Source organism: Faecalicoccus acidiformans (assembly GCF_014202635.1).
GTDB lineage: Bacteria > Bacillota_I > Bacilli_A > Erysipelotrichales > Erysipelotrichaceae > Faecalicoccus > Faecalicoccus acidiformans.
Genome location: NZ_JACHHD010000004.1, coordinates 1 through 115,343 on the forward strand (window position 1 = coordinate 1; position 115,343 = coordinate 115,343).

A 115,343-nucleotide genomic window follows, 5' to 3' on the forward strand; every position below is an offset into this window, starting at 1 on the left:
TTTATTCAAGGATCGTATCGATCAGTACATACGGCTTTAAGATAAAAGCTCTATAAAAAGTAGCCAGGCAACTCTGAAAGAGCTACCTGGCTTTTGGTGCATATGCGAGATTGGTTTGTCCAAAATAAGATACTTCAGATAGTGTCAACAGGTAATTAAAAAATTACTTACACACTTTTCTTGACAAACCCCAATTAATATTATAATGTTTGTTAAGTGAAGAAATCAAATTTGATATGTTATTTATAACACTTTTTTTAAAACAAAATGTTTTATAATTAATATAATCTTTTTCTGCACAAGTGCATTCTAAATTAGAATTTATTACTGATTATTACGGAGTGAGAAGTCCACTCAATACGGCAAAATAAGTCCATGTATTACGGTGACGAAGTCCATTTGATTCGTTATACAAGTCCATCAGAAATTAAATTTTTTATCATGATCATTTATAAGTGGCGTAGCCTGGTTTTATTCTATCCTCTTGTTCTATAAGATATGTATGCGATGCTTATCGCATTTTAATATCTTGTGGAATCGGAGGTGTTTTTTTATGCGAGATGTTAAAAGAGTTTTGGAAATGAGATCTCAAAACCATAGTCAGCGAGATATTGCGCGCGCCACAAAAGTATCAAGAGATACAGTTAGAAAAATATTCAATGCCGCTGACTCTAAAAAAATCTGTTGGTCATCTATTCAAGAAATTAGTGAATACGATGTCCAAAAACTATTGTTCGAAGAAGAGGTGAAAATCAATCTGTCAATCAAGCAGCCGGATTTCGACTATGTTCATAAGGAACTGTTAAAACCCGGCACGACGATCAAACTGTTGTGGGAAGAATATGCAGATGCTTGTCGGTCCATCAATGTCCCTTTCTATCAGTACAGTTACTTTTGTGAAAGATATCGTGATCACGTGAAAAAGCACAACCTGACCATGCATATCAATCACAAGCCAGGTGATAAGATGATGGTGGATTGGAATGGAACATGGAACATGTATGTACATTTATGATCGGTACACCGGTGAAAGAATCACTGCTTATCTATTTGAAGCCACCCTTCCATTCAGTATGTGCAGCTTTGTCCGTGCCTGTCCGAGCATGAAGATCGGCGACTGGATCGATTGCCATATCCACGCTTTCCGGTATTTTGAAGGTGTTACCCGATTACTTGTCCCCGACAATCTGAAAACCGGGGTTATCTCCAACAGAAAATATGAAGATCCTGTTCTCAACAAGTCCTATCAGGAAATGGCAGATCACTATGATACGACAATACTTCCTACCAGAGTACGTAGGCCGAAAGATAAAGCAGCGGTTGAGAGTGCGGTCGGAGATTGTACGATAGCTATCGTTGGAAAACTTAGAAATCGAAAGTTTTTTTCATTCGAAGAACTGAATGAAGCGATACTCAAAGAATTGGATACGTTTAATTCAAAACCTTTTCAAAAGAAGGAAGGCTCTAGAAAATCGGTCTACATGGATGAAGAATTTCCATTTATGAAACCTTTACCGAAATACCCTTTTGAATTGAGTGAATGAAAGCGTGCCAAAGTCCAGCTTAATTATCATATATCGGTTGAAAAAATAAACTATTCCGTTCCCTATGAATATGTCGGTCATTATGTGGATGTGAAACTCACAAAACGTTCGGTGACCGTCTACTATAAGATGAACCAGGTATGTTCCCATGATCGTCTTTATGGACGGATCAATCAATATTCAACCAATGAGAGCCATATGCCGGAAAAACATCAAAGATTCCTCTGGAACAAGGACCGTTTTATACGATGGGCCGCTTCAATCGGTGAAAGTACAACGACAGTCGTCCAGAAATTATTCAACCGATATAAAGTGGAGGAACAGGCCTATAAGGGGTGTATGTCCCTTCTGAAATTATCGGATAAATATGGAAAGACTAGACTGGAAGATGCGTGTCAATTGGCGTTGGAGCACATCAGCCAGCCTAGCTATAGAAATATTAGAATGATACTGCAGTCAAATCAAGACAGGAAGAAGAAAACCCAAACTTCTCAAAAGGAGACCGTCGAGTATGCCTTTGTGAGAGGGAAAGACTATTATGGAGGAAAACGGAATGGATAGAAAAGAATTGATCATGAAACTCAAACAAATGAAGTTACCGGTCATAGCGGAACGATATGAAATGCAGTCATCCGATCCTGATTACAGCCAGCTATCGTTCGATGAAAGATTTGGCGAAATGATAGACATGGAATATGACAGTCGAATCAATCATACGATAGAGAAAAATATCAGAAACGCTAAATTCTATGATTCTACAGCGAACTTAGAATCTATTGACTATAATCCTGAAAGACAATTGAACTGTTCCCAGATGGAAGAACTGGCAACCAATAGATATATCGACAACGGATTAAATATAATATTCGTAGGTGCATCTGGATGCACCGATAATAATGATATTTAATCCATTTTAATATTCTTTTTAATCTAAAACTGGATTTGGAATTTTCAACTCTACCATAATATGCCTCTCTTCTCTACAAGAATTATAACAAATGGAATTAGTTGCTATAAGATTCAAACTAACAAAGATATACTAAACGAAATATCATTCCTAGTTTGAACAAATATTAGGATTATGCTAAAACTAACTTGTAGGAAGTGTTTTAGGCCCCTTATTTGGCCTTAGGCACTTCCTACTTTTTGTATGCATAATTTGATGATTCTCACTTGTTATACATTTGATATTTCTGCCATCTTACGTTATACATACAAACAATCATATCAGTCTAATTTTTGTAAAGCTTTATAATAGCTTTCATTACATCTATAAAAAGTAATTTTGGTCTGCAAAGTCAAACGCTGATCTTTTTTTAAATTAGAGACGAAAATTCAGAATATTGGAAACGGGATTAATTCTCTGATGGTGATAAAACGTAAATTTGAAGTGATAAAATAAAAGTGCCAGGATGTTACCCAAAGCTCAGGAGTCTTAAATAATACATTCAAAAATCGGAGATGATCCGAGAAGCAAAATACAATATATTACAATAAAAATAACTAAGATGAAAATCTATATCATCTTGGTTATGTATCATCGGTTATAATCATCTTCAATACGTACTACATCATCAAGATGAGGCGTGCTCACTTCGATAATTGTAGTATCTTCTAAAGCTGTATTTCTGTGACGATAAGTTGGTGGATTGTGAATGATCTCTCCTGGGCCATAAATATGAGTTTCCAATTCTCTATTCTCATTATCTTCTAATACTTCCAGCTTACCGCTTAGGATATAGATATGTTCCTCTTTTTTATGATGGTATTGGAAAGAACACCTTTGTCCTTTTTTAAAGAATATTTCTTTTAGGGCATAGTTATCTGTAACAGCGATCCATTTTTCATAACCCCATGGTTTTTCTACATATTTATTTAATTCTACTTTCATATCCTACTCCATATTGGCATGACGACCAAACATTGTATCCGAGTCCATTCCTTTTCTTTCCATTAACATCATGATGGAAATATCCATAAAGATTCCCTCTGATTGTTCAAATAAAGAACCCATAGGTTGAATGGATACGACTTCTCCTTGTTTAGCACTTTTAGGACTTGGAGCACTTATTTCAACAACTACATCAGCTATCTTAGCAATTGTTGATTCGGGATTAATGGTAATTAAAGCCACCTTAGCCCCAACTTCTTTGGCTTTCATCGCATGGTTGACTAAACTCTTAGTTTCTCCAGAGCCACTGCAAACAACTAAAAGTCCATCTTCCTTGATATTTGGTGTGCATGTTTCTCCAACGACATAGCTGGCTTTTCCCATATGCATCAGACGCATTGCGAATCCTTTGATTTGAAATCCGCTTCTCCCTGCTCCTGCGCAAAACACTTCATCTGCTGCATCAACCAATTCTACAAATTCTTCTGCAGAGTTTGTATCAATTTTTGTCAGTGTATGTGTTAGTTCATTCAATACCCTTTTTGCATATTCTTGATTATTCATACTTTCCTCCTACTTTAAATGAGATTTCATTTCTTTTGAAGTGGCAGCACGATCTTTAGCGTTACAGATAGCTCCACCAACTACGATTATTTCAGCACCTTCATTTACGATGTCATCGATCGTTGCAAGTTTTACACCTCCAGCAACTGCACTTTTGGCGTTCTTGATGACTTTATTAACGATCTTTAATTCTTCTAAAGGATCTTTTCCGCTTGCCTGTACATCAAATGCAGTATGAACGCAAATATAATCAACACCCATTTCATCAATCTCGATTGTTCGTTTTTCTAAATCTTTTACCGCAATCATATCTACCATGATTTTTTTGCCATATTTCTTAGCAGAACGTACACAGCCCTCAATAGTTTCGTCATTGCTGACACCTAAAACAGTGACAATGTCAGCTCCAGCTTCAAAACACTTATCTGCTTCAAATTCACCAGCATCCATGATCTTTGCATCAGCTAAAACTTCGATATTATCAAATTTTTCTTTAATAGCGCGAACTGGAACCATACCCTCTTCAATAATAAAGGGTGTTCCCACTTCGGCAATATCGATATACCCCTTTGTTTCTTCTAATAATTCTAGACACTCATCTAAACTCAATGTATCCAGCGCAGCTTGTAACTTCATAATGTTCCTCCTATCTGACATCCATAGAATAGTCAATTTTGTACTTAAAAACAATAAAAATATTGGTATTTCCCAAATAAAAACAATATAATATTGGAAATACAACTATTTTGCCAATATTAAAAATATATTGCCAATTTATTACCAAGGAGGTATCTATGTCAAAATCATCATTATCAAGACAAAACGAGATTTATCAGAGCATTTTGTCAAAAGGCAGAATCTACGTCAGCGAATTAAGTGAATCATTCCATGTGAGCACAGAAACGATTCGAAAAGATCTTGATATTTTAGAACAGCAAGGATTGATTTTAAAGAAACATGGATATGCGGAAATCATGAATGATTATTTCCAATTACCATTAAACGTAAAAATTTCAGAACACGCCTTAGCAAAACAAGCTATTGCGAAAAGAGCTCTTGAATATATCAAAGATAACTCCATGATTTTTCTTGACCCCGGAAGTACTACACTTGCTCTAGCTAAATATCTTCCCTTAAAGAAAGGATTGACCATTGTTACTAATTCATTAGCTATTGCACAACTTGTTTCTGATATGAAACACGATTTGATTTTTACTGGAGGAAAGCTGCAAAGAAAAGGAAAAGCTTTTGTTGGCGCTTTTACCGCCAACAATATCGATGCGATTCAAATTGACACTGCTTTTATGGGTTGTGATGGATTTCTGAATACTGATGGGCCAACAACATTTTCATTTGAAGAAGTTTTGATCAAACAACATGTCATTAAAAAAGCATCTCAAAAGATTTTACTTTGTGATGCTTCTAAATTTAAAAAAACTGGAACATACACCTTTGCCAGCTTTAAAGATTACGATATTATAATTACAAATCCGGTTTCAAACAAGGAAAAAGAACTGATTAAAGATGCAAAAGACGTTATATATATTCAAGCTGAATAACGTCTTTCAATGTTAATATGAAATGGTTCTACTTTCCCTATAATCATACCCCTCAATAAAAGACTAAAAAAGATCCACCTAAAATGATGGATCTGGATTATAGAAGCATACCAATCAGCATCGAAACAATGATTAATATACAAAATAAAACAATAAAAAATCTTTTGATAATCGACATATTAATCTTCTTTTGAATTACAAATCTTTTTTAAACTTATACTAGGTTTAAACTTTGGCAATTTTGTCGCATGAATCATCATTTTTTCTTTTGTAACAGGATTAATTCCCATGCGCTCTTTACGATCAAAAATCACGAACTTGCCAAATCCAGCAATATCTACTTCACCTTCTTGTGCTAGAGCATCTGTGATCTCTTTAAAAATGAGCTCGACGGCATGCCCGGCTTCTTTGCGTGAAATCTTTAAATCATTATGAATGGTTTCTGTTAAAGATTCCTTATTTACAAATTTCGCCATATTAGAATTCCCTTTTTAATTCGCGTAACATTAAATCTGAAGCACATGTTTTAGGTTCTTTTCCCTCAAACAAAATTTGATAGACTTCTTCACAAATCGGCATATCAATACCATGCTGACTGGCCACACGATGAACAATTTTAGCTGTACGTACGCCTTCTACTGTCTTCTTATTGTTTTTTAAAAAATTTTCAACCGTATTTTCCTTTCCAATCTGATATCCAGCTTGGAAATTACGAGAATGAACGCTGGAGCACGTAACAATCAAATCTCCAATTCCAGTGAGGCCCATAAAAGTTTGTTCTTTGCCACCAAAAGCTGTACCATATCGAATCATTTCTTGAAGGCCTCTAGTAATAAGAGCAGCTCTCGTATTGTCCTGGTAACCAAGGCCAGACAAGATTCCAGAAGCAATCGCCATAACGTTTTTAATAGCTACTCCTAATTCGCTGCCGACCTCATCATCCCCTGTATATATTCTTAGATATTGATTCGAGAAAAGTTCTTGTATCGTTTGAGAATCCTCTTCCTTTAGACTAACGGCATCGATCGTAGTTAATAAACGAATGACTACTTCTTCTGCATGGCTAGGACCGATCAAAGAGACAACACTACTTAAATGATCAGGTGAAATCGAGCGACGAATAACTTCGGACATTCTTTCGTTCGTTTCTGGATGAAAACCTTTTGAAACATTTACAATAATGACTTTTTTCGATAATAACGGATCAATTTGTTGACAAATCGATTCAATCGCAATCGTTGGAACCGCTAATAAAACAATATCTGCATCCTGAACAACTGTTAAATCTAAGGTTGCTTTTAATTCCGGATTTAGCAAAACATCATTAAAATATTTTGAATTCTTATGATTGTTATTGATATCTTCAATTTCAGAAGATTCAATACCATATAAGATGACATCCTGGTGATTATCTTGAAGTACTTGCGCTAATGCAGTTCCCCAGCTTCCACTTCCAACAATAACAGTTTTCATACAAATCAACTCTTCTTTCTAGCTAAAATTCGAATCGGAGTACCTTCAAACCCGAAAGCTTCACGAATCTTGTTTTCAATATAACGTTTGTAACTAAAATGTAACAATTCAGGATCATTGACAAACAAAACAAAGGTAGGCGGTTCAACACCGACTTGACTGGAGTAATATATTTTTAGTTGTTTTCCATTATGCGGCTTGGCTGGGTTCATCATTTGAGCATCCAAAATGACATCATTTAATACATTCGTTTGAATACGTAGTGTACAATTGTCATGAACTTGTTGGATTGCCGGCAATATTTGATTGATCTTTTGACCAGTCAAGGCAGAGACAAACACAATAGGAGCATAGTCTAAATAGAGAAAATGTGCTCGAATCTCCTTAGTTATCTTCTGCATGGTCTTATCGTCTTTTTCTACAGTATCCCATTTATTATAGACGATGATGACACCCTTCCCGGCTTCATGCGCCAATCCAGCCACATGTTTATCTTGCTCACGAATACCTAATGATCCATCAATTAAGAACAATACAACATTGCTGCGATCAATTGCGTTCAAAGCACGAAGTATCGAATATTTTTCAATATCTTCATAGATTTTTCCTTTTTTTCGGATTCCGGCTGTATCGATAATAATATACTCTTCCCCTTCGTATTTAAAGGGCGTGTCAATTGCATCACGTGTTGTACCTTCTATATTCGATACGATGACTCGATCTTCTTTTAAGATAGCATTGACCAAAGAGCTTTTTCCCACATTAGGTCTTCCAATGACACAAAATGAGGTCATTCCATCATAGCTGGAGATATTTTTGGGCGGCATGATCTCGGTTACTTTATCTAAGACATCACCGATACCAATTCCGTGGACACTGCTGATGCAGAAAAGATCTCCAAGGCCCAGAGAGTAAAACTCAAAAGCATCCATCTGTAATTTTTCATTGTCAACTTTATTTACAACAAGAAGGACTGGTTTGTTTGAACGTACTAGTTTTTTAGCAATTGCCATATCATCAGACATGACACCTTCTTTAGACGAAACCAAGAAAAGTATTACATCCGCTTCTTCAATCGCAATATCAACTTGCATATTGATTTCTTCGGCAAAAGGTTGTTCATCGATTTGTATACCGCCAGTATCAATAACACGATAAGTTTGTGTCAACCATTCCACTTCGCCGTAAATTCGATCCCGTGTAACTCCAGGAGTATCATCTACGATGCTTTTTCGCTGACCGATCAAGCGATTAAAGAATGTAGATTTACCGACATTGGGTCGACCAACTATTGCAATCGTTCCCTTGATCATAGAATCACTCCTTTCTTATCTATTACACTATATCTTCAATAATATCCTCTATTTTATTAAGGACCTCTTCAATTGTGAGGTCTGAAGTATCCACCACAACAGCATCTTCGGCAATTCTTAGTGGTGAATTCTTCCTATGCATATCTTGATAATCTCTCGCTACGATATCCTGGAAAATCGTTTCATAATCTGCATCTATACCCTTTTGCACATATTCATCGTAACGGCGCTGTGCTCTTGCCTTGCTTGAGGCATCCATATAGATTTTAACTTCGGCATCAGGTAAAACAACCGTACAAATATCTCTTCCATCCAAAATAAATCCTTTATTTTTCGCAATCTCTTGCTGTAAAAAGACTAACTTTTTTCGCACGGCTTCCAGTTTTGATATTTTCGAAGCTGCCATGGAAATTTCATTTAAACGAATTGAGTTTGTTACATCTTCCTGATTTAAATAAACTCGATCCTGATCAAATGCAATCTGAATAGAATCCAAAGCATTCTGTACCGATTCTGAATCATTTAAATCAATTTGATTGTTCTTGAAATAGTAAGCGACACAACGATACATAGCCCCAGTATCTAAGTGTGTCATATGATAATGCTGAGCTAAAAGATTTGCGATCGTACTTTTTCCAACCCCGCTAGGGCCATCGATTGCAATGTTAAATTTGCCCATAACACTTAAGCTCCTATCTGTGTCAAAAAATACAAAGTAGCAGCAATGCTTGCTAATAATAAGATAACTAAAACAACAAGAATTACGTTAACGATCATTCCAGAGCGACTTTTAGGCTCTTTTTCCATATCCTCAATATCACGTGTACTCATGCGAATTTTGGCAGATGGCATATCTGGTGAAACAGTCTTTCTTTTTTCAGATTTCTTGGATTTTGATGACTTTTTCACTCTTTTCGATTGAACAGGCTCTTGATCCGCCTCTTTTACTTCTGCCTGAGTAGAAGGCTTGGTATCAAATAAGGATAAATGATCTGTATCAATCGTATCATCAACCAAAAAATCATTATTTCCTAAGAATACGCTTTTATTTTCATCATGAGAAAGAGTGATTGAGTCTTCCTCTGCCCGCTCTTGTTCAACCTCTGGAACAGAAACAGTCTCTGGCTTTGTCATTACTGGATTGATGCGCGTCAATTTTTGATTCGGCATATATGTCGCAACACCATCTACATCCATAGCTGGTTTTGACATTCGCATCGTAGTTCCTGATTCTTCTTCATCAACTGGTAAAATATGTGTATTTCGTCTAGTGATACCAGAGCGAGAGTCTAACTGATGCAAAATGTTGATTTGTGTATCGTCGGTATAACGGTTTCCTTTTTCAATGTTATACTGTTTCACTTCTCCTAAAAGATCTTCCATTACGGGACTCTGTTTAGGGGCATCTTCATAAGTAAATGTTGAAGTGGCAGCATGATGGTCACTGGCATGTGATAATGCTTTATGTTGTGTACGCGAAAGGCGTGCAAAGCCTGTTTGTTGATTGATCTTATCTTCTTGAGCAGCTGTTGTTTCTTCATCCAGCCGGTTTCTCAATTCTTGATATCTTTTCGTTCTTGATAATTTTTCTGCCATAAAATCCTCCTAAAGCATTCTTTACTATTATACAAAATCTATGATAGAAATTCTATAATTCCTTTATAGTTCTGATTTAGGCTAAGGAATTGATACTCATAATCTGTTTGACGAAATCTAGACTTTTTAAATGAATCTGTGCATAATACTCAAACCATTCACACCAATAAATAACGTCTCGCAACAAAAACTGAAATCGTTCTTTACAAAGATCAATGTCCTTTTCCCGAGCGTGAAAAATCGAATAGATCTTGATTAACTCTTCTTTCGTGTCGGTTTTCTTTTTCCTATTACAGTCAGAGCACAAAAAACCACCCTGCGCCTTGCTTAAAACTTGTAAATGATCTGTTCTTTGACAAAGTATACAACCATCTGTATATGGCTGAATTCCTTCGTTGATCAAGATTTCCTTTAATAACCAAACCACACAAAAATAAAAGTCCTGGTCTGGTTTCACAACCGAACGAAAAACGGATAATAAATCATTTAAATAGGTAGGATGCGTGTCTATTTTTAAAATAATATCGCGCAAAACAAAAGCTAAACTTTGCCGTAGAAGATTGTTATGGAAAGGAAAAAAATCAATGCATGTTCCATGAAGAAGCAATGTAAAGCCTTGGGATCTTGAATGAATCTGCCATCGAACATAAGAAAAACACTGTGCACAGCTCTTTAGTTTGGAAGAGGATTTTTGAAAACCGCGAATCCTTACGGTTATTATTTTTGTATCTGTTAAGAGCCAAGCAAGAGCATCATTTTCTTTATAATCTTGAATTTTTAATACGATCCCCTCTGCTTCAGTCATCATTGAATTCATCCAATCCAAATTCTTTGATTTTTAAATCTTTATTTCTCCAGTTTTTTTCGACGCGAACATAAAGATCGAGAGTAACAGGACATTTAAATTTATCTTTTAACTCTTTCTGAGCAGAAAGTCTGATTTTTTTTATCATGCTTCCTTGTTTTCCAATCAAAATTCCTTTTTGCGAGTTTCGATCAACAACGATGACAGCTTCTAAATAAAGATGATTATCTCTATTATCTTTGTTCTCCAATAAAACCGCCACACTGTGAGGAATTTCCTCTTTCGTATTAAATAGTATTTTCTCGCGGATAATCTCTGTAATTTGGAAATCTTCTCCGTGATCACTCTTCATCTCTTCCGGATATAAAGGAGTGCCTTCAGGTAAAATGTCTTTGATGACATTTAATAATTCTTGCAAATTATCCTGTTCCTTTGCACTGATAGGTATAATTGCATGAAAAGAAGCTTTCTGATTCCACGAAATCAAAACATTCATTAGTTCCTCTTTAGACAATAAATCAATTTTATTAAGAATCAAAATAATCTTTTTTTGCATAGAATCGAGCCTATCTAAAATAAATGCATCTCCTTTTCCAAAAGATTGATTCGCGTCAACGATCCAAGTGATACAATCACAATCTTCCATAGCCATGTATGCATTTTTATTTAAAACTCTACCCAATTGTTGTTGTGGTTTATGAATACCTGGAGTATCAACAAAAACAAACTGTGCATCATCCTGGGTCAAGATGCCAGCAATATTATTTCTTGTTGTATTCGGTTTATCGGACATGATTGCGATTTTTTCCTTTAACAGTGCATTCATCAAAGTACTTTTACCAACATTAGGTCGTCCTATAATGGCAATAAATCCTGATTTATATGACATAAATATCTCTCCTAGAATAACTTTGGCAAGAAAATCATCAAACCAATAGCAGCGCTCATGACACTGATCAACAAAACAGCCGCTGCTGCCATATCCTTAATTTTCTTCCCTTGGGGTGTATGTTTTAAAGAAATATAATCTACTAGATTTTCTATGCAAGAATTAACAATTTCCGCAAAAATTACAGCGCAAATGCAAATTAAAATTAAAATCCATTCTAGAACTGTCAACCGGAAAAGAAACCCTGCAATTATTACGATTAAGCCAAAAACAAATTGTAATAGGATGCTGCGATCCATTAACGCATATCGAAATCCACTAAAAGCATATTTAAATCTACCTTTTAACCAGTTCATCCAAAATCACATCCTGTAAATGGAACATCTCTTGTTCTTCATCCGGTTTCATATGATCGTATCCTAATAAATGTAGTAGACCATGGCAAAAGAGAAAACAAGCCTCTCTTCTTTTAGTATGTCCATATTCATTTGCCTGATCTGTAATGGCTTGGACATTGATAAAAATATCCCCTAATTCATTTTCTTCTTCTTCAAGCAAAACATTCGACATATCATCGTGCAAAGCAAAACTTATAACATCCGTACTTCTATCGATGCTGCGATAGGTACGATTGATCTCGTGAATTTCTTCAGGTGTTACAAAAATCACACTCAAAATATAATCGTTTTCTAATTGGAGAACATCACACGTTCTTTTCAAAATTGCTAAAAAATCTTTTTTATAACGATAGACATTTGCATCTTTTGCTTGATTGATCAAAACTACTTCCATACACGATATTATACACTACAATAGTGAAAACCTCTACTTTCTAGTTATCTTGTTCAGTACTGAAAAATAGCGATAAAACTTTTACAAGCTTTTAAGAGCCCTTTGCATATTGAAAGATTAACGATTTTTAAATTTGTATCATAAAAGAAAACCTAGCAGAGATAGTTTCCAACTAGGTATATTATAATTCTATTTTTTTAGATATAGTGTTTAAACACCTTTTTTAAACTCCAATTTATAAAAATATTCCAACTTTTTTCTCATTAATCACAGTATAGAAGTTATCCTACTAAAAAAGGAAGATCATTGCGTTAAAGATCTTCCCAAAAAAACTAATTTGTTGTTCCTTTTGGAATAAAGGAGTAGCCAAGTTCGATCTGTTTACTATCTTTATTTTTGATAGAATCATCATCAACTAACATTTTCGTTAACAGACGCATAGATACTGCTCCCATATCATATTCCGGAATATTAAAGGTTGAGATATTAGGACGAGTCATTGATAAATACTTGTTGTTTAAAATGCATACCATCTGACAATCATCTGGAATCTTATATCCAGCTTCTTGGCAGGCGTTCAATAGAGCGATTGCCTGAGAATCACGGAATGTAAATACAAATTGACTCGGCTTATGGCTTTTAAAATAATCAGTTAAAAAGTTATAGGAACTCTTATAAGTGTCATCATAAGAAATATATTTTTTGAATTCCAGACCTTTTTTTGTAAACGCCTTTTCAATGCCAGAGCGCAATTGAGCCATCATGCTCAAGTTCAATTTATCCTCAACCAAGGAAATATCAGTGATTCCCTTATCAAACAGCTGATTGACCATATCATAGGCCATTTGTTCAAAGTTTACATAGACATTCCCTACATTATCGATTCCGGTTTCAGCTAATTGACTGCCTACGACCACCATAGGAATTTGATATTCCTGTAAAACTTCCATTTCATCTTCCGAGAAGTTATCATTGAAAAGAATAACTCCATCAACATGGGATTTTATAATGGATTCAATAACATCTTGCATCTTTGAAATACCTTTTGATGTCGTATGAAACATTATATTGTAATTGTATATTTTCGCAACATCCATCAAACCGTTTAGGATTTTACCATTGTAAGCAAATAATTTTTCGCTCATTACGATTGATACAGTCGTAGTTTTGGAAAGTGCCAAACCTTGAGCGATTGCATTCGGTTTATATCCTAATTTTTCAATAGCTTCTTGAACACGCTGTTTTGTATCTTCACGCACAACATTGCTGTCATTGATAACACGGCTGACAGTTGCCAAAGAGACATCAGCTTCTTTGGCAACATCATAAATGGTGATTCGTTTCATAATTATTCGGAATCCTCCTGTTTATTAGGTGTCTCAGTGTGATCTCTCTTATCAAAGAATTTTCGAATACCAGAGAAGACTGCATCATTCACCTTTTGAGTTACGTCTTCGGCAACATCCACAGCATTTTTCAAGTTTTCGCTCTCGCGTAAAACATCTAATTTTTGATCTGCCGTATCAACTATATTCTTTATGTTTTCGTTGCGCATTAAGACATCGGCACCAGCCTTTAATCCATCACCAATTAAAGATCCGGCTCCTACTAAGAAATCTTTTCCTGCAGACATGGTATTTTTAAACTGTTCAGAATTACTTATTTCAATAGCTTTGTCTTTTGTTGTTTTTAAAATACGAATGGATTCATCCTTAGCTTTATTCAAACCTTCCTTTACCTTTTCTGGTTCAGTATTATTTTTGATCCAGATTTGAAGATCATCAAAAATAGCTTTGATTTTTTCTTTCGCATCAGAAATAATTCTTTCATTCTCTGTATTATTTTCTTCCTCTAATGTTGAAAGCTCAGTTAATGCCTCTTCTTTTAACTCTTCTACCACATCTACTGTTTTGTTTTCTTCACTCATATGCTTTCCTCCTCTTTTTTATTTTCTGATGCTGAAACTATCGTTTCATTCACATCATTAGGAACATTGGAATTTTTTTGTTGAATCCAACTTTTTAGTTGATCCAAATTGGACATAACGAATGATGCCGTTGACTTTACAGCTTTTTTTGTTGTTTCGTGAACTTCATCCACTGTACGAGAGAGATTTTCAGCTGTCTGCAAAGGAACATCCAATTTACGAATTTGTTCTTCAGTCGTCGTTAGCGTTTTTGTCGCACTTTTTAACGTAACAAGCAATTCTTTTAGAATAAGAATCAAATATATTAATACGACAACACCTAAAACCGGTAAAATCCATCCGGCAACTTTAGCGATTGTAGAAAAAAACGTGTCTACTGTCAAATTACCACCTCTTTTTGTATTATAACATTTCCAAAATTCGATTTCTATTTATTTTTGAAAATATTTTCATATTGATGAAAACGCTTAAATCATTGAAAATAGTGATGAGAAAGTACTGTTATATAAATCTGAAAGAAAAAAGGACCTTATATTTCGATAAGATCCCATTGATAAAAAAACTATAATGAATCTGAAGATTCAATTTCTTTACACAACATATCCTTTAATAGATAAATATCTTTACTGGACATGAAAACATAAACTGCAGGGCCCATTTCTTTTAAAATTTTTGCTGAAGTTTCGTCAATATCTAATAATAGAGATCCAGGACATAAATCTAAAAGATCTTGAATGGTTACCGTGATCGAAGAATCTTCACGTACTGCATTTTTTGGAAAATCACAAAGAACAACTTGATCTGCTGTGTTTAGACTCTGAGCAAAGTCATCCAAAAAATATTGAAGACGAGAATAGCGATCGGGTTTATATAGAGCTACAATTTTATGATTCGGATATTTTTTTCGTGCAGAATCGATCATATACCGAACGGCTGTTGGATGATGAGCGTAATCATCGATCAAAACACTATCTTTTACTTCTTCAATCACAAAACGTCGAGCAATGCCTTTATAATCTTTTAAGCCTTGAACAATGTTTTCAACCGGCATTCCTAATACGTGACATAAAGCAAAACAACCTAAGGCATCTTGCAAGAAAGGATCTCCAACTTCTGATAGTTCTATGTGTGCAATCCGTTTTCCGTGGTATTCACAATCAAAACGCATCCCGAAAGGACCTTGTTCGATATGGGTAGCTCGATAATCGTTGTCGGGCCCTAATCCATAGGTTGAAACAGGTGTTGAGTATTTCAAATGGCGCAAATGAGGGTCGTCCCCAAATACAACACAATGCTTCTTTGTCTGCGATACAAAAGACTGAAATGCATTCAAATAGTCATCCATGTCTTTATAATAATCAACATGATCCAGTTCGATATTTGTAATAATAGAATAATCAGGATGATAAGCTAAAAAATGCCTTTGAAATTCACATGACTCTAAAACAAAATACTTTGCTTGCTTTGGCATATGGCCATGGCCATCTCCAATAAGATATCCAGTTGGTGCATAGTTAGGCAAAACAGTACCCAGAATTCCTGTTGTCGTTGATTTACCATGCGTACCCGCTACACAGATTGAATCATATGATTCAAGTAATTTACCTAAATATTCATTATAATAATATGTTTTTACGGTTGGATTTGCATACGCCGCTTTCACTTCAGGATTCGTTTGATCAAATGACAATCCGATGATTGCAGTATCGTGATCTTTGATGTTATTCGCATCAAATTTTGTGATCTCAATACCTCTTTTTTCCAGTTCATCTTGTGTAAATATATATTTCTCAATATCACTGCCATTTACTTCTTTGTTTTCGTCAAATAAAATCGTTGCCAAAGAAGCCATGCCGGTGCCTTTGATCCCGATAAAATGATAAGCCATAGAATATCACCTCGATTTAGTCTTCTTGAGAAAACAATGTTGTTTGCTGGTTCTTTTCTTTTGGCGCCGTCTCAAGCATATCATCTAGTGATAAAGAACTTTTTGAGGTTTTCCGTTCTGATTTGGCTGACTGGGTGTTCATTTTTGGAATGCGTCGAGCAGGCTGCACCACATCCAGTTTATCTCCGTACATTGGAGAAAGAACGGTCATATAATCTTCTGGTTGATCCGGCTTGTGTAGATCGATTGCATTATGAACTTTAGAATTATCCTTTTTATCTTCTTCCATATTTCCGAATATTGGAGAAATAATAGGTTTATATTCTAAATCTTCCTGTGAACGACGAATTTTCATTGTTTTAGAACGATCAAAATGATACGGTTTTTTTCTTGGCTTTGGTTCTTCACTGGCAATGCTGTCAACATCTAAGCCAGTAAATAAACTAGAATGTGTTTCTTCTCTTTTTTCGGTTGCTTGACCAAATTGTGCTATTTCAGGTTCTTGAATCGTCGTAGTATCTAAAGAAATCGCAGGTTCAACGAACGTTGGTTTCTCTTGTTTTACGACTTGGGGTTCCTGCTGTACAGAACGTTCTTCTTCAACTTCTGTTTCCGTCTCTTCTGGTTCAACTTCCTCGGTAAAAATTGCCTGCATTAAATCTTTAAACATTTTTATTCCCCCAAACTATTATTTTGATTTAGATAATCTTCAATTTCTTGTCTTGTTTTTCGCAAAGTAGAAACGAATCTAGAAATTTCTTTTCCATTTCTAAAGCTTACAAAGCTGGGAATGCCCATGATTTCCAGCTCTTGAGCCAGATCAATCATTTCATCACGATCGATCTCATAGAAGGTAAAATTTTCAAATTCCTTTTCAACTTCAGGCATAAAAGGTTTAATAAACATACAGTCACCACACCATTTTGTAGTAAATAACATAACACTGATGGTGGAAGCCTGAATTGCCCGATCAAACTCTTCTCTTGTATGAATTGTTATCATTTCGCATAATCTCCTTTTTTAAACACACAGCGGTAAATCGGTTGCCCTAAACGAATAAATTTTTCTTCATATTCCGTGATAGAATCTTCCGGATGCGGATCTCGTCGGTAATCAACAGAGAGTTCAGACAATACAAAGCCTGTATTTAAGAATTCAACTACTGAAAACTCGAAGAGTGGGCCGTTATCGGTTTTCATTTGTATTTCACCATATGAACTCAAAAGAGAGCGATATACATTTAAAAAACCAGAACTGCTGAGTCTTCGCTTGGCATAACGTTTCTTCGGCCACGGATCGCTAAAATTCAAATGTAAGACATCGATTTCCCCTGAATCAAACCATTGACCTAGATCAGCTGCATCTCCATGGATCAAAACCAAATTATCACATTCGGATTCATCAAATTTTTTTGCAGCGATTCCAGCAGCACTTTCATTCTTTTCCACCGCAATGAATAAATCATCCGGATAAAGCTTAGCCATTTCTAAGGAATAATTTCCTTTTCCACACCCAAGTTCTACATGGAGTTTCTTTTTATCTGAATGCCAGGAACCGCGTCTGTTTTCCGGATGAGCTGCCTTTTTTTTACTTTGTCCTAAATATTCAACAGCCCATTTTACTTTTCTCATTCTCATACTAACTACACAGTGAGACAATAGCCTCAGCATAGATTGCGATTGATAAAATCAAACTTTCCAGCTTGATTCCTTCATCGCGTTGATGACAACTGCCTACAAACTGATCGGTCGTTTTCTCATCATTTGGAAATTCCGGTCCAAAAGAAACAAAATTCTCAAATTTACGAGCGTATGTTCCCCCGCCCAAAGTATAGGCACAAGAGAAAGTATCGTTTGTATATTTTTGATATACTCTCATCAATTCTTTTACAAGATTCGATTGAGGATCTACAAATAAAGGAACCGAGTCACTTTCCATTTGCGGAACAACATGACTGTTTAATGTCTTGCAATGTAGGTCAAACTGTTCCATTATTTCCTGTGCATTCATGTCATTAGGATAACGTATATCAATTAAAATCTTCGTTTCATTATCCTCTATATCAATGATACCGGTATTCATGGTCAAGAAACCCATGTATAATCCTTGTTTATAGATTCCTAACGGCTTCCCTTGCCAATCTTTTAAAATTTTATAGAGATCTTGTGCCAATGTGTCATCATAGGAAGATCCAACAAAGTTTAACAAGTGCAGAGCGGCATTTTCACCAAGCCAAGGAGTCGCTGCATGTGCAAAAACACCATCGATATGGAAAGTTGTGTCCTCGATAGATCCAGTTAAACCATGTGATTTACAATAATAGGCAAACTCTTGTTTTTGTTTCTCAGTAATTGTATCCATTGTACAATCTGCTTTTCCAATTACGATATTGGGACGACTTCCAGCATGCATGGAACGAATTGCGGTTTTATCTGTCGATCGCAAAACAACATGAAGTCCGCCCTTTTCCCCGTATATTACCGGAAAGTCTGCATCAGGTACGAAACCGATATTTGGAATTTCAGCATGTTTCTTATAGTAATCCATGCACTCCATTCCGCTTTCTTCATCACATCCCGTAATCAGCATCACTCTGCGCTTTAAAGGAATGTTTTGTTCTTTTATAATCTTCAAAGCATAATAAGCAGCCAAAGCCGGACCCTTATCATCAACAACTCCACGTCCAAATACATACCCATCATCAACTGTAACTGTTAGTGGATCCTTGGTCCAGTCTTCGCCAACGGGAACAATATCCAAATGGCCTAAGATCCCTAATGTCTGTGTCTGTTGGCCATATTCGATGACTCCCGCATATCCGTCTATATCTTTTGTTTGAAAACCATCTCTTTGTCCTAAAGCCAGCATTGTATCCAAGGCTTTACGACAGTTTTCTCCAAAAGGCGCATTATCTGTCTTAGTTGAAAGATCTCGAGTAGATTCAATAGAAACAAGCGATTCAAGATCTTTTAAGTATTCATTTGTCTTTTCTTTTGCAAGTTTAATAAAGTCCATTTCGTCAACCCCTTCCACGGTATTTTACCATATTTGCCATTGACAAGAAATATAAGACTTCAAAAAAAAAGGAGATCAATCGATCTCCTTGAAGATTTATTCTTCTTCTTTTTTTGGCTTCGGCAATAACGCTTTTGCACTGACATTGATTCGACCTTTATTATCAATTTCTGTCACTTTAACATCGATCGTATCACCAAGTTTTAACACGTCTTCAACTTTTTCTACTCGATGATGCGAAATTTTTGAAATGTGCAATAAACCATCTGTATTTCCAAATAAATTGACGAATGCACCAAATTTTTCAATACGTACAACTTTTGCGGTATAAACATCCCCGACTTTAGCCTCACGAACGATTTCCGATATCATTTGTTTTGCCTTGTCGATGATATCGTAATCATGATGGTAAATGACAACTTTTCCATCATCGTCAATGTCGATCTTAACATTATCACATTCCGCAATAATTTCGTTGATCATCTTGCCGCCAGGTCCGATCACATCTTTGATCTTGTCTGGATCAATTTCCATCATAGCGATTTTTGGAGCATATGGGCTCAGTTCTTTTCGAGGCTCTGGGATACAAGCCAACATGTTATCTAAGATCTCAAAACGCGCCTTATGAGCCTGTGCCAAAGCTTCTTCGAAAATTTCTTTTGTAATTCCAGTTACTTTGATATCCATCTGTAAAGCAGTAATACCATTTTTTGTTCCGGCTACTTTAAAATCCATATCGCCAAAATGATCTTCCATACCTTGAATATCTGTTAATACTGTGTATTTGCCTGAATCATCATCCATGATCAATCCCATCGCAATACCAGCTACAGGAGCCTTTATTGGAACACCTGCTGCCATTAAAGACATAGTGCCGGCACAGATACTTGCCTGTGAACTGGAACCATTACTTTCCATAACATCCGCAACGGTACGAATCGTGTATGGGAATTCTTCCAATGAAGGAAGAACCTGCAATAAAGCTCTCTCCCCTAAAGCTCCATGTCCGATTTCGCGACGACCTGGACTTCCCATTCGTCCAGTTTCCCCTACACAGTATGGAGGGAAATTATAATGATGCATAAAACGTTTTGTTTCCACTTCAGTCAAATCATCAATGATCTGATTTTCGTTAATAGCTCCTAATGTAGTCGTTGAGAGAACTTGCGTTTCCCCGCGAGTAAACAAGGCAGATCCATGAACACGCGGCAATAAATCTACTTGTGAATTCAATGGACGAATCTCATCGATTGCACGACCATCCGGACGTACCTTATCTTCAATGATCAAACGGCGAACCTCATCCGCTTCAATAGAACGGCAAATTTCTTTGGTTTCTTTGACAGCTTTATTTTTGTCCGCTTCGCTGGCATACTCTTTAGCTTCGACCATTTGTACAGCTTCTTCTGTTAGTTCATCGATTTTTCCATATCTTTCCAATTTTTCTTTAATAGAAACTGCATCACGAATCTTTGTTTCAAACGAATTTCTAACTTCCCGGTCCAAATCTTCATTTACTGTATATAAAGGAACTTCTCGTTTTGTCTTGCCACAGGCTGCAACAATTTCTTCCTGGAAAGCACATAATTTTTTGATCTGTTCATGACCGAACATCAATGCCGCCAACATGTCTTCTTCGCTGACTTCTTTTGCGCCTGCTTCTACCATGTTTAAAGCTTGTTTTGTTCCAGCGACTGTCAGATCAATGTCGCTCAATGCAGTTTGCTCAACGCTTGGATTGCAAATGAGTTCCCCATTTACACGTCCTACTTTAACGCCCGCAATAGGTCCATTGAATGGAATATCGCTGATACACAGTGCCAAACTTGCTCCAAACATTGCAGACATTTCAGCAGAACAATCCTGATCAACGCTTAATACTGTGTTAACAACCTGAACTTCATTACGGAATCCTTCTGCAAACAAAGGACGGATCGGACGATCGATCATTCGAGCCGTTAATGTTGCGTGTTCGCTAGGACGACCTTCACGACGCAAGAAACCGCCAGGGATTTTACCGACGGAATATAATTTTTCTTCAAAACTTACAGTTAATGGAAAGAAGTCGATTCCTTCCTTAGGTTGGTTTGCTGCACAAGCAGTAGATAATGTCACCGTATCTCCATAACGGACTATCACGGCTCCATCCGCTTGTTTTGCAATCTCACCAGTTTCTACTGTGATCCCCCGACCACAGAACTCTAAATGAAACTCTTGTTTCGCCATACTTTACCTCTCTTTTTTTACCTTTGTAAGTGTACCATAAGAAATAAACAAAAAAAAGTAATCTTTCGATTACTTTCTCAGACCTAATTTAGAAATCAAAGTCTTATAACGTTCCAAATCTTTCTTCTTAAGGTAAGCTAACATGTTTTTACGGCGACCAACCATTTTCATCAAACCTCTTTGAGAATGATAATCATGTTTGTGTTCCTTAAAATGTTCAGTTAAACGATTGATTTGGGCAGTCAATACCGCAATCTGTACTTCAGGAGAACCAGTATCTCCTTCATGGATTGCATACTCTTTCATGATTGCTTGTTTTTCAGCTTTCAATAACATATTTCTTCCTCCTCTAATGTGTACTGATGATCCAGGAGAAAGGTCGGAAGATTCCAAACTCTTAGATCAAAAGCTTATAAATGATATCAATTTTCACTTAAAAAATCAACTAAAATTGTATTTAAGATCTCCATTCCCTGTTCAGTTGGAAACAGATGATTCTTTTCGAAACAAAGATAAGTGCCCAAATATTTCTTTAACACATTTTTATACTGCATAAAAAAATCAAGTCCATACCGTTTTTGCCAAGCCGTTACATCCAGTCCGAATTGCGTACGCAACGCCATCATAATGGAATCAAAAGCTCTTTCCTGAATCGTTTCAGATATAAAAGAGGGCATGGGTCCTCTATCACAATAAGATACAAGATCTTTTGTGTTCTCATAAAGAATTCCATTTTCTCTTCCGACAGCACCACATCCAATCCCGTAATAATCTTGATCCGTCCAATAGGATAGATTATGTTTGGAGTATTGTTGATTTCTGGCAAAGGAACTAATTTCATAATGTTCAAAACCATGATTTTTGCACATTTTTACGATTTGTTCAAACATATCCGCTTCTAATTCATCATCACATGAACGGATGCCTTTTTTTCCAAATATCGAATTCTCTTCAATCTGCAAAGAATAGATTGATAAATGATCAATGCCCAGTGAAAAAAATGTTTCTAAATCCCGTATAACATTATCTAGAGATTGCCCTGGCAATCCGTACATCAAATCAACCGAAAGATTATGAAAACCGAATTCTCTGGAAAGATTTATACTGTTCATTGCTTGTTTCGAACTGTGATGTCGACCTATCTTTTGTAATAAGGAATCCTGAAAGGTCTGTACACCGATACTTAATCGATTTACCCCCAATTGTTGAAATTCTTGCAGCTGATTTTCGGTGATAAATTCCGGATTGCATTCGACCGTCCACTCATAATCACTGTCCAAAAATTCCATCAAGGGAAGTGAAAGTGCCCGAAACATTTCTTTAGAAAGAATATTTGGTGTTCCGCCTCCGAAATATAGAGTATCCAAGCTGCTGATCGGTTTATTTTGTATTTCTTTATGGATTTGATCGATCCACTTCTCTTTTACTGCATTTGAGCTCACACTTTTACAAAAACCGCAATAATAACAAATGCTTCCGCAAAACGGGATGTGCACGTAACATGATTTCGCCATTATTCATCATCCATTGAAAGAACAGCCATAAAAGCTTCCTGAGGAATTTCAACAGAACCGACTTTTTTCATTCGTTTCTTTCCTTCCTTTTGTTTTTCTAGCAGCTTCTTCTTTCGTGAAATATCTCCGCCATAACACTTAGCCAAAACATTTTTTCGAAGTGCTTTAATGTTTGTTCGGGCAATAATCTTTCCGCCAATGGCTGCCTGAACAGGGATTTCAAATTGTTGTTTTGGAATAATCTTCTTAAGTTTGATAGTCATCGCATTGCCGCGATTATAAGCAAAATCTTTAAAAACGATCGTACTTAGGGCATCGATGACTTGGCCATTGAGCAAGATATCCATCTTTACCAAAGCGCTCGGTTTATAACGGCTAAAATGATAGTCCAGACTAGCATATCCTTTAGTATAAGATTTCATTTTATCGAAAAAATCATAAATGATCTCGCTCAAAGGAAGTTCGTATACCATATTCATTCTCAGATCATCGATTACTTGCATATCGATATATTCTCCGCGTTTCGCCTGGCACAATTCCATCATAGCACCTACATAATCTTTAGGGACCATGATTTCAGCACGAACATATGGTTCTTCGATATGGTCGATGTTTTGAGCCGGCGGCAAAGCACTTGGATTATCGATTGCGATCATGGTTTTGTCTGTCTTGAAGACATGATATATAACGGAAGGAGAAGTAGCGATCAAATCTAAGTTATATTCTCTTTCTAATCTTTCTTCTACAACATCCATATGCAATAAACCTAGAAAGCCGCATCGAAAACCAAACCCTAATGCTTGGGATGTCTCGGGTTCAAAAGTCAGTGAAGCATCGTTTAATTTTAATTTTGAGAGTGCTTCTTTTAAATCTTCATAACGCGCATTATCTACCGGATAGAGTCCGCAGTACACCATAGGGTTCATTTCCCGATATCCATGCAAAGGAGCCTCACAAGGAGCATTGGCACTTGTTATCGTGTCTCCTACCCGTACATCTTCGATATTTTTGATGGCCGCGCTGATCCAACCAACCTCTCCTGTCTGTAAAGAGTTTTTAACAATCTCTTTAGGTGTACGAACTCCAACGTCGATCACTTCATATTCGGCTCCCGTTGCCATGAAGCGAATCTTATCCTTCGGCTTGATCGAACCATTTTTTACGCTGACAAAAGCGATGACGCCACGATAAGAATCATACAGGCTATCAAAAACCAGAGCTTGTAATGGGGCTTGAGGATCTCCAGAAGGAGAAGGAAGTTTTTCAACTATCTGTTCTAAAACTTGGTCAACATTTAATCCTGATTTTGCACTGATTTCAATCGCATCACTGCAATCGAGGCCAATCAAATTTTCGATTTCCTCTTTCACGACTTCTGGTTGTGCGCTCGGCAGGTCGACCTTGTTTAAAACCGGAAGAATCTCTAAATCATTTTCTAAAGCCAAGTATACATTTGCAAGAGTTTGTGCTTGCACGCCTTGGGCGGCATCAACGACCAGAACCGCTCCATCACAAGCAGCTAAAGAACGAGAAACTTCATAACTGAAATCGACATGGCCTGGTGTATCGATTAAATGAAAAATATAGTCTTCCCCATTTTTTGCATGATAAATCAACTGTACGGCATTCAATTTGATCGTAATGCCGCGTTCACGCTCTAAATCCATAGAATCTAGAATTTGGTCACGCATTTCGCGCTTTTCGACAGTATCCGTTAGTTCCAAAATTCGATCGGCTAAAGTAGATTTACCATGATCAATATGTGCAATTATTGAAAAATTACGAATGTGTTTTTGATCCATTTCATCACCTCTATTCACAAGTCATATCAATCAAAGACCGGCCTTGTCCGTTCGCAAAATCACTGCCTGATACAACAGGTTTTCCTTCCATTTGGCAGCGAACGATTTCAAGAACACCATTGTGCAAGGCAAGACCATATCCATTCTTATACTTTCCAAGAAAAGATAATGGTTTCGAAATCGAGTGGTCATGATAATGAGCTTCTAATATTTTAAATTTTCGTTTCTTTATAAACACATACCCCCCTGGTTCCAGGGAAAGAGCACGTATTTGAGCAAAAATCTCCTGATCTGATCTGGATAAATCTATTCTCTCATCATCTTTTGAAATCTTCTTTGCATAAGTAACCAAGGTTTTATCTTGTTCAGTATAAGAAGCATCTTCTCTACAAATCTTGTCGAAATCGCGAATCAGAAGACGGCTGGCAGCATCTGCCATTTTATCAAATAAAGAGCTTGTGGTTTCTTCTTCATCAAGTAAAATTCTCTCCTCAGAAAAAACCGGACCCGCATCCATCTCAGACACCATCTTCATCAAACTCATACCGGATTCTTTATCTTGGTTCCAGACTGCTCTTTGGATAGGGGCCGCTCCTCGATATTTGGGCAAAAGCGAACCGTGAAGATTCACACATCCAAACCGCGGAGCATTCAAAACTTCTTCTGGGACTATTTGTCCATAAGCACAAGTGATGATCAAATCGGGTTGTATCTTTAATATAGGATCAAAATCTTCTTTGATTTTTTGTGGTTGAAAAACAGGTATCGCGTTATCCAGTGCACATTCTTTAACTGGTGAATAAACTACTTGTTGTTTTCTTCCCACTTTACGATCTGGCTGTGTTACAACTAGATCGATTGAAATTCCTGCTTGTAATATATTTTCTAAAAGAGTTTTGGCAATCTTAGGGGTTCCCATAAAAACTGTTCGAACTTGTTTCATAGCATTTCCTCCAGTCCTGAGCTATTATACCCTATTTTTTAGAACTTGTGTTGCATTGGAAAAGATATTTTGTTATAATTCAAAAGCAATTTAAGTCAGGAGGTGCAAGCCATGCCACAAATTAAATCGCAAAAGAAACGTGTTAAAACCAATAACAAAGCGCACAAATTAGTTGTATCCAAGAAAAGTGCACTGAAAACTTCCATTAAGAAAGTTTTAGCTGCCGTTGATGCCAACGATAAAGAAGCTGCTATCGCAGCTTATAACGAATGCTCTTCAAAATTGGATAAAGCTGTCGCTAAAGGAGTTCATCATAAGAACTATGCAAGCCGACAGAAATCACGTCTTGCTGCAGCTATTAATAATATGAAGTAAAAAAAGTTTCCGGTTGGAAACTTTTTTTATATTTGGTTTAGAATAAAATTTTCGAATCCTTGATCTTTATCAATTTTTCCCATTTTTATATCTTGATCCAGATTTGCCAGTAAATTCAACGTATCTAACAATTCTTCGCTATGGAATGATTGCGCTTTTTCCATATTTAATTTTATGCGATACGGATGTGCTTTTAATTGGTTGGCGATTTGATTTTGATCCATTCCTTCGTCCATACAAACACGAACCTGAAATAAAAAACGAACTTGTGATGCAAGAAGACCAAGTATAGCTAGAGGCTCCATATTTTGGTTGCGAAAATTTCGATAAAACGCCAGGAAACGAATTGCATTCCGTTGAAACAAAGCATCGACCATCTTAAATACATCATTGACAGGCTCTGGCTGAATCAGTGCTTTTACATCCTCCAATCTGACATAATCAGCATATGTTTTCAATTTTCTGATTTCCGATTCAATTCGCAACGTATCCATCCCTATATGAGAGCTGAACCAAGAAAATGCTTGAGGTTCCATGACTAGATTTTCTTTTTTGAGATATTCATGGATCAGAGTTCTCTGACTCTGATCATCCAAGGAAATGCAAGCATAGACTGTACTTTTTTGGATCAATTCTTTCACCAGTTTTTTTCGTTGGTCCAATTTAGCTCCATGATAGATAAGAATAAGAATCGTCGATTGATCTTCTGCCCTTTCCAAGAAGGGAGAAATTTCATATTTGGTTGTATTTTTTGAAGATAAGAAAGTACATTGTTCTACAACGATCATCTTCTTTTCATCAAATATGGAGAAAGAATCCATCTCCATCAACACATCCTCTTGAGAATCACGAGAAGCATCATAATGTACCACAGTATCAATATTGTATTTCTTTTTTAACGAACAGATTTTTTGTTGAATACGGCTAACATCTTCACCATATATAAGACAAATCATCATACCCTCTTTTCTACTTTTGTATTATACCAAAGATATTCGTTCCTGTCTGAAAAACACATAGTCCACGAAAGGATTGGATCTGTATCATTCCTACATCGCTTGTTCTTAAATTTGAAATACCTAATGTCTGCATATTCTTTAATACCTCTATGTCCGGATGACCATATCGATTTTGATAACCAACCGATATTAAAGCGAGTTTGGGTTCTACTCGATTCAAAAAAGAATAAGAACTACTGGTACGCGACCCATGATGACCTGCTTTTAGAACATTACAGTTTAGTTGAGGATAAGCATGGATCAATTGTTCTTCAACATCCACAGAAGCATCACCCATCCATAAATAATCAAAACCATCATAAGAAAAATAGCTGATGATGCTTTTATCATTTTCATCTTTTGTTTGTCTGTTGACTAACAAAGAATAAAACGGATATTCTACTGGAATTGTCTCATCGGACGATTGAATTATTTTATTGATTTTAATATTTTTTTTTAAAGAATCCACACCTCCGCTATGATCAAAATCATCATGCGTTAAAATAAGACAATCCAATTGCTTAATATGCTTTAACTCTAAATATGGCAAAACGATTTCCTCCATATTGTCGCGATATAAATTTTGACCACAGTCAATCATAACTGCACTTTTATGGAATGGTTCGGTAATCAGGGTGCAGTCTCCTTGTCCGATATCAAAAACCGTAACACAAAAACGACAATCTAAAAAAGGCAAGATAAAAGGGATAAATGCTAATATAGATGCATATATAATTTTCCTTAATATTGATTCTGCTCTATATATTCCAAATAAAAGTAAAATAAACGCAGCTACATAGACAAAACCTGCATCATAAAGCCATATCAATTGCGGAACAAAATCTAAGAAATTACTCCAGATTACAAACAAATCTACATTCAAACCCAATAATATCAACGAAAAAATGAAAAAGATCCCTGATGACTTTCTTAAAAGGCCAAAGAAAATCAAAACGATAAAATCAACCTCATGAAAATATAAATATTGAAGCCCACATAAAACACTTTTTTCAATTAAATAACGAGTTCCAGTATCAGAACAAAGATGATAGATCAGGTTCATTGCAGTAGGAAGCACAAACGCAAACGAAGAAGCTTTCTCGGGCATTAGGACAAAAAAAACAAAAGTACTTACAATAAATTGCACTTGCCAATCTTTCAAAAAGATCTTTGAAAAACGATGGCAAGCCATTCGTAAAATAGAGGTGGTAAACACAAACAGAGATCCCCATAAGATCAAAAGAAGAAAACTAAATCCGTATACAAAATATAAATGTGCACGCCATCTTCGTAAATGTTTTTCTACGATCGAAACCAGTCCGACAACCGGTAAAGAAAGTCGACTCATCAATTCTGGCAGCGAATCATTATAAATACCATAAAGGGTCATTTTCCAATAAGGATCTTTTTTGGAAAAATAATCATAAATATCCCCTTTTAAAGACTGTTGTCTTCTTACAAGTGAGGTTTGATCAGCATTCGACTGAAAAAATATATTGTCTTCTTTTAAGTAATCCTCAAAAGAGAATAACGAAAGGTTTTTTAATGAGTGTACTTTTTCAAACTCTGAAAGATAAATCACATCATAAAACATAGGATCATCGATCCCATAAACAATGACTTTAATATTTTGATTTTGTGCCAATACATAATTCTCTCTGATTTGATAAATGGTATATTCTCCCTCTTTTGGCGTTACAGGCGATTCATGATCTAAAACCAAAAAAAACAGGCTGAAAATCCCCCAAATGAAAAGCCATACGACTCTTTTAGAACATCCCGCCAAAACTGGCACATAAAGAAATATCCAGATCAAATCTAAAAAAGGGTCACCGATGATCAATGAAGCCCAACAACCTAGTACAATTAAAAAAAACATTTTTTTCATAAAGAAATCTGTTCTTTCAATTTTTCAAAAGTTTTATCTCCAATACCTTTCACGTCTTTCAAATCTTCTAGTGAACGAAATGGTTGTTCTTTTCGATAATCAATGATCCTTTGAGCTATAGAAGGGCCTACTCCAGGAAGCGTGTCTAATTCATCTAGAGAAGCACTATTGATAGACACTAGATCTTTGGCATCCTGAATAGAGGGGATGATCAAGACCGTATCTGGTGACAACTGTTCTATCAATGAAATAGATTGGATATCCGCATTATTCGTCAATCCACCTGCTTGCTCAATCGCATCTTCGGCTGTTCCTTCCCACTTCAAAGTTACAATACCTGGATTTTTTACTTCTCCTTTTACCTCCACTTCTTTAGTAGAAGGCTTAACAAGATCGAGAGAAACTGGTTGATAACGGCCATAATACGCAAAGCAAATCAAAGAGAGTCCCATAATAAAAAGAAGAGTACGCTTAAACATAAACATCACCCTTCTTAAATACGATAAACTTGTTTATTTGATCATTAAAATTTTAACTTTGTATGGTTCTTCTACACGCGTTACAGTTACGATTTCGTCTACCTTATGATCCATGATCGCTTCGGCCAACGGAGTGTTGTTCGACAATTTTCCATTTAACGGATCTGCTTCAATAGATCCGACAATAGAAAATGTATTCTCTGTATGATCTGACAAATCCTCTAAAGTAACGATGGAGCCTAATTTTACGACAGCGTTTTTGCTTGTTTTGCGTTTGCCATCGGATTCTTCGATGATCTCAGCATTTTTAATCATGGCTTCTAACTCGCGAATACGGGCTTCGACCTGTGCCTGATGTTCTCGAGCAGCATCATAATCCGCATTTTCAGAAAGGTCTCCCTGTGCGCGGGCCTCCTGCAATTCAGCAATGACTTGCTGGCGGACATTCTGCACTAAATCCTCATGTTCTTTGACTAGATCGTTATATCCCTCTTGTGTGACATAAAATTTATCGTTTTCCATATACTCACCTTCTTATTTAATTGCATTGTGATTATAGCATACACATTGATTTTTTCAATGTTTAATTCAGGATCAAGCCGAGTTCCTCACATATCGCAAGATGTTCCTCATAGGTTTTCGAATAATGAACCGTACCATCGCCATTGATATCTGCCGCAAAGAAATAATAATCTGAGGTCTCAGGTTCTAAAACTGCCACTAGAGCATCTTCGCCCGGATTTAATATAGGGCCAATAGGCAGGCCTGAATTTAAATATGTATTGTAGGGCGATTCAATATCTGTTCTTGTCTCACAATCTTTCGGATCATCAAATTCATCATATAGGGCATAGCAAACTGTTACACTAGATTCAAGATTCATCTGATCCCTTAATCGATTATAAAAAACTCCCGCAATGGTCGGCATATCTCTGACGGAACCAGCTTCAAACTGGACGATGCTTGCAAGGGTGACAAGTTCATGAACAGAATACTCACTGGATTCAAATTCACTTTGATGTTCTTCATAGATTTTACCAAATTGATCCAGTAATGTTCTTGTAATGGTATCCAAATCACTATTCATGTCTAAAAAATACGTTTCAGGAAATAAATAGCCTTCTAATGCAACGTTATATTCTGAATTACTTAAGTCTTCCAAATTTAAAAAAGAATAGTCAGCTGCCAATTCGCTTAAATAGTCTAAATCGTTCCATTGCGCTAAAATATCGCTTTGTGTATATTGAGGAAATAATTCAGAAATCGATGCGGCGATTTCTTTTGCCCAAGTACCCTCCGGAATCGTTAAAGTAACCGATTCGCGTAAAACTTTGGTCTCATCAGCTATCGTTTCTAAAAGTTCGGAAACACTCATTCCATCATTAAGCTCAAAAGTACCGGCAAAATATTGATCATGAGAAGTCAGTTTTGCATAAAGATCAACGATTTGAACAGAAGAGATCAAACCTTCCTCTTTTAAATTCGATAAGACAGAATCAAATGTTTCGCCCTCTTCTATCTCAAAATCAATTGTTGTAGAGCCATTCCCGGTTGCCCCCAAACTTTGCCAGACAAACACTCCGGTACCGGCAATTGCCAAAATCAGAATTGAAAGAACCAAGATAAGAATGCGCTTCCCTCTTGAGGTCTTCTTTATTTTTTTAGGCATTTTCCTCATCCTCTACAAAAGTATTGATCACTTCTTCGACCATACTCCATTCTTCATCCGACTCAATAGGAAAGAGATTCCCTTTGTCATCATAACAAGAAGCGTAAACTTCTTCTGAATCGTGATCAGCATCCTGAAACACCACATACTGTTTCTGATAGTCATCACTGTCAAAAGTAAAAAGAATTGTCATCTTTTTTTCATTTCCATTTTCATCTTGTACATAAAGGCAATTTGAATCTAACATAATTTTGGTTCCTTTCTTGGCAAAAAAAATAGGGTTGATCAAAAACCCCCATTTTCTCGATCTAAAAATCCTTGTAAAATCTCAACCGCTGCGAGCTGATCAATTACTTTTTTGCGCTTTTTTCTCGAAACATCCCCTTCTAACAAGATTCGAGTCGCGCTGACGGTTGTTAACCGTTCATCCCAGAGTGTAACTTCATAACCCTCTTTTTCTAATTCATCCGCGAACTGAATCGAGATCTGAGCACGTTCTCCAATATCTCCATTCATGTGCTTAGGAAGACCAAGAACAACTTTCTTTATTTCATACTCTTCCAATAAAGATAGAACCTGGTCAAAACAAAGGTCATAATCATCCTGGGGGAAACGAATTGTTTTTAAAGTTCGAGCAACCGTACCGGTAGCGTCGCTAATTGCAACCCCGCATGTTACACTTCCAAGGTCTAAGCCAATGACACGAGCCATTATTTTTCCAGATAGGCACGGACAAGTTCTTCAATAATCTCGTACCGTTCAATACGCTGAATCAAATTTCTCGCATTCTTGTGTGAAGAAATATACGCTGGATCATTACTGATCAGATAACCAGCAATCTGATTGACTGAATTGTATCCTCTTTCGTCCAATGCTTCACTTACTTCTCGCAAAATAGACTTGATGTTTTCACGGCGTATTTCTTCCGTGGTAAATGTCATAGTTTCCGTAATGTCTTTCATACTATCACACTCCTTGGCTATACGTATTATACATGAAACAATTAAAAAAAGAAACACTTTGCATAAAGATAAAAAAAGCGGGGATTTTACTAACAATCCCCACTTTTCGATTAATTCAGACTATTTTTTATCGCTTCTATCGCCTCATCTAGCTTAGAAACATCCTTTCCTCCGGCTTGGGCCAGGTCTGGTTTTCCACCGCCGTTTCCGTGACAGATCTGAGATGCCATTTTGACAAGATTTCCGGAATGAATTCCTTTCGCTATTGCATTTTTTCCTGCACCACAAACGAAGACAAGTTTATCATCGTTCACGCTGGCAAAGAAACAAATTAGATCCGGATCTTGACTCTTAAGATTGGATACGATCTCTTTTAAAGACTTTCCATCCATATTCGAAACTTTTCGAATCAGCACTTTATAATCATTGACCTCTTTGGCGTCTTGCAGCCATTCTTTAGATTTCAAAGCCAAAATTTGATTTTTTAAATTTTCATTTTCCTTTTGAAGTAATTTATTTTGTTCAAAGAAAGATTCCATCTTTTGGTCAAGTTTTTTGATGCTTTTTTGTTTTGCGATAGCTGCAATATTTTCAAGCATCTTATGTTCCAACACAAAATCCTTATACGCTTCCATACGTGTCTTTGCGGTTATACGACGGATGTCCGAACCAATGCTTTCTTCGCTGACAATCTTACACAAACCAATCTGCTCCGTATTGTCCACATGACAGCCTCCACAGAACTCTTTAGAAACCGATCCCATTGTCACTACGCGAACACGGTCTCCATACTTCTCATTAAATAAAGCAGTAGCACCAGATTGACGTGCTTCCTCAATATCCATAACTTCTTTTGTAACCGGATAACCAGCTTGAATATATTGATTGACCAGTTTCTCAACTTGTTCCAGCTGATCGGGAGTTACCTTTTCATAATGATTGAAATCAAAACGCAAGTATTCATCACAAACGTAGGAACCTGCTTGAGAGATGTGATCACCAACCACTTGCTTCAGAGCACTTTGGAGCAAATGTGTACATGAATGATTTGCAGTGATGGCCTCACGACGTTGACTGTCAACATGTTGTGACAATCGCATTCCTTCATTTAAAGATCCATCCTCAATAACAACATGAATCAAAGGCTGTGCATTAGGAGCTTTTTGAACATCTGTCACTCGCCCTTTAAAACCATCTGATTCTACGATTCCAGTATCAGCGACTTGTCCGCCGCTTTCCGCATAGAAACAAGTTTGATCTAAAATGATGTCGCCTTCATCCATGATAGAATCAACGCGATTGCCATCTTTAAATAGTCCTATGACTTTACCCTCTGTTGACAGATGATCATAGCCTATATATGTACTTGAATCGGTAAAATTCATAAGGTCCTGATGTTGAGACGAGAAGGATTCTTTTGTATTTCGTGCATTCCGTGCTCTTTCTTTTTGTTTTTTCATTTGTTCGTCGAAAGCTTCACGCGAGACAGACAAGCCACTTTCCTGCGCAATTTCCTGTGTCAGTTCAAATGGAAAACCATATGTATCATAAAGGCGGAATACAACTTCCCCGGACAAGGTTCCATCTGTTGCCTTATTTATTTCATCATCCAGTAATGCTTGTCCGTTTTTTAGTGTTTTCTTGAATGTATCTTCTTCAATTCGAATCAGTTTTTGATTCAACTGCACATGTTCCTGTAAGTAAGGATAAAAATCCTGCATCGTATCAGCTACGACTGGAACCAAGCGATACAAGAAAGATTCCTCTAAACCAAGTTTTAATCCATAACGAACAGCGCGGCGTAACACTCGACGTAATACATAACCACGTCCGCTATTAGAGAAATTTGCTCCATCGCTCAAAGCAAAAGTAACCGTACGGATATGGTCCGCAATAACTCGATATGCCATTTTATATTCCCCATCATAAGGGTGTTTGGCAAGCTTTTCCGTCGCATGAATGATTGGCAAGAAAAGATCTGTATCAAAATTTGTCTCGCCATCCTGAATCAAAGCTACTAAACGTTCCAGCCCCATACCAGTATCGATGTTCTTTTGTGGAAGTTCTGGATAATCTTTACGATCAATCGAAGGATCACAGTCATATTGTGAGAAAACAATATTCCAAACTTCAACATAACGATCATTTTCTAATTCTTCAAAAAACAGTCGTTCTCCTAAACCATCTGGATCATATTTTGGACCTCTATCAAAAAAGACTTCAGAATCTGGTCCGCCAGGGCCTTTCCCGATCTCCCAAAAATTATCCATGGTTCTTAAAATATGGCTTGGATCCACCCCGCATTTTTCAGTCCAGATTCGATAAGCATCATCATCATCAGTATATACGGAAACATAGAGGCGATTCTTATCGATTCCCATCCATTCATCACTAGTCAAAAACTCCCAAGCAAACGGAATGGCTTCTTCTTTGAAGTAATCTCCGATACTAAAATTTCCCAACATTTCAAAAAAAGTATGATGTCTGGCTGTTTTTCCCACATTTTCAATATCGTTTGTTCGAATACTTTTTTGCGCATTGGCAATTCGATTGCTTCTTGGCTTCTCACTTCCATCAAAATACTTTTTTAAAGCAGCAACACCGGCATTGATCCATAATAAAGTAGGGTCGTTATTGGGGATCAAACTTGCTCCTGGTTCGATCATATGCCCTTTGCTTTTAAAGAAATCCAAAAACATCTGACGAACTTGATTTCCTGTTAATTCACGCATGATCATTCCTCCTTGTAGAAATTAAAAAAACGTTCCTATCTCTAGGAACGTAAAATTACGCGGTACCATCCTAGTTCGTTTTCATTGAAAACGCACTTAATTGATCGTTAACGCTGATTGCGGCCGACTCCAAAGTAGCTTCAAAGATTCTCGCTGCAAGGCTTGCACCTACCGCCTCGTCTCTCAATGTCCTGATCCTCTTCTACTTATCTTTTTCAACATCAGACGAATGAATGTTATCATCTTTTTAATATTTTGACAAGTAGCCCAAGCCCCTCTATTAAATCATTTTGTTTTAGAGACGCAAAAGACAATGATAGTGTTTGATTTTCGATAGGATCTAAAGCTATTTCCTGCCAGCAGCATGTCTTCATCAAAGCGTTTGGATCAATATGTGGTATTTGGATACAATAACAAAAATAAACCTCTTTAAAAATCAAATTCGAAAAGTTTTTTTCTAAAATACGTCGAGTAATTTGTTCCTTGAATGCATATTCTTTTTTTAATTTTCGCAAATGCTTCTCCATGTGACCATCTTCCAAATAACGAGCTAAAGCCTGCTGTTCAAATTTAGAAGAAGTCGGTCCGAATTTTTCCTTGTTTGCCAGATATCGTTGAAGATACGCTCCGTTTAAAACCATGTAACTTAACCGCAAAGAAGGCAATAGCAATCGGGAAAAAGAACCAAAATAGATCACATTATCATAGGGAGAAGCTCCTTGTAACGAATGGCGGGGTTTCGATCGATAATTTAACTCTCCATTGTAATCATCCTCTAAGATCAAAAATTTCCTTCGATATGAGATATCGATCAGAGCGTCTCTTGTTTCTCGATCCAGATATCTGAAATCCGGACCAAAACAAGAACTGTTAATATAAAGTAAATCGACTTCTATGGTCTCTAAATCTTCAATCAGAGAATAAGAATTAAATAATACACACTTAAATCCAAAGGATCGAAAAACATAAAGAACCTGACTGTCTACATGTTCTTCCATTCCAATCGTTAGAGATTTTGGACATAAAGAACAAAATTGATATAAAAGGGTTTGAAAACTTGAGCCGACTAATATATTCTCCTCTGAGGATAAAACACCGCGTTGATGGTAAGCGTAATCACTTAAAGCAAACCGCAATCTTTTTTCCCCTTGAGCATCTCCGTAAGTGGACATTGCTTTGGTATCTTGAAACACCTCTTTCATATATCGTTTCCAGATCTTCAGATCAAACGCCTCTAAACTTACAGAGTTTAAACGAAAATCATATTTTATCCGCATATCTTGATTTTCATTCGAAGCCGGTTGCATTTGATAATGGGCCAATCGATGTGGATTAATATCGACAACGTACCCCTTTTGCGGCAAACTTTTGATATAGCCATCTAGAATTAGACGATCATATGCATGTTCGATCGTTGTTTTTGATACTCCGAATAATTCTGTTGATTGGCGGATACTAGGCAAAACCTCTCCTCTTTTTAAATAGCCTGCAAGAATATCTTGTTTTAGCTTTTCATAAACGAATTCATACTTTTTCATAAACTGTCCTCTAAAAAAATATCATAATTGTGTATTTTATAAAAGACACTTTTCGATTATTCTAATGACAAGAAATGAGGAATGAACATGATTGAACATCAAAATCTAAAACAAATAATTTTTGCGAGTCTAGGAATTGCGATTGTCTTTGTCGCTACAATATTTATTCGGATCCCTAATACCATACATGGTTATCTCAATCTCGGAGATGGTTTTATTTTACTGTTCGCAAGTATTTTAAATCCCGTCTTTGCATTTTTAGTTGGAGGGTTAGGCAGTGGTTTAGCTGATATAGCCGGTGGCTATGGTTTTTACTTTTTCTTCACTCTTACTATCAAAGGGTTAGAAGGATTGATCGTTTCTTATCTGATCAAAAATAATCAATCTTCTAAAATACGTATTCTTGCTTATCTTCTTGGGTCATTTATTATGGTAGCAGGTTATTTAGTGGCCGACTCAATCGTCAATCAAAGTTTTTGGCTTGGATTAGTGGGTGTAGCTGGTAATGTGATCCAAGCAGCAGCTGGTTTTTTGATTGCTCTGTTTGGCTTCCCGATCCTTAAAAAGATTCCTTATATATTCAAGTAGTTATTCGAGCGGTTATTCAAAAGAAAGTTGAATTGCTTTAAAAAAAGTATTGATTTCTAATTTTGAATTCGCTATAATAACAAAGCATCCCCGGGTGGTGAAATTGGTAGACGCAGTGGACTCAAAATCCACCGGTAGCGATACCGTGCCAGTTCGAGTCTGGCCTCGGGGACCATTGAATATTTCCACAGCTATGCTGTGGTTTTTTTATATCGATACAAAAAGAAAGGAACTAGGAATTCATTTTGGATTCGTCTATAATTAAATTATGAAAAAAGTGCTTGTAGGTCTTAGTGGTGGTGTCGATTCGGCAGTAGCTGCTTATTTATTAAAAGAACAAGGTTTTGATGTTACATGTTGTTTTATGAGAAATTGGGACTCCTATGCGAATAACGATATCGAAGGAAATCCCACGATCCAAGATGATATCTGTCCTCAAGAACAGGATTATTTAGATGCCAAAGCAGTGGCTGATCACCTGGGCCTCGAATTACAGAGAATTGATTTTATTCAAGAATATTGGAACGATGTTTTCATGACTTTTTTAAGTGAATATGAAAAAGGCAGAACACCAAATCCCGATATTTTATGTAATAAATACATTAAATTTGATGCTTTTTTTGAATATGCCATGAAAAATGGTTTTGACTATGTCGCTACCGGCCATTATTGTTCCAACCAAGAATTAAACGATTATATGTATTTAACGAAAGCGGCTGATCAAAACAAGGATCAAACTTATTTCCTTTGTCAAATCAATGAAAAGGCACTTAAAAAGACTCTTTTCCCTCTTGGTACCCTCACAAAGCCAGAAGTACGAGCAATCGCTCAAAAACTTCATTTAGACAGTGTTTCTTCAAAAAAGGACAGCACTGGAATTTGTTTTATCGGAGAACGAAATTTTCGCCAGTTTTTATCCAATTATCTACCAAGCCAGGAAGGAGACATCATTGATATAGACTCCGGAAAAAAACTTGCCAGACATATCGGTGTCCTTTACTACACAATCGGACAAAGAAAAGGCTTGCATATTGATCAAGAAAAAGGTCCGTGGTTCGTATGCGGTAAAGATGTAAAAAAGAATATATTGTTTGTTTGCCGTACAGATCATAAACAATGGCTTTATTCTGATTCTTGTTTAGTAAAAGGAATCAACTGGCTCGTACCTGATCCTTATCAAATTCCGACCTCTGTAGGTTGTAAATTTCGATATCGCCAGCCCGATCAGCCTGTCCAGATTCAATTGATTTCGCATGACAGTGTCCTGGTCACTTACCCTCAAAAGATCGCATCGGTTACGGTGGGACAGGAAGCTGTATTTTACGATCATCATATTTGCTTGGGAGGCGGTGTCATTGAAGAAGTCTACATTGACAACGAAGATTTAAATACCAAGATCTTAAACAGCTATCAGGAGAAACGATTTGGAAACAATTAAGATCAAAGCATTGCTGGAACATATTATTTACCAAAACGAACAAACCCACTATGTGGTGGGTTCTTTTTCTGAGACTGAAACATACCATTATTTTGTGGCCGCCGGTTCTTTGAGCGATCCTATTGAAGATCAGGAATATGAACTCGTTGGACAATATACAAATCATCCAAAATACGGCCTCCAATTTCAAATTCAATATGCCAATAAATTGCTGCCAAGATTCAAAGATTCAATCATTCGGTTTTTAAGCAGCTCTGATTTCCCCACCATCGGCTTAAAAACAGCTCAAGCAATCTATGATACATTAGGAGAAGATTGTTTAGACATCATAAAAACCAGTCCTGAAAAGCTGGACGATGTACCAGGATTAAATCAAAAAAAGAAACAAATCTTAATGGAGGGAATCCACACTTTTGATCAGCATAGTGATTTTTATTATCAATGCATGGAATATGGACTTGATCAGAATAAAATCCTATTATTGGAACAGAACTATGAAGATCCACAAACAATCCTTCAAGAAGATTGTTTCAGACCTTACTATGAAATTTATGGTTTTGGTTACCGGTCTGCTATAAAACTGGCAAATGGGCTCCAATTGCAGTCTGCAGATCCTCGGCGATTTGATGCGTTTATATATGAAACATTGCGTCAATTGACTATGGCCAGCGGAAATACATTCATACATTTTATAACCTTGGCCAATCAATGTTCTTCCTACTCGACACAAGCTCTAGAAGAAAGTTTGAACCGTTTACAGAACATATCTGACTTTGATCGTGTAGAGGATCGAATCTACGTATTTGGTCTTTACCATGAAGAAAAAGAAATATCCCGTCTTTTAAAAGCACATCAGTTTCCGGTTGAGACCATCCTTGAAGAAGATTTGTCGCGCGAACTCGAACAAATTGAATTTCGATTCGGAATCACCTATGATACACAGCAAATTAAAGCAATCAAAACTTTCTTTCGATCTAGTATCAGTTTGCTTAATGGCGGGCCTGGGACCGGAAAGACTACGACAGTTAAAGCTATACTGGAATTGATTCGTACCTTTTATGCGAATGCTAATATTCAGCTTTGTGCTCCCACTGGCCGTGCCAGCAAACGACTGAGTGATTTATCTTACGGAGACAGCAAGACAATCCATTCTTTGTTGAAATGGAATAAAGAGGATAACACATTCGCTAAAAATGAAGAAGACTTGCTTGATATTGATTTTTTGATTGTTGATGAGTTCAGCATGGTCGATACACATCTTTTTTGTAGTTTATTGAAAGCTTTGCCTTTTAAAACCAGAATTTTGCTGATTGGTGACGAAGATCAGTTAGAAAGTGTCGGCCCTGGAAAAGTATTTCAAGATTTAATTGAAAGCGCTGTTTTCCCTATTGTACATTTAGAAAAAATCTTTCGACAAAAGAATGGCTCTGGAATCGTTACTTTGGCAAGGGATATTCGTAAAGAAGAATTATGCCATTATCAGGAAGGCGTTACTTTTTTAGAAAAAGATACTGCTGATATTCTTCCAACAATACAGAAGATTACAGAAGATTTGGATCATGATCACTTTCAAGTTCTTTCCTGTATGTATAAAGGGGCTGTTGGGATCGATGCTATCAATGAAGTTTTACAAGCTCAGTTCAATCCTTATGATTCCTCGAAAAATGAGATCAAAGTTGCTACAAGCATATTTCGTGAAAATGATAAAGTCATGTTACTTAAAAATCTTCCCGAAGAGGATGTATATAATGGAGATATCGGATATATCATTCAGGTCAAATCAACAAAAAACGAAAAATGCATCTCCGTTGATTTTGGAAATAGAATCGTTGATTTCAAAACGGATTTTTTATACTATTTGAAACATGCGTATTGTATTAGCGTTCATAAATCCCAAGGGAGCGAATACGATACTGTACTCGTCATAGTCGATCGCACAAATATTCATATGTTAAACAAACGTTTGATATATACGGCAATTTCCCGAGCAAAAAAACAACTCTATATTATCGGACAAAAGTCAGTATTTGAAAGACAAATACGACTTAAAGAGAGACGGATCCGACAAACAACATTACAGGCACAGATCTTAGACATTCTAAAATCAAAGAGCTCTTGATCTAAGAGCTCTTTTTTCGAGTTAAAATATTCATTATTCCACGCTTTAAGACAGTAAAGAATCCTAAAGAACGAAGCATTTTTTCAGAAGGAACGTATTTCTGCATCGCTCGCAAAAGTTCTTTATTTCGCTTTCCTGCGGAAAAAGAAAAATGACCGGATTCATATGTAAATATAGCGAACCGATTAATAAAATGACCAAAATAGACCGATGCCGCTATATAATCGATTTGGTTCCATGGGATTTGAATGAAATCTTCAACTCTTCGATCATTATAATATTCAAAAGCTTGATCACCGATCATGATTTTTCCAGTGCTGGTCAAGCCTAAATAGGAAGTACCTTTCACCGTTAAGTCCACTTTTCTATTCATTGATTGAACCATACGAATCCTCCTTTAAAAAAGGAACCTGTATTTGAACAGGTTCCTGCAACAACCTTACATTATCTTTAATAATACACCAATGATACCAACGATAAATAAACCGATAATGATAACAATTGGAGAAACATTCTTTTTCAACAACCAACAAATAAATAATGTCAGGCATACAGCAAGAAGACCTGGAATCAAAGAATCTAGGTTTGCCTGTAATGAAGTGCTTGTTGTATCATAAAGAAACATTCCGCTGTCATATTGTTGTAAGATAGTTTTCAACGATTCACCTGTTCCATCGAACTTGCTGAAATCTATGATATTAACAGCATCATTTTTTACAGTAGAAACAATCGGTGTCAAACTGATGCTTACCCAACGCTGAACCAACGCCCCGATAATAAACATACCCAGGATGCTGGCACCTTGCGTAATCTTTCCTAACAATCCGCCAGAAAGGTCCTTTGTGATTGAGGTACCAACTTTATATCCAAATTCCTGTGTGTACCACATAAACGCATAACGTATTACGTTCCATAAAACAAAGAATAAAATAGGTCCTAAAATGTTCCCGCTCATCGCAAAAGAAGCACCTAAAGCGCCTAAAATTGGACGCATGGTAAACCAGAACGCCGGATCACCAACGCCGGCTAAAGGCCCCATCATACCTACCTTTACACCTTGAATCGCAACATCGTCAATTTGTGCCCCATTCGCACGCTCTTCTTCCATCGCAAGAGTCACACCCATAACAGGCGAAGAAACATAAGGGTGCGTATTATAAAACTCCATATGACGCTTCAAGGCCGAGATTTGATCCTCTTTTTTTGGATATAGTTTTTTGATTGCAGGAATGATAGAGTAACACCAGCCGCCATTCTGCATACGCTCATAGTTCCAAGACCCTTGAAGGAACTGATGACGCCAACAAACTTTCATACGGTCTCTTTTATTTAAAGTAATTTTTTCAGCCATATTCTTTCCTCCTTTAGATCCTAGTAATCATTCAAGATATCCCCTAGTGGGTCTCCTGTATTGGAAGAACCGCCAGAAGAAGATCCTCCGCTTTCTTTCAATGTCAAATAGATCAAAGCTAAAGCTACACCGATGACACCAAGTCCGATCAAGGTTAACTCTCCAATACAAGCTAAAACAAAACCTAAAGCAAAGAATGGCCAAGTTTCTTTTGTCGCCATCATGTTAATGACCATAGCATAACCTACAGCAGCAACCATACCTCCGCCGACAGTCATTCCATTCGACAGCCATGTAGGCATTGCCTGCAATGCAGTCGTAACCACATTGGAAGGCACAAAGCATAGAATTGCTGCAGGAATCGCGATACGAAGGCCTTGCATAGCAATCGCAATGTATTGCCAAATCTCTATTGTTTTGAAGCTGCCCTTTTCAGCGCCGCCATCCATAATATGAACAATAGGAATTGCCAAAGTACGACAAATCATTGTCAAGAACAATCCAGCTACTGACAATGGAACAGCAACAGCGATCGAAGTAGAAATTACACTATCCACGGCTGTAGAACCATCAAGACCCAATACCATGATAATGGCTGAAGCTACCGACGCTAAAGCAGCATCCGGAGCAACGGCGGCACCGACGTTGGCCCAACCCAAAGCCATCAACTGAAGACTTCCAGCCAGCATGACACCCTCTGTTAAATGACCGCTGACTAAACCAATTAATGTACACGCAACCAATGGCTGATGGAACTGGAACTCATCTAAGATCCCTTCCATGCCAGCTAAAAAGGCTACGATCACGATCAATAAAACTGTAATAAAACTCATAGTGATCCTCCCAATAAACTACACAAGCTCTGCTTCGGCTCTCTTAATGATAGAATCCATATCTTCTGGACTATCCGCCGGGACTTTACGAACATCAAATTCGACTCCCAGATTTTTTAAATCTTTGATTGTTTGAACATCATCTTTATCAAAGGCCAAGGCTTTTGTAACTGCAACTTTACCTTGCGAATGAGCCATTGAACCAATATTCAATTTTTTGATCTCGACTCCCCCTTTGATGGCACGTAGAGCATCCTGCGGTGTTTCAAATAAGAGTAAAGCTTTGGTCGCACCAAAACGTGGATCTTTGTCAACCGCAATCATTTTATCAATCGGAACCACGTGGGCTTTTACGCCTGGAGGAGCAGCCTGAATGATCATGTTCTTTCTCAAATCATCATGAGCAACACTATCAGAAACTACAATGATACGATCAGGCGAAGTCGATTTTGTCCAAGTCGTAGCCACTTGTCCATGCAACAAGCGAGTATCTACACGAGCCAAAACATATTTGATATGACCATCTCCTAATACGGTTCCTTCAGGAATAGCCTGCAAACTTGGAGCGCTGTCTTCAGGTGCAGTGTTCGATTCTTCATGCGGTTCCAGGTTTTCCGGAAGCGGTCGAACTCCCTCTCGGGCCGTGGTCACAATATGGGCTGCAATTTCATGAGCAGTTTCCATGCTCATACGCGATGCATAAGTTTCAATCAGCATAGGTAAATTTAAACCTGTTACGATTGCCCACTTATCATGGCCTTCTTTTAAAGCGCTGGCTTGATTAAAAGGGGTGCCGCCCCAGAGATCAACGAGAAACAATACTTGTTCCTGATCTGAGAAAGAAGCTATGGCTTCTTCCATTTTTTTGCGAATGTCTTCTGGTCCTTCGCTAGGCTTCAAAATACACGGCTTCACATTGGCTTGGTCACCAAAGATCATAGAACCGGAATTATAGATGCCTTCTGCAAATTCACCATGACTCGCAAGAATAATTCCTACCATATATACCTCCTAAACTAAATGTGTGGGCTTATGAAATAGAACAACTTCATAAGTATAATTATACATGGCTACACATATCTATATTTAACCATAATTTGCCATAAATCTCAAATTAAATCACAAACAATTCACATAATCTTACATAATGTGAATGGGACAAAATAAAAAGCGGAATGTTTTCCGCTATCTACTTTGATTAATGGATTTCATGATTTGGCGAATCTGCGCTTCGCTAGGTTTACGTCCCATCTGCAAAAACATGGCACGAATCATTTTCTCATTGATTGGTGGATTCTCCTTTAACTCTTTTTCGAATCTTTTCTTAGTGAAGTAGAACCCTAATGCCCCGCCAATAGCGACGCCAATCAAAGTGTAAATTATTGAAGTTAACCATTCCATAAAAAATCATCCTCACTGTTATAACTATAAGATATATTACTATTTTTTTATTCTTTTGACAACCGTTTGAAAGTTCGATTTCTTTGAAAGAGATCCGATCCTTCAACCAGCAAAACTGAAGAAAAGATCAATAAACCTCCAACGAGCATCACGATCGACTTTTGCTCATGCAATAGTAAGAAGCCAAAAACATTCGCAAATAGAGATTCCGTACACAAAAGCACACTGGCACTGGCTGCATCGGTGTATTTTTGAGCAAATGTCTGTAGCTGAAAAGCTAACCAAGTTGCCACTAAAATCATATAAAGGCAACTTAAGATTGCGTCCACAGAAATATGTGTTGGCCAAGTTTCCAATAAGAAACAACCTGGTATAGAGAGTAAAGCAGCCATGCTCATCTGGACTGCGTTAATCACCGTGACGTCTTGATCTTTTGAGGAATACTCCAAAGACAAAATATGGCACGCGAAAAAGAATGCACAAATCAAAGATAATAGATCTCCAAAAGATAATAAAATCGATCCTTGTGATAGAGACAAACAACCAATGCCGCACAAACAGACAACGCTGGCAAGGATCTGTATGCGCAATGGACGTCTATGAAACAGGATCCAAGCAATATATGGAACCAGAACAACATTAACAGCCGTCAAAAAAGCATTCTGGCCTGTATTTGTCAAATCCAGACCAAATGTTTGAAACGCAAAAGCTGCATACAAAAAGATACCAGATAGAGCACCTTTTTTTAAGGCCTCTCGATTGATATGACATCCTTTTACTTTTACAACACACCAGCTAACGATGCTGGCTCCAAGAAAACGGATCCATAAAACAGTGAAAGGATCAAAGGTAGAGAGTGCCGCATCGGTGGCGATAAAGCCCCCACCCCAAATAGCTGCAACCAGCAGACATACAAAATTAGCTTTATTTTTCGTCATGATCAACCTCAAATAAAGTCATTTGTTGTGTCTCTTTCTCATGAATCCATTCTCCATCCTCGATCGTTTCTAGAGTGGATGAAACCACAAAGTTTTCAATCAGACCGTAAGGAGTTGAGAATGTAGATTCTGGATTCATAAGAGGTACAGAAGCTGGAAAAACCGTGACTCTTTCTTTGGCATCCAGCACAACAGGAGCTTGAAGATCTTTTACTGGCTGTAAATAATAAACCTGACTTGGATTCGATTTTACAAACTTACAAATTCGATTTCCTTTGGCCGGACGTCGAAATTCTGGAATCTGAGCCTTCTTCAATCGTTTCATCTGCCCCTTTTGTGTCATAAACAAAACTTGTCCATCGTCTTTCGTTAAAATACACACACAAGAAATAGAATCCTTTGATTCCAAATTCATGGCTTTGACACCTTTGGAACGCAAAGAGACAACAGGAACTTGATCAACGCCATACGAAAGGGCAAAACCATTCGTCGTCGCCAATAGAATCTTGTCATCTTGATGGAAAGACGGAATCGCCGCAATCATCTCATCGGCTACACCAATCTTCATACATAAGATTGTTTTATTTGCACGAGACACTTTTAATTCATGAAATGCAGTTCTCTTGATCATTCCATAACGGGAAGCATAAATGATATCAACATTCTTTTCAAACTGATCAAGAATCAACGCCTGAATAATCTTTTCATTTGATTCGATCTTTAAATAATTATTCAAATGTTTGCCAAGGTCCTTCCATTTCGCTTCTTCGATGGAATATACCGGCAAATAACCATAGGTTCCTCGATTAGTAAAGAAAAGAAGTGTAGAACGAGTACTGCATTGTCCAGAAAATAAAATGGGATCTCCGTCTTTATGTCCACTCATGGCATCACCTGATGCATTATAAGAACGCAGACTTACTCTTTTTACATAACCATCTCGAGTCATGGTTACCATCACTTGCTCATCAGCAATCATCGCCATAGGATCAATCACAAGCTCTTCGATTTGATTTTGAATCAACGATCGGCGCGGAGATGAAAAAATTGTATTCATTTCTTTTAATTCTTTGATTAAAAGACTGTGTAGTTTTGTTCGACTTGAGATGATTCCTTCCAAAAAGCGTATCTCTTTTTGTAAAGAATCATATTCATCTCGTAATTCTTGAATATCCGTATGCGTCAAACGATACAACCGCATCGTAACGATTGCTTCAGCTTGTTCATTTGTAAAAGAGAATCGTTCCATCAAACGATATTTCGCATCCTGCTTATCTTTGGAGGAACGAATCAAGACAATAATTTCATCCATAACTGACACTGCCTTGATCAGACCTTCTAATATATGAGCGCGAGTTCTTTTGGCATTTAAGTCAAATCGGCTGCGACGCAAAACAACCTCTTCCCGATGACTGATAAAGGAATCCAATGCTGTCGCTAGAGACATCTGTACAGGTGCCTTGTTGACGATTGCGATCATGTTGTAAGTATAAGAAATCTGTAAATCCGTATTTTTATATAAATAATTTAAAATAGATTCATCGCTGGCATCCTTTTTCAGATCGACAACGATACGCAAGCCATTTCGATCGCTTTCATCCCGAACATCTAGAATCCCGTCCACTCCTTTGTTCAAACGGATATCGTCAATCTTTTTGACCAACTGACTCTTGATTACTTCGTAAGGAATTTCTGTTACAATCAACTGTTTGATTGTCCTCGTTTCTTCCATATGAACTTTAGAGCGAATCAAAATCTTCCCTTTTCCTGTCGAAAGAGCCTCTTTGATGCCATCGATTCCCATAACAATTCCACCAGTTGGAAAATCTGGCCCTTTTACAAACTGCATCAGTTCCTCTAATGAACATTCTGGATTTTGAATACGATAAATAGCCGCCTGGATGACTTCATTCAGGTTGTGTGGTGGAATGTTAGTCGCATAACCGGCTGCAATTCCAGAAATACCATGCGTTAACAAGTTTGGAAAACGAGTCGGTAAAACAGTTGGCTCCATTTTTTCATCTGAGAAGTTAGGAGCCCATTGAACCGTATCTTTTTGAATATCTTGCAAAAGAAAATCACTGATTTTAGATAGTCGAGCCTCAGTATATCGCATAGCAGCCGCAGGGTCATCATCAATGGATCCGTTGTTCCCTTGCATATCCACCAGCGGATGAGTTATCTTCCAAGGCTGAGATAAACGCACCATCGCATCATAAACCGAACTGTCTCCATGAGGATGATAGTTACCAATGACATTACCAACGGTCTTGGCACTTTTACGGTATGGCTTCTGATAAGTGTTTCCATCCTCAAACATCGCATATAATATTCTACGCTGCACAGGTTTTAATCCATCGCGCGCATCAGGTAGAGCACGCTCTTGAATGATGTATTTTGAATACCGGGAAAAGCGGTCCGCCATGATATCTTCTAATGAATTTTTTAAGATATGCTCTTGATGTATGCCATTATTCTTTTTCATGACGCACCTCCTTTGCATAATCGTCTTCCAGTGTAAAAACGACATTATCTTCAATCCAGTTTCGGCGAAGCTCTGCTTTATCACCCATAAGCTCATGCACGCGGCGTTCAGCCATAACTGCATTTTCAATCGTCACACACAGTAAAGTTCTGGTTTCCGGATTCATCGTTGTATCCCATAACTGTGACGCATTCATTTCCCCAAGTCCTTTGTATCGAGTAATCGTATACCCTTTTTTTAGTTCTTGTTTCTTATCTTCTAGTTCATCATCGGTATAAAGGTAGTATTCTTCTTTCCCTTTTGCGATTCGATATAAAGGCGGTAAAGCGATATACAACATTTCATGATCGATCAAATCTCGCATGTATCGGTAAAAGAAAGTAAGTAAAAGATTCTGAATATGAGCTCCATCATCGTCCGCATCGGTCATGATAATAACTTTATAATAATTGGAGTCTTCAGCATTGAAATCTTTTCCAACCCCAGCCCCCAAGGCATGGATGATCGTATTCAATTCCTCGTTCTTTTCAATATTTTCCAAACTAGCTTTTTCGGTATTTAATACTTTTCCACGCAGAGGAAGGATGGCCTGATACTTTGAGTCGCGCCCTTGTTTGGCACTTCCGCCAGCAGAATCACCTTCGACAAGATATAATTCTTTACGACGTGCGTCTTTGCTTTGGGCATTGGCCAATTTACCTGAGAGTACTCGTTCAGATTTTTTATTTCCTTTTCCTTTTCTGGCCTCCTCACGGGCTTTTCTTGCGGCTATACGCGCGCTGGCCGCTTTTAAGATCTTACGTACAAGAGCATTTGCAGTTTCTTTATTCTCTTCTAAAAAATAACGAAGATTTTCACTGACTATCGATTCAGTCGCCGGCTTAGCCTCCGGTGTTCCCAATTTTTCTTTTGTCTGTCCTTCAAACTGGAGAAGATTTTCCGGAATGGTTAAATTAATGACAAGAGTCAGACCTTCACGAATATCATTTCCTTCAAAGCCTTTATCTTTGTCTTTCAAAAAACCATTCTTTCTGGCGTACTCATTAAAAACTTTCGTAAATGCTAATTTGGCACCCACTTCATGACTGCCGCCATCTCGCGTTCGAACCATGTTGGTAAAACTAAAGACGTTTTCTTGATAATCATCAGTATACTGAAAGCACCCGCGAATACGGATCCCATTTGATTGTCCTTCAAAACTGACTGGCTCATGCATTGGTACATGATCTTGATCAATTTCCTGAATAAAGGCTTGAAGACCATTTTCATATTTATAGGAAGTTTCTCTTTTTCTGTTTCGAAGATCAGTGACAACCATTTCTAAGCCCTCTAATAGAAACGCATCTTCTTGAGCTCTTTCACATATTTTGGAATAGGAAAATATATTTTGTTTAAAGATTTTAGGGTTCGGTAAGAACTGAACTGTACTTCCAGTACGATTTGTCTTGCCTATTTTTTTCAATTTTCCAATTTTTTTACCACCATCTTCAAATAAAAGGCTCCATACATCTTTTCCATCATAGACCGTTACCTTACACCAGCTGCTCAAAGCATTGACAACACTTGCGCCAACTCCGTGTAAACCTCCGGCACTTTGATAGCCTCCTGAGCTAGAAAATTTACCGCCAGCATGAAGTACAGTAAAAATGACTTCTAAAGTGCTGACACCAGATTTGTGTTTCCCTACCGGCATTCCTCTGCCGTGATCCTCAACGGTAACGCTATTATCTTTATTCAAAGTAATCTGAATCTTATTTCCATAACCATTTAATGCTTCATCAATTGCATTATCGACAATCTCCCAAACTAAATGATGTAGTCCGCGGCTGTCGGTTGATCCGATATACATACCTGGGCGTTTTCGTACTGCATCCAGACCTTCCAATATCACTATACTATTTTCATCATAAGAACTTTTAGGCATCTGATCATCCTTTCAACAATCTATGATTATAAGGTAAAAATCTGTATTTTTCAAAAAGATTCCTCAAATCGCATACCGTGGATTTTCATTTAGTGCAAAAACTGATAAAATAAGGAAGAAATGAAAAGGTGATCGATCATGAGTTTTCTGGTTTTATTAATTTGTATAGTAATGGGATACATTTTAGGCTCTATTCCATTTGCTCTTGTCGTTGGAAAAGTGTTCTATAAAACAGATATAAGACAATATGGTTCCGGCAATCTTGGAGGCACCAATGCCGGTAGAGTTTTAGGACGAAATGCCGGAATTGCTGTCATAGCTTGTGACATCTTAAAGGTAGTCCTTGCCATGGGGCTTGCCAGCTTGCAAAGCGAGGCTTGCAGTATCTGGTGTGGAGTCGCTTGTTGTTTAGGTCATTGTTATCCAGTATTTGCTCATTTTAAAGGCGGAAAAGCCGTCAGTACGATGTTTGGCTTTTTAGTCTCATTATGGTTATTTACATTCCATGATATCAGCTATGCCCTTGTTCCATTAGGCATGTTTCTTGTGATATTGTATCTGTTTAAATACGTGTCTTTGGCAAGCATTGCAAGTTCTATTTCAAGCTGTATGTATATTACGGCACAAATTCTCTCGCTCGATTTGAATAATTTGATGATTATTCTAGCCAGCTGGCTCATGATGTTCCTGATTATCTATCGACATCGCTCTAATATTCAAAAAATAATGAATGCAACAGAAAATAAAATTAAGTGGATGTAATAAATTCGTAAGAACACCTCTATAGAATAAAGACTAAAGAGGTGTTTTTTATGTCAGATAATTATCTATATTATGATTATGCCACCAGTTCAGTCTGTAAAGTAAAAGAAGATATCCAAGAATATGTACCTGATTCCAGTATGCATCATTTCTTAGATCATCTTTGTATCCTTCATGGCTCCACACTGGAAGGAAGACGAGATGCTTTTCGTATATTGATGAATAAATCTCGCTTTATCCCTATTGTTGTCAATCAAAACCCTCACGAAATCTATTTTCCAATCAAATCCTTGAAAGACCCTACGAATACATGGATCTGTTATGAAAACATTGAAGGTTTCATCGAGCACAAAAAAACATGTACGATCGTTTTTAAAGATCATACATGTTTAGAATGTGAACATCCTCAACGAATCAAAGATAATATACGAGCAATTCGAAGATATATCAAAACTTTAGATCTTTAATTTTGACAATCTCCATCACAATGAGAACATCCTCCAGAACAACTGTGTTCCTTTTGGGCTTTCTCATAGCGTAATGTATTTACACCCAAGGCTTCTATACATACTAGAGCATCGTTCTCTAGTCGATCCGCTTGTATCAATGTACAAGAAGGAAATGGAGGCTCTATAAACTTTGAAAATACATCTAAAAACTCTTTTTTGTCATCTAGATTTTTTAAATATACGGTAAATTTAACAAGATGATGCATTTTTAAACCAAAGGGTTCAACAGCATCCATTAAAGCGTTAGCACAGGATATCGTTTGTTCAGCAATAGTATTTCCCTTTCCGGTTTGACCGCTGACATAGACAAAATCTCCCAGACTAACAGCTTTTGAAACACAGGATCCTTCCTCTTGGATTCCGCTGGAATTTAAAAAGATATTCATTTCAGTATTCTCCTATTCTTCATCTGAATCTTCTAAAGTATTTTTTACAAGAATGGCTCTAGGTTTTGAACCGTTGGCCGGGCCGATAATGCCCTGCTCTTCCAATGCATCAATCAATCGAGCAGCTCGAGAATATCCAACTGAAAATTTTCTCTGAATCAATGAAGTGCTGGCTCTTCGTGACTGGATCACAAAACTTTTAACTTGTTCATAGAGCGGATCTAAACACTCGCCAGAGACTTCGCCTCCCTGGTTTTGTAGATCCTTAAGTTGTATAAACGCATCATCATAATGTGGACATGCTTGCGTTTTAACATATTGAGCAATTCGATTGACTTCTTCATCATGGACAAAAACTCCTTGGATTCGTTTTGGCGTGCTTTCCCCATTAGGAAGATACAACATATCCCCATACCCGAGCAAGCGTTCTGCTCCTGCTTGATCCAAAATCGTCCTGGAATCTGTTGCCGAACTGACCGCAAAGGCAATTCGCGAAGGAATGTTCGCTTTAATAACACCTGTGATCACATCTACACTTGGTCTCTGTGTCGCAACAATCAAATGAATGCCGGCAGCTCTAGCCAATTGTGTAATTCGCTGGATACTGGACTCAACTTCTTTAGCTGCGACCAACATTAAATCGGCTAATTCATCAATAATAATCACAATTCTAGGCAAAGGGCGAAGGCTTTCACCAGGATGATTTAGAACTTGCTCATTATAAGACTGAATATTACGAACACCTAAACGGCCAAACAGATCGTATCGATGTTCCATAATATTGACAATAACTTTCAGCGCTTTATTTGCCAAGTCTCCATCAGTAATAACGGGCGCCAGCAAATGAGGTACATCATTATATGGCGTAAATTCAACCTTTTTAGGATCAATCAGCACTAATTTTACTTCATCGGGACGAGTGCGCATCAGAAAAGAAGAGATGATTGAATTGACACAAACAGATTTACCAGAGCCTGTGGCTCCTGCAATCAAAAGATGTGGCATTTTATCCAATTCACCGTAAACTGAGTTTCCCATCAAATCCTTGCCCAAACAAAATAGAAGTTTCTTTTCATTCATAGATTTTGGAATGTTGCATAACAGCTCTTTGATCTGCACTTCCGTCTTCTCAACATTCGGTATCTCAATCCCGACTGCGTTTTTACCTGGAATCGGAGCCTCAATGCGGATATCTTTAGCAGCAAGCGCCATTTTGATATCGTATTGAAGGTTGCTGATTTTATTGACTCGAACGCCAGTCTCGGGGCGAACTTCAAATTTTGTGACGCTTGGTCCAATATGGACTTGAACCAGGGTCGCTTCAACTCCAAATTCATGAAGGATCGAAATCAACTTCTGTCCTTGAATTTTGGCAGTTTGTGAATTTACATTGTTCTTTTTTGAACGTTTCAAGATATCGTTTAAAATCGTGAACCGTGGCAAGCGATAATTCGCATAGGCTTCTTCTTCATTTGCGATATATTCTGCGGGTTCCGATTGTATGGGCTTTGAACCAACATCAAAGTCTTCTTCTTCTTTGGCATCCATGACCGTATGATAGGCCGGTTCCAGAACTTCGGGTTCGGCTTCTGGCAGAGTCAATTCAGGATCGATATCAAGAAATATTGAGGATGGATCCGTTGAATCTGTCTGTTGATGTTTGTTCTTTCGTTTCGGTGCAACTTTAGCCTGTTTCGGTTTTTCTTTAGAACTCGATTGCCGATTTCGAATTGCCTGAACCATATGATCATAACCAAACAAGAAGATTGCGATCAAAAATAAAAAAATAAGAATTACATAACATCCAGTAGAATCAAACAAGCTGTGAAGCATCCCGACAATCAGAGCCCCTAATAAACCACAACGGGTAATGTTGACTCCTCGTATATATGCAAATAAATCACTGATGATGGATTGAAGCGCACTCCAGCTTTGTCCTTGTGTCAATTCATGGAGCCCCTGCAGCAATAACCAGCCGATCATTGCCAACAATATGGCAGTCCAATAACGTGTGTTGATTTTTCGAAAATCAAAACGAAAGAGATCCAGAACACAGAAAAGCGTGACCATCAATAAAAAGAGTATTGTCAGATTTCCGATAAAAAGTGAGATCAAATGAAAGATGATCTTTCCTACAACACCAAATTGAAACAAAGCAATGATGCTCAAAGCAACGCAAGAAAGGAGAAGACACACGCGGACAAGATTTGTGTCGTTCCTGGCTGCCTGTGTCTTAGTCTTTTTATTTCTTCTTGTTGATTTTGAGCGGGTGTTTGATTTACTTTTTGATTTGGCTGCCGCCATTTCACCAACTCCTTCTATTGATTGATTTCTAGGATAACCGGTAAGACCATCGGTCTTTTTGCGGTCTGTTTAAATAAATACTTTGAAATTTTATCACGAATCTCATTGCGTGTTTGCATATTCTCATACGTTTTATTCTTCACGGCTTCATTAATGGTTTCTTCCATGATCTTTGCGACATCTGTCGTAATATACTCTGCATCTTTTACATAGATCAGTCCGCGTGTTTGCACATCTGGACCATTGATGATCTTTTTCGTCTTGGCATCTAAACCTATCGCCAAGATCATAACGCCATCAGTAGAGAGGATCTCTCGATCTTTCAAGACGACACCTGCCATATCCCAGTTTTCTTTTCCATCGATCATGACATCGTGCAATTCCAGTTCCATCGAACAAGAACGTAATTTTTGGTTTTCAAATGTCGCCACTTGGCCATTATCCAACAAAATGATTTGAGAAGGACTATAGCCCATTTCCATTGCGATTTGAGAATTCATATAAAGATGACGATATTCGCCCTTGACTGGAATATAATACTTTGGCTTAGTCAAAAAGATCATCATCTTCAAGTCTTCTTTCGAAGGGTGCATGCTTAAAACATTCTTATCTAAAACAAGAATCTGCCCTTCTTCTTTATAGATGTCATTCTCCATGGACTTAAAGACTTTTTCGACACCTGGAATCACCGGCGAAGCAATGACAACCACATCATTTTGATCAAAATCGATGTCTTCTACTTCATCATTGGCTATATTTGACAATGTCTTAAACAAAGACTTGCCCTGACCACTGATGATAACTACGACATCTGTTTTCTGCGTCTTGATCATAGAAGGATCCAAAATCAGTTCATGAGGAATGGAGAACCCCATTTCTTCCAAATTTCCAATCAGATCCCTTAATTCTTTAGTATAAAATATCATGGGACGCTGATAACGAATGCAGGCATCTATGATCTCCTGAATCCGATATACGCTTTGTGTATAGACACTGATAAATACCCGATTGTGCTCATTTTGTTCCAGCACACGTGCAAAACGATCTTCAACACGATGATTCGGTGAAGTATGACCTGTCCTTTCAGCACCTTTGCTTTCTTGTAAAAGAACCAGGACTCCTTCATTTCCAAGTTTAGTACATGTAGTAAAGTCTCCACGATAACTGTCATGAAGATCATCATAATCCTCAATAAACTCGCCCGAATAAACGATATATCCCTGTTGAGAAGAGATTGCAACGCCAAACGTACCAGGATAAGCATGAGTCACTGGAAAAAAGACGACCTTATGATTTCCGATTTTTCTATTATCGTGTCTTTTAATGGTATAGATCTTTGCACCTGTGATTCTTTCTTTACGAAAAGCTTTATGGATGGCTTTGCTGGCTAGAGGAGAAGTATAAATATTGGCTTTTATATTTTTCATCAGATAAGGCAATGCTCCCATCACATCATCATGGCCATGGGTGATAAATATGCCGGCGATCCGATCTTGATTCTCAATCAAATAAGAAAAATCTTGAACTATAAATTCAATCCCTAAAGATTCTTTCTCATCCGGGAATTTGATACCTGCCTCAATGATATAGATATCCTGGTCAATTTCAACGACCAACATATTTTTTCCATCTTCATCCAAGCCGCCTAACGCAAAAATCCGTATTGTTTCTTTGAGGTTTTGTTTTTTATTATTTGTTTTCATATTTCCTCGTTTCTTAATTTATTATATCATATGGCTTCCCCATCGAGAGAGAATGTTTTTCCCTTTGTGATACGAACTTGCACAAAAGTTCCTGGCTCTATATTGTGACCCGTAAAATTAACTAGTTTATTTGTATCTGTATAACCTGAATAAACATGATTATCTTTCTTGCTGAAGCCATCCACCAGCACAGTCACTACTCTGCCTTCATATGCTCTGTTTTTTTCAAGAGCATACTGATTCCATATTTTATTTAAACGTGCCAGACGTTTTGACTTTGTATCCATATCGATTGGATCATCCATAATGCTCGCTGGTGTTCCAGGGCGAGCCGAAAAGATAAACGTATAACAGTTATCAAATTTACACTCTTCCACTAAAGAAATCGTATTTTCAAACTGCTCATCACTTTCATTCGGAAACCCTACAATAATATCTGTACTGATCGAAACATTAGGAATCCGGTCTTTGATTTTATAAAAGAGTTCAAGATAAGACTCTCGTGTATAACGTCGCCCCATTCTTCGTAAAATTTCAGAATCTCCAGACTGCAGCGGCAAATGGACAAAAGGCATTACATTGTCATATCGAGCAATCACATCGATCATATCATCGGAGAAGTCCCAAGGGTGAGATGTCGTAAAACGAATTCGAGGGATACCTGTCTTTGCACAAGCTTCTAATAAATCTGCAAAGTTAAGATTTGGATCGATATCTTTCCCATAGGCATTTACATTCTGTCCCAGTAAAGTGATTTCTTTATAACCTTGTTGTTTAAGTTCTTGTACTTCATTAAGAATCTCATGCATCTGACGAGATCGTTGTTTCCCACGCGTATAAGGCACGATACAATAGGTACAAAATTTATCGCACCCGTACATGATATTGACCCAAGCTTTCGTTTTTCCAAAACGATGAACTGGTAAATTTTCGTAAACTTCCCCTTCTTTGGAATAAATCTTAACAACGCGTTTTTGTTCATGCATTACTTCATACAACATGGTCGGAAGATCTTGAATATTATGTGTCCCAAAAATCAAGCGAACTTGCGGATATTTAGAAAGTAGATTCTCAACAAAGCCCTCTTCTTGAGACATACAGCCACAAACACCGATCACAAGATCTTCGTTTTCACGATACAAACGTTTGAAATTTCCGATTTCACCCAATACTTTTTCTGTTGCATTTTGACGAATGGCACACGTATTGATTAAAATGACATCAACATGTTCAGGGGATTCACTTTTTGTAAATCCTAAAGAATCTAAAATTCCTGCCAATGTTTCGCTATCTCGTTCATTGGCTTGACAGCCATAAGTAGAAATATAATATGTCTTGTTTTGACCCATCCACTTTGCCTCTTCAGGAATCACAAATTGGTCAAATCGTGGTACGGGGCTATTTGATCGTTTTCTCGCTTCATTCAAATCAGGCAAGATCCAATCCGGTCTTAGTTTCATGAAAACCTCCTAATAATATTAAAAGTTTTGTATCTTATTCAAAAAAAAAGCCAAGCACTCGGCCTGGCCTCACCTATCGATAATTACTGAGAAATAGCTCCTACAGGGCAAGTTCCAACGCAAGAACCGCAGTCGATGCAAGTTCCTTCGTCACAAGTAGACTTTCCTTCATCATCCATAGAAAGTGCCCCTACAGGACATCCACCAACGCAAGCAGCGCATCCGATGCAAGCATCTTTATCAATAGTTACAGCCATATTTAAGCTCCTCCTTATTTAACTTTATTTATAGTATAGACGTTAAATTTAGGGGATTCAAGCCAAAGTAGTAAGTGAAAACTTACTGTAAAAAAAATGGAAGACGGACGTTAAGAACGCCCGCCGATTTTTGTCTTATTTTGCCAGCTCTTGAGCTCGGACTTCGCGAATCACATTGACTTTGATTTGACCTGGGTAAGTCAGTTCTTCTTCAATTTGTTCACGAATCTGACGTGCCAATTTTACACAAGTTTGGTCATTAACAGATTCCGGATTGACCATGACACGAATTTCTCGACCGGCTTGGATCGCATAGGCGCTTTGGACACCTTCATAAGATGTTGCGATCTTTTCAAGGTTTTCAAGACGATCAATATATGCTTGTGCACTTTCCTTTCTTGCTCCAGGTCGAGCAGCACTGATCGTATCAGCTGCAATCACTAGATGACTCGTTAAGAACTTAGGTTCTACATCGCCGTGATGAGAAAGAATCGCATTAAGAACAATTTCTTTTTCACCATGTTTCTTACAGAATTTATATCCAAGTTCAACATGAGATCCATCCTGCTGTTCAATGTTTAAAGCTTTTCCGATATCGTGTAAAAGACCTGCACGCTTAGCCATCTGTTGATTCAAACCAAGTTCGGCTGCCATAGCCCCAGCCAGATAAGCCACTTCCATGGAATGCTGCAAAGCATTTTGTCCATAAGAATAACGATATTTTAATGTACCGATCAGCTTAACGATTTCACGATCAATTTTGCCGATCCCGAGTTTAAAGATGGCATCCTCTCCGGCTTTTACGATCTCCTGGTTGATCTCCGTTTGATATTTTTTAACAACTTCTTCAATACGACCAGGTTGGATTCTACCATCACGAATCAAGTGTTCCAGAGCTAGACGAGCCACTTCACGACGAATAGGATTAAAACAAGTGATCGTAATCAAATCTGGAGTATCATCGATATTTAACTCAACACCGGTAGCTTGCTCAAAAGACCGAATATTTCGACCCTCACGACCGATGATGCGTCCTTTCATCTCTTCTCCCGGAATGCTTACAACGCTTACCGTGCGTTCCTGCGTTTCCTGCTGGGACATTCTTTCGATAGCTAAAGCAATGATATTTTGTGCTTTTTCCTTTGCGGTTGCCTTTGCCTCTTCTTCTTTGTCCTTAATATATGCGATTGTTTCATGTTCCATCTTTTTTTCTACAACTGAGAACAATTCTGACTTCGCATCCTGTTGCGACATCTTCGCAACTCCTTCCAAGATGACGATTTGTTGATCGATCTGATCCTGGAGCTTTTTCTCTTTGGTCTCTAAGGATGATAGTTTATCAGTAACTTTCTGCATTTTTTCGGTAATCTGACGTTCTTTTTGATTTAAAGCTTCATCACGAAAATTCAAATTATCTTCTCTACGAAGTAATTTGTTCTCAAGATTCTGAATTTCTTGGCGTCTTTCCTTGATGTCTTTTTCGGCTTCGATCTTTAAATCATGAGCCTGTGTCTTACCGTCTAAAACCGCCTGTTTTAATTTTGCTTGCGCTTCTGATTCGGCGTCTTTTAAAATTCTTTCTGCTTCTTGCTGATTTTTATTGAATCCGGCCTTGTTGTAAACGACCATGCCGCCGCCACCAAGTGCCAGTCCTATGATCCCTGAGATAAGAGCAGTAATTGGGTCCATACTCATACCTCCTATTTTTTGTTTTTTTTAAACAAAAACCATTAGTATTATACATGATACACCACTTAAAGTCTATTGTTAAATAGACTTGATTTTTCACATAAATTAGAACAAATCCGCTAAAAAATTGAAATTTGTAACAACAATTGACCTGGTTTTCTAAAGAAAAATTTGTGTTTCTTAAGTATTCGTCTCCATTGTTTTGTCTTTTTAAAAAAAACTAATTTCATCTTGAATTATCAGATACGGAAAATGAATCTATAGACTCATTCTTTTTCCATCAAGAAGTTTGTTAATGCGATTCCTTTTCGAATCACATTATTTGTCTTTATCAATTTATAGCCTCTTTTTTCAAAAAAACCTTTTGCGGTGATCGAAGCATATGTCGTAATCTTGCATTGAGTTAACTTTTCTAACTGATCACATAACATTGTCGCAATGTGTTTGTGCTGATGATCCTTATGGACATACAGCATATCCAAACAGCCTTGGTCATCAATATTTCCGAAACCAACAAGTACTCCATCATCAAAAGCAACAAGTGTATGCGATGATAAAAAGCGAGAAGTCCACAAATCTAAATCTGGATAACCGTCAGCCCAAACATTCAGTTGTGCACGTGTATAATGTTTTCTGTTAATCGTATGAACAGTATCATAAAATAACTTGGTTATGGCTTTACAATCTTTCCTATCATACTTACGGATGATCATAGGTATACTCCTTTTTTTGCTATGCATAATGATATTATAACGGGGTTTCATACGAGATTTAAATTTCCTTTTGAAGCGTTTCTTGTATTGTTGGGCAACAAAACAGTATATTACCAATAAAGCACAAAAAAAGCCTTTAAACAAAGGCTTAAAAGACGATTGGTGGAGCGTAGGGGGTTCGAACCCCTGACCTCTACGCTGCCAGCGTAGCGCTCTCCCAGCTGAGCTAACACCCCAAAAAGAAAAAGGGCAAGCCCTTATCCTTCGATAATTTTCTTGCCATTGTATTCTCCGCAAGAACACATTTTATGAGCAAGTTTATATTCACCACAGTTTGGACAGCGTGTTAAAGCCGGTTTCACCAATTTGTAATGAGTTCTACGTTTTGCCTTACGTGTTTTTGATCCTCTTCTCTGCTGAACAGCCATGATTACACCTCCTAGTCATCATCCATTTTGAATTCATTTAACTTAGCCCATCGTGGATCGATCTTATCCTCTTTAGGATCCTGATCTGACAAAACCTGCCATCCATCTCCTTTAGGATATTGATCTCTTGGCAAACGAGTGATATGCATTGGTGCTTCATAAATCACTGCCTGCAGGATCTCCGGATTTAAATCGATCGTATCTTTTTTGACCACGATGATCTCATCATCGTCCTGTGTTACAGGATCGAACGAATATGTAACTTGCGACGTAGTGTCAAATATTACTTCCAGGTCTTCTAGAGTAATGGAATCAGGAACGATCATCACCCCATCCAATTCCAAATCGGAAAAGACCAAAGAAGATTGGTCAAACTGTAAAGTCCCAGTTATATGAACCTCTGGAATGGATTTGACTTGAGTATGACGTAGAAAATCGTTATCCTCCACAGAAATCCATTCATCAATAGATATGACTCCATTTTCCGCCATTTGGAAATCTTTTTTGGTAAATTTCACGATTTTCACCTCATGTCGCATTTGATATTATATTAAAAGCACTGACGAAAGTCAATATAAATGGTAAACTATATTCATGAAAATAACAGGAATCATTGCGGAGTATAATCCTTTTCATCAAGGCCATATCTATCATATACGAAAAACACGTGAAATAACAAGGTGCGATTGCTTAGTCGTCATTGTTACAGGGTATTTTTCACAACGAGGATTACCCTCCTTATTGCCAAAAAAAGAAAAAACTCGTTTAGCATTAGAATTTGGTGCAAATCTTGTTTTGGAATGTCCAGTCTGTTTTGGATCCCAAAGCGCAGACTATTTTGCTCGCTACAATATTCAGTCCTTATCCTGCATTCCAATTGACACTCTTTGTTTTGGCAGCGAAACCAATAATATCTCTACGCTAGAAGAAAAGCTAAAAGAAATGGAATCGACACCCGTCGATCCAAGATTAAGTTTCAATCAAAACTTAGAACGCAAAACAGGGCCTAATGACCTTTTGGCCATGTACTATATAAAATATTGTCGCCAATTTGGGATACAACCCGTTTCGATTCAAAGAAATCCTATCTATCAAAGCGCGACGCAAACCAGAACAGATTTTTTTAACGGAAAAGATGTACCCTATAAATCCCTTTTCTTTATTGAGCAAAATTTTAATTCATATTATCCTTACCTATCTTTGACACTTCAATTAAGTTCTCCTGCAGAACTTGCACAGTATCACCTTGTCAATGAAGGAATAGAACATCGATTACAGGCTGCGAGTCAAAAGGCAAAGAACTGGGATGAGTTTTTATCCCTGACCATTACCAAAAATTATTCACGTTCCCGTATTCAAAGGACTTGTTTAATGATCTTATTAAAAATCAAAAAGTCAGAAATGATCGATCATGATTTCTTTCAACTGAAAGTATTGGGATTGGATTCTATAGGTAAAGAATGTTTAAAACATATCCATAAAGATCGACTGATCATGCGATTTAATCAAATGGATCCGTTTTTACAAAATATCGAATTAAAAACAAATATTTTATATAACAGCGTATTGAAGAGCCCTATTCAAGAAGGTCCGGTGATTCTCTATGATCGCTAGTTTAATTTTGATTGTTTTGATCCTCCTGATCCTTATTACAACATTCCTCTACCGTCATTATTTTCCGCCTATCCCAAAAAAAGATGAGCATTATCCATATGCTATCTTATTAGGCTGCCCAAGTCATGATGACGGCAGCTACGCTTCGAGTCAGATCAAAAGATGTGATTTGGCAATTGAAGCATATAAAAAAGGATTCTATGACACTTTGATCCTAACTGGCGGAGCCGTCAAAAACCAATATATTGAAAGCGAACAGATGGCAAAATATATACTAAATAAAGAATCTGTCCCAGTTTGTTGTGAAAAGGAATCTCAAAATACATGGGAAAACTTTCTCAATGCGAAAAAAATTATAGGTGATGAACCCGTTCTTATTCTGTCCAGCGGTACACACATCCGCAGAGCTTGCGCAATAGGCCGCCATTTTTTCAAAAAATATGGAGCCTTATGGTATGTGGATCATAAACCAAAACATATCATTCGCGAAATCATTTCTCGCTGTATCTACATTTCTATAGAATTAAAAAAGAAGCAATAACGAAAATTGCTTCCTTTTTATTGTATCGTACGGACAACTTCGTTCACACTCCGTACCTTTTTTAAATTAGAAATAATCAATTGTAGATGATCGGCATCTCGAACCGTAATCCGAAGTTTAGTGGTCGCAGTCAAATCATTTTCATCCACACAGGAATCAACATGCTTTAAATAAGCATTACATTGCTGCAAAGTCGTAACGATGTCACTCAACAAAAAATTTCGATCATCACTATAGACTATCAATTTAACTTCATAACGCTTCTCATCAAGATTCTCAGCCCAACTCACTGGAATCAATCGTTTCTTTTCCTGTAAAATATTCGGGCAATCCGAACGATGGACCTTGACTCCCTGCCCTTTTGAAATATAGCCAACAATTGTATCCCCTGGAATAGGAGAGCAGCAATTAGCTAATGATACTGCAATCGTATCAATTCCAGGAACGATGACACCGCAACTAGTAGCTTTTTGCTCTTTGGCAGGTGTTTTATTGAATTGCTTAAATATTTCCTCGTCGCTTAAACCCGATTGTCTTGTTTTTACCAAACGGTCAACTACCGACTGTATCGAGACCCGCCGATTAGCGATGCCGATATAAAGATCATCCAAGTTTTTGAATGACAAAGAGCTTAGAATCGGCTCTATTCTCTTTGGCTGCAGTAAGGCTTCGTCCAACTTTTCTCGTTTGAATTCTTCCGCCAGTGCTTCCTGCCCTCTTTTGATCACTTCTCTGCGATCGACCGTCTCTTGCCGTTGTAAGAAAGATCGAATCTTATTGCGAGCATGCCCGCTTTTGACGATCTTGATCCAGTCTTTTGATGGCCCCGGTGAATTTTTGTTCGTTAAAATATCGACTACATCTCCGGTTTTTAAAGGCGTATTCAATGGGACGATCGCTCCATTGACCGTAGCACCAACTGTTTTATGCCCGACCTCCGTATGTACCCGATATGCAAAATCGATCGGTGTCGATCCGCTTGGTAGAGCTATGACTTTTCCCCGAGGCGTCAAACAATAAACATTCGCTTCAAAAATATCTTTTTGAAGTACATTCATATATTCTAGTGGATCTTCACTCTCCTCGTCTGTCATCATCGAAAAATCTCTAAACCACGATAACTTATCTTCGATCTCTTTTTGTTCAATTTCCGGAGCCGAATTTGGCCGTTCTTTGTATTTCCAATGAGCCGCAACACCTCTCTCCGCAATCGCATCCATATCTTCTGTACGAATTTGGATCTCAAAAATATTCCCATGTTGTGGTTCTACGATCGTAGTATGAAGTGACTGATACATATTTGCTTTTGGCATTGCAATGTAATCTTTAAAACGTCCCGGAATCGGACGATATGTAGCGTGAATATAACCTAAGATTTCATAACAATGAGTTACTGTATCTGTAACGATTCGAATCGCAAGAAGATCCAGAATTTCTTCAAACCGTTTATTCTTCGTCACCATTTTCTTATAAATACTATAAAAATGTTTAGAGCGGCCAAAGATGCGATATGGAATATGATAACTATCAAGAATGACTTTAATGTCCTCGATCATCATATCGACTTGTTCATTGCGCTCTTCTTCCCGTTGTTTTACCAACCCTTTGATCTCATTGTATTTTTTAGGGTCAATGTATTTGAAAGAAAGATCTTCCAGTTCATTTTTGATGGCACTAATACCTAAACGATGTGCAATCGGTGCATAAACACTCAAAGTCTCCTGTGCAATCCTTTTTTGTTTTTCCGGTTTCATGAATTCCAGTGTTCGCATATTATGCAAACGATCCGCTAATTTAATCAAGATCACACGAATATCTTTTGCCATCGCAATAAAGAGTTTACGATGATTGTTTGCCTGATATTCCTTCTCATCTTTAAATTGAATGTTACCAATCTTTGTGACAGCATCAACCATCGTAAGAATTTCTTCGCCAAATTCGGACTTGATCGTCTCTTCAGTGACTTCATCACAGTCTTCAACTGTATCATGAAGCAAACCAGCCGCAATCGTCTTAGGACCACAATGCATCTCCGCTAAAGTATCCGCCACCTGAATAACATGACTGACATAGGGTGCTCCACTCTTTCGAAATTGACCTTCATGATGTTTTTGAGCAAACTGATAAGCTTTTGTGATCAATTGAATGTTTTCTGGACGTTTGATGTACGTCTTGATATGTTCCAGACATTCATCAAAGCTCACTTCTTTTTTATGTGGCACATCAAGCCCTCCCTTATAATTACTCTCCTTGATAATGAACTAAAGAGAAAAACGGTATTTCATGAAATCGGTCTCTGCCTTTGAGATCATCTAATTCAATTACACAGGCAACGCCAACAACTGAGGCTTGCATGCGCTCAACCATCTGAATCATAGCTTCAACCGTTCCGCCAGTGGCCAGCAAATCATCAATAATAACAACTTTTTCTCCTGGGAGAATGGCATCCTCATGAATTTCCAAAGAATCTTCACCATATTCCAGTTGATAAGATTGGGAAATCGTTTTTCGGGGTAGCTTCCCCGGTTTGCGAACAGGGGCAAAACCAATTTTACAATTCATGGCAACCGGAATGCCAAAGAAAAATCCGCGAGCCTCTGGCGCAATGATCTTAGTTGCCTTTGATTCCATCACGAATCGGCTCAGTGACTCAACGACCTGCATCATGCACGCAGGATCATCCAGAATAGGAGTGACATCCCGGAAGATGATGCCTGATTTGGGAAAATCCTTAATATCCGCAATATATTGTTTTAGATCCATTTTGATAAGCTCCTTTAAATTACCTCTATTCTACACGAAACATTCCATGAAAACAAAGGGCTTTTACTTATAGAGAATAGAGTCGATCACAAAGTTGACACGTTTCGTTCCGCGATAATAATTCATTTGCGGCTGACCGACAAAAGATCGAATCGCATTGACGCTTTTATTTTTCTCTGTTTTTGGAATATTAAAGTATATACAAGTCAAACCTGAATCTAAAGTATAGCGTCTATGCTTTCCGTTACTAAAATCATAAAACGACTTGATTTGCGTCGCATCTACTTCAATAGCAGGAAACTCAAAACCTGGACCAAACGGCCTTAAAACATCTAATTCTTCCAATGTAGAAACCGTGAGTTCTTCAGGTTTTACATATAAAGTAGATTTAGTCTCCAATTCCCATGCATAGGAATTTATCTTATTTCGAACATAATCCACAAATGAGTTGAAGTCATGCAGATGCAAAGAAAAGCCTGCTGCCTGATCATGACCGCCTAAAGCATCATAATCAGAAAAATCATGTAAAAAATCCATACAATTAAAGCCTCTGGGCGAACGCATACTGGCTTTGTATCCTTCTGGATTCTTCGCAAACACTATGACTGGTTTTTGAAATTGAGAACATAAACTTCCCGCAACCAAACCTATGATTCCTTCATGAAAACTTGGATCTTGCACCATAATAACCGGCTGAGAGGATACACACTTGGAAAGTGCGGTCTCCTTCATCTGGTTGCTGATTTTCTTTCGTAAATCATTCAAATGCGTAATTTGCATATGGAAACTTCGTATCTTTTGATCATTCTGATTCAAAAAATAACGTACAGCGTTGTTCACATTGGCAAGATTGCTCAAACGCCCAATCGCATTGAGTTTGGGAACGATCTGAAAACCAACGCTCACTTCATTCAAGATAGGATCATCCGCCAACAAGGAACAATGCTTTTCTTTTGATACATTTAAAAGCGTCAATCCATTTTGAATCAGAGCACGTGTTTGACCCGTCACCTGCATTACATCCCCTATACTGGCGATGGCAGCCAAAATAAGATGATAATCACTATCAACCGCTAACATCCTTATGCACTCATAGGCAACACCCGCACCACAGAGTGTCGAAAATTCTGGTTCTAAAAAATCAGGATGGATCAGCAAATCACAATCTACAGAATCATCTAAACAATGATGATCCGTCACGATTGTTTCCATTCCATAAGCTTTTGCCAGTTTTAAAGCAGATTGCGCTTTCACTCCGTTATCAACGGTAACAATGATCTGATATCCTCTTTGATGAGCTAATGAAACAGTTTCCTCATGAAGGCCATAACCTTCTTTGATGCGATCCGGAATATAAAATCCCGTTTCAATTCCCATCTTGGTCAAACCATCAACCATGATCGTAGTTGCTAAGATTCCATCACAATCATAATCGCCGGCAACTAAGATTTTTTTATGTTGTTTTTTTGCTCCGTTGATTCTTTCTACAAAATTATGCATACAAGAAGCGTCGCTGACAGGGGCGAGCTTTTGTTTTGTTGTCCAATAATCCCATTTGGATGAATCTGATTCTAGAAAAGAAAGGATTTTTTTTGTAAATAATGATAAATTTTCCATGGTTCAATTATAACACGCGCGTCAAAAAAAGAGCGGTTTCCCACTCTTTTCTACTCAAAAATCGATCCTTGCACTGGAATCTTAAGATGTTCGTATGCTTTAGGAGTCGCCACTCGGCCACGAGGCGTACGGTTGATAAATCCAATCTGTAAAAGATACGGCTCGTAGACATCCTCCAATGTCATCGGTTCTTCTCCAATACTAGAAGCAATTGCCTCTAAGCCAACAGGACCTCCTTTAAATCGTTCGATGATCCCACGCAAATATTTATGATCAACCGAATCCAATCCCAGGTGATCCACCTTCAAGCGATCCAACGCATCTTGTGCAACATCTAATGAAATAATTCCGTCGTTATAAACTTGAGCAAAATCTCTAACGCGTCGAAATAGACGATTTGCAATCCTTGGTGTGCCGCGTGAACGCATCGCAATCTCTTTTGTGGCCTGTGCCTCAATTTTTGTATCCATTACACAAGAAGTACGATAAACGATTTTTTCCAAATCTTTTAAAGAATAATATTCTAATTGAGAGACAATTCCAAAGCGATCACGTAAAGGAGCACTTAGATCTCCTGCACGAGTTGTAGCGCCCACCAAAGTAAACGGAGGTAAGCTCAATCGGATATTATGAACTGTAGCGCTGTCTTTCCCTACAAGAATATCCAAGCAATAATCTTCCATAGCCGGATATAAAACTTCTTCAACTTGTTTTGGAAGACGATGAATCTCATCGATAAATAAGACATCGCCAGGCTCCAGCGTCGTAAGAATCGCGGCAAGATCGCCACTTTTTTCAATACTGGGACCACTTGTTGTTTTAATATTTCCACGCATTTCATTCGCTAAGATATAAGCTAAAGTCGTTTTCCCTAGGCCAGGAGGTCCATAGAGCAGCACATGATCCAAAGCTTCTTGTCTTTGTCTGGCTGCATTGATGAATACACTTAAATTTTTCTTTAAATCCGTTTGCCCGATATACTCTTCCAAGGAACTTGGTCGAAGTGTTTTTTCATATCCGTCTTGTTCCTGCATATGGGCATCCATTTCTCTATCCAAAATCACACCCCATTTCTTTTTGCCAAAATACCGAGTGCTTTGCGTAACATCTCATCTACACCCAAGTCTTCTTGTGAAATCAATTCTTTTTGTATCGCGGAAAGCTGGTTTGCACGATATCCTAAAGCCAGAAGAGCTTCTTTGCATTCTTCCCAATTTGGATTGTTTAAATTCGAAGATTGAGATGATTCCACCACGAATTTTCCTTTTAGATCCAAAACGATCTGCGATGCTGTTTTTGCTCCAATTCCTGGAAGAGCTTTTAATCGTTTGATATCATCTTCTTCAATGGCTTGAATCATCTGTTCTCCGGAACAGGATCCTAATAAATTCAAAGCAGTCCTAGGACCGATCCCTTTCACATTGATCAAACGCATAAAAACTTCATAATCTTTTTCCTTTAGAAAACCATATAAAAGAATCGCATCTTCCCGGACGTGCTGATATGTATAAACAAAGAGCTCATCGCCGAGCTTTTGGGAAAATGGATTGTTTATATAGACTTCATAGCCAACGCCTTGTACATCCAAAACGATTGAATCTGTACGAATCAATCGAATGATTCCTTGCAGAAAAGCAATCAACAAAATTCCCCTCTCTAATCCACTATATCTAGTTCTACAGGACAGTGATCACTGCCGTAAATATCCGTTAATATTAAAGAATCTTTTACACGAGGCATTAATTCTTCCGAGGCTAACCAGTAATCAATTCTCCATCCCGCATTATTTTTTCGAGCGTTAAATCGATAACTCCACCAAGAGTATTGAATCTTATCGGGATAAAGAGTTCTAAAAGTATCCTTTACATAAGTTAATAAATTCGATTTGAAACTATCTCTTTCTTCATCAGTAAAGCCAGCATTTCTGCGGTTTGTTTTCGGGTTCTTGATATCGATTTCTTCATTGGCTACATTAAGATCGCCACATATAAAAACAGGTTTATTTAAAGATTGTACATAGCGACTGAAGACCTGGTCCCATTCCATACGATAAGATAACCGTTTTAAACCATCTCCAGAATTTGGCGTGTACACTGTCACCAGATAATAATCATCAAATTCTGCTGTAATCACACGACCTTCCGTGTCATGCTGATCTATACCTAAACCATAAATAACATTAAGGGGTTTGATCCTCGAAAGAATCATTGTGCCGCTATATCCTTTTCGTATAGCGCTATAAGCATATTGATAAGGATATAAATCCTCAGGGATATCGATTTGCTCCGGTTGGGCTTTTGTTTCCTGCAGACAGACAACATCGGCATCCAAGGTATCAACAATATCTAAAAATCCTTTATTTATGCAAGCGCGAATCCCATTAACGTTCCAAGAAATAAATTTCATAAAATAAGCTCCTCATGATTCGTCAAATAAACACTACTAAAAGTATACCCTAAAACAATAAATTTTACGAATCACAAAAAAAGAGACAAGAAATCTCTTATCTCTAATTTTCAATAAAATCAAATTGATATCCAAGCATTTGAACTGTATCTCCGTCCATACAGCCAGCCTCGCGTAAAGCTGTATCAATTCCCAAATAACGCATTTTATTCGCAAACTCGAAATAATCCTCTTCGGTATTGAGCTTTTGAATATTGAAAACCCGTTCAATTCGAGGACCGCTAATCTCCCAAAGATGATCCCCCAATTTAGTAACTTGAAGATCTGATTTCTTTTCTTCAAAAGTATACGTGACGCCTTCATTCGAAGTGCCTTCGGTAACAATTGGAAAAGCGGGCGTTACTGCCAGAAGATCTGCAGCTCTTCTTAAAACAGGGTCCAGTCCTTCATGAATGATCGTTGTTGTTGGATACACTTCGAGATCTGGATATTTTTCTTTGAATCGCTCTAAATTCTTTTGTGCATCATTCAGGTCCATCTTGTTGGCAACGACAATTTGCGGTCTCTCCAATAGACGTATCTGATAAGAACGGAGCTCATCATTTATGATTTCATAATCTTCTAACGGATCTCGGCCATCTTGTCCTCCCATATCCAGAACGTGAACAATCACTCGGCAACGTTCAATGTGTCTTAAGAATTGATACCCAAGTCCTTTTCCAGTACTGGCACCTTCTATCAAACCTGGTAGATCCGCCATAATGAAACTACGCCCATCTTTGACTTGTACAACACCAACATTGGGAGAAATCGTCGTAAATGGATAGTCTCCAATTTCCGGTTTAGCTCGTGAAACAGCATCCAAAAGAGTTGATTTTCCAACGCTTGGAAAGCCAACCAGCCCAACATCGGCCAGAACTCGCAATTCAACAATGCAGTCAAACTCTTCCCCTAAAGTTCCCAATTCCGCATATTTTGGTGCTGTATTGCGACTGGAACGAAAATGAAAGTTTCCACGACCGCCACGTCCACCTTTGCAGATGATCGTCTGTTGGTGAGGTTCGGTCAAGTCAGCGATAATTTGCCCGGTATCCGCTCTTTTTACAATGGTTCCTAACGGAACTTTAACGATTTTATCTTCACCGTTAGCGCCATGCATCTTTTTGTTCTTTCCTTTTTCTCCTGGCGTTGCTTTGATCTTGCGGTGATAACGAAGATCTAATAAGGTTGTCATGCCTGGATCTGCTTCGAAGATCACGTTTCCGCCATTCCCGCCGTCGCCGCCAAAAGGGCCTCCGTAGGCAACATATTTTTCATGACGAAAACTGACGATTCCATCGCCACCTTTTCCCGCTTGAACATGAATTTTAACTTGATCGACAAACATAGTGCCCTCCTAAAAAAAGACCCCCTTAGGGATCTTTTTGATTAAGCCTGTGGATAAACTGAAACTTGTTTCTTGTCTTTTCCTAAGCGCTCGTAACGAACAACACCGCTAACTTTTGCGAACAGTGTATCATCTCCGCCACGTCCAACATTTGTTCCAGGATGGATCTTCGTACCTCGTTGACGATAAATGATGCTTCCAGCATGACAAGACTGACCATCGGCTAATTTTGCCCCTAAACGTTTTGAATGAGAATCACGACCGTTCTTAGTCGAACCAACTCCCTTTTTAGAAGCGAACAACTGATTATCTAATGTGTACTTCAACATGGTTTACACCTCTCTTCTTATCATCTTAATATACTTTTTATTTGTATTTATAATTGTTTCTAATTGAATCACCAAAGTTTTTAAAATGATTTGTAAGGTATCACTGTTCGATTGAACTTCGATAGATACAAAACCACTTTCCATTTGAATCAAACAACTGCCCTCACACAAAGTGTCTATTGCATTCAGTATTCCAACAGATACGGCACTCACTTCAGCGCATACCAGATCCAATGTCTCAGTAGTTGAATCCGCGTGTCCCGTTATCTTTACAGATCCAATCTGCCGGTCCTTTTGATTCAAGTAGACATAGATCATATTAAGCCTCGATAGCAGTGATCTTTACACTTGTATAAGGCTGACGATGACCTTGTTTACGGCGTGTAGAAGATTTTTTAGGTTTGTATTTTACAATTGTGATTTTTTTGCCTTTTCCCTGTTTTTCAACAGTTCCAGTAACTTTAGCACCTTCTACATAAGGTTTTCCTAATTTGCCATCGGCATACAGAACTTTATCAAAAACAACTGTATCTCCTTCGCTAGCTTCTAATTTTTCAACAAAGATGACAGCATCCTTTTCAACCTTGATCTGTTTTCCGCCAGTTTCGATAATTGCGTACATACGGCACCTCCTATTCTATGTTCCTGATACTCGCCATTAAGGTGGGAAAACCACTTTATTAACCTCTTCTGTGCGGTTGCAAGACCAGAACAGAATCTGCAACGTGGTTATTATACGCAATAAACAAGTGTACGTCAAGAAAAGATAATGTGAAAAAAAGTGAGATTTTTCATCTCACTCTTGATAAAAGTTGTCTGGAATATTATTTAGAAATTCTTTTGTCTAGCATTTTTTTGATTTTTTCTGCTTCTTTTTTATCTTCATTATAAATATCAGTATTGAATATAGTTTTTCTGTTCGAAATAAACACAGCTTTAATTGTTTCATCCTTCAAGATAATTTTTAGACCTACATAAAATTGAGGCTCCATTATTCCACATAAAAAAGCTGTACCATTTAATATCTGGTGGGTAAATGGTTTGTCTTCTCCTTTAAAAGAAGCTTGCTGATTCAAGATTGAAACTTTAGCAATATCTTTGTAATCCACAAAGCCATTATCACCAATCAAAATGTTAATTCGATTATTATCATCGTCAAATTCCATGCAATTAAATTTCTTTTCTGACATCATACTCACCTCCGTTTTTTAAGTAAGGTTTTTCCCTAATTTCATTATACTGTATTATTTTACGAAAGTTAATAAATACAAAGTACGATAAAAAAAGTCTAATTTAAAGTGAATTGCATACGTTTCGAAGAATAAAGGTTAACCTAAGTATTCTGAAAAGTTATCCTCCGATTTTTTCAGTATAGAATCATGTTTTCTCTGGATTCAGCCAAAAGCATTTTCTGGCAAGTATTGAATTCGGACGATTTTTATTTCCCTGCACAAGGACAACGTGTTCTTTTTGAATATTATCTTTTTCTTTTGCATAGAGTTCAGGCATCAAAGTAATATCTATTTTTCCGGATTCATCGTCGATAGACATGAAACACATATTTTGACCTTGTTTTGTTTTATGAACACGATACCCGACGACACGGCCAATCACATTGAGGTATCCCGAATACGATTCCGCTTGCGATAACGGTAAACATTTGGGATATTGTGTTTCGCGAATCCGCTTTACCGGATGTTCACTTAAATAAAAGCCATAAACGCGAAATTCTTTTTGGGAACGCTCCATCGGGTTTTCTTTCATTTTTCGCAAGCTTGGTTTAGAAACGACTGAAAGATCAAACCGAATCTGGCCATCAACTTCCGTTTTGACTAAATCAGCATAAACGAGAATTCTTGCCAAATTATCATGCATGGTGGCACGATTCAATCCAAAAGAATCGAAGACCCCTCCATCAATCAATATTCGTAAACTGGATTCAATCACATGCGCGCTGCTTAAACGAACAACACATTCGATAAAATTCTGAAATTGCCCATGTCTTCGTTCTTCTAAAATAGGCGGATAAATTGTACTTCCAATGCCTTTTAAGACTTGAAAAGGCATACGCAAGCCTTTTTCTTCTATCGTATAATGTCCCTCAGATCGATTGATATCCGGTGCATAAACAACTAGTTTTCTACTGCGACATTCACTCAAGTACTGACTAGTCTTTTTTTCGGAACCAATGACGCTGTCAAACAGATTCTGATAGAAATAAAGGGGATAGTTTGCTTTTAAATATGCCATCTGATAAGCAATCAAACCATAAGCATAACTGTGCGATTTATTGAAACCATAACTGGCAAACTTTTCCATGGTATCAAATAATTCAACTGCTTGTTTATAAGAACAATGATTCTTCAATGCTCCCTGGACAAAAGTCTCTTTATAGGCAGCCATTTGGTCATGCTTCTTTTTCGACATGGCCTTACGCAAAGAATCTGCCTGCGCTAGGGACAGACCTCCTACTTTTGTAGCGATCTGCATAACTTGTTCTTGATATATGATCAGGCCATAAGTTTCTTTTAAGATATCTTGAGTCAAGGGATGCGGATACTCTATTTGTTCCGGATGTTCTTTACGCTGAATATAGGCATCAATATTCTGCATTGCACCGGGACGATATAAAGCTAAAACTGCACAGATTTCTTCAAACCTCGATGGTTTCATCCTCTTTAGCAAAGCACGGATCCCCTGGCTTTCCAATTGAAATACCCCTGTGGTATCGGCTTTGGATAATAGACGATATGTCTTTTGATCGTTCAATGGCAGTTTTAAAACATCAATTTTATGATCGGTCTGTTGTTCGATAGTTTTTACGATATGATCGATCGTCGTCAGATTTCTAAGGCCCAAAAAATCCATCTTGATCAAGCCGAGTTCTTCCAAATACTCCATCGTAAACTGGGTGGCAAGATGAGATTCATCGATCTGAACCAAAGGACAGACTTTGACGATTGGCTGGTCACTCAAAACAATCCCGGCAGCGTGTATAGACAGATGACGCGGCAGCCCTTCTAAAGGTAGACAATACTGGTACAATTCCATCAGTGTCTTGTCTTTTTTAAGAATGCGAGAAAAAGCATCCACTTCCGAAAAAGCTCGTTTCAATGTCATGCCAGGAGTATTTGGAATCAGTTTCGTCAACTGGTCGATCTTCGCAGAAGAAATAGAATACACTCTTCCTACATCCCGTAATACTTGTTTAGCCTTTAAAGTATTGAAAGTAACAATATGCGAGACATGATCTTTCCCATATCGCTCTTTCACATAATCGATGACTTCATCTCGTCGATCATCCGGGAAGTCTGTATCGATATCCGGCATAGAAATCCGTTCCGGGTTTAAAAATCGTTCAAACAAAAGATGATTTTTTATAGGATCAATATGCGTGATTCCCAAACAATACGCCACTAAAGATCCAGCGGCGCTCCCGCGCCCTGGACCAACGTTGATATCTTTTGAACGAGCAAAACGGATGAAGTCATAAACTATCAAAAAATAATCCGTAAATCCCATTTTAATGATTGTTGAGCACTCATATTCCAATCGTTTTGCATATTCTTCGTTCCATTGATTAGAAAGACGTTTGGCAAGCCCTGCTTTACACAGTTTGACCAGAAACTCTTTTGAATCGATTCCCAATTTGTTTTGATATGGCGGAAGCGAACTCTTCGGCATTGCCATTTGAACGTTGCACATTTGTGCAATTTCATCAGTACGAATCAAATCTTCTGGATCATATAAACTTTCCATTTCTGATTGCGAACGTATGAAACGATCATTCAAAACCACTAGATCCTGATCGTGAATTCTTGCTTGTTTTTGAATCGCTTTAAGTGTTCGAAGCTGTAAAACATCTTCTTTTTTTTGATAAAGAATATACGAAAGAGCACAAGTCAAAAGCCCTGTTTCATTTGCGATTTTTTTGATCAGTTTATTCTTTTCTTTCCAAAAACCTGAATCATTGCATAAGATTCCGATATAAAATGATGAAAAAGAAGAACGGCACGTTTCAAAATAGCGATAAAGAGAAGGTTGATCTTCATGTAAGATCCAATTATATAAAATATCTTCCTCTTGGATCCCCGTAGTCAGAACAATACTATTCTGACTATAGATAGAGAGATCCGCCATAGAAAGTTCATGATTGTGACTCATTTTCAATGTAGAAAGAGCATATAGATCTTGTAAACCTTGATCGTTTTTGGCCAAAAAGACAAAACTTGTCTTTCCTGTTTCAAACAAAGCATCGATTTCCAAACCCAAAATGGGATGAATCTTGTGTTCCATGCAGGTTTTGTAAAACTTCATGGTGCCATACATGACATTTTTATCGGTCAGAGCCACATGACGAAAACCTAGCTGAGCACTTCGTTCAACCAATTGTTCAATCGTTAAACTCGATTCCAGAAGACTATAACAGCTTCGCGCGTGTAAATGGACCATTGTTGTCCTCCCATCTTGTTGTCATTATACCACAGAATAAAAAAGCCTAAGTCATCGACTTAGACTAAACAGAAATCGAAAGAACGGATTCACTTAAATTTGCCAAAAGTTCAACAATTTCTTTAATTTGATCACGAGTAAGATTTTTGATGCCGCATGCACAGGCATGACCGCCTCCATGATATTTTTGAGCCACTGCTCGAATATCGATTGTTTTGGAACGTAAGGAAGCACTGTAATGGACCCCATCCTCCATACGAGTGAATAAAGCCCAAATCTGGATATCTTCCACACCGCTCAAAACATAGACTTTTTCTTTTGCAGAAGCAAATGAACTTAAAACAGGAAGATAATCATCTTGTTCCATCACAGCATACAGAAAATGATTTTTTCGAGACGCCTTTGTACGAACTAACGTTTCATATTGATAATCATTCCATGTGCTTGAATAATTCATCTGATCACATGCTATGACATCTATGCCAAAGTTCATTAAATAAGCTGCTGCATAAAAACTGTTTGCGCTGACGCTCTTTGTAGTAAAGCGAACATTGTCCGCCACTAAACCAGCATATAAAAGATTAGCGGCATCTGCAGGGAGCATCCCTTGATTCTCTTTAAGCCACAGAGCCAGCATTTCGCAAGTAGCGCTCGCCTTGGGATCGATCCATTCTACAGAACAAAAAGATTCTGTCTGCACATGATGATCGATGCGAATCGTAGAGGCACATCTCGTATAGTTTTGATCATCAACACGATTTGCGGTCGATGCATCCAAAACGATTCCTAAAGACTTCAGATAAATGTCTTCAGAAAGAGTTTCTAATGATAATCCCAATTTTTTTTGTAAAGGAGATCCTTCTCCGGCACAATAGACCTTTTTTTGAGGATAGGCAGAACGAATCCAAGACGCCAAGCCATACTGAGAACCTAAAGCATCCATATCAGGCAAAATATGACGAAAAATAATGATAGAGTCATATTTTTGAATGGAATCAAGAATTTTAGGATTCATGGCAAAGATTCTTATAGGCATCTCGTGCCATGACGAGCTCTTCATTGGTAGGAATCAGCCAAACCTGGATTGAAGAATCTTCGCTGCTCAATTTTTTCTCGATGCCGCGAACCCCTTTATTCAATGATTCAGGAACTTTAACACCAAATACCGCAAGACGATCACAAATCTTCTGACGCATCAGAGAATCATTTTCACCAATGCCGCCGGCAAAGACGATTGCATCAGCTCCACCCATCAAACCATAATATCCAGATACGGTCTCTACAATTGAATTAACATAGATCTTCTGCGTTAAGATAGCACGTTCATTTCCTTGTTCAGCAGCGGCTTCCACATCACGTCCATCTGAACTGATTCCTGAAACGCCTAACATCCCTGATTTTTTATTCAAGATCGTATCAATTTCATCAGGCGTGTAACCATACTTTTTCTCTAGGAACATAATGATGGCCGGATCGATATCTCCACAGCGGGTTCCCATCATGACACCGGACAATGGAGTAAATCCCATACTGGTTTTATAAGATTTTCCATTTTTTACAGCCGTAATGCTTGCGCCATTCCCTAAATGGCATGTAATGATGTTCATTTCTTCCATCGGTTTATTTAAAATCTCGGCTAATCGCTGTGTTAAATATAAGTGGCTTGTTCCGTGCATCCCATATCGACGAATTTCATCTTTTTCATAATATTCATAAGGAATCGGATAAATGTAGTTTTCCTTTGGCATAGTTTGATGAAACGCCGTATCAAAAACAAATGTGTGCTTGCATTCCGGCAAAGCCTTTTTAAAAGAACGATAGCCAAGCAGTCCGGCAGGATTATGCAATGGTGCCAAAACTTTTAACTCATCGATTTTATCTTCAGCTTCCTTGCTTTCAGGAACTGAATGGGAATAATACTCTCCACCGTGAACCATGCGATGACCGATAGCTTTGATCTCATTTAAATCATGGACAATTTCATATTTGACCAAAACTTCCATCAATTTATTCACTGCAGCTCCATGATCTGGAATATCTAGAATTTCTTCGATCTTTTGTCCTTTGAACTTCATTCCAACAATCGAATCTTCCAATCCGATTCTCTCAATGTTCCCTTGTGCAAGCACTTCTTCTTCCGGCATTTGAAACACCTGAAATTTTAAAGAGCTGCTTCCTGCATTGACACTCATTACAATAGACATATTGATACCCTCCTATAATAGATTCATGATTGTCTCTTTTATCTTATCATCATTCAACTGTTCTAAAAGTTCAATGATTTTTTTTCTTTTTTCAATATAATGGATCACACTTTCATACTTTTGCAGCTGATTCAAAGATTTTTTTAGACTATCCTGAACCGCAGCCCGTGATATGGAAAGCTCTTCTGCAATCTCAGAATAAGAAAAATCTTCCTCATAATATAATGAACAGATTTCACGTTGCCGCTCTGTCAGCAATTGACCATAGATATCAAAAAGAACGTTCGTTTCCAATCTATTCATCTTCTAATCCTTTTGTGATTCCCATCAAATAACTGTTGATATCGAAAGGTTGCAAGTCATCTGGCTTTTCTCCCAACCCTAGGAAGCGAACCGGAATCTTCAACTGATCGTGGATAGCTAAAACAATCCCGCCCTTCGCCGTTCCATCCATCTTAGTCAAAATGATTCCGCTAACTTGCGTAGCATCCAAAAACTGTTTAGCTTGTGAGATTCCATTTTGACCCGTTGTCGCATCTAAAACCAGCCAGACTTCTTGAGGAGCCCCCGGAATCTCGCGATCACAAACGCGAACCATCTTGCTTAATTCTTTCATCAAGTTCGTCTTGGTCTGCAGCCGACCGGCAGTATCCGCTAAAAGAATATCAATTTGATGATCTTTAGCATACCGGCAAGCATCCACTAAAACAGAACTCGGATCTTGATTTGGCGCTCCTTTTATACAAGGAACTCCCAATCGGTTGGCCCATGTTTCAATTTGATCAACAGCCCCCGCACGGAAAGTGTCCGCAGCCGCAACCGCCATAGACATATCCAGATCCTTATAATATTGGATAAGTTTTGCGGATGTTGTAGTCTTGCCAGAACCGTTTACTCCAACCATAAAAATAACCGTTGGTCCTTCTTCGTTATAATGAATGAATCCATCTTGTTCTTGATCATAAAAATCATGAAGGATACTGATAAAATAATCTTCCATCGATTCATATTCGTGGATATGCGAAGCGTTTTCTTCAAAACGGTCGACTATTTTTTGTGCTGTATGGATTCCCACATCGCTTTCCAATAACAAAATCATGATCTCCTCTAAAAGATCATCGTCAATGCCATGAAAGCTGTTCGATAAAGAACGAATCCTATCTCCAAAACTCTTCCTAGAACGACCTAATCCGCTTAAGTATTTATCTTTATCCTGGTTTTTGATAAAGGCATCTTTGATCGATTGAAATAAAGCCATGTTAATTGACCTCCTTGTTTTCTACAATATGAACAGCGTCCTTCAACTGAACCTTCAATAATTTAGAGACACCATCTTTTTGCATAGTAATTCCGTACAATGTATCGCATTGTTCCATCGTTCCCGGGCGATGAGTCACGACGATAAATTGAGAGCGGTCTCCAAAACGAGACAGGTATCGTGCAAATCGTTCAACATTTGCCTGGTCTAAAGCGGCTTCGACTTCATCAAAAATGCAAAGAGGCATAACTCGCGCCTGTAAAATCGCAAATAAAACACTGATTGCGATCAAAGCTTTTTCACCACCGGAGAAAGACTGTAAATTCTTGACCATTTTTCCTGGTGGCTGAACATCGATTTCTATACCCGTATTCAAGACATCTTCCGGATCTACCATGCTTAGTTTCGCTTTACCGCCACCAAACATCGCTTTAAAAATACCGTCCAATTCCTGATTGATTTTTTCAAACATATCTACAAATTGAACTTTCATGGTCTGATCCATTTCATCAATTGCCGAAAGGATCGAAGCAGAAGCCCTTTCCAGGTCTTCTTTTTGTGAAGTCATAAAATCAAAGCGTTCCTTGATTTCCTTATATTGATCCGGTGCATCCGGGTTAACATTTCCCAGTTTTGATATTTCTGTGCGCAAAACTTGAACTCTTTGTTTGGCTTCGCTGAGATCAATATCTTGTTTTTGATCTTTCGCATGTTCAAAAGTCATCGAATACTCACTGTTAAGTTGTCTTAAAGCGGTATCCAAATAGGCTTGTTTTTTGGCTTGTTCCAGTTCATTGTCATGAATATCAACCTGCAAAGCATTCATCTCGCGGCGAATCGAGCGCATCTGATTTTCCATCTGTTCTACTGTATTGCCTTTGTCATAACGTCTTTTGCGCAAAGCTTGCATATCGCCCGTGATTTGATCGATACGTGCATGCATCTTTGACATTAAAACGACGATATCATCTTCTTCTAAATCCTGTTTTTCTTCATCGATGACCAAATCTTTGTATTCCATCTGCAAAGAATCATATTTCTCTTTTTTAGTAAGATAGATATTTTCCAGTTTTGCCACATCAATCTGCAACTGCATGCAGGTTTCAGTTTCTTTGTCCATTTGATTTTCCAGCATGCGGCACTCGTCATTATCGTGCGAAACCTTGAGCTCCTGCCCTTCAATTTGTGAACGAATCGAATCCAATTCATGTTGAATCGTAATCAAAGACGTCTGATTCCGAATCGACCCGCCAGTCATGCTTCCTCCGGTATGAACGATATCTCCATCCAAAGTCACGATCTTCACACGGTATTGAAGACGCTTTGCACATTCATTGGCATGGACCAAATTATCCATTACCAAAACATTCCCCAATAAACGATCTCGTAAATCTTCATATTTAGGGGCACAGGAAACACATTCATAAGCCCAGCAGATCATTCCTTCTGATTGTGAAGCAATGATTTGCTGATCTTGGGCCGCAAAACGTTTTTTCATGATATTCAACGGCAAAAACGTTGCTCGGCCGCTTTTATTTTTTTTCAGGTAACCAATCGCATTTCGGGCAGCAGCTTCATCTTTAGTCACAATATGATAAAGACTTCCTTGTAAAGCCGATTCAATGGCCTTAGCATGTTCCGGATGTGCTTTTAAAAGTTCACTGACGACACCTTCAATCCCCATCAAAGAATGTCGGGCATCAAGAACAGCACGTACGCTTTGCTGGTGAGAAAAAGGTTGTCGTGCAATATTTTCTAATACTTGTTTTCGATTCTTTAATTCTTGTAAAACATGTCGTTGCTGAGAAGCCTGCATGGAAGCCTGATTTTCTTTATTTTTTAAATCGTTTAAACGCTTCAAATGCATTTCCAGATCCGCTTTTAAGATCTGTAAACGTTTTTGACGATCCTCAAACTCATATTTTGCTTCCTGAAGCATCTGTTTCAGTTCATCCTGTCGAGCCAGAGCATCTGCTTGTAAAAGTCGGTATTTTCGTTTTTCGTCTAATTCTACTTTTTGTTTTTCCAAGCGGTAGCTATCTTCCATAGCTCTTGTGTATTGTCCCTGCAAATCATTGATTTGACGATCTAAAGCATGCATTTCCTGACGATAATTGGAAATATCGATTTCTTGCTGGTTTAAAGATGCTTCTTTAGAAGTATAGATCGTCTTTGCCTCAAAAAGAGCATGGGAAAGGTCTTCAATTTCGCGGTGCATCGATTCAATTTCTTCAACCAGCACGCTGATTTCAATGGAAGAAAGTTCGGTTTTTAAATTTTTATAGATTTTTGCTTTTTCAGCCTGCTTTTCCAAGGGTGACAATTGTTTTTCGAGTTCATCTAAAATATCTTGCAGACGATCAAGATTATCTTTTGTTTTTTCTAATTTCTGCAAAGAAACTTTTTTTCGCTTTTTATATTTTGCAACACCGGCAGCTTCTTCAAAAAGAAGACGCCGATCCTCAGGTTTCGCATCCGCAAAAGCACTGATGTTGCCTTGCGTAATAATACTTAGCGAATCTCTTCCCAATCCCGTATCCATCACTAAATCATTGATATCTTTCAAACGACACGGTTCTTTATTGATAAAATAACTCGCTTCATTAGTAGAGCGTTGAAGCTGACGAGTAATTTCAATTTCTTCGTAAGGTGAATCGAAAATATGAAGTGAATTATCAAAAACTAAAGTTACTTTTGCCATGTTGACCGGTTTTCGATATTCACTTCCGCTAAATATAATGTCCGACATGCTCGAACCCGAGCGAAGACTTTTAGTACTTTGTTCTCCTAATACCCAGCGAATCGCATCATTGACGTTACTTTTTCCGCAACCATTAGGACCAACGATGCCGGTGATATTCTGATCAAATTGTAAAATTGTCTTATCCGCAAAGCTCTTAAAGCCTTGAATCTCAATCCTTTTTAAAAACATAAGCCACCTTCATCCTAACTTTTGTATTGTATCAAAAAGGGAAATAAAAATCGACTGCTCCCTTGAAATTTAAAACCATACTTTTTAAAATAGTACGTATGAAAACAAAAATGAAAGAAAGTATGAGAAACGTATTTCCTCTTTCGTTTAAAGAAGAAGTTGGAAATGCGGTCAGTCATGGGACCATGGCGTTTCTATTATTGTTTGCACTGCCTTACTATGCGATACGCGCCTATCTTCAAGCAGGCACCCTGCATGCCATTGGTATATCGATCTATATCATCTGCATGATCTTCATGTTTTTAGCATCCTGTCTTTATCACAGTATGCCACATGAAACAACACATAAATATGTCTTTCGTAAAATCGATCACATAATGATTTTGCTTGCGATAGCTGGAACATATACTCCGGTATGCTTATCTTTGATGCATAACAAGATTGGCTATCTTATATTGGCAATCGAATGGATCATGGCATTGAGCGGCATCTTATTAAAATCAATTTCCAATGTAAATCATAAAGTCTTATCCATGGTTATCTATATGACCATGGGATGGATGGCCATATTCATTCTACCGGTGCTGATTAAGAAATGTTCCTTAACTTTTTTTATCTTGATCCTGGCAGGTGGTTTACTTTATACGATCGGGACCTATTTTTATGGACATCCGCAAAGAAAGTTTAACCATTTTATCTGGCATATATTTATCCTTCTGGCTTCAATTTGTCATCTTGCAGCCATTCTTTATTTCATGATCTAACTTGAGGTTTTTTAAACCTCTTTTTATTTCCCAAACAAAAAAAGAAGCTTGCGCTTCTTTTAGAACAATCGAAGAATATCATTATAAGTTGCGAATAAGAATAAGCCGATCAATAAGATAAAACTGACCATGATCACGTTCTCGACAACACGAGTACTGATTTTTCGGCGGAAGATCTTTTCTAAGATCAAGATCAAGATCCTGCCACCATCCATAGCCGGGATCGGCAACAAATTAAAGATCCCGATATTTAATGAGATCATCGCAAATAAAGAAATATAAGAATCCAAACCTTGGGTCGTAGCTTGAGTAGTTACTTGCGCAATTCCGACCGGACCCGATAAGTTTTGAAGACCTTCCCCTTGGATCAAATGCCCTAAAGCACGATAAATGGAAGTTCCCGATTCCAACATATCCATCGTCCCATAATAAAAACCGGTGTACCAAGGAACATAGTGCGCATTGGCAGAAACTACATAACCTAAGGAATAAGTATTGGTTTCTTCGTCTTTTTCAGGTTGAATGCTCACTTCAAAGACTTCATCCTGACGCTGGACAGTCGCTTGTAATTCCTCTGGATGATATTGTATCCATTCTAAAAGATCATATTGAGTTTCGGGTTCCAATACATCCGATCCATCTGTTACCTTTAAAATATGGTCGCCCTCTTGCAGACCCGCTTGATCGGCTGCCTGGCCAGGAATGATTTCGTATACAACAGGTAATGGATCCTCTACAACATAACCTTGAGCCATTGCCAAACCAATATACAACACCCAAGCGAGTAAAATATTCATCACGACTCCGGCAACCATCACACAGATTTGCTGCCAGCGAGGCTTAAAATTCAATCTTCTGGATTCATCCAGATCTTTTAACCAATCCTCTTCCTCATCCTGTGAACCATCTTCTTCTCCAGCCATCATCACAAAACCGCCAAAAGGAATTGCACGAATCGAAAACTGTGTTTCTTTTCCTTGTTTTGCATATAACAAAGGCCCCATTCCAATTGAGAACTCTTTACAATATACCCCAAAATGACGAGCAACAAGAAAATGCCCTAATTCGTGGATCACGATGATCACACTCAGCATGAAAACAAAAGCAAACAAACCGATGATCAAATTCATTTACATCCCCCTTATATAATAAAAAATGAACTCAGAGCGCCAAACAACAGAATATTCATCAACAAGGAATCCACTCGATCAAGTACACCTCCATGCCCCGGCAATAAGTTGGAGAAGTCTTTGATTCCATACTGTCGTTTGATCGAACTGAAACAAAGATCCCCAAATTCTGCAACCACTGGACAAAGAAGGCAAAGCAAAAACATCAAACCTAAATGAACGTCGTTAAGATAAAAGAATGTCGGGATCCATCCCATTATAAATCCACTGACAATCCCGCCAACAAAACCTTCCCAGCTCTTCTTCGGAGAAATTCTCGGATTCATCTTGTGGCGGCCAAAGCGTCTTCCGAAAAACCATGCACCAGTATCCGATCCATATGTGGCAAATACAATAGAAATCAAATAAAGGTGATTTTCTTGAATTCTACCGATTGAACGATAGATTAAAAAGAAGATCACAAAAAAACTAATCATTGAAAAAGCATTCGATATCGTAAACGTCTCGACAAAAATATTTAAACACCAAAAATATACAATGCAAACGATCAAAAAAGAAAACAAATACGAGTCTGGAATAAATCTAGAAATAAAAGTCAACAACAGACAACTCGGAAAAACATAGACAGGCCAAGCGGGAAATTCCTTTTGAACGTGTAACCATTCATAACATCCGCCCGACAAGATCAGGATTGCTAAGATCTCGAGGGGGATTCCTCCCCAAACAACAGGAGGAATACAGATCAAAATGACAATCAAGGCAGTGACAATTCGAGTCTTCATGACTTTATCCCTCCAAATCGGCGATCGCGTTGATTGAATTCTTTAATACAGCGATCCAATTGTTCTTCATCAAAATCTGGCCAAGCAACTGGTGTAAAAATTAATTCTGCGTAAGCAATCTGCCACAGCAAAAAATTAGAGATACGCATTTCACCACTTGTGCGAATCAGTAAATCAATCTCTTCCGGGACCATAAGATAATCCGCCAGCTGTTCCGGAACTAAATCATTGGCTCTTTGATGAGCCGCTACTTCTTCAGCATATTGACGAATACCTAATACAAGTTCTCTGCGAGAGCCATAATTGATGGCAATACAAAGCTCTAACCCTGTATTTTTTTCAGTCATAGAAACCGCTTTACGAATGACTTTTTGTGTATCTTCCGGAAATCTTTCTAATTCTCCGACAAAAGTAACTCGGATATTGTTCTCCATCAGTTCTTTGATATAGCGGTTAAAGAATAAGCCTGGCAACTTACAAAGAAAACTGACTTCATCCTCAGGACGTTTCCAATTCTCTGTTGAGAACGCATAAAGAATCAACTTTTCGACACCGATTCGATTCGCATGTAAAGCTACGGTACGAATTGTATCCGCTCCTTGTTTATGACCGGCCGTCCGCGGTAACCCTTTCGCTTTCGCCCAGCGTCCATTCCCATCCATAATGATTGCGATTGTCTTAGGTACGTTCATCCTGATCCTCCTAAAAAAATTTGCCCAATGTAGATTGGGCAATCACATTATACACTTAAAATTTCTTTTTTCTTCTCTTCAACGGTTTTATCAATATCTTTGATAAATTTATCTGTTAACTTCTGAGAAGCTTCTAAATCTTGTTTACGGTCATCCTCCGTCGCTTCTTTATCTTTTTTGATTTGATCGTTCGCATCACGGCGTATATTGCGGATGGCAACTTTGGCTTCTTCTCCATATTTTTGCGCTTCCTTAGCTAGCTCTTTACGACGATCTTCCGTTAAAGCCGGAATTTGAATACGAATACAATCTGCCTCCGCCTGAGGATTCAAGCCCAGGTTCGCTGCCTGGATTGCACTGTTTATTGATTTGATGATCTGGCGATCATAAGGACGGATCACTAACTGTGTCCCTTCCACAACTTGAATTTGCGCCATTTGATTGATCGGTGTCATGGATCCATAATAATCCACTTGGACACGATCTAAAATCTGGGCATTCGCACGTCCAGTACGAATCGTACGAAGATTTGATTCTAGATTTTCCATTGCGGTCATCATTTTCATTTCAGCATTTTCTAAATAGTCACTCATAATATTCTCCTTATTTCTTTTTTGTTACGACTGTACCCGATACTTTTTGAGTAACAGCATTTAAGATATTTCCTGGCTTATTCATATTGAAAACCACCAGATCGATATCATTATCCATACACATACTGATAGCTGTAGAATCCATCACTTGCAATCCTTTATTCAATACATCCAAATAATTCAAAGTATCAAAACGTTTGGCCTCTGGATGAGTTTTAGGATCACAGTCATAGACACCATCCACCCCATTTTTGGCCATAAGGATCACATCGGCATCAATTTCACTGGCTCTTAAAGCAGCTGTCGTATCCGTTGAAAAATAGGGTGAACCCGTTCCGGCTCCAAAAATCACGATACGTCCTTTTTCTAAATGACGAATGGCTCTGCGCAAAATAAATGGTTCAGCCACTTTCTGCATCTCTACAGCCGTTTGAACACGCGTTTGAACACCTTCCTGCTCTAAAGCGTTCTGTACAGCCAAAGCATTGATGACAGTTCCCAACATGCCCATATAATCTGCCTGAACACGATCCATTCCTAAATCAGCCATTAGTTTTCCGCGGATAAAGTTGCCGCCTCCAACTACAATAGCTAATTCTACGCCCAGACTTTGAACCTCTTTCAATTCTCGGGCCAGATTTTTGAGAGTACCCGGATCTAACGCCTGTCCATTTTTAGACAATGCTTCTCCACTCAACTTCAATAGAACTCGTTTATACATAAAGATCTCCCTTTATTTTATTCAAATCGATTATACACTAAACAAAGAACAAAAAAAAGGATAACCGCTTACGCGATTATCAAGAGTTTCTCTAAAGCGAACGAAGGGCTTTGACCAAACCTGTTTTAGATGTAGCCTGTTCATCTTTCACTTTGATGATCCGGGCCGGGGTTCCTGCCACCACAACATTTTCAGGTACATCATCGATTACGACAGCCCCTGCTGCCACAACAGCTCCTTTGCCAATATGGACTCCTTCAATCACAACTGCATTGGCCCCGATCAGCACATCATCTTCTACAATTACCGGAGTAGCGCTTGCCGGCTCAATAACACCGGCCAAAACTGCTCCGGCTCCAATATGACAATTATCTTTTACAATAGCACGGCCACCTAAAACAGCCCCCATATCGATCATGGTGCCTTTTCCTACATAAGCACCAATATTGAGTATCGCTCCCATCATGATCACCGCATTCTCTTTGATGGTCACCTGATCACGAATTATAGCCCCCGGTTCAATACGGGCTGGAATATTTTTTAGATCCAACAAGGGAACTGCGCTGTTTCGGCAGTCATTTTCAACTATCACATCAAGTTCAGGATGAGAATTAAGAACTGCACTGATATCTTGCCAGTCCCCAAATACGATGTTTCCATACACTTTGCAATTTGGCCAGCAGATAGCCGGATCACCGTTAAAATAAATTTTGACCGGTGTTTTTTTCGGGGCATTTTGAATAAACTCAATAATTTGTTTCGCATCCATATCAATTGATCAACTCCTTCATCGAGTACATTCCAGGTATTTGATATTGTAGAAATTCAGCAGCTTTTAGAGCTCCATTGACAAAGATCTGACGACTGAGCGCTTCATGAGAAAATGTCAAAATTTCATCTTGTCCACAATAATAAACACTGTGTTCGCCGGCAATGGTCCCGCCACGAACCGCATGGATCCCTATCTCTTTTTGTCGAGCACCAACCATGCCCTGGCGCCCAAATACATGCTGATATTCCTGATTGGGATCCATAGCTTCAAGCAAAGTCAAAGCCGTGCCGCTTGGTGCATCTTTTTTTTGATTATGATGTTTCTCAACCAGTTCCATATCAAAATCTTCTCTTAATAAAGGTGTCACCTTTTCAATCACTTGTTTTAAAACTGCGATTCCTAGAGAATAATTTGTGGAATAAAAGACTGGTACTTTTTTAGAAATGTTTTGAAGTTTTTCCAGATCTGCTTCTTCCAGACCGGTCGTTCCATAAACAAGTCCATTTCCGTTTTTTTTCGTATAGTCTAAAACCCAATCTAGATTATCACGATGACTAAAATCAAGAAGCATGTCCACTGGAACATTCAATCTGTCTTTGTCTGTATTGTCGAAACACCCAATCACTTCATGTCCTTTTGCCAAAGCACTCGATCGAATCAAAGTGCCCATTTTTCCTTTTCCAATCACTGCTATTCGCATAATCCCTGCTCCTGTAAAACACGCTGTAACTTCATTAAATTCTTGGAATCCATCTCACACAATGGTAAACGGTAGCCGCCAACTTGCATTCCCATCAGGTTCATAGCGGCTTTGACCGGAATCGGATTGACTTCGCAGAAAAGCGCATGAATAACATCCAAATACTGAAGTTGAAGATCTAAAGAACGCTTTACATCTCCTTGATGAAAGGATGAAACCATATCATGCGTCTCTTGAGGAAGAATGTTGCTTAAAACACTGATGACACCGCTGGCGCCAATCGAAAGCATACTTGTGATCATATCATCATTTCCCGAATACATCGCAAAGTCATCATTTAGATATCTGGCAATATTGGTCGCATAGGAAATGTTTCCACTTGCTTCTTTTATTCCACAGATATTCGGGTGCTTCGATAGTACTTTGACAACATCTTCCGAAATAGCACAGCCTGTTCTACCTGGAATATTATAAAGAATCGAAGGACAGGAAGCTTGATCTGCACAAACTTTAAAATGCTGGATCATACCTTCCGTGTTCGTTTTATTATAATAAGGCGAGATCAATAGTAATGCGTCCGCTCCCATTTTTGAGTATTTGATACTTTTTTCCAGTTGGGTCTGCGTACTGTTCGATCCGGCACCTACGATCACAGGGACACGCCCCCGAACCTTCTCAATCGTAAATTGTGCGACCTGATCATCTTCTTCGTGCGTCATGGTCGTACTTTCCCCTGTTGTTCCCAGAACAAGAATACCATCGGTTGAATGAGAGATTTGAAATTCGATCATCTCTTCGATTTTCTCGAAATTAACACTTCCATCTTCGTGAAACGGTGTAATCATCGCCACGATGCTTCCTTTAATCATTTTCATATATATATTCTCCTTTCGCGATACATTTTGCCGGACCTATCATTTTAACGTGATCCTGCCCATCAATTTGAATTTGTAATTCACCTTTAGGTAATGATACTCTCACTGTATTCTCACATTGACCTAAATCAAAAGCACAAGATACCGCCGCGCAAGCTCCGGTTCCACAAGCCAATGTCATTCCGCATCCTCTTTCATAAGTCTGCATGCGAATATGTTTTCGATCTACGATCTGAACAAAATTTACATTGGTCTGTTGGGCAAACAGACGATCTTCACATATCTGTTTTCCAATCCGCTGCATATCGATACAATCAAGATTTTCTACAAAAACAACCGTATGGACTGTACTATGAAATAAGGTATACAAACGAAAAACTTCATTTTCATTAGTTTGATAGGAAAGTCCCCAGATCTTATCCCTCGTGTGAACTAAAGACAGATCCTCTCGATCGGGTTTACCCATATCGACTTCAAATAATGAATCTTCACGTTTTCGTACCACTTTTATACCGGCAAGAGTCTTAACAGGAAAACTATTTCGATGTACAATTCCTTGATCCATGCAGTACTTTGAAAAACAACGGATGCCATTGCCGCACATAGGAGCTCGTGAGCCATCCTGGTTATAATAGATCATCTCTAAGGGATCTGTTTTAACTAAAATAAAACCATCAGCCCCGACCCCTGTATGACGATCACAAATCTTAGGAATCAACTCAGAAAGAATCGATATCGGAAACTGTGCTTCATTCACGATGATAAAGTCATTTCCGCATCCATGATATTTGCTGAAAGCTATCTTCATCGTATATCCCCCTTTAAAAGATCCTCTAAAGATTCTCGCCTTACAATCAATCTGGACTTTCCATCTTTTACAAATACAACGGCTGGGCGAAGATTCCGGTTATAATTATTAAACATGCTAAATCCATAAGCGCCTGTAGAGTAAATGATCAAAAGATCTCCTTGGGAAAAAGGCTGCAGCTTCATCTCGGGAATCAAAACATCTCCTGATTCACAACACTTTCCTGCTATACACACTTTACGACTCTTTTCAGAATCCATTTGGGTCGCAACATCGGCATCGTACTGTGCCTGATAAAGACAAGGGCGAATGTTATCGCTCATACCCCCGTCAACAAAAAGATAATGTTTATGCGGTGTCTGTTTTGAAAAACCAATTGTATATAATGTGGAACCTGCTTCACCAGCAATACTTCTTCCTGGTTCGATCAGAATCGTCTTAACATGCGTTTTCTTGTTAATCTGTTCTTGTGCACATGTATCTAAAATAGTTTTACAAATTGATTCAATCGGGATGGGGCGATCTTGATCTGTATAATGAATCGCAAAGCCTCCTCCTAAATCAAGTTTTGGACAATAAAATCCATCACGTTCCAAATCGGATATAAAGGAAAACATGGTTTGAACCTCTTTTACAAACGCCTCTTTTTCAAAGATCTGAGAACCAATATGAGCATGGAGTCCCTCAAAAACAATTTGTTCATGAGTTTGTAAAGAGCGAATCAACGTTTTGATCTCATCAATAGAGTAAATACTGATCCCAAACTTAGAATCAATATTTGCAGTCTGTATAAATTCATGTGTATGCGCTTCAATGCAAGGATTGATGCGCAACATGACCAAAAGTTTCTGATTGGTCTTTTCAATACATTTCTTCAATGTCTCGGCTTCCTGAACGTTATCGACAAAAAAACGATACACTCCATGTTCAATAGCAAAATTAATTTCTTCTAAAGTTTTGTTGTTGCCATGAAAATATATACGATCCGGATCCAGACCAGCCTCCAGAGCAGTTGCAAGTTCTCCGATAGAGACAACATCTGCACAAAGCCTTTGTTCTTTGATCAAGTGCAACATTCCTACACAACTAAAAGCTTTTGAAGCATACAAGATCTCCGTCGTAAAACCGGGATGCACAAAGTTCTGTTTATAAGACTGACATTGCTCAACCAGCTTATTTTCATCATAAACATATAGAGGGGTTCCATATTGTGTTGCAAGTTGAGTTACTGGAACTCCCGAAATTTTTAAGACCTTATCCATTTGCCCACTCCTGATAAATAAAAACCAGCAAGCTATCTCTTGCTGGTAACAAACCCATTTGATAGCTCCCCTACAAACGTAGACAGTCCGATAAATATTCTTTATCGACCCACCGCTTATTTTTGCCAAAACAAGCAGTTCGGCAGAATTGCCCCCGATCCAGATCACAGCTTGCCAGCTCCTTGGTCATCTTCGTTTCTGCGCCTCTATCTTGAAAATATTATACATATTATGAAACAAAATGTAAAATATTTTGTATATTTTTTCATTTTCTATTACAATGAATACATGCTAGAGAATATTCGAAGATATCGACAAGATCTACATCAAATTCCCGAGTTGGAATTAGATCTTCCCAAAACTCAAAATTATATACTAAATATTTTAAATACATACCCTTGTCAAATCTGCAGCCCTATCCCTTCCAGCGTGATAGCCTATTTTAATAATCATAAGAAAAAAACAATTGCCTTTCGAAGTGATATGGATGCCTTACCGGTGGAGGAAAAAACATCCTGCACATTCAAAAGCCGGCATAATGGAAGGATGCATGCTTGCGGTCACGATGGTCATATGGCTATGTTATTGGGATTGGCCGATTATTTGAAAGAGAATTATAAACGTTTGAATGTCAATGTACTTTTGATCTTCCAACCGGGAGAAGAATCCCCTGGAGGCGCTAAATTAATGTGCGAAACTGGTTTTTTAGACATCTATCATGTTTGCCAGATTTATGGAACGCATCTATGGCCAAATCTAAAAAAAGGGTTAATTGCGACAAAAACCGGCCCTATGATGGCTCGAAGCAGTGAAGTCGATATCGATATTCATGGCAAAAAGAGCCACGCAGCATCTTACCAACAAGGAATCGATGCCTTGGAAATTGCCGCAAACTATTTAACTGAAGTCTATTCCAGAGTCAAAGAAATTCCTGGTGAAGTTCCTTATTTATTGCGGTTTGGAAAAATGTATAGCGGTGATATCCGCAACGTTGTCAGCGACCACACTCGCTTAGAAGGAACTTTAAGAGCTTTGGATGATGCTGTTTATCATCAGCTGACAGATATTCTTAAAAGTACCGCAAAGAAGTATCCAGGTTCCTTTGATTTTCACATCACGGAAGGCTATCCTCCAGTAAAAAATGATGCAGCACTGATTGAAAAACTATTGACCTTCCTGCCGGATCTGGTTCTTTTGAACAAGCACGAAATGATCTCGGAAGATTTCAGCTGGTATCAACAGTATGTGCCAGGCGTTTTCTTTTTTCTAGGCACAGGCACTGGAATCCCCTTGCATAACGATCACTTTGATTTTGATGAAAGCATTTTACAGAAGGGTGTTCAAAACTACATTCAAATTCTCGAACATACAAAAAGCATCGGATGATCCGATGCTTTAAACTTCTGGAGATTTGACAATCAATGCCATAAAAACGACATCTTCCTGTGTATTGTTCGTGATAGAATGTCCACGTCCATCCGGACAGAATAAGTGTTCTCCCGGATGCAAGATAACTTCTCTTTCGTTGTTATCGTTGATCGTTGGCTCCCCTGAGAGAACAAAATAATCTTCTCCATTCCCTTTATGAACATGATACCCTACAGAACATCCCGGTTTAAGGGTGATCCGCGCATACAAAGTATTGTATCCATGCATCTCTTCTGGTGAAAGAATGTACTCAAAGTGAACCGTTCCCTTTCCATTTTGGACATTTTCCCGATTTTCTATACGCATATTATTCCTCCTTCATTAATAGTACCATAACCGCTTTTTGGACATGAAGGCGATTCTCGGCCTCTTCAAAAATTTCATCCGCATGATCTTCGAAAACTTTTTCAGTGATTTCCTGACCGCGATAGGCCGGCAAACAATGTTGAACCATTGCACCTGGTTTCGCTAACGACATCAGCGCATCGTCTACCGTATACCCCTGAAACGCTTTTTGACGGATTTCTTTTTCCTCTTCCATACCCATGCTGGCCCAAGTGTCTGTTATCACAACATCTGCATCCTGTATTGCTTTTGCAGGGTCTGTTGTCAAAGAAAAACTAGGATATGCCTTGGCAAATTCTAAAACTTTAACATGAGGTTCATATCCCTTTGGGGTGGCAACGCTAACATCCATGCCGGTTAAAAGGCCTCCGACGATCAAAGAATTTGCCATATTATCTCCATCACCGATATAGCACATTTTTACCCCTTCCAAAGTAGCATAGCGTTCGCGAATCGTCATAAGATCCGCTAGAACCTGACAAGGATGCGAATAATCTGTTAATCCATTGATAACCGGAACCGAACCATAACGAGCCAGATCTTCTACCTCTTTTTGATCAAACGTCCGGATCATCAGTAAATCAAGATAACGCGATAAAACTCGTGCTGTATCTTGGATCGGTTCGCCTCGACCTATCTGTAAATCCCGACTGGACAAAAACAAAGCTTGTCCGCCTAACTGATAAACACCAGTCTCAAAAGAGACTCGTGTACGTGTACTGGATTTTTGAAAGATCAATCCTACGCTTTTTCCTTCTAAATAGCGATGAGAAATTCCGTGTTTTCTCTCATATTTGAGTTGATCAGCAAGATCTAGGATCTCCATGATTTCGTCCTTTGACAGATCTTGCATGGTTAATAAATGCTTCATTCGAAAACCTCCTGAAATGCGCTGACCGCTTTATCGATTTGCTCCTTCGTAATAATCAGCGGAGGAAGCAAGCGAATAGAATCTTTTCCCGCTGTTAAGACGAGCACGCCGCGATGGCGAAGAGCATGTACATATTGTGTTCTTTGTTCTGGATCTACAATGACTCCGACCATCAATCCCATGCCGCGAACTTCTTTGATCTTACTAGAAGCGATATTTTTTAGACCATCCATCAGATAATCGCCTTTTTCTTTGACTTCTTTTAAAAACTCTGGCCGGTTAACTATACTCAGTACTGTTTGAGCCGCTCGAGCACTCAAAGGATTTCCCCCAAAAGTTGAACCATGTGTACCTGGTGTCAAAACCTCAGAACACTTTTGATCCGCTAAAAAGCCGCCAATGACGACACCTCCTCCGAGTCCTTTTGCCATACTTACAATGTTTGGTTGGATTCCGTATTGTTGATAACAGAATAGAGAGCCCGTTCTACCAATACCTGTTTGCACTTCATCAACTGCTACAAGAATATCTCTTTCCTTGCAGATTTTGGCAACAGTTTGTACAAACTCTTTTTCTAGAGGCAAAACTCCCCCTTCTCCTTGGATCATTTCCATTATCACACAACATACGCTGTCATCAAGTTTCTCTAAAAAAGATGCGATATCGTTCGCCTTGACATAGTCAAATCCCTCTGGAAACGGATCAAAATCATGATGAAATTTATCCTGTCCTGTTGCCGTCAATGTCATCATAGTTCTTCCATGAAAAGATTGAACCAGACTCAAGATCTTATATCTTCCTTTTCCATAATGATCCTGAGAATACTTTCTAGCCAGTTTGATCAGACCTTCATTTGCTTCGGCGCCAGTGTTGGCAAAAAACATTTTTGACATACCCGTGGCTTTGACTAATTCTCTAGCGACCAAGACCATAGGTTCGCTATAAAAAATATTGGAACAATGCAGCAACTTTTGCGCTTGGTCCTGTATTGCTTCTACAAGTTTAGGATGATTGTGGCCTAGACAATTCACACCGATCCCCGAAGTCATATCGATATACTCATTGCCTTGATCATCATAAAGAAGACATCCCTGACCTTTAACCAACAAAACATCCTCACGAGAATAAGTTTGCATGACATATTTAGATTCCATTTCTTTGATTGATAAAAGATCCATGACAACCTCCTAATAAAATACAGTTCCTACACCTTGATCACTCAAAAGCTCGATCAAGATCGAGTGAGGAATACGACCATCTTGTATATTGGCAAATCGAATTCCTTGACGAACAGCTTCAACACAACATTGAACTTTGGGAATCATACCGCCAGAGATGATTCCTTTCTTTTCTAAAGCCGATACTTGTGATACTTGAATGGAAGGAATCAAAGAATCAGGATCATTGACATCTTCCATGACACCGCTGACATCCGTCAATAAGATAAACTTTTCTGCTTTTAAAGCTATCGCAATTTTTTCTGCCGCCAAATCTGCATTGACATTGTAATTGACATCTTCATCATAACCGCGCGCTAAGCTGCTGATGACCGGAATGTACCCCTCATCCAATAATTGACGGACCAGAGTTGCATCCACTTTGATGATATCTCCTACATACCCATAATCTGTTCTGTAGATATCCGTGTGCCGTAAAGCCTTAAAAATAGAAGCGTCCAGACCAGAAAGACCAACCGCTCTTCCTCCGGCTTTCTCCAACAAAGAAACGAGATCTTTATTGACTTTTCCGCAAAGTGCCATTTGTACAAAATCAATTGTCTGTTCATCTGTATATCGCAGACCGTTAATGAATTTCGATTCTTTTCCAACCTGATTTAAAAGCTTGGAAATTTCAGGTCCTCCTCCATGGACTAAAACAACTTGAACTCCAACCATATTCAATAAAACTACATCTTGAATAATCGCCTGTTTAAGTTCTTCGTTGATCATGGCATTGCCTCCATATTTGATTACAAGAACTTTTCCGCGATACTTTTGGATATATGGCAATGCTTCTACTAAGATCTGTGCGCGATTTTGTGTGTTCATGTTCGATAATCTCCATTGATTTTTACGTAATCATATGTCAGATCACAGCCCCAGCAAGTTACGACTTGATCTTTTTGCCCTAAAGAAACTAAAACTTGTACGGCATCTGCACTCAATACTTTTTTTGCCATCTTTTCATCAAAATCCAGACCTCTTCCCTGTGAGCAAACTTGAATCTTTCCGTACTGCGAAGCAAATGAGATATCCACTTTAGAAATGTCAAAATCAACACCAGAATAACCCATGGCACATAAAACACGCCCCCAGTTTGCGTCCGATCCAAACATAGCCGCCTTGAACAAAGAACTGGAACAGATAGACTTCGCTAAAGATTCCGCTTGTGCTTCCGTTTCAGCCTCATAAACTGTGACACTCAATAAACGGCTGGCCCCCTCACCATCGGAGGCAATCTGTATGGCCAGATTCTCCATTACAGTTTTTAACGCTTCCTTAAAAGCAACATAAGCTTCATCTTCTGATACGATCGGCTTATTGCGAGCCATGCCATTTGCCATAACGACACACATATCATTGGTTGATGTATCTCCATCGACAGTAACACGATTAAAAGTTCTTTTTGTATTCTCAACTAAAGCCTTTTGCAAGAGATGAGCATCGATTGAAACATCGCACGTTATAAAAGCCAGCATAGTTCCCATATTCGGATGGATCATTCCCGATCCTTTACAGATCCCGCCAATATGGCAAGGAATTCCGTCAATTTCAAACCGAACTGCACAATCCTTTGACCGGGTATCTGTTGTCATGATCGCTTGTGATGCTAAATTTGAACCATCTTCCTGAAGCTCAATTTTCGAAACGCCTTGCTCAATACATTGAATCGCAAGTTCTTGTCCGATCACTCCAGTACTGGCTACGATCACATCTTCAGATGCAATCCCAAGATATTGAGCACAAGCCAATGCCTCACGCTCTGCATTTTCTCTTCCATAAGGAGCACAGGCGTTCGCATTGCCGGAATTACAGATGATGGCTTGTGCCTGGTGATCTTCTAAATGCTCTTTAGTGACAAAAATGCAGTCAGCTTTAACGCGATTGGTCGTATACACAGCTGCCGTCTTTGCCTTCGTTTTTGAATAGATAATAGCTAAATCGGATTTAGATTGAGATTTTCGAATTCCGCAATGGCATGCCCCTGCCATAAAACCTCTCGGGGCACAAACACCACCTTTGATCAACTGCATATTTACACTTCCTTCCTTTAAAACTGCAATCCTTTCGTTTCTTTGATTCCCAACATCAGATTCATGTTTTGGATAGCCGCTCCACAAGCCCCTTTGCCTAAGTTATCAAAAAGAGCACAAATCAAAGCCTGCTTTTCATTTCCGGTAACAATAATTTCCAAATCATCCCGATGTGAAAAACCATTTGCATTAATATTGGCCGGATAGCCAAAAGGATGAACATGGACTAATCCATTTGTATAGAAATCTCGATAGACAGAATATAGATTTTTAGCATTCAAAGGGAGTTGAATACAGGTCAGCATTCCTCTTTTATAATCATCTACGATCGGTGAAAATAAAGGAGCATTTTTGAGCCCGCAAACCAACTGCATCTCTTTTAAATGTTTATGTTGCATGTCCAGCCCATAGATCTGAGGTGCTTCCATTGCCTCCGTCTTATGATTCTCATAAGCATCAATCATCTTTTTCCCGCCTCCGGAATAGCCGGTTAACGAAGTACAGTGAATGATCTGCTCTGAGGACAGAACTCCTTTTTGAACCAGTGGTGAAACAATACTGATAAAACCGGTCGCATGACAGCCGGGATTCGCCACTCGCTTAGACTGAGCAATCTTTTGTCTATGTTCAATTGAAAGCTCTGGAAATCCATAAACCCATTTAGGATCCGTACGATGCGCCGTAGAAGCATCAATGACTTTGGTATCTAAATCAATCCACTTGGCAGCTTCTATACTTGCCTGATCTGGCAAGCAAAGAAAGACAAGATCCGCTTCTTGCATATATTGTTTTCTAACTTGATCATTATGTCGATCTTGCTCAGGGATCAACAACAGTTCCAAATCCTCTCGTTTGGATAATCGTGAAACGATTTCTAGACCTGTCGTTCCAGCTTGTCCATCAATATAGATTTTTGGTTTAAGCATGAATTACCTCGTTTCTATAAATCGTTCCAATTCTAGGATCTGGATCTTCACTTGTTCGGGCGCTGGTCCACCTAATACGTTTCTTTGCGATACACAGGTCTGCAAATCAATCGCATCATAGACATCCTCATCAAACAAAGAAGAGAAGCTTTGCATCTCATCCAATACAAGATCATTTAAAGAACATTTTTTCTCTATACAATAAGCTACAAGTTCTCCCACGATCTTATAAGCATCCCGAAAAGGACATCCTTTTTTCGCAAGATAATCAGCACAATCCGTTGCGTTGATATAGCCTCCTAATGCTGCTTGGTGCATGGCTTCGACGTCAAATTTTGCACTTTTGATCATAGGAGTCATTACTTGTAAAGAATGAATCACGGTTTCCAAAATATCGAAAAAGGCTTCCTTATCTTCTTGCATATCTTTATTATATGCAAGAGATAAGCCTTTCTGCATCGTTAACAGTGTGACAAGATGTCCATAAACACGCCCTGTCTTCCCACGAATCAATTCACATACGTCAGGATTCTTCTTTTGCGGCATAATGCTGGAGCCTGTGGAAAAGGCATCATCCAATTCCATAAAATGAAACTCTGCCGAACACCACAGGATCATCTCTTCACACATCCTTGAAAGATGCATCATCATAATTGAACATGCGGATGCAATCTCCATGCAGTAGTCGCGATCACTTACACCGTCGATAGAATTCGAAGTGGGAGCAGCAAATCCTAAAAGTGAACTTGTCTTTTGACGATCGATCGGATATGTGGAAGTTGCCAGAGCTCCGGAGCCTAAAGGACATTCATCCATGAGCTCAAAAGCATTCTGAAAGCGGATCCAGTCTCGCTTCAACATATTTCCATAAGCCATCCATACATGAGCCAAAGTCACGGGCTGTGCTCTTTGTAGATGTGTATAGCCTGGCATAACAGTCGTTAAATGCTCTTTTGATCTTTGAATCAACATGGAAATCAAATCTAGTATCAATGCCTGAATCCTTTGAACAGACTCTTTTGTATATAAACGAAGGTCTACCGCTACCTGATCATTGCGAGATCGGCCCGTATGTAATTTTTTTCCCGCTTGGCCAATCCGTAATGTCAGTTCTTGTTCAATAAAACTGTGAATATCTTCTGCTCCTTCGATTGGCAAGGACCCTTCATCAATATCTTTTTGAATCGATGTCAACCCTTGGCTTATCTGGTCATAATCATCTGAAGAGATGATTTTTTGATCTTTTAACATCTTGACATGAGCAAGAGACCCTTGAATATCTTGCTTTGCCATTTTTTGATCAAAAGGAAGAGAAGCATTTAAAACATCCAGCAAATGGTCTGTTTCTTTTGAGAATCTACCTGTCCAAAGCTTTGTCATTATTCAACTCCCGGAAAATCATCGATTTCTTTTGCCTTGATGGCTCTGACCTTCAACGGCAATCCAAACAAATGGATGAAACCTGCTGAATCGCTTTGATCATAACAATCGTCTTCATCAAAAGTTGCCATTCCTGCACTGTATAGAGAATAAGGACTGGTCACAGATACAGGAAGAATGTTACCCTTATAAAGCTTTAAAATCACATCGCCTGTTACGGTCTCTTGCGTACTGGTCACAAAAGCACTCATCGCCTTTCTTAAAGGGGTATACCATTGGCCGTTATAAACCAGATCTGCAAATTTTAATGCTAAGGATTGTTTATAATGTTGTGTTTCTTTATCGAGGGTAATCTCTTCCAGCTTTTCATGTGCTTTATACAAGATAGTTCCACCCGGGGTTTCATAAACGCCACGACTTTTCATCCCCACCAGTCTGTTTTCCACGATATCCAAGATCCCGCAGCCATTTGCTCCGCCAAGTTCATTTAACTTTTTAATAACCTCTGTTGTACTCATCTGTTGGTCATCAACAGCAGTGGGAACTCCCTTTTCAAAATGAATCTTTACATTGGTCGGAGTATCCGGTGCCTGTTCAGGAGAGACTCCCATTTCTAAGAACCCTGGTTTATTCAATGGAGCTTCATTGGCTGGATCTTCCAGATCCAATCCTTCATGACTCAAATGCCACAAATTTTTATCTTTCGAGTAATTTGTCTCTTTATTGATTTTTAAAGGAATGTTATGTGCTTGAGCATATGCGATTTCTTTTTCCCTGGAATTTAATTCCCAGAAACGCCAAGGGGCAATGATATCCATTTCAGGAGCAAAAGCCTGAATAGCGAGTTCAAAACGAACCTGATCATTTCCTTTGCCCGTACATCCGTGACAGATTGCATCTGCTCCTTCTTTTTTCGCGATTTCGACAATTCTTTTGGCGATGATCGGACGAGCAAAACTTGTTCCTAATAAATATTGTTCATAAGTAGCCCCTGCCTGCATAGTCGGGATGATATAGTCATTGACAAATTCATCTGTCAGATCTTCAATATATAATTTACTGGCTCCGGTTTTTAAAGCCTTTTCTTCCAGACCATCTAACTCCGTCCCTTGTCCGACATTCCCGCTGACGGCAATGATCTCAGCTCCATAATTTTCTTTAAGCCATGGGATCAAGACAGAAGTATCCAATCCTCCAGAATATGCTAAAACGATTTTATTGTATTTTTTCTTTTCCATGTTATTGTCCTCCTTCTATATACTTTTTCAATCTATATAATCGATTCCTGCATCGTCGGACATTTTCAAACATCGTTATCACTCCCATCTATAAAAAAAACGTCCTTATTTCTAAAGGACGTAAATGCGCGGTACCACCTTTTTTCCATTTATACTATATAAATGACACCTCATCGTTAACGCCGATTACGTCTATGCCTCGCAATGCTTTGACATAGAAGCTCCAAGACACGTTCCAGAAACCTTGTTCATGACTTGCACCCACCGTCAATTCTCTTAAGAAAAAGGGATTCTGTACTACTTCTCTTCTTAGCTATGAAACTATTATACAGTTTTGAAAATTTTTATCAACATAAAAATGAAAACTTTTCATAAAATGTCAAAAAAAAGAAGGGCTGATTAGCCCGGGTATCCAAAATATTTAGGGGAGTAAAGTTTAGGGGACAATTTAGGGGAGAATCTGGGGGACCAATTTAGGGGACTGAAACAGTTCCCTTTTTCTATGCTTTTTAATCCTGATTTTATATAATCTCTTTTGTCATATCTCCCGGTCAAAAGGAGGTTTTATGACTGATTCTAATCTAATACAAACGGATATCATGGATCTTCTGAACATCTCAAACGATCCTTCTATCTTTGTCGATCATATCGACATCGCTGATGATATCAAGTCTATACACATATTCCGTAGACCAGATCCCAACTTCTGTCCCAGATGTAACTGTCGTATGCATTCCAAGGGATTCTATATCCGTAAAGTAAATCATCCTGTGCTCCAGGATACCACCAGGCTCTTTCTCATCATCCACCAGAGAAAATGGTACTGTCCTCATTGTGGACTTTACCTCAATGATCAGTTCCCATTTCTGGAACGCTACGCTCATTCGTCAAACATCACACCTCTTTTGGTCATCGATGCGATGAAGGATCTCAATAAATCGGCTGCTCAGGTTGCCAGACAATTCAACATGTCCGATACACAGGTCCATGATCTTTTCAATGCCTATGTCGACCTTCCCCGGCTTCCTCTTTCAGAATACATCTCCATCGATGAGGTCTTCCTCAATATCAGCGACAAAGACAAATATACATTTGTCATCATGGATTTCATCAATGGTGATATTATCGACATGGTCCACAATCGATGGATGTCCACACTGGAAGACTATTTCCTTTCCATTCCTCTGGAGGAACGCAAACAAGTCAAGGGAATCATTTGCGATGCTTATCAGAACTACTTAAAGTTACCAGAAAAGTTCTTTCCAAACGCCTGTCTGATACTGGATTCTTTCCATGTCGTCAAATATATTATAAGTCGGCTCAACACCTATCTTTATAGGGTCCTTAAGCGATACCAGGAAAGAGACAGGAAACGACTGGAAAAGAAGAATCATGATACGAACCGGGACTTTCAGATCATTCAGGATTCCAGAGAGGTTGTACTTTTGAAAAGCTACCGTTGGATCCTGCTCAAGAATAGAGATGAGATCAATTATTCAACAAAAAGATACTATCACAAGCGTCTGGGGATGAATGTAGATACGTTCACAATCGAGAAGATGTTCTTGGACCTGGATCCAAATTTCAAAAAGCTGCGGGATCTGAAAGAAGAATACATTCGTTTCAATCAGATCGAATATGAAAAGACAGAGGATGTTCAGAATGCATTGGAGAATCTCATATCTAGATATCGAGATTCTGATCAACTCATATTCTATGATTTTTCTCGTTTTCTGGAATCCCATAAGGAAATGATCATCCATTCGTTCACAAAATTAAAGGTCCATAGAAAAACCGAAACCGAAGAAAAAGAATACTATAGCCGATTATCCAATGGACCGATGGAATCCTTCAACCGAAAACCGAAGGATTATAAGAGAAACGCACGAGGCTTCTCTGATTTTCATTATACACGAAACCGCATCCTCTTAAGCATGCGAAGAAATCCAGCTATCAGGGGAATCCCAAGATCCAGATCTGAGTTTAAGAAAAACGGGACCAAACGCGGCTGTTACAATAAGACCAAATTAAGATAATATCAACAGAATCAATACTAGACTGGGAGATATGAAAAGGAGGGCAATTTCACCCTCCTTTTACAGCTGAATTTTTAATTTAGGGGAGTAGAAAATTTATGACTATTGGTTAGTCCCCTAAATTCTCCCCTAGATTTCTGGCCGAGTCCCCTAAATTATTTGGTTACCCATTAGCCCTTGATTTGTGACATTACTTCTTCAGCGAAATTTTCTTCACGCTTTTCAATACCTTCACCCGTCTGATAACGAACAAAGCATACTGCAGATGCACCATTCTCTTTTAAGTATTGTCCAACCTTTTGTTTAGGTTCCAAGAAGTATTCCTGATCATTTAAACAAAGATCTTTAAAGTGTTTATCTACTTTTCCTTTTAAGATTCCCTGTAATACTTTTTCTGGTTTATTCGCCATCTTTGGATCATTCTGCATCATCTGCAGCTGCAGTTCGCGTTCATGTTCTACAACTTCAGAAGGAATTTCATCCTGGCTTACATAAGCAGGCGACATACTAGCGACCTGCATTGCGATATTTTTAGCCAGCTGGGCATCTTGTGTACCTTTTAGAACAACGACAGCCGAGATTTTGCCACCCATATGCATGTAAGTCCCAAATACTTCGTCATCTTGTTTAGTAACAACGTTAACGCGACGGAAAGAAATCTTTTCTCCGATCGTTGCCGTTGCGTTTGTAATGACTTCTTCTACAGTTCCTTCAGATGTATTGACCTTCATAGCCTCTTCCTGGCTAGCTGGCTTGGCTTCTAAAAGAGCAGCCTGTAAAACATCTAATACATGTAAGAACTGTTCGTTTTTAGCAACAAAGTCCGTTTCTGAATTGACTTCAAAAATCACCGCATCATTTCCTTGACTAGCAACACGAGTCAAACCTTCTGCTGCGATACGTCCTGCTTTCTTTTCAGCTTTTGCGATGCCTTTTTCACGAAGCCAGTCAACAGCTTTTGCGATATCTCCTTCGCATTCTGTCAAGGCCTTTTTGCAATCCATCATTCCGGCACCAGTTTTTTCACGTAATTCTTTAACTTGACTTGCGGTAATAGCCATGTTCATTCTCCTTCTCTTTCTTGATTATTCTGCTTCTGCAACCGCTTCGGCTTCAGGAGCTGATTCAGCTTTTGTTTCTTCTTGTTTTGGAGCTGGTTTGTTAAAACGACGGTTACGACGTTCGAAGTTTCTCTTGCGTTTTTCTTCGATGCGCTGACGACGTCTTCTTTCGTTTTCAGCAATCTGCTGTTCCACGTTGCGAATAACATCATCCATTGTCACATCTTCTTCTGTGTTATCCAAATAAGCCATTTCCAGAACGCCACCCTTAGCATCAACAATAGCATCCGCTAAAATCGTAGTGACTAATTTAATAGAGCGAGCTGCATCATCGTTTGATGCGATTGGATAAGTAGCATCATCTGGATCACAGTTTGTATCCAACATCGCAAACACAGGGATGCCTAATTTCTTAGCTTCAGCAACAGCGTTGTGTTCTTCTTTTGGATCAATGATGAAGATGGCATCCGGCAATTTCTTCATTTCTTTGATTCCGCCTAAACTGCTTTCCAATTTAGCTTTTTCTTTACGCAAAGAAGCCTGTTCTTTTTTCGTATATACTTCAATTTTTCCGCTGGCTTCCATTTCTTCGATTTCAACCAAACGTTTTACACGTTTTTGAATTGTACGGAAGTTTGTTAATAAACCACCCAACCAGCGTTTGTTTACATAGAATGAACCAGAACGCAAAGCTTGTTCTTCAATCGTTTCTGCAGCTTGTTTTTTAGTTCCTACAAACAGAACCTTTCCACCGCGTTCACTGATCGCTTTTAATTCAGCATAAGCTTCTTCAATCTGTTCGATCGTTTGATTCAAGTCTACAATATAGACTCCGTTACGGCTGGTATAGATGTATGGTTTCATCTTAGGATTCCAGCGACGAGTCTGATGTCCGAAATGAACACCATTCTCCAGCAATTTTTTCATTGATACAATTGACATAATAGTCCTTCCTTTCCGTTACTCCTCCATCATTTCGAACGCTCGCAACATTCTTGATATGCACGGGCAAGCGAATCCATGATGTGTGTATTTGCACTTTCGCGCCTTTATATATTAGCATGTCCATTAGGCCAATTCAAGCAGAAACTGCGCATTCTTAAGACTTGATTCTATGATTGGCAAGAGGATGAGAACGCTCGTATTCTTTTAATAATTTTTGTGGGGACAAATGTGTATAGATCTGGGTCGTCGACAAGCTGGAATGGCCCAGAAGTTCCTGAACAATTCGAATATCTGCTCCGTTGTCTAACAAATGGGTCGCAAAACTGTGTCGGAGCATATGGGGATGAACGTTCATTCCCATCCCGATCGCATCTGCATGTTTTTGCATCAGCATTTGAACAGCTCGAGTGGTCATGGGTTTTCCTCGCAAAGAGACGAAGACATGATTGGTTTGCTTAGCCACCTTTTCCCAATAAGAAAGCCGATAACTCTGAAACATCGAGCATAAACCCTGATAGAATGGAACAATTCTTTCTTTATCTCCTTTTCCTACAATACGAACAAAACGATCATCCAAATGGACATCTTCCCATTGTAATGAAACGATTTCGCTGACACGAAGCCCACAGGCATACATTAACGAGAATAACATTTTATCCCGGAGCTCTGCCGGTTTTTGAAGGTCATAGGATTCCAAGAACGTTTGAATTTCAGAAACAAAGAGAAAATCCGGTATCTTTCGAGACGTTTTCGGTGAATGGAGAGAATTTAAAGGATTATTTGGGATCCCGATATACTCATTCAAATATTTGTAAAAGGAGCGATATGTGCTTAATTTGCGAGCAATCGTAGAGTTTTTTGCCATAGAACCATCTGACAACGTGCGGATATGCGACAAATAATCCAAAAAAACCAGGCGATCTACGTCTTCAAAATCCGTAATTCCCTGGCTTTTAAGAAATTCTACAAATTGATTGAGATCTCTTCGATAGGCCTCGACTGTTTTATCTGATTGCGAATGCTGATGATAGACATATTGAAGAAACCGCTCGATCAACTCATTCATTGATTTCCTCCTGGATCTGTCGTATACGTTTTAAAGCCTGCTCACAGATCTTTTCTTTCCGTTGAGCCTTTTTACATTTTTCCTGCAGGTTGACCACCCCAAAATTCGCATTCATCGGTTGAAAGTGAGAAGGCGTACAATGCGTAATGTAATGAGCCTGAGAGCCCATGATGCACGTATTCCCAAAAACAATGGGATCCTTGCCGCAAATCATGCGTGCCATATTGATTCCAGCGATCAGCCCGCTGGCACACGATTCGACATAACCTTCCACGCCCGTCAATTGTCCCGCAAAAAAGAGATCCGGACGTTTTTTAGATTGATATGTTTCTTGAAGGACACGTGGCGAACAAATAAAAGTATTTCGATGCATCACGCCATAACGAGTGATCTTCAAATTCTCTAATCCAGGAATCAGAGAAAATACCCTTCTTTGTTCAGGCCAAGTCAGATGTGTTTGAAAACCCACAATATTGTATAAAGAAGCGGCAACGTTATCTTGACGAAGTTGAACAACCGCTACCGGATGGTGGTTCATATCCTTTTCCAAACCAACCGGTTTTAAAGGACCAAACAACATGGTCTTTTTACCCCTTTTGGCCATCTCTTCGATAGGCATGCAGCCTTCGAAGACCTTGAGTTCAAAATCATGCATCTTTACACACTCTGCAGAGATCAAAGCTTCATAAAACCGATCAAACTCGTTTTGATCCATCGGACAGTTGATGTAGCTTGCTTCGCCTTTGTCATACCGCGATTTGTAATAGGCCTTGTTAAAATCAATTGAATCTTTTTCAACGATAGGAGCAGCCGCATCATAAAAATGCAGGGGTTCAACCTCTAAAAATTCATTGATCGTTTGTGCAAAGGCATCGCTTGTCAAAGGGCCCGTTGCGATGATACATGGTCCATCGGGTATTTCGATTACTTCTTCATAACTGACACGAATGGCAGGATGGTTCTTTAATGTTTTTGTGATCGTTTCAGAAAACAAGTGCCGATCCACCGCCAAAGCGCTCCCGGCAGGAACCGCACAGGAATCGGCCGTTTTCAGTATCAAAGAATTCAAGATGCGCAACTCTTCTTTTAAGATCCCGACTGCATTATTCAGCGCGTTCGAACGCAAAGAATTAGAACAAACGAGTTCAGCAAAGCCGTCTGTATGAAAAGCCGGCGGATATTTTTGGGGACGCATCTCAATCAGATGGACCGGAATCCCCCGCAAAGCCAGCTGCCAAGCCGCTTCACATCCGGCCAATCCGGCTCCGATCACCGTAACTTCACGAGGCATCTTTTGACTCCTTTTTCTTTTCGCTTTTTTTGATATATCGACATTTTGGATAATTGCTGCAGCCGACAAAAGTCGTTCCAAAGCGCGATTTTCGCAACACGAGATCGTGTCCGCATTCCGGACATTTTTCACCGGTTGGCTGAGGTTTGGCTTTCTCTTTCAAAGAGACAATCGTCTTGCATTCCGGATAATTTGTACATGCCCAAAAAGGACCAAATCGTCCTTTTTTGATAACCATTTTAGCACCGCAATTTGGGCAGATCTTCTCTTCTTGTCCTTCTTCTGCAGCCGGGTTAGTTTCTTCCTGACTTTCGGTATATCGACATTTCGGAAAGTTGATACAAGAGATAAAACGACCATATTTACCATTGCGGTAAACCAGTTCTCCTCCGCAATCCGGACATGTACGACCCACTCTTTCTAATTCTTTTTTCGGCATTTTGTCATAGGCATCTTCTACCAAAGGTTCAAATTCATCATAGAAAGAATGAAGATAAGCTATCGGATCCGTATCGCCATCGGCTATGGAATCCAAAGAATTTTCCATATTGGCCGTGTATTCTACATTGATTACGCTTTTAAAATATTCTTGAAGCTTCTCATCTGTCAAGATCCCCTGGTCGCTGGGAAAGAATACTTTCGTTTTGGTCGTTTTGTTTGGATCTGGCTGCAACAAGGCATAACCTCGTTTTTGTAAAGTGTCAATGATCATAGCATAAGTGCTAGGTCGGCCAATTGACTTCTCTTCCAGATCTTTGATCAAGCGAGCTTCTGTATAACGTGCAGGCGGTTCTGTGAAATGTTGTTTGGCTTCTACGGGTACATCGGAAAAGAGTTCGCCTTTTTCCAAAGCCGGCAAGATTTCATCTTTCTGTTTTTCATAAGCTGAATAAACTTTTAAGTAGCCGTCAAATTTCAGCATTTGCCCTGAACTTGTAAACTCACAACCATTGCATTCAAATTTCGCATTAGTCACACTAAATACCGCATCGCTCATCAAAGAAGCTACAGTCCGTGCATAGATCAAAGAATACAGACGATATTGTTCATTGGTCAAATATGCTTTAATTTTTTCAGGTACGTTATTGATATTTGTCGGTCGAATAGCTTCGTGAGCATCTTGTGCATTTTTAGAATTATGGGCATGAACAGGGCCAATATAATCTTTGCCGTATTCGTTTTCAATATAAGCATGCGCATCTTTGACAAACAGATCACTCAAGCGTGTAGAATCTGAACGCATATAAGTTATCAGACCTTGCATTTGCCCTCCAAGATCGATGCCTTCATAAAGCTTTTGGGCAATCGTCATGGTCTTTTTTGCTCCATAGCCCAATTTTGTGCTGGATTCCTGCTGCAAAGTCGAAGTTGTAAACGGCAGTTTGGGCTGTCGTTTACGAGAACGAGTCGACAATGAAGATAAAACAAAATCACTATGACAACGTTTTACAACGGCATTGGCTTGCTCTTCGTTTTCTAATTTTGGTTTTTTTCCATCCACTTTTGTCAAATCCGCCGTAAAACTTTTTCTGCTTTTTTTTAGATTCGCATGAATGCTCCAGTATTCTTTAGGCTGAAAAGCCTGGATCTCTTTTTCCCGTTCTACGATTAAATGCAGCGCCACAGATTGTACGCGGCCTGCTGATTTAGACTGGATCTTGTTTTTTAAAAGTTTACTCAGCTTGAAACCTATAATTCGGTCCAACATACGCCGTGTTTCCTGAGACCGAACCAGATCCATATCAATATGTGATGGATTCTTGATTGCTTCTAAAATCGCAGGTTTAGTGATTTCGTGAAAGATGATCCGATTGGTAGAATCAACATCTAAATCCAGCTCTCTTGCCAAATGCCACGCAATAGCTTCTCCTTCACGATCCGGGTCACTTGCCAGATAGATAGAACCGCTGTTCTTCGCAAGCTTTTTTAATTCTTTTACAACATCTTTTTTATCTGAATTGATCTTGTATGTAGGTTTAAAATCATGATCGATATCAATTCCCAATCCTTCTTTTCCACTCGTTGCCAAATCGCAAATATGGCCCTTGCTAGAAACAACTTTGTAATCAGATCCTAAATATTTTTCAATCGTCTTCGATTTAGAAGGCGACTCTACGATGACTAAATTCTTACTCATTTCCAACCTCCAATTGGTTCGTTAGTAATAAAACAATAAAAAAATGCGTTTGTCAATTATAATTCATCCAGATCCGACTCTTCAACGATAATATACGCCCCATTTTGAATCAGCCAGTTGCACCCCGTATGCTCTTTATCCTCAAACGCTGAAGGAACACAGTATACCGGCTTAGAAAGTTCTAAACATTCATTAACTGTATGCATCGTTCCGCTCTTACATTTAGCCTGGATCACGATCAAAGCATCACAAGAAGCAGCAATCAAACGATTTCTCCACGGAAAATGATGAGCCAATGGTTTAGTATGCATAGGATATTCGCTAAGAATCAAATGTCTTCTAGACATCTCCTGATATAAAAAGGCATTTTCTTTTGGATAAATTCTATCCAAACCACAACCGATGAATCCAATCGTCTTTTGATCCAAACTGCATCGATGTGCCATACTATCGATTCCCTTCGCAAGTCCGGACACAATGACATAACGCTTCTTTAAACGGTCTGTGATGATCTTTGTATTGTTTAGTGCAGATGATGTACAATTTCGGCTGCCAATGATCGCAATACCTCTTTTTTGTAAATAAGAAAAATCGCCTTCATAAAATAAGATCCACGGAGGATAGCGCAACTGTCGAAAACAAGATGGATATTCCGGATCCACAATGGTAACAAAGGAACCTGGATAACGAATTCTTTGCACAGGTGCTTTGTTTTTTATTCTTAAAGCGATTTGTTGCCATTCTCCTTGACTTTCAAGCGCATACCACAAGATTGCTTCTCTTAATCTTTCATTCATACTATTAATTACGCCGGAAAAAGAAAAAGATAGAAAATTTCTTTTCTATCAAAATAAAGTCAATTCACATTTTCTTCGTACAGGACCATAGGACCGGCGATGACAAGGTAAAACTCCATAAGTATCTAAAGCTTGCAGATGCGCCCTGGTCGGATACCCTTTATGTTTTTTAAACCCATATTCCGGATACATCAGATCCAATTCTGCCATTATATGGTCTCGTGTAACTTTCGCAAGAATACTGGCCGCCGCAATAGAGATCGATTTGGAATCTCCTTTGACGATAGGTTCATAAGGTGTTTCTATACCAGGCAATTTCATCGCATCGCTAAGCACATAATCAGAAGGTGCAGCTTTAGCAATCTCTACCATCGCATCTTGTGTGGCACGATAAATATTCTTGTGATCGATTTCTTTTTCAGAAACAATTAAAATCATAAACCACGATGCATCTTCTTTGATTTGCGCAAATAATTTTTCACGCTTTTTTTCACTCAGTTTCTTGGAATCATCGATTTCCGGATTTTTATAACCAGAAACAAATTGACAACCTGCCACGACCAAAGGGCCCGCAATAGGACCCCTTCCCGCTTCATCCAGACCCAAAATATGAGAATGCTGAGTCCATAGATCCCATTCAAGCGGTTTCTCGATCATAAGGTTCCTCCCACGTAATCGGTCCAAGTACATCGTTTCGAATGTCTTTGATCAAAGATCGAATCAACCTTTCTTGATCGATTTCACCTTTTTGAAGATATCCTCGTTTCAGCGCAATCTTTTTCATCGCATCCCAAACATCGTCCACCGGTTCGATCTGATACACTCTTTCAAGTAAACCTTCATGTTTCTTTAAAAGCCAATCTAGCGCATAGTGTACCAGTTCATCACGGTTGATCACTTCGTCTCGAATCGATCCTAATAAGGCTAAGCGCATGCCGATTTGAGGATCTTCGAATTTAGGCCAAAGAACACCCGGAGTGTCTAAGAGTTCTAAACCCTTGTCTAATTTGATCCATTGAAGAGAACGGGTCACACCTGGACGATCTGCCGTTTGTGCGGCTTTTCGTTTTGCCAACGTATTGATCATCGTACTTTTTCCCACATTAGGAATCCCGCAAACCATCGCTCTTAAAGCTCGCGGCCGGATCCCTCTGCGTTTTTGTTTTTCAATCAACGCTTTACATAGTTCATTTGAAAAGGAAACCAGTGTCTTTTTATAAGAGTCGCGAATCAGATCCAATGCCAAAACTTTATTTTGTTCATCTTCCAGGGCTTGAGTCCAGCGGATCGTCATTTGAGGATCTGCTTTATCTCTCTTAGATAAAATGATCAATCGCGGTTTATTCTGAATCAGTTTTTCCAACATGGGATTCTTGCTGGAATAGGGGATTCGGGCATCCCGAATTTCAATCACGAGGTCTACTTTTTTTAGGTTTTCCTCCATCTGGCGTTTGGCCTTCGTCATATGGCCTGGAAACCATTGGATTGGATTTGGAGAAGTCATAAACTTATCCTTTGATTCCTATCTGATCAAAAGGAAGCAAAACAAGCACACCCACACCATAGATCTGGGATTTTTTGATCACGCCGATGGAAGGATCCCGAGAATCTTTTGAAACCGGGCGGTTATCTCCCATAACAAAATATTCATCATTCCCTAATGTCACTTCTTCGAAATCGACATAATCCACGACCGTTTTTCCATCATCATCTGTCGTTACCTGTTCCACTGCGTTGAAATAACCATACTGATCACGACATTCTTTAATATAAGATGGATCAATATAATCCGACTCATCGATCATTGCGCCGTTGATATAGATTTCATCATCAATGCAAGAAATCGTATCGCCCGGCATTCCAATCACACGTTTCACGATTTGAATTTCTTCGGTGGTCGTTTCTTGTGTTTCTTCATTCGTTACTTCCTGATTCGTTGTGACTACGACGATATCATAACGATGGATCTGGCCAGACCAAACACTGACAAGATTCGTAAAGCCAAATTCACCATCTTGTAAGGTAGGATCCATACTTCGTCCATTGACTTTGATTGGGTGGGCAATAAAATTTATAAAAACCAGGATCACGATTGCGGTGATCGCGAACACTTTGACAAAGCCCAGTATATCTTCTAAAAGCGTACGTTCGTCATCTTCGTTATAACGATAAATCGCTTTCTTTTCCCTTTTGCTTGCTTTTCTCATCTTCTAACCCCATTTCTACTCGCTTATTATACTATAAATCAATCTAAATAAAAAATGCCGATTTCTCGGCATCTTTATTATCGGATTTCTTTAAGACGAGCCGATTTTCCGGAACGTCCGCGTAAGTAGTGAAGTTTATTACGACGAACTTTACCATGACGAACGACTTCGATCTTATCGATGATTGGTGAATGCAAAGGGAATTTACGTTCTACTCCGATACCATTAGACATCTTGCGAACCGTAAATGTTTCTGCGATGCCACCACCTACACGTTCGATAACAACTCCTTCAAAAACCTGAATACGGCTCTTGTCCCCCTCTTTGATACGTACGTGAACACGAACTGTACTACCAGAGCGGAATGAAGGAATATCCGTTTTTAACTGTGATTTTGTAATTTCATTGACTAAGTTTAAATTCATCTTCGTTCCTCCTTTTCTTCCATACGGTCATCTTGCTCATACGCACAAAGTGCCAGCGGAACAAAACCGTGCAACAATGCCATAAAATATTAGCACACCTCATCCGGGTTTTCAAGCGCTTTTGAAAGAAGATCTTCCTCTTCCCTCGAAAGCGGACGATTCTTCAAAAGATCCGGACGATGAAGAGCCGTATTACGCAAAGCCATGGCCTTGCGCCATGTATGAATACGCGCATGATGGCCGCTTAATAAAACGTCAGGTACTCTTTTTCCATCGTAGATTTCAGGCCTTGTATATTGAGGATATTCCAATAATCCATCAGAAAAAGAATCATCTTGCGCACTGTCTGATTTGATCACACCGGGGATCATGCGTAAGATCGCATCGCAAATCACAACACAGGCAGGCTCGCCTCCTGTTAAAACAAAATCCCCTAATGAAACTTGCATATCGACATAATCCCGAATTCTTTCGTCAAAGCCTTCATAATGACCACAAAGGAAAATAAGGTGTTTTTCTTTAGACAGATCCATAGCCATTTGCTGATGAAACGTCTGTCCTTGGGGACTCAATAAAATCACTTTGCTATCCGGTGTCCGAACACTTTTTAATGCATCTAAGATGGGCTGACACATTAATACCATACCAGCTCCTCCACCATATGGGGTATCATCGACATGACCGTGTTTTTCTTGCGTGAAAGAGCGAAAATCAATGCATTCAAAAGAAAAAAGATCTTTTTCTTTAGCTCTTTTTATAATGCTCGTTTGAAGTAATGGCGCAAAATAATCTGGAAACAGACTTAAAACTGTGATCTTCATCGCAGTCCCTCCATATCTTTAAAGACGATCGTTTTAGAGTCAGGATCAACAGACTCCAAAAACGCATCGACAAAAGGGAGTAAAAACGAGTCATTTTCTTTTTTTACGCGTAATACAATATGTGCTCCTGTCTCCAAAATATCAACGACCTGGCCACAATCATTACCAAGCTGGTCATAAACTGTGCAGTTCATCAATTGATAATAATAGTACTCTCCTTCCTGTAAATCCGGAAGTTGCTCTTTAGAAATCAGAAGGGTTTTAGTTTTTAGTTTTGTTGCTTGATCAATATCGGTGATTTCTTCGAACTTGGCATATCCAAATCCTTTCTGCATACGAAAAGATGCCACCGTTAGGGTTTGACCATCCTCCAGACTTAATACACGGCCTTTTGCGAATCGATCATTAACATCATCGGTCACAAGAGCGATCTTACATTCTCCTTTTAGTCCGTGCGTATTAATGATGGTACCAACTTTGATCATGTTTTTATCTCCTTTAAAAAAATTAGGATGTTTTCACATCCTAGTAAGCTTCAAATTTAACCGAGACTCTTTTTTTGATATCTCTTGCCGCAATCGAGATCATCTGACGAATGCTGGTAGCCATGGCCCCTTTTCGTCCAATCAGACGAGCTACATCATCGCTGTTCGCATAAACATATAATAAGATCTCATGCTCATCGGTCGTTGACATCGTTTTTACCGATAATGCTTCTTTGTCATCGACCAAAGGAATGCATAGATCCATTAATGTCTTTTCAAGATCAACCATGTTTATTTGCCCATTTTGGCTTCATGGAATGATTTCATGACGCCTTCTTTAGAAAGAATAGAACGAACTGTATCTGATGGTTTAGCTCCATTGTTCAACCATTTCATCGCACACTCTTTGTCCAAAGTAACCTGGTTTTCTTTTGCGATAGGATTGTATGTACCGATTTCTTCGATGATTCGTCCATCACGAGGACTGCGAGAATCAGCAGCTACGATACGATAGAAAGGACGTCCCTTTTTACCCATTCTTTTTAAACGTAATTTAACCATATTTTATACCTTCCTTTTCTGTTGCCTCGTTACTTTATCATATGCAAGCAAAAAGTGTCAAGTATTTTTGCTTGACACTTTATTTTTTCTTCTTTTTCTTTTTTGATTTCTTTTGTTTCTTGCTGCCGGCATGTTTGCTGGTGCCCGCAAGCCCGCCTCCGCGCTGCATTGCTTGCAGACTTGCCATATTTGGCATATTGCCGCCGGACATCATCTTTGTCATCATCTGCATCTGCTCCAAAGAAGAAATAAGACGATTGACATCCATAACTTTGACACCGGCCCCTTTGGCAATACGGTTTTTTCGGCTGGCTTTCAAACAAGAAGGATTCTCTCTTTCGTAAGGCGTCATCGACTGGATAATAGCTTGAGAGCGATTCATGGAATCATTCATCTTCTCATCATCCAAGTTTTTGACCATGTTCCCTAATCCAGGTATCATTCCGAGCATACGCTGCATAGAACCCATTTTCTTCATTTGACCAAACTGATCCAACATATCATTGAATGTAAAGATTCCGCTCTTCATTCGTTTTGCGGTCTTTTCCTGGACTTCCATATCCAGTTTTTCCTGTGCTTGTTCAACGAGAGTGACGATGTCGCCCATACCTAAGATTCGATCAGCCATACGATCCGGATGGAAGGCTTCCAAATCTTCTACTTTCTCTCCGTTAGATACAAAGAGAACAGGAACGTTGGTGATGGTGCGAACAGAGAGCAGTCCACCACCGCGCGCATCGCCATCCATTTTGGTTACGACCAAACCAGTAATAGCTAACTGTTCGTTGAATTCACGAGCCACCGTCACGATATCTTGTCCAGTCATCGCATCCACTGTCAATAACAGTTCGTCTGGTTCAACAAGCTGTTTCATTTCTGAAAGCTCATTCATCAAATCTTGATCAATATGAAGACGTCCGGCCGTATCAAAGATCACAAGATCTTTTTGACGCTCTTTCGCATATTGCATAGCCTGACGAGCCGTTTCAACCGCACCCACATCAGCCCCAAGGCTAAAAACTTCAACATCTATCGATTGCCCTAAGGTTTGCAATTGCTCAATGGCAGCCGGACGAATGACGTCACACGCAACCAAAAGAACGCGCTTTTGTAATTTATCTTTACAATATCGCGCGATCTTGGCACTGGCAGTCGTTTTCCCGGTACCTTGCAAACCAACCATCATGACCGTCGTGATCCCTGTCTTTTTGAAATGAAGACGAGCATCTTCGGTTCCTAACAGTTCGCGAATCTCATCGTGCACGATTTTAACGACCATCTGACCCGGATTGATAGAGTCAATCACTTCTTGGCCCAATGCTTTTTCTTTGACATTGGCAATGAATTCTTTTACGACATTGTAGTTGACATCCGCTTCCAATAAACTCATTCGAACTTCTTTGAGCATGTCGTTCATATTCGCTTCGGTAAGTTTTCCTTGCCCGGTAATGTTTTTTAGTGCTTTATTCAAACGTTCTGATAATGATTCAAATGCCATAATTTTCTCTCCCAACTATTTTGCCAGCTGAAAAGCTAACCTTTTTTCATGATTGCCGATCAGTTCGATCGTTCCCACATGGACAAAACCAAATTTTTTTAACATCTTCTGCATCGGAATGTTATCGTGATGTGTATCAATGCGCATATTGTCCACCTGATCAATGCAATACTGCAACATCTTTTCCCCTATATGCGGGATTCGGCGCCGAGAAGCGATGCGATGAACAACCCCATATGGTTCTTGGTTCAACCAGGCACCATCAATTTGAAGATAGCTTGGATCCTCTCCGATAAAGAA

General features: G+C 38.6%; 119 protein-coding genes, 2 tRNA genes, 1 riboswitch and 3 other annotated features (1 of these 125 running past the window's edge). Of the genes, 17 read left to right on the plus strand and 104 right to left on the minus strand.

Going from position 1 to position 115,343, the window contains the following annotated elements; translation table 11 throughout:
- Positions 1–553: 553 nt before the first annotated feature.
- Genes HNQ43_RS09165 through HNQ43_RS02490 form a run of 4 tightly spaced genes read left to right on the plus strand, consistent with a single transcriptional unit; the run spans position 554 to position 2,451 of the window.
- Entirely contained in the window at positions 554–1,015 is a 462-nt protein-coding gene (locus HNQ43_RS09165) for a helix-turn-helix domain-containing protein (protein ID WP_244957022.1), read from the plus strand.
- The gene (istA, locus tag HNQ43_RS09170; protein WP_244957023.1) at positions 984–1,544 is read left to right on the plus strand and encodes an IS21 family transposase; all 561 of its coding nucleotides are present in this window, start codon (positions 984–986) and stop codon (positions 1,542–1,544) included. Before HNQ43_RS09165 ends, istA begins: the two co-directional genes overlap by 32 nt.
- A gap of 45 nt (positions 1,545–1,589) precedes the next feature.
- Positions 1,590–2,105 carry a Mu transposase domain-containing protein gene (locus HNQ43_RS09175; protein ID WP_425321250.1) on the plus strand — a complete coding sequence of 172 codons (516 nt, stop codon included), beginning with the start codon at positions 1,590–1,592 and terminating at the stop codon, positions 2,103–2,105.
- A complete protein-coding gene (locus tag HNQ43_RS02490) occupies positions 2,098–2,451 on the plus strand; it encodes an ATP-binding protein (protein WP_183374451.1) in 354 nt (117 codons plus the stop codon). Before HNQ43_RS09175 ends, HNQ43_RS02490 begins: the two co-directional genes overlap by 8 nt.
- A gap of 630 nt (positions 2,452–3,081) precedes the next feature.
- Here HNQ43_RS02490 and HNQ43_RS02495 read toward each other — a convergent pair.
- From HNQ43_RS02495 to hxlA, 3 genes are read right to left on the minus strand one after another with little or no spacing between them, the layout of a single operon-like run.
- On the minus strand, positions 3,082–3,435 hold the full coding sequence (locus HNQ43_RS02495; protein WP_183374453.1) for a cupin domain-containing protein: 354 nt from the start codon (positions 3,433–3,435) through the stop codon (positions 3,082–3,084).
- A gap of 3 nt (positions 3,436–3,438) precedes the next feature.
- On the minus strand, positions 3,439–3,999 hold the full coding sequence (hxlB, locus tag HNQ43_RS02500; RefSeq protein ID WP_183374455.1) for a 6-phospho-3-hexuloisomerase: 561 nt from the start codon (positions 3,997–3,999) through the stop codon (positions 3,439–3,441).
- 9 nt (positions 4,000–4,008) lie between these two features.
- Positions 4,009–4,635 (minus strand): 3-hexulose-6-phosphate synthase, encoded by a 627-nt coding sequence (gene hxlA, locus HNQ43_RS02505; RefSeq protein WP_183374457.1) that lies wholly within the window; start codon positions 4,633–4,635, stop codon positions 4,009–4,011.
- Between the two features lie 158 nt (positions 4,636–4,793).
- Here hxlA and HNQ43_RS02510 point away from each other — a divergent pair, with 158 nt between their 5' ends.
- Positions 4,794–5,558 carry a DeoR/GlpR family DNA-binding transcription regulator gene (locus HNQ43_RS02510; protein ID WP_183374459.1) on the plus strand — a complete coding sequence of 255 codons (765 nt, stop codon included), beginning with the start codon at positions 4,794–4,796 and terminating at the stop codon, positions 5,556–5,558.
- Between the two features lie 179 nt (positions 5,559–5,737).
- Here HNQ43_RS02510 and HNQ43_RS02515 read toward each other — a convergent pair whose 3' ends face one another.
- From HNQ43_RS02515 to fmt, 22 genes are all read right to left on the minus strand, one after another.
- The gene (locus HNQ43_RS02515; RefSeq protein WP_183374461.1) at positions 5,738–6,034 is read right to left on the minus strand and encodes an HU family DNA-binding protein; all 297 of its coding nucleotides are present in this window, start codon (positions 6,032–6,034) and stop codon (positions 5,738–5,740) included.
- Position 6,035: 1 nt separating this feature from the next.
- Positions 6,036–7,031, minus strand: coding sequence for an NAD(P)H-dependent glycerol-3-phosphate dehydrogenase (locus HNQ43_RS02520; protein ID WP_183374463.1), 996 nt, complete (start codon positions 7,029–7,031; stop codon positions 6,036–6,038).
- A gap of 5 nt (positions 7,032–7,036) precedes the next feature.
- Complete coding sequence (der, locus tag HNQ43_RS02525) at positions 7,037–8,344, minus strand: ribosome biogenesis GTPase Der (RefSeq protein ID WP_183374465.1); 1,308 nt, start codon at positions 8,342–8,344, stop codon at positions 7,037–7,039.
- Between the two features lie 22 nt (positions 8,345–8,366).
- Positions 8,367–9,023 (minus strand): (d)CMP kinase, encoded by a 657-nt coding sequence (cmk, locus tag HNQ43_RS02530; RefSeq protein ID WP_183374467.1) that lies wholly within the window; start codon positions 9,021–9,023, stop codon positions 8,367–8,369.
- Between the two features lie 5 nt (positions 9,024–9,028).
- Positions 9,029–9,940: a hypothetical protein gene (locus HNQ43_RS02535; RefSeq protein WP_183374469.1), complete on the minus strand. Its 912-nt coding sequence runs from the start codon at positions 9,938–9,940 to the stop codon at positions 9,029–9,031.
- Between the two features lie 76 nt (positions 9,941–10,016).
- Positions 10,017–10,748: a DNA repair protein RecO gene (gene recO, locus HNQ43_RS02540; RefSeq protein WP_183374471.1), complete on the minus strand. Its 732-nt coding sequence runs from the start codon at positions 10,746–10,748 to the stop codon at positions 10,017–10,019.
- Positions 10,738–11,634 carry a GTPase Era gene (gene era / locus HNQ43_RS02545; RefSeq protein WP_183374473.1) on the minus strand — a complete coding sequence of 299 codons (897 nt, stop codon included), beginning with the start codon at positions 11,632–11,634 and terminating at the stop codon, positions 10,738–10,740. Before era ends, recO begins: the two co-directional genes overlap by 11 nt.
- 11 nt (positions 11,635–11,645) lie before the next feature.
- Complete coding sequence (locus HNQ43_RS02550) at positions 11,646–11,990, minus strand: diacylglycerol kinase family protein (protein ID WP_183374475.1); 345 nt, start codon at positions 11,988–11,990, stop codon at positions 11,646–11,648.
- Positions 11,971–12,426: an rRNA maturation RNase YbeY gene (gene ybeY, locus HNQ43_RS02555; RefSeq protein WP_183374477.1), complete on the minus strand. Its 456-nt coding sequence runs from the start codon at positions 12,424–12,426 to the stop codon at positions 11,971–11,973. The genes HNQ43_RS02550 and ybeY overlap by 20 nt, the downstream gene beginning before the upstream one ends.
- 332 nt (positions 12,427–12,758) lie before the next feature.
- The gene (locus HNQ43_RS02560) at positions 12,759–13,772 is read right to left on the minus strand and encodes a LacI family DNA-binding transcriptional regulator (protein ID WP_183374479.1); all 1,014 of its coding nucleotides are present in this window, start codon (positions 13,770–13,772) and stop codon (positions 12,759–12,761) included.
- A gap of 2 nt (positions 13,773–13,774) precedes the next feature.
- Positions 13,775–14,353, minus strand: coding sequence for a hypothetical protein (locus HNQ43_RS02565; RefSeq protein ID WP_183374481.1), 579 nt, complete (start codon positions 14,351–14,353; stop codon positions 13,775–13,777).
- Positions 14,350–14,736: a histidine kinase gene (locus tag HNQ43_RS02570; protein ID WP_183374483.1), complete on the minus strand. Its 387-nt coding sequence runs from the start codon at positions 14,734–14,736 to the stop codon at positions 14,350–14,352. Before HNQ43_RS02570 ends, HNQ43_RS02565 begins: the two co-directional genes overlap by 4 nt.
- 179 nt (positions 14,737–14,915) lie before the next feature.
- Positions 14,916–16,241: a UDP-N-acetylmuramate--L-alanine ligase gene (locus HNQ43_RS02575; protein WP_183374485.1), complete on the minus strand. Its 1,326-nt coding sequence runs from the start codon at positions 16,239–16,241 to the stop codon at positions 14,916–14,918.
- 16 nt (positions 16,242–16,257) lie between these two features.
- Complete coding sequence (locus HNQ43_RS02580; RefSeq protein ID WP_183374487.1) at positions 16,258–16,911, minus strand: hypothetical protein; 654 nt, start codon at positions 16,909–16,911, stop codon at positions 16,258–16,260.
- Between the two features lie 2 nt (positions 16,912–16,913).
- Complete coding sequence (locus HNQ43_RS02585) at positions 16,914–17,243, minus strand: thioredoxin family protein (RefSeq protein WP_183374489.1); 330 nt, start codon at positions 17,241–17,243, stop codon at positions 16,914–16,916.
- Positions 17,240–17,872, minus strand: coding sequence for a tRNA (guanosine(46)-N7)-methyltransferase TrmB (gene trmB / locus HNQ43_RS02590; protein ID WP_337955359.1), 633 nt, complete (start codon positions 17,870–17,872; stop codon positions 17,240–17,242). The genes HNQ43_RS02585 and trmB overlap by 4 nt, the downstream gene beginning before the upstream one ends.
- 7 nt (positions 17,873–17,879) lie before the next feature.
- The gene (pepV, locus tag HNQ43_RS02595; RefSeq protein WP_183374493.1) at positions 17,880–19,256 is read right to left on the minus strand and encodes a dipeptidase PepV; all 1,377 of its coding nucleotides are present in this window, start codon (positions 19,254–19,256) and stop codon (positions 17,880–17,882) included.
- A 96-nt stretch (positions 19,257–19,352) separates the two neighbouring features.
- Positions 19,353–21,482 carry a polyribonucleotide nucleotidyltransferase gene (gene pnp, locus HNQ43_RS02600; protein ID WP_183374495.1) on the minus strand — a complete coding sequence of 710 codons (2,130 nt, stop codon included), beginning with the start codon at positions 21,480–21,482 and terminating at the stop codon, positions 19,353–19,355.
- 69 nt (positions 21,483–21,551) lie between these two features.
- Positions 21,552–21,818, minus strand: a complete 267-nt coding sequence (gene rpsO, locus HNQ43_RS02605; RefSeq protein ID WP_183374497.1) for a 30S ribosomal protein S15 — start codon at positions 21,816–21,818, stop codon at positions 21,552–21,554.
- An 86-nt stretch (positions 21,819–21,904) separates the two neighbouring features.
- Entirely contained in the window at positions 21,905–22,996 is a 1,092-nt protein-coding gene (hemW, locus tag HNQ43_RS02610) for a radical SAM family heme chaperone HemW (protein WP_183374499.1), read from the minus strand.
- On the minus strand, positions 22,996–24,798 hold the full coding sequence (gene lepA, locus HNQ43_RS02615) for a translation elongation factor 4 (RefSeq protein WP_183374501.1): 1,803 nt from the start codon (positions 24,796–24,798) through the stop codon (positions 22,996–22,998). The genes hemW and lepA overlap by 1 nt, the downstream gene beginning before the upstream one ends.
- 10 nt (positions 24,799–24,808) lie before the next feature.
- Positions 24,809–25,741 (minus strand): methionyl-tRNA formyltransferase, encoded by a 933-nt coding sequence (fmt, locus tag HNQ43_RS02620; RefSeq protein ID WP_183374503.1) that lies wholly within the window; start codon positions 25,739–25,741, stop codon positions 24,809–24,811.
- 111 nt (positions 25,742–25,852) lie between these two features.
- Here fmt and rpsT point away from each other — a divergent pair, with 111 nt between their 5' ends.
- Complete coding sequence (rpsT, locus tag HNQ43_RS02625; protein ID WP_183374505.1) at positions 25,853–26,116, plus strand: 30S ribosomal protein S20; 264 nt, start codon at positions 25,853–25,855, stop codon at positions 26,114–26,116.
- Positions 26,117–26,142: 26 nt separating this feature from the next.
- Here rpsT and holA read toward each other — a convergent pair whose 3' ends face one another.
- From holA to HNQ43_RS02675, 10 genes are all read right to left on the minus strand, one after another.
- The gene (gene holA / locus HNQ43_RS02630) at positions 26,143–27,075 is read right to left on the minus strand and encodes a DNA polymerase III subunit delta (protein WP_183374507.1); all 933 of its coding nucleotides are present in this window, start codon (positions 27,073–27,075) and stop codon (positions 26,143–26,145) included.
- A 10-nt stretch (positions 27,076–27,085) separates the two neighbouring features.
- Positions 27,086–29,002 carry a ComEC/Rec2 family competence protein gene (locus tag HNQ43_RS02635; protein WP_183374509.1) on the minus strand — a complete coding sequence of 639 codons (1,917 nt, stop codon included), beginning with the start codon at positions 29,000–29,002 and terminating at the stop codon, positions 27,086–27,088.
- On the minus strand, positions 28,999–29,481 hold the full coding sequence (locus tag HNQ43_RS02640) for a ComEA family DNA-binding protein (protein WP_244957025.1): 483 nt from the start codon (positions 29,479–29,481) through the stop codon (positions 28,999–29,001). Before HNQ43_RS02640 ends, HNQ43_RS02635 begins: the two co-directional genes overlap by 4 nt.
- A 33-nt stretch (positions 29,482–29,514) precedes the next feature.
- Complete coding sequence (gene greA, locus HNQ43_RS02645; RefSeq protein WP_183374511.1) at positions 29,515–30,003, minus strand: transcription elongation factor GreA; 489 nt, start codon at positions 30,001–30,003, stop codon at positions 29,515–29,517.
- Positions 30,004–30,064: 61 nt separating this feature from the next.
- Positions 30,065–31,150 (minus strand): endolytic transglycosylase MltG, encoded by a 1,086-nt coding sequence (gene mltG / locus HNQ43_RS02650; RefSeq protein ID WP_183374513.1) that lies wholly within the window; start codon positions 31,148–31,150, stop codon positions 30,065–30,067.
- On the minus strand, positions 31,143–31,397 hold the full coding sequence (locus HNQ43_RS02655) for a DUF1292 domain-containing protein (RefSeq protein ID WP_183374515.1): 255 nt from the start codon (positions 31,395–31,397) through the stop codon (positions 31,143–31,145). The genes mltG and HNQ43_RS02655 overlap by 8 nt, the downstream gene beginning before the upstream one ends.
- Before the next feature lie 38 nt (positions 31,398–31,435).
- On the minus strand, positions 31,436–31,861 hold the full coding sequence (gene ruvX / locus HNQ43_RS02660) for a Holliday junction resolvase RuvX (protein ID WP_183374517.1): 426 nt from the start codon (positions 31,859–31,861) through the stop codon (positions 31,436–31,438).
- Positions 31,861–32,112, minus strand: a complete 252-nt coding sequence (locus HNQ43_RS02665; RefSeq protein WP_183374519.1) for an IreB family regulatory phosphoprotein — start codon at positions 32,110–32,112, stop codon at positions 31,861–31,863. The genes ruvX and HNQ43_RS02665 overlap by 1 nt, the downstream gene beginning before the upstream one ends.
- Positions 32,113–32,222: 110 nt before the next feature.
- A complete protein-coding gene (gene alaS, locus HNQ43_RS02670) occupies positions 32,223–34,844 on the minus strand; it encodes an alanine--tRNA ligase (protein ID WP_183374521.1) in 2,622 nt (873 codons plus the stop codon).
- Between the two features lie 40 nt (positions 34,845–34,884).
- Positions 34,885–35,072: a binding site (T-box leader), on the minus strand.
- 11 nt (positions 35,073–35,083) lie between these two features.
- Complete coding sequence (locus HNQ43_RS02675) at positions 35,084–36,382, minus strand: aminotransferase-like domain-containing protein (RefSeq protein WP_183374523.1); 1,299 nt, start codon at positions 36,380–36,382, stop codon at positions 35,084–35,086.
- An 87-nt stretch (positions 36,383–36,469) separates the two neighbouring features.
- On the opposite strand from HNQ43_RS02675, the gene HNQ43_RS02680 reads away from it, so the two are divergent.
- The 4 genes from HNQ43_RS02680 (at position 36,470) to recD2 (ending at position 40,527) form a co-directional block, all read left to right on the plus strand.
- Entirely contained in the window at positions 36,470–36,970 is a 501-nt protein-coding gene (locus tag HNQ43_RS02680) for an ECF transporter S component (protein WP_183374525.1), read from the plus strand.
- 88 nt (positions 36,971–37,058) lie between these two features.
- Positions 37,059–37,145: transfer RNA gene (locus tag HNQ43_RS02685), tRNA-Leu, on the plus strand.
- Positions 37,146–37,238: 93 nt separating this feature from the next.
- Complete coding sequence (mnmA, locus tag HNQ43_RS02690) at positions 37,239–38,408, plus strand: tRNA 2-thiouridine(34) synthase MnmA (protein ID WP_221247979.1); 1,170 nt, start codon at positions 37,239–37,241, stop codon at positions 38,406–38,408.
- Positions 38,395–40,527, plus strand: coding sequence for an SF1B family DNA helicase RecD2 (gene recD2 / locus HNQ43_RS02695; RefSeq protein WP_183374527.1), 2,133 nt, complete (start codon positions 38,395–38,397; stop codon positions 40,525–40,527). The genes mnmA and recD2 overlap by 14 nt, the downstream gene beginning before the upstream one ends.
- Before the next feature lies 1 nt (position 40,528).
- Here the strand turns inward: recD2 and HNQ43_RS02700 are convergent, their stop codons facing one another.
- The 8 genes from HNQ43_RS02700 to parE form a co-directional block, all read right to left on the minus strand.
- Complete coding sequence (locus tag HNQ43_RS02700; protein ID WP_183374529.1) at positions 40,529–40,912, minus strand: DUF956 family protein; 384 nt, start codon at positions 40,910–40,912, stop codon at positions 40,529–40,531.
- 54 nt (positions 40,913–40,966) lie between these two features.
- Entirely contained in the window at positions 40,967–41,878 is a 912-nt protein-coding gene (locus tag HNQ43_RS02705) for a PTS system mannose/fructose/sorbose family transporter subunit IID (protein WP_183374531.1), read from the minus strand.
- A 20-nt stretch (positions 41,879–41,898) separates the two neighbouring features.
- A complete protein-coding gene (locus HNQ43_RS02710) occupies positions 41,899–42,711 on the minus strand; it encodes a PTS mannose/fructose/sorbose transporter subunit IIC (RefSeq protein WP_183374533.1) in 813 nt (270 codons plus the stop codon).
- Between the two features lie 18 nt (positions 42,712–42,729).
- Positions 42,730–43,713, minus strand: a complete 984-nt coding sequence (locus HNQ43_RS02715) for a PTS sugar transporter subunit IIB (protein WP_183374535.1) — start codon at positions 43,711–43,713, stop codon at positions 42,730–42,732.
- A gap of 183 nt (positions 43,714–43,896) precedes the next feature.
- Entirely contained in the window at positions 43,897–44,112 is a 216-nt protein-coding gene (locus tag HNQ43_RS02720) for a YneF family protein (RefSeq protein WP_183374537.1), read from the minus strand.
- Positions 44,113–44,159: 47 nt separating this feature from the next.
- Positions 44,160–45,050: a DMT family transporter gene (locus HNQ43_RS02725; RefSeq protein ID WP_183374539.1), complete on the minus strand. Its 891-nt coding sequence runs from the start codon at positions 45,048–45,050 to the stop codon at positions 44,160–44,162.
- A complete protein-coding gene (parC, locus tag HNQ43_RS02730; RefSeq protein WP_183374540.1) occupies positions 45,037–47,535 on the minus strand; it encodes a DNA topoisomerase IV subunit A in 2,499 nt (832 codons plus the stop codon). The genes HNQ43_RS02725 and parC overlap by 14 nt, the downstream gene beginning before the upstream one ends.
- Complete coding sequence (gene parE / locus HNQ43_RS02735) at positions 47,522–49,459, minus strand: DNA topoisomerase IV subunit B (RefSeq protein ID WP_183374541.1); 1,938 nt, start codon at positions 49,457–49,459, stop codon at positions 47,522–47,524. Before parE ends, parC begins: the two co-directional genes overlap by 14 nt.
- A 138-nt stretch (positions 49,460–49,597) precedes the next feature.
- On the opposite strand from parE, the gene plsY reads away from it, so the two are divergent.
- Together plsY and HNQ43_RS02745 are read left to right on the plus strand one after the other, a co-directional pair.
- Positions 49,598–50,221: a glycerol-3-phosphate 1-O-acyltransferase PlsY gene (plsY, locus tag HNQ43_RS02740; RefSeq protein ID WP_183374542.1), complete on the plus strand. Its 624-nt coding sequence runs from the start codon at positions 49,598–49,600 to the stop codon at positions 50,219–50,221.
- 50 nt (positions 50,222–50,271) lie between these two features.
- Positions 50,272–50,688, plus strand: coding sequence for a competence protein ComK (locus tag HNQ43_RS02745; protein WP_183374543.1), 417 nt, complete (start codon positions 50,272–50,274; stop codon positions 50,686–50,688).
- Here HNQ43_RS02745 and HNQ43_RS02750 read toward each other — a convergent pair.
- The 10 genes from HNQ43_RS02750 to HNQ43_RS09280 all read right to left on the minus strand — a co-directional run bounded on the left by HNQ43_RS02750 (position 50,685) and on the right by HNQ43_RS09280 (position 60,188).
- A complete protein-coding gene (locus HNQ43_RS02750) occupies positions 50,685–51,116 on the minus strand; it encodes a RidA family protein (protein ID WP_183374544.1) in 432 nt (143 codons plus the stop codon). The genes HNQ43_RS02745 and HNQ43_RS02750 overlap by 4 nt on opposite strands.
- Positions 51,117–51,128: 12 nt before the next feature.
- Positions 51,129–53,420, minus strand: a complete 2,292-nt coding sequence (locus tag HNQ43_RS02755; protein ID WP_183374546.1) for an FtsK/SpoIIIE family DNA translocase — start codon at positions 53,418–53,420, stop codon at positions 51,129–51,131.
- A gap of 14 nt (positions 53,421–53,434) precedes the next feature.
- The gene (locus HNQ43_RS02760; protein WP_183374548.1) at positions 53,435–55,123 is read right to left on the minus strand and encodes a ribonuclease J; all 1,689 of its coding nucleotides are present in this window, start codon (positions 55,121–55,123) and stop codon (positions 53,435–53,437) included.
- 26 nt (positions 55,124–55,149) lie between these two features.
- Positions 55,150–56,583 carry a tRNA (N6-isopentenyl adenosine(37)-C2)-methylthiotransferase MiaB gene (miaB, locus tag HNQ43_RS02765; RefSeq protein ID WP_183374550.1) on the minus strand — a complete coding sequence of 478 codons (1,434 nt, stop codon included), beginning with the start codon at positions 56,581–56,583 and terminating at the stop codon, positions 55,150–55,152.
- A gap of 83 nt (positions 56,584–56,666) precedes the next feature.
- A complete protein-coding gene (locus HNQ43_RS02770) occupies positions 56,667–56,840 on the minus strand; it encodes a 4Fe-4S binding protein (protein ID WP_183374552.1) in 174 nt (57 codons plus the stop codon).
- A 135-nt stretch (positions 56,841–56,975) separates the two neighbouring features.
- The gene (rny, locus tag HNQ43_RS02775) at positions 56,976–58,535 is read right to left on the minus strand and encodes a ribonuclease Y (protein WP_420537341.1); all 1,560 of its coding nucleotides are present in this window, start codon (positions 58,533–58,535) and stop codon (positions 56,976–56,978) included.
- A 260-nt stretch (positions 58,536–58,795) separates the two neighbouring features.
- Entirely contained in the window at positions 58,796–59,242 is a 447-nt protein-coding gene (locus tag HNQ43_RS02780; RefSeq protein WP_183374556.1) for a GNAT family N-acetyltransferase, read from the minus strand.
- A gap of 160 nt (positions 59,243–59,402) precedes the next feature.
- Positions 59,403–59,478 (minus strand) — tRNA-Ala (locus HNQ43_RS02785).
- 21 nt (positions 59,479–59,499) lie between these two features.
- The gene (rpmF, locus tag HNQ43_RS02790) at positions 59,500–59,670 is read right to left on the minus strand and encodes a 50S ribosomal protein L32 (RefSeq protein ID WP_183374558.1); all 171 of its coding nucleotides are present in this window, start codon (positions 59,668–59,670) and stop codon (positions 59,500–59,502) included.
- Positions 59,671–59,681: 11 nt separating this feature from the next.
- Entirely contained in the window at positions 59,682–60,188 is a 507-nt protein-coding gene (locus tag HNQ43_RS09280; RefSeq protein WP_183374560.1) for a YceD family protein, read from the minus strand.
- 76 nt (positions 60,189–60,264) lie between these two features.
- On the opposite strand from HNQ43_RS09280, the gene HNQ43_RS02800 reads away from it, so the two are divergent.
- Positions 60,265–61,284, plus strand: coding sequence for a nucleotidyltransferase family protein (locus tag HNQ43_RS02800; RefSeq protein WP_183374562.1), 1,020 nt, complete (start codon positions 60,265–60,267; stop codon positions 61,282–61,284).
- Positions 61,274–61,825 carry a YdcF family protein gene (locus HNQ43_RS02805; RefSeq protein WP_183374564.1) on the plus strand — a complete coding sequence of 184 codons (552 nt, stop codon included), beginning with the start codon at positions 61,274–61,276 and terminating at the stop codon, positions 61,823–61,825. Before HNQ43_RS02800 ends, HNQ43_RS02805 begins: the two co-directional genes overlap by 11 nt.
- A gap of 17 nt (positions 61,826–61,842) precedes the next feature.
- Here the strand turns inward: HNQ43_RS02805 and HNQ43_RS02810 are convergent, their stop codons facing one another.
- The 17 genes from HNQ43_RS02810 to HNQ43_RS02890 all read right to left on the minus strand — a co-directional run bounded on the left by HNQ43_RS02810 (position 61,843) and on the right by HNQ43_RS02890 (position 81,173).
- Positions 61,843–64,047 carry a RelA/SpoT family protein gene (locus HNQ43_RS02810; RefSeq protein WP_183374566.1) on the minus strand — a complete coding sequence of 735 codons (2,205 nt, stop codon included), beginning with the start codon at positions 64,045–64,047 and terminating at the stop codon, positions 61,843–61,845.
- 19 nt (positions 64,048–64,066) lie between these two features.
- Entirely contained in the window at positions 64,067–64,588 is a 522-nt protein-coding gene (locus HNQ43_RS02815; protein ID WP_183374568.1) for an adenine phosphoribosyltransferase, read from the minus strand.
- 63 nt (positions 64,589–64,651) lie between these two features.
- Positions 64,652–66,205: a single-stranded-DNA-specific exonuclease RecJ gene (locus HNQ43_RS02820; RefSeq protein ID WP_183374570.1), complete on the minus strand. Its 1,554-nt coding sequence runs from the start codon at positions 66,203–66,205 to the stop codon at positions 64,652–64,654.
- Positions 66,206–66,255: 50 nt separating this feature from the next.
- Complete coding sequence (gene ruvB, locus HNQ43_RS02825; RefSeq protein WP_183374667.1) at positions 66,256–67,251, minus strand: Holliday junction branch migration DNA helicase RuvB; 996 nt, start codon at positions 67,249–67,251, stop codon at positions 66,256–66,258.
- Between the two features lie 14 nt (positions 67,252–67,265).
- Positions 67,266–67,850 carry a Holliday junction branch migration protein RuvA gene (gene ruvA / locus HNQ43_RS02830; protein WP_244957026.1) on the minus strand — a complete coding sequence of 195 codons (585 nt, stop codon included), beginning with the start codon at positions 67,848–67,850 and terminating at the stop codon, positions 67,266–67,268.
- An 11-nt stretch (positions 67,851–67,861) separates the two neighbouring features.
- Positions 67,862–68,611, minus strand: coding sequence for an exodeoxyribonuclease III (locus HNQ43_RS02835; RefSeq protein ID WP_183374572.1), 750 nt, complete (start codon positions 68,609–68,611; stop codon positions 67,862–67,864).
- Positions 68,612–68,714: 103 nt separating this feature from the next.
- Complete coding sequence (gene obgE, locus HNQ43_RS02840; RefSeq protein ID WP_183374574.1) at positions 68,715–69,998, minus strand: GTPase ObgE; 1,284 nt, start codon at positions 69,996–69,998, stop codon at positions 68,715–68,717.
- A gap of 41 nt (positions 69,999–70,039) precedes the next feature.
- The gene (gene rpmA / locus HNQ43_RS02845) at positions 70,040–70,324 is read right to left on the minus strand and encodes a 50S ribosomal protein L27 (RefSeq protein ID WP_273477674.1); all 285 of its coding nucleotides are present in this window, start codon (positions 70,322–70,324) and stop codon (positions 70,040–70,042) included.
- Between the two features lie 6 nt (positions 70,325–70,330).
- A complete protein-coding gene (locus tag HNQ43_RS02850) occupies positions 70,331–70,645 on the minus strand; it encodes a ribosomal-processing cysteine protease Prp (protein WP_183374578.1) in 315 nt (104 codons plus the stop codon).
- 1 nt (position 70,646) lies between these two features.
- Positions 70,647–70,949: a 50S ribosomal protein L21 gene (gene rplU / locus HNQ43_RS02855; RefSeq protein ID WP_183374580.1), complete on the minus strand. Its 303-nt coding sequence runs from the start codon at positions 70,947–70,949 to the stop codon at positions 70,647–70,649.
- 16 nt (positions 70,950–70,965) lie between these two features.
- Positions 70,966–71,037, minus strand: a sequence feature (ribosomal protein L21 leader region).
- Between the two features lie 114 nt (positions 71,038–71,151).
- Complete coding sequence (locus HNQ43_RS02860) at positions 71,152–71,520, minus strand: hypothetical protein (protein ID WP_183374582.1); 369 nt, start codon at positions 71,518–71,520, stop codon at positions 71,152–71,154.
- Between the two features lie 184 nt (positions 71,521–71,704).
- Complete coding sequence (gene dnaE / locus HNQ43_RS02865; RefSeq protein WP_183374584.1) at positions 71,705–74,779, minus strand: DNA polymerase III subunit alpha; 3,075 nt, start codon at positions 74,777–74,779, stop codon at positions 71,705–71,707.
- A 64-nt stretch (positions 74,780–74,843) separates the two neighbouring features.
- A complete protein-coding gene (locus tag HNQ43_RS02870; protein ID WP_183374586.1) occupies positions 74,844–75,794 on the minus strand; it encodes a DHH family phosphoesterase in 951 nt (316 codons plus the stop codon).
- Positions 75,784–76,983 (minus strand): acetate/propionate family kinase, encoded by a 1,200-nt coding sequence (locus tag HNQ43_RS02875; protein WP_183374588.1) that lies wholly within the window; start codon positions 76,981–76,983, stop codon positions 75,784–75,786. The genes HNQ43_RS02870 and HNQ43_RS02875 overlap by 11 nt, the downstream gene beginning before the upstream one ends.
- A gap of 12 nt (positions 76,984–76,995) precedes the next feature.
- Entirely contained in the window at positions 76,996–77,286 is a 291-nt protein-coding gene (gene ylxM, locus HNQ43_RS02880) for a YlxM family DNA-binding protein (RefSeq protein ID WP_183374590.1), read from the minus strand.
- Positions 77,279–78,241 carry a signal recognition particle-docking protein FtsY gene (gene ftsY / locus HNQ43_RS02885; protein WP_183374592.1) on the minus strand — a complete coding sequence of 321 codons (963 nt, stop codon included), beginning with the start codon at positions 78,239–78,241 and terminating at the stop codon, positions 77,279–77,281. The genes ylxM and ftsY overlap by 8 nt, the downstream gene beginning before the upstream one ends.
- Position 78,242: 1 nt before the next feature.
- Positions 78,243–81,173: an AAA family ATPase gene (locus HNQ43_RS02890; RefSeq protein WP_183374594.1), complete on the minus strand. Its 2,931-nt coding sequence runs from the start codon at positions 81,171–81,173 to the stop codon at positions 78,243–78,245.
- 98 nt (positions 81,174–81,271) lie between these two features.
- On the opposite strand from HNQ43_RS02890, the gene trhA reads away from it, so the two are divergent.
- Positions 81,272–81,937: a PAQR family membrane homeostasis protein TrhA gene (trhA, locus tag HNQ43_RS02895; RefSeq protein WP_346670510.1), complete on the plus strand. Its 666-nt coding sequence runs from the start codon at positions 81,272–81,274 to the stop codon at positions 81,935–81,937.
- 59 nt (positions 81,938–81,996) lie between these two features.
- On the opposite strand, the gene HNQ43_RS02900 is transcribed toward trhA, so the two are convergent.
- From HNQ43_RS02900 to lysA, 10 genes are all read right to left on the minus strand, one after another.
- Complete coding sequence (locus HNQ43_RS02900) at positions 81,997–83,067, minus strand: M50 family metallopeptidase (RefSeq protein ID WP_183374595.1); 1,071 nt, start codon at positions 83,065–83,067, stop codon at positions 81,997–81,999.
- Positions 83,068–83,078: 11 nt separating this feature from the next.
- Positions 83,079–83,849 carry a phosphatidate cytidylyltransferase gene (locus HNQ43_RS02905; protein WP_183374596.1) on the minus strand — a complete coding sequence of 257 codons (771 nt, stop codon included), beginning with the start codon at positions 83,847–83,849 and terminating at the stop codon, positions 83,079–83,081.
- On the minus strand, positions 83,846–84,541 hold the full coding sequence (locus HNQ43_RS02910; protein WP_183374597.1) for an undecaprenyl pyrophosphate synthase: 696 nt from the start codon (positions 84,539–84,541) through the stop codon (positions 83,846–83,848). Before HNQ43_RS02910 ends, HNQ43_RS02905 begins: the two co-directional genes overlap by 4 nt.
- A gap of 47 nt (positions 84,542–84,588) precedes the next feature.
- Positions 84,589–85,134: a ribosome recycling factor gene (frr, locus tag HNQ43_RS02915; protein WP_183374598.1), complete on the minus strand. Its 546-nt coding sequence runs from the start codon at positions 85,132–85,134 to the stop codon at positions 84,589–84,591.
- 10 nt (positions 85,135–85,144) lie between these two features.
- Entirely contained in the window at positions 85,145–85,855 is a 711-nt protein-coding gene (gene pyrH, locus HNQ43_RS02920) for a UMP kinase (RefSeq protein WP_183374599.1), read from the minus strand.
- 91 nt (positions 85,856–85,946) lie between these two features.
- Positions 85,947–86,624, minus strand: coding sequence for a 2,3,4,5-tetrahydropyridine-2,6-dicarboxylate N-acetyltransferase (dapD, locus tag HNQ43_RS02925; protein WP_221247981.1), 678 nt, complete (start codon positions 86,622–86,624; stop codon positions 85,947–85,949).
- A 1-nt stretch (position 86,625) separates the two neighbouring features.
- Positions 86,626–87,327 (minus strand): 4-hydroxy-tetrahydrodipicolinate reductase, encoded by a 702-nt coding sequence (dapB, locus tag HNQ43_RS02930; RefSeq protein ID WP_183374600.1) that lies wholly within the window; start codon positions 87,325–87,327, stop codon positions 86,626–86,628.
- Entirely contained in the window at positions 87,318–88,202 is an 885-nt protein-coding gene (gene dapA / locus HNQ43_RS02935; protein ID WP_183374602.1) for a 4-hydroxy-tetrahydrodipicolinate synthase, read from the minus strand. Before dapA ends, dapB begins: the two co-directional genes overlap by 10 nt.
- On the minus strand, positions 88,189–89,010 hold the full coding sequence (gene dapF / locus HNQ43_RS02940) for a diaminopimelate epimerase (protein WP_183374604.1): 822 nt from the start codon (positions 89,008–89,010) through the stop codon (positions 88,189–88,191). Before dapF ends, dapA begins: the two co-directional genes overlap by 14 nt.
- Positions 89,007–90,272: a diaminopimelate decarboxylase gene (lysA, locus tag HNQ43_RS02945; RefSeq protein ID WP_183374606.1), complete on the minus strand. Its 1,266-nt coding sequence runs from the start codon at positions 90,270–90,272 to the stop codon at positions 89,007–89,009. Before lysA ends, dapF begins: the two co-directional genes overlap by 4 nt.
- Positions 90,273–90,326: 54 nt before the next feature.
- A riboswitch (Lysine riboswitch) is annotated at positions 90,327–90,489 on the minus strand.
- A 71-nt stretch (positions 90,490–90,560) separates the two neighbouring features.
- Here lysA and HNQ43_RS02950 point away from each other — a divergent pair.
- Entirely contained in the window at positions 90,561–91,658 is a 1,098-nt protein-coding gene (locus tag HNQ43_RS02950; protein WP_183374608.1) for a M20 metallopeptidase family protein, read from the plus strand.
- Positions 91,659–91,667: 9 nt separating this feature from the next.
- On the opposite strand, the gene HNQ43_RS02955 is transcribed toward HNQ43_RS02950, so the two are convergent.
- The 8 genes from HNQ43_RS02955 to HNQ43_RS02990 are packed head-to-tail and all read right to left on the minus strand — an operon-like array spanning position 91,668 to position 99,713.
- On the minus strand, positions 91,668–92,006 hold the full coding sequence (locus HNQ43_RS02955) for a cupin domain-containing protein (RefSeq protein WP_183374610.1): 339 nt from the start codon (positions 92,004–92,006) through the stop codon (positions 91,668–91,670).
- A 1-nt stretch (position 92,007) separates the two neighbouring features.
- The gene (gene argF, locus HNQ43_RS02960; protein WP_183374612.1) at positions 92,008–92,916 is read right to left on the minus strand and encodes an ornithine carbamoyltransferase; all 909 of its coding nucleotides are present in this window, start codon (positions 92,914–92,916) and stop codon (positions 92,008–92,010) included.
- Entirely contained in the window at positions 92,913–94,094 is a 1,182-nt protein-coding gene (locus tag HNQ43_RS02965) for an aspartate aminotransferase family protein (protein WP_183374614.1), read from the minus strand. Before HNQ43_RS02965 ends, argF begins: the two co-directional genes overlap by 4 nt.
- A 9-nt stretch (positions 94,095–94,103) precedes the next feature.
- Positions 94,104–94,964 (minus strand): acetylglutamate kinase, encoded by an 861-nt coding sequence (gene argB, locus HNQ43_RS02970; protein ID WP_183374616.1) that lies wholly within the window; start codon positions 94,962–94,964, stop codon positions 94,104–94,106.
- Positions 94,961–96,169: a bifunctional glutamate N-acetyltransferase/amino-acid acetyltransferase ArgJ gene (gene argJ, locus HNQ43_RS02975; RefSeq protein ID WP_183374618.1), complete on the minus strand. Its 1,209-nt coding sequence runs from the start codon at positions 96,167–96,169 to the stop codon at positions 94,961–94,963. Before argJ ends, argB begins: the two co-directional genes overlap by 4 nt.
- 17 nt (positions 96,170–96,186) lie before the next feature.
- Positions 96,187–97,095, minus strand: a complete 909-nt coding sequence (gene argC, locus HNQ43_RS02980) for an N-acetyl-gamma-glutamyl-phosphate reductase (RefSeq protein WP_183374620.1) — start codon at positions 97,093–97,095, stop codon at positions 96,187–96,189.
- Positions 97,096–97,098: 3 nt separating this feature from the next.
- Complete coding sequence (argH, locus tag HNQ43_RS02985; protein ID WP_183374622.1) at positions 97,099–98,475, minus strand: argininosuccinate lyase; 1,377 nt, start codon at positions 98,473–98,475, stop codon at positions 97,099–97,101.
- Positions 98,475–99,713 (minus strand): argininosuccinate synthase, encoded by a 1,239-nt coding sequence (locus HNQ43_RS02990; RefSeq protein WP_183374624.1) that lies wholly within the window; start codon positions 99,711–99,713, stop codon positions 98,475–98,477. Before HNQ43_RS02990 ends, argH begins: the two co-directional genes overlap by 1 nt.
- A 111-nt stretch (positions 99,714–99,824) precedes the next feature.
- Positions 99,825–100,033: a binding site (T-box leader), on the minus strand.
- Positions 100,034–100,279: 246 nt separating this feature from the next.
- Here HNQ43_RS02990 and HNQ43_RS02995 point away from each other — a divergent pair.
- Positions 100,280–101,749, plus strand: a complete 1,470-nt coding sequence (locus HNQ43_RS02995) for an ISL3 family transposase (RefSeq protein WP_244957027.1) — start codon at positions 100,280–100,282, stop codon at positions 101,747–101,749.
- A 170-nt stretch (positions 101,750–101,919) separates the two neighbouring features.
- Here HNQ43_RS02995 and tsf read toward each other — a convergent pair whose 3' ends face one another.
- From tsf to HNQ43_RS03075, 16 genes are all read right to left on the minus strand, one after another.
- Positions 101,920–102,810: a translation elongation factor Ts gene (gene tsf, locus HNQ43_RS03000; RefSeq protein ID WP_183374626.1), complete on the minus strand. Its 891-nt coding sequence runs from the start codon at positions 102,808–102,810 to the stop codon at positions 101,920–101,922.
- A gap of 24 nt (positions 102,811–102,834) precedes the next feature.
- Positions 102,835–103,752: a 30S ribosomal protein S2 gene (gene rpsB / locus HNQ43_RS03005; protein ID WP_183374628.1), complete on the minus strand. Its 918-nt coding sequence runs from the start codon at positions 103,750–103,752 to the stop codon at positions 102,835–102,837.
- Between the two features lie 157 nt (positions 103,753–103,909).
- Complete coding sequence (xerA, locus tag HNQ43_RS03010; RefSeq protein WP_183374630.1) at positions 103,910–104,821, minus strand: site-specific tyrosine recombinase/integron integrase; 912 nt, start codon at positions 104,819–104,821, stop codon at positions 103,910–103,912.
- Positions 104,814–106,112: a methylenetetrahydrofolate--tRNA-(uracil(54)-C(5))-methyltransferase (FADH(2)-oxidizing) TrmFO gene (gene trmFO / locus HNQ43_RS03015; RefSeq protein ID WP_239461050.1), complete on the minus strand. Its 1,299-nt coding sequence runs from the start codon at positions 106,110–106,112 to the stop codon at positions 104,814–104,816. Before trmFO ends, xerA begins: the two co-directional genes overlap by 8 nt.
- The gene (gene topA, locus HNQ43_RS03020; protein ID WP_183374633.1) at positions 106,102–108,249 is read right to left on the minus strand and encodes a type I DNA topoisomerase; all 2,148 of its coding nucleotides are present in this window, start codon (positions 108,247–108,249) and stop codon (positions 106,102–106,104) included. Before topA ends, trmFO begins: the two co-directional genes overlap by 11 nt.
- A gap of 56 nt (positions 108,250–108,305) precedes the next feature.
- Entirely contained in the window at positions 108,306–109,046 is a 741-nt protein-coding gene (dprA, locus tag HNQ43_RS03025; RefSeq protein ID WP_183374635.1) for a DNA-processing protein DprA, read from the minus strand.
- A gap of 48 nt (positions 109,047–109,094) precedes the next feature.
- Positions 109,095–109,703, minus strand: coding sequence for a ribonuclease HII (locus HNQ43_RS03030; protein ID WP_183374637.1), 609 nt, complete (start codon positions 109,701–109,703; stop codon positions 109,095–109,097).
- Entirely contained in the window at positions 109,684–110,550 is an 867-nt protein-coding gene (gene ylqF / locus HNQ43_RS03035; RefSeq protein WP_183374639.1) for a ribosome biogenesis GTPase YlqF, read from the minus strand. Before ylqF ends, HNQ43_RS03030 begins: the two co-directional genes overlap by 20 nt.
- Positions 110,551–110,554: 4 nt before the next feature.
- A complete protein-coding gene (gene lepB / locus HNQ43_RS03040; RefSeq protein WP_183374641.1) occupies positions 110,555–111,253 on the minus strand; it encodes a signal peptidase I in 699 nt (232 codons plus the stop codon).
- Positions 111,254–111,330: 77 nt separating this feature from the next.
- A complete protein-coding gene (gene rplS, locus HNQ43_RS03045) occupies positions 111,331–111,678 on the minus strand; it encodes a 50S ribosomal protein L19 (protein WP_183374643.1) in 348 nt (115 codons plus the stop codon).
- 89 nt (positions 111,679–111,767) lie between these two features.
- A complete protein-coding gene (gene trmD, locus HNQ43_RS03050) occupies positions 111,768–112,499 on the minus strand; it encodes a tRNA (guanosine(37)-N1)-methyltransferase TrmD (protein WP_183374645.1) in 732 nt (243 codons plus the stop codon).
- Positions 112,496–112,984: a ribosome maturation factor RimM gene (gene rimM, locus HNQ43_RS03055; protein ID WP_183374647.1), complete on the minus strand. Its 489-nt coding sequence runs from the start codon at positions 112,982–112,984 to the stop codon at positions 112,496–112,498. The genes trmD and rimM overlap by 4 nt, the downstream gene beginning before the upstream one ends.
- Before the next feature lie 40 nt (positions 112,985–113,024).
- Entirely contained in the window at positions 113,025–113,273 is a 249-nt protein-coding gene (locus HNQ43_RS03060) for a KH domain-containing protein (protein WP_183374649.1), read from the minus strand.
- A gap of 2 nt (positions 113,274–113,275) precedes the next feature.
- Entirely contained in the window at positions 113,276–113,545 is a 270-nt protein-coding gene (gene rpsP, locus HNQ43_RS03065; protein WP_183374651.1) for a 30S ribosomal protein S16, read from the minus strand.
- Positions 113,546–113,624: 79 nt separating this feature from the next.
- Entirely contained in the window at positions 113,625–115,043 is a 1,419-nt protein-coding gene (gene ffh / locus HNQ43_RS03070) for a signal recognition particle protein (protein WP_183374653.1), read from the minus strand.
- A gap of 15 nt (positions 115,044–115,058) precedes the next feature.
- Positions 115,059–115,343, minus strand: partial view of a GNAT family N-acetyltransferase gene (locus HNQ43_RS03075; RefSeq protein ID WP_183374655.1) — the 3' portion only. 201 nt of this gene lie beyond the right edge of the window; only the last 285 of its 486 coding nucleotides appear in the window; its start codon lies off the right edge, out of view — the gene reads right to left on this strand; the stop codon is at positions 115,059–115,061.

What these genes read in the sequence shown, in the direction of transcription:
- HNQ43_RS09165 (WP_244957022.1), top strand. Translation starts at nt 554, where the DNA reads ATGCGAGATGTTAAAAGAGTTTTGGAAATGAGATCTCAAAACCATAGT.
- istA (WP_244957023.1), top strand. Translation starts at nt 984, where the DNA reads ATGGAACATGGAACATGTATGTACATTTATGATCGGTACACCGGTGAA.
- HNQ43_RS02490 (WP_183374451.1), top strand. Translation starts at nt 2,098, where the DNA reads ATGGATAGAAAAGAATTGATCATGAAACTCAAACAAATGAAGTTACCG.
- HNQ43_RS02495 (WP_183374453.1), bottom strand. Translation starts at nt 3,435, where the DNA reads ATGAAAGTAGAATTAAATAAATATGTAGAAAAACCATGGGGTTATGAA.
- hxlB (WP_183374455.1), bottom strand. Translation starts at nt 3,999, where the DNA reads ATGAATAATCAAGAATATGCAAAAAGGGTATTGAATGAACTAACACAT.
- hxlA (WP_183374457.1), bottom strand. Translation starts at nt 4,635, where the DNA reads ATGAAGTTACAAGCTGCGCTGGATACATTGAGTTTAGATGAGTGTCTA.
- HNQ43_RS02510 (WP_183374459.1), top strand. Translation starts at nt 4,794, where the DNA reads ATGTCAAAATCATCATTATCAAGACAAAACGAGATTTATCAGAGCATT.
- HNQ43_RS02515 (WP_183374461.1), bottom strand. Translation starts at nt 6,034, where the DNA reads ATGGCGAAATTTGTAAATAAGGAATCTTTAACAGAAACCATTCATAAT.
- HNQ43_RS02520 (WP_183374463.1), bottom strand. Translation starts at nt 7,031, where the DNA reads ATGAAAACTGTTATTGTTGGAAGTGGAAGCTGGGGAACTGCATTAGCG.
- der (WP_183374465.1), bottom strand. Translation starts at nt 8,344, where the DNA reads ATGATCAAGGGAACGATTGCAATAGTTGGTCGACCCAATGTCGGTAAA.
- cmk (WP_183374467.1), bottom strand. Translation starts at nt 9,023, where the DNA reads ATGGGCAAATTTAACATTGCAATCGATGGCCCTAGCGGGGTTGGAAAA.
- HNQ43_RS02535 (WP_183374469.1), bottom strand. Translation starts at nt 9,940, where the DNA reads ATGGCAGAAAAATTATCAAGAACGAAAAGATATCAAGAATTGAGAAAC.
- recO (WP_183374471.1), bottom strand. Translation starts at nt 10,748, where the DNA reads ATGATGACTGAAGCAGAGGGGATCGTATTAAAAATTCAAGATTATAAA.
- era (WP_183374473.1), bottom strand. Translation starts at nt 11,634, where the DNA reads ATGTCATATAAATCAGGATTTATTGCCATTATAGGACGACCTAATGTT.
- HNQ43_RS02550 (WP_183374475.1), bottom strand. Translation starts at nt 11,990, where the DNA reads ATGAACTGGTTAAAAGGTAGATTTAAATATGCTTTTAGTGGATTTCGA.
- ybeY (WP_183374477.1), bottom strand. Translation starts at nt 12,426, where the DNA reads ATGGAAGTAGTTTTGATCAATCAAGCAAAAGATGCAAATGTCTATCGT.
- HNQ43_RS02560 (WP_183374479.1), bottom strand. Translation starts at nt 13,772, where the DNA reads ATGAAACGAATCACCATTTATGATGTTGCCAAAGAAGCTGATGTCTCT.
- HNQ43_RS02565 (WP_183374481.1), bottom strand. Translation starts at nt 14,353, where the DNA reads ATGAGTGAAGAAAACAAAACAGTAGATGTGGTAGAAGAGTTAAAAGAA.
- HNQ43_RS02575 (WP_183374485.1), bottom strand. Translation starts at nt 16,241, where the DNA reads ATGGCTTATCATTTTATCGGGATCAAAGGCACCGGCATGGCTTCTTTG.
- HNQ43_RS02580 (WP_183374487.1), bottom strand. Translation starts at nt 16,911, where the DNA reads ATGTTTAAAGATTTAATGCAGGCAATTTTTACCGAGGAAGTTGAACCA.
- HNQ43_RS02585 (WP_183374489.1), bottom strand. Translation starts at nt 17,243, where the DNA reads ATGATAACAATTCATACAAGAGAAGAGTTTGATCGGGCAATTCAGGCT.
- trmB (WP_337955359.1), bottom strand. Translation starts at nt 17,872, where the DNA reads ATGAGAAAAGTAAAATGGGCTGTTGAATATTTAGGACAAAGTAAAAAA.
- pepV (WP_183374493.1), bottom strand. Translation starts at nt 19,256, where the DNA reads ATGGACTTTATTAAACTTGCAAAAGAAAAGACAAATGAATACTTAAAA.
- pnp (WP_183374495.1), bottom strand. Translation starts at nt 21,482, where the DNA reads ATGGCGAAACAAGAGTTTCATTTAGAGTTCTGTGGTCGGGGGATCACA.
- rpsO (WP_183374497.1), bottom strand. Translation starts at nt 21,818, where the DNA reads ATGTTATTGAAAGCTGAAAAACAAGCAATCATGAAAGAGTATGCAATC.
- hemW (WP_183374499.1), bottom strand. Translation starts at nt 22,996, where the DNA reads ATGGCGAAATCATGTTACGTGCACATCCCGTTTTGCGGAAGCATTTGT.
- lepA (WP_183374501.1), bottom strand. Translation starts at nt 24,798, where the DNA reads ATGGATCAAAAACACATTCGTAATTTTTCAATAATTGCACATATTGAT.
- fmt (WP_183374503.1), bottom strand. Translation starts at nt 25,741, where the DNA reads ATGAAACAAGTTCGAACAGTTTTTATGGGAACCCCTAAGATTGCCAAA.
- rpsT (WP_183374505.1), top strand. Translation starts at nt 25,853, where the DNA reads ATGCCACAAATTAAATCGCAAAAGAAACGTGTTAAAACCAATAACAAA.
- holA (WP_183374507.1), bottom strand. Translation starts at nt 27,075, where the DNA reads ATGATGATTTGTCTTATATATGGTGAAGATGTTAGCCGTATTCAACAA.
- HNQ43_RS02635 (WP_183374509.1), bottom strand. Translation starts at nt 29,002, where the DNA reads ATGAAAAAAATGTTTTTTTTAATTGTACTAGGTTGTTGGGCTTCATTG.
- HNQ43_RS02640 (WP_244957025.1), bottom strand. Translation starts at nt 29,481, where the DNA reads ATGTTTAAGCGTACTCTTCTTTTTATTATGGGACTCTCTTTGATTTGC.
- greA (WP_183374511.1), bottom strand. Translation starts at nt 30,003, where the DNA reads ATGGAAAACGATAAATTTTATGTCACACAAGAGGGATATAACGATCTA.
- mltG (WP_183374513.1), bottom strand. Translation starts at nt 31,150, where the DNA reads ATGCCTAAAAAAATAAAGAAGACCTCAAGAGGGAAGCGCATTCTTATC.
- HNQ43_RS02655 (WP_183374515.1), bottom strand. Translation starts at nt 31,397, where the DNA reads ATGTTAGATTCAAATTGCCTTTATGTACAAGATGAAAATGGAAATGAA.
- ruvX (WP_183374517.1), bottom strand. Translation starts at nt 31,861, where the DNA reads ATGGCTCGTGTCATTGGCTTAGACCTTGGAAGTGTAACATGCGGGGTT.
- HNQ43_RS02665 (WP_183374519.1), bottom strand. Translation starts at nt 32,112, where the DNA reads ATGAAAGACATTACGGAAACTATGACATTTACCACGGAAGAAATACGC.
- alaS (WP_183374521.1), bottom strand. Translation starts at nt 34,844, where the DNA reads ATGCGTGAATTAACAGGAAATCAAGTTCGTCAGATGTTTTTGGATTTC.
- HNQ43_RS02675 (WP_183374523.1), bottom strand. Translation starts at nt 36,382, where the DNA reads ATGAAAAAGTATGAATTCGTTTATGAAAAGCTAAAACAAGATATTCTT.
- HNQ43_RS02680 (WP_183374525.1), top strand. Translation starts at nt 36,470, where the DNA reads ATGATTGAACATCAAAATCTAAAACAAATAATTTTTGCGAGTCTAGGA.
- mnmA (WP_221247979.1), top strand. Translation starts at nt 37,239, where the DNA reads ATGAAAAAAGTGCTTGTAGGTCTTAGTGGTGGTGTCGATTCGGCAGTA.
- HNQ43_RS02700 (WP_183374529.1), bottom strand. Translation starts at nt 40,912, where the DNA reads ATGGTTCAATCAATGAATAGAAAAGTGGACTTAACGGTGAAAGGTACT.
- HNQ43_RS02705 (WP_183374531.1), bottom strand. Translation starts at nt 41,878, where the DNA reads ATGGCTGAAAAAATTACTTTAAATAAAAGAGACCGTATGAAAGTTTGT.
- HNQ43_RS02710 (WP_183374533.1), bottom strand. Translation starts at nt 42,711, where the DNA reads ATGAGTTTTATTACAGTTTTATTGATCGTGATCGTAGCCTTTTTAGCT.
- HNQ43_RS02715 (WP_183374535.1), bottom strand. Translation starts at nt 43,713, where the DNA reads ATGGTAGGAATTATTCTTGCGAGTCATGGTGAATTTGCAGAAGGCATC.
- HNQ43_RS02720 (WP_183374537.1), bottom strand. Translation starts at nt 44,112, where the DNA reads ATGGAATGGTTAACTTCAATAATTTACACTTTGATTGGCGTCGCTATT.
- HNQ43_RS02725 (WP_183374539.1), bottom strand. Translation starts at nt 45,050, where the DNA reads ATGACGAAAAATAAAGCTAATTTTGTATGTCTGCTGGTTGCAGCTATT.
- parC (WP_183374540.1), bottom strand. Translation starts at nt 47,535, where the DNA reads ATGAAAAAGAATAATGGCATACATCAAGAGCATATCTTAAAAAATTCA.
- parE (WP_183374541.1), bottom strand. Translation starts at nt 49,459, where the DNA reads ATGCCTAAAAGTTCTTATGATGAAAATAGTATAGTGATATTGGAAGGT.
- plsY (WP_183374542.1), top strand. Translation starts at nt 49,598, where the DNA reads ATGAGTTTTCTGGTTTTATTAATTTGTATAGTAATGGGATACATTTTA.
- HNQ43_RS02745 (WP_183374543.1), top strand. Translation starts at nt 50,272, where the DNA reads ATGTCAGATAATTATCTATATTATGATTATGCCACCAGTTCAGTCTGT.
- HNQ43_RS02750 (WP_183374544.1), bottom strand. Translation starts at nt 51,116, where the DNA reads ATGAATATCTTTTTAAATTCCAGCGGAATCCAAGAGGAAGGATCCTGT.
- HNQ43_RS02755 (WP_183374546.1), bottom strand. Translation starts at nt 53,420, where the DNA reads ATGGCGGCAGCCAAATCAAAAAGTAAATCAAACACCCGCTCAAAATCA.
- HNQ43_RS02760 (WP_183374548.1), bottom strand. Translation starts at nt 55,123, where the DNA reads ATGAAAACAAATAATAAAAAACAAAACCTCAAAGAAACAATACGGATT.
- miaB (WP_183374550.1), bottom strand. Translation starts at nt 56,583, where the DNA reads ATGAAACTAAGACCGGATTGGATCTTGCCTGATTTGAATGAAGCGAGA.
- HNQ43_RS02770 (WP_183374552.1), bottom strand. Translation starts at nt 56,840, where the DNA reads ATGGCTGTAACTATTGATAAAGATGCTTGCATCGGATGCGCTGCTTGC.
- rny (WP_420537341.1), bottom strand. Translation starts at nt 58,535, where the DNA reads ATGAGTATGGACCCAATTACTGCTCTTATCTCAGGGATCATAGGACTG.
- HNQ43_RS02780 (WP_183374556.1), bottom strand. Translation starts at nt 59,242, where the DNA reads ATGATCATCCGTAAGTATGATAGGAAAGATTGTAAAGCCATAACCAAG.
- rpmF (WP_183374558.1), bottom strand. Translation starts at nt 59,670, where the DNA reads ATGGCTGTTCAGCAGAGAAGAGGATCAAAAACACGTAAGGCAAAACGT.
- HNQ43_RS02800 (WP_183374562.1), top strand. Translation starts at nt 60,265, where the DNA reads ATGAAAATAACAGGAATCATTGCGGAGTATAATCCTTTTCATCAAGGC.
- HNQ43_RS02805 (WP_183374564.1), top strand. Translation starts at nt 61,274, where the DNA reads ATGATCGCTAGTTTAATTTTGATTGTTTTGATCCTCCTGATCCTTATT.
- HNQ43_RS02815 (WP_183374568.1), bottom strand. Translation starts at nt 64,588, where the DNA reads ATGGATCTAAAACAATATATTGCGGATATTAAGGATTTTCCCAAATCA.
- HNQ43_RS02820 (WP_183374570.1), bottom strand. Translation starts at nt 66,205, where the DNA reads ATGGAAAATTTATCATTATTTACAAAAAAAATCCTTTCTTTTCTAGAA.
- ruvB (WP_183374667.1), bottom strand. Translation starts at nt 67,251, where the DNA reads ATGGATGCCCATATGCAGGAACAAGACGGATATGAAAAAACACTTCGA.
- HNQ43_RS02835 (WP_183374572.1), bottom strand. Translation starts at nt 68,611, where the DNA reads ATGAAATTTATTTCTTGGAACGTTAATGGGATTCGCGCTTGCATAAAT.
- obgE (WP_183374574.1), bottom strand. Translation starts at nt 69,998, where the DNA reads ATGTTTGTCGATCAAGTTAAAATTCATGTTCAAGCGGGAAAAGGTGGC.
- HNQ43_RS02850 (WP_183374578.1), bottom strand. Translation starts at nt 70,645, where the DNA reads ATGATCTATGTCTACTTGAATCAAAAGGACCGGCAGATTGGATCTGTA.
- rplU (WP_183374580.1), bottom strand. Translation starts at nt 70,949, where the DNA reads ATGTACGCAATTATCGAAACTGGCGGAAAACAGATCAAGGTTGAAAAG.
- HNQ43_RS02860 (WP_183374582.1), bottom strand. Translation starts at nt 71,520, where the DNA reads ATGATGTCAGAAAAGAAATTTAATTGCATGGAATTTGACGATGATAAT.
- dnaE (WP_183374584.1), bottom strand. Translation starts at nt 74,779, where the DNA reads ATGGTCCATTTACACGCGCGAAGCTGTTATAGTCTTCTGGAATCGAGT.
- HNQ43_RS02870 (WP_183374586.1), bottom strand. Translation starts at nt 75,794, where the DNA reads ATGAATCCTAAAATTCTTGATTCCATTCAAAAATATGACTCTATCATT.
- HNQ43_RS02875 (WP_183374588.1), bottom strand. Translation starts at nt 76,983, where the DNA reads ATGTCTATTGTAATGAGTGTCAATGCAGGAAGCAGCTCTTTAAAATTT.
- ylxM (WP_183374590.1), bottom strand. Translation starts at nt 77,286, where the DNA reads ATGAATAGATTGGAAACGAACGTTCTTTTTGATATCTATGGTCAATTG.
- ftsY (WP_183374592.1), bottom strand. Translation starts at nt 78,241, where the DNA reads ATGGCTTTATTTCAATCGATCAAAGATGCCTTTATCAAAAACCAGGAT.
- HNQ43_RS02890 (WP_183374594.1), bottom strand. Translation starts at nt 81,173, where the DNA reads ATGTTTTTAAAAAGGATTGAGATTCAAGGCTTTAAGAGCTTTGCGGAT.
- trhA (WP_346670510.1), top strand. Translation starts at nt 81,272, where the DNA reads ATGAAAACAAAAATGAAAGAAAGTATGAGAAACGTATTTCCTCTTTCG.
- HNQ43_RS02900 (WP_183374595.1), bottom strand. Translation starts at nt 83,067, where the DNA reads ATGAATTTGATCATCGGTTTGTTTGCTTTTGTTTTCATGCTGAGTGTG.
- HNQ43_RS02905 (WP_183374596.1), bottom strand. Translation starts at nt 83,849, where the DNA reads ATGAAGACTCGAATTGTCACTGCCTTGATTGTCATTTTGATCTGTATT.
- HNQ43_RS02910 (WP_183374597.1), bottom strand. Translation starts at nt 84,541, where the DNA reads ATGAACGTACCTAAGACAATCGCAATCATTATGGATGGGAATGGACGC.
- frr (WP_183374598.1), bottom strand. Translation starts at nt 85,134, where the DNA reads ATGAGTGACTATTTAGAAAATGCTGAAATGAAAATGATGACCGCAATG.
- pyrH (WP_183374599.1), bottom strand. Translation starts at nt 85,855, where the DNA reads ATGTATAAACGAGTTCTATTGAAGTTGAGTGGAGAAGCATTGTCTAAA.
- dapD (WP_221247981.1), bottom strand. Translation starts at nt 86,624, where the DNA reads ATGGATGCGAAACAAATTATTGAGTTTATTCAAAATGCCCCGAAAAAA.
- dapB (WP_183374600.1), bottom strand. Translation starts at nt 87,327, where the DNA reads ATGCGAATAGCAGTGATTGGAAAAGGAAAAATGGGCACTTTGATTCGA.
- dapA (WP_183374602.1), bottom strand. Translation starts at nt 88,202, where the DNA reads ATGAAAATGATTAAAGGAAGCATCGTGGCGATGATTACACCGTTTCAC.
- dapF (WP_183374604.1), bottom strand. Translation starts at nt 89,010, where the DNA reads ATGAAGATAGCTTTCAGCAAATATCATGGATGCGGAAATGACTTTATC.
- lysA (WP_183374606.1), bottom strand. Translation starts at nt 90,272, where the DNA reads ATGGATAAGGTCTTAAAAATTTCGGGAGTTCCAGTAACTCAACTTGCA.
- HNQ43_RS02950 (WP_183374608.1), top strand. Translation starts at nt 90,561, where the DNA reads ATGCTAGAGAATATTCGAAGATATCGACAAGATCTACATCAAATTCCC.
- HNQ43_RS02955 (WP_183374610.1), bottom strand. Translation starts at nt 92,006, where the DNA reads ATGCGTATAGAAAATCGGGAAAATGTCCAAAATGGAAAGGGAACGGTT.
- argF (WP_183374612.1), bottom strand. Translation starts at nt 92,916, where the DNA reads ATGAAGCATTTATTAACCATGCAAGATCTGTCAAAGGACGAAATCATG.
- HNQ43_RS02965 (WP_183374614.1), bottom strand. Translation starts at nt 94,094, where the DNA reads ATGGATCTTTTATCAATCAAAGAAATGGAATCTAAATATGTCATGCAA.
- argB (WP_183374616.1), bottom strand. Translation starts at nt 94,964, where the DNA reads ATGAACACACAAAATCGCGCACAGATCTTAGTAGAAGCATTGCCATAT.
- argJ (WP_183374618.1), bottom strand. Translation starts at nt 96,169, where the DNA reads ATGCAGTTGATCAAAGGTGGTGTTTGTGCCCCGAGAGGTTTTATGGCA.
- argC (WP_183374620.1), bottom strand. Translation starts at nt 97,095, where the DNA reads ATGCTTAAACCAAAAATCTATATTGATGGACAAGCTGGAACGACAGGT.
- argH (WP_183374622.1), bottom strand. Translation starts at nt 98,475, where the DNA reads ATGACAAAGCTTTGGACAGGTAGATTCTCAAAAGAAACAGACCATTTG.
- HNQ43_RS02990 (WP_183374624.1), bottom strand. Translation starts at nt 99,713, where the DNA reads ATGGAAAAGAAAAAATACAATAAAATCGTTTTAGCATATTCTGGAGGA.
- HNQ43_RS02995 (WP_244957027.1), top strand. Translation starts at nt 100,280, where the DNA reads ATGACTGATTCTAATCTAATACAAACGGATATCATGGATCTTCTGAAC.
- tsf (WP_183374626.1), bottom strand. Translation starts at nt 102,810, where the DNA reads ATGGCTATTACCGCAAGTCAAGTTAAAGAATTACGTGAAAAAACTGGT.
- rpsB (WP_183374628.1), bottom strand. Translation starts at nt 103,752, where the DNA reads ATGTCAATTGTATCAATGAAAAAATTGCTGGAGAATGGTGTTCATTTC.
- xerA (WP_183374630.1), bottom strand. Translation starts at nt 104,821, where the DNA reads ATGAATGAGTTGATCGAGCGGTTTCTTCAATATGTCTATCATCAGCAT.
- trmFO (WP_239461050.1), bottom strand. Translation starts at nt 106,112, where the DNA reads ATGCCTCGTGAAGTTACGGTGATCGGAGCCGGATTGGCCGGATGTGAA.
- topA (WP_183374633.1), bottom strand. Translation starts at nt 108,249, where the DNA reads ATGAGTAAGAATTTAGTCATCGTAGAGTCGCCTTCTAAATCGAAGACG.
- dprA (WP_183374635.1), bottom strand. Translation starts at nt 109,046, where the DNA reads ATGAATGAAAGATTAAGAGAAGCAATCTTGTGGTATGCGCTTGAAAGT.
- HNQ43_RS03030 (WP_183374637.1), bottom strand. Translation starts at nt 109,703, where the DNA reads ATGATCGAGAAACCGCTTGAATGGGATCTATGGACTCAGCATTCTCAT.
- ylqF (WP_183374639.1), bottom strand. Translation starts at nt 110,550, where the DNA reads ATGACTTCTCCAAATCCAATCCAATGGTTTCCAGGCCATATGACGAAG.
- lepB (WP_183374641.1), bottom strand. Translation starts at nt 111,253, where the DNA reads ATGAGAAAAGCAAGCAAAAGGGAAAAGAAAGCGATTTATCGTTATAAC.
- rplS (WP_183374643.1), bottom strand. Translation starts at nt 111,678, where the DNA reads ATGAATTTAAACTTAGTCAATGAAATTACAAAATCACAGTTAAAAACG.
- trmD (WP_183374645.1), bottom strand. Translation starts at nt 112,499, where the DNA reads ATGAAGATCACAGTTTTAAGTCTGTTTCCAGATTATTTTGCGCCATTA.
- rimM (WP_183374647.1), bottom strand. Translation starts at nt 112,984, where the DNA reads ATGATCAAAGTTGGTACCATCATTAATACGCACGGACTAAAAGGAGAA.
- HNQ43_RS03060 (WP_183374649.1), bottom strand. Translation starts at nt 113,273, where the DNA reads ATGGTTGATCTTGAAAAGACATTAATGGATCTATGCATTCCTTTGGTC.
- rpsP (WP_183374651.1), bottom strand. Translation starts at nt 113,545, where the DNA reads ATGGTTAAATTACGTTTAAAAAGAATGGGTAAAAAGGGACGTCCTTTC.
- ffh (WP_183374653.1), bottom strand. Translation starts at nt 115,043, where the DNA reads ATGGCATTTGAATCATTATCAGAACGTTTGAATAAAGCACTAAAAAAC.